Genomic DNA, 115,343 nt, shown 5'->3' on the forward strand with positions numbered 1-115,343 from the left:
AACATGACATGCGCGTCCAACACAGCACCCAGACCGGCCGTCAGCACATCCAGACCCACACCCGCCGGCACACCCACCGACATCCACTGCGCGAACCCCGGACGTACCGCGTCCGCGCCCAGTGCCAGCATGGCCGGAGTCCAGGCCACCTCACCCGTGCCGACATCCTCCGGACCGGACCGCCCGCCCGTCGGTACCGCCACCAACGCGAGGCGTTCCGGTGTCTTCTCCTCGAACACCTGCCGCGGGGTCACCGTCAGACCCGCCCGACGCGCCTTGGACGCCAACTGCATCGACATGATGGAGTCACCACCCAGCTCGAAGAACCCGTCGTCAACCCCCACCACCTCCAGCCCCAACACCTCGGCGAACAAACCGCACAACACCCGCTCCACCTCAGAACGCGGAGCCCGCCCCAACACACGCGAAGCAAAATCCGGCGCCGGCAACGCCGACCGATCCACCTTCCCGTTCGCCGTCAACGGCAGGTCGTCCAGGACGATCACCACGGCCGGGACCATGAACTCCGGCAGCCTGTCCGACAGTCCGGCACGCAGCTCCTCCGGGTCCACGCCACCCACCGACTCCGGAACCACATAGCCGACCAGCCGCTTGTCACCGCCCCCGTCCACCGCCGGCGCCGTGACCACCGCCTGTGCGACACCCTCGTGGCCGGCGAGTGCCGCCTCGACCTCACCCGGCTCCACCCGGAACCCGCGTACCTTCACCTGCGCGTCCATCCGACCCGCGAACAGCAACTCGCCCTCGGTGGACCACCGGGCCAGATCCCCCGTCCGGTACATCCGGCCACCCGCGTCCCACGGGCAGGCCACAAACCGCTCGGCCGTCAGTGCCGCCCGGCCCAGATAGCCGCGTGCCAGGCCGCTGCCGGCCACATACAGCTCGCCCGTCACCCCGGGCGGCACCGGCCGCAGATAGGGGTCCAGCACATACACCCGCCGGTTCCCCAGCGGCCGTCCGATCGGCAGCACCCCGCCGTCCGCCGTATCGGGAGTCAGTACATGCCAAGTCGCGCACAGGGTCACCTCGGTGGGGCCGTACAGGTGCCGCACGACCAGCTCCGGGCATGCCGCACGTACGCGGGACACCGCCCCGGCGGGCACCACATCGCCGCCGGTCAGCACCTCACGCAGGCCCGTGAAGCACTCCGGCGACTCCTCGGCCAGGACACGGAACAGCCCGGCCGTCACATGTACGGCCGTGACACCACCGGTGGCGACCGCCTCGCGGATCCGCGGCGCGTCCACCGCACCGGGCCCGGCCACGACCACCCGTCCACCCGCCACGAGGGGCGCCCACACCTCGTACAGGGAGACGTCGAAGGCGTGAGGGGCATGCATGAGCACCGCGTCGTCCGCGCCCAGCGACCAGCCCGTCTCCCCCGCGAGCCCGGCCACGGCGCCATGCGGTACGGCGACGCCCTTCGGTACGCCCGTCGATCCGGACGTGTACATCACGTAAGCCAAGTCGTCCGCGCCCGGCACAACGGTCGGCGGTGCTGCCGGCTGCGCCGCGAGGGCGGCGGCCACCTCGGGGGCGTCGAGCTCCACCACGCGGGCGGTCCCGCCGGGCACGTGGCGGCGGGTGCGCGCGGTGCACAACACCACGGCGGGGGCGGAGTCCGACAGCAGGAACGCCACCCGCTCCGCCGGATAGTCGGTATCCACGGGCACGTAGGCGGCGCCCGCACGCCAGATGCCCAGCAGCGCGACGAGCAGGTCCGCGGAGCGCTCCATCACCACGGCGACCCGGTCACCCCGCCGCACCCCGGCCGCGGTCAGGTACGCGGCGAGCCGTGCGGAGGTCCGGTCCAACTCGGCGTAGGTGAGGCTGTTCTGGCCGTCCGTCACCGCCACCGCGTCGGGTGAACGCCGTGTCCGACGGGCGAACAGCTCCGGCACCGAGGCGCCCGGCACCGGCACCTCCGTGGTGTTCCACTCGTCCAGTACCAGCGCCCGCTCGGCGCCGTCCAGTACGTCCAGCGCGCCGACCGGCGTCGACGGCTCGGCCACGATCTGCTCCAGCAGCCGTACCAGCCGGTCCCGCACGGCCGCCGCCTGTCCGGCGTCGAAGAGGTCGGGCCGGTAGTCGAGCTTGACCGCCGTACGCGCGCCCTCGGGCGCGACGACGAGGGTGAGCGGGTAGTGGGCGGCCTCGTCGCCGTCGAGGAACCGGACGTCGAACGCGTCGGGGGCGGCCGGCTCCTCGGGCGGGCGGGGGTAGTTCTCGTAGACGACGAGCGTGTCGAAGACCGCCCCGGGCCCGGCGAGCCGCTGGATCTCCGGCAGCCCGAGGTGCTGGTGGGCCATGAGGGCGGACTGCCGCTCCTGGAGGTCGGTGAGGACGTCGGCCACGGTCCGGCCACCGTCCAGGCGTACCCGGACCGGCAGGGTGTTGATGAAGAGCCCGATCATGGACTCCGCGCCGGGCAGGTCCGAGGGGCGGCCCGCGGCGGTGGCGCCGAACACCACGTCCGTACGGCCGGTCAGCCGCGCGAGCAGCATCGCCCACGCGCCCTGCACCAGCGTGTTCACCGTCAGCCCCAGACCGCGGGCCAACCGGGCCATGTCACCGGTGAGTTCAGGGGTGAGGCGGGTGATCAGGCTCTCCGGGGACACCGGCGTGCGGGCCGGGTCGGCCGGGGCGACGAGCGACGGTTCGTCGGCGCCGGCGAGCTCGGACCGCCAGGCGGCACGCGCGGCCTCCTTGTCCTGGCGGCCCAGCCACCCCAGGTACTGCCGGGAGGGGGTGACCGGCGGCAGGGCACCCGTGTCGCCGTACGCTCTGTACACCGCGACGAACTCGTTGAAGAGCACCGCGAGGGACCAGCCGTCCATGACCAGGTGGTGGCTGGTGACAACGAGGCGGTGCCGTTCGTCGGCCAGCCGGACGAGCAACAGCCGCACCAGGGGCGGTACCGCCGGGTCGAACCGCTCCGCCCGCTCCCGGGCGGCCAACCGGTCCAGCTCGCTCAGCGCCGCCCGCTCCGCCAGACCGGCGAGGTCCTCCTCGCGCCACGGCAGCGCCACCTGCCGCGCGACGACCTGCACCGCCTCACCGGACCTGCGCCCCCTGAAGCCGGCGCGCAGCGCGCTGTGCCGGGCCAGCAGCGCCTCCCACGTCCGCCGCAGCCGGGCCGGGTCCAGCGGCCCGACCAGTTCGAGCGTCCGCTGCCCCTGGTAGACGTCCGGACCGCGGTCGTCGAAGGTCGCGTGGAACAGCAGTCCCTCCTGCAACGGCGACAGCGGCAGGACGTCCTCGACGAGGGATCGGGTCATCGTTCAGTCTCCTCACAGCGGGCATGGCAACGACGACGTACGCGTACGGCTGGGTGCGGAGGCGGTGCCGGGGCCGAAGACCCCAAGGGGTGCAGGGGCGGGGCCGTAGGCCCCAGGTGGTGCCGATGCGGGCCCGTCGGTCGGCTAGTTCTGGTCGACGTCGGCGAAGTCGGTCTCGAACTCGTCGACCTCGTCCTGTGCGAGATCCAGCAGGGGGAAGTCGGACGGGGTGTGTCCGCCCGCGTCCGGGGACGTGGTGTGGCCCGCCAGACCGCCCAGCATCGCCAGCCAGGTCTCGCCCAGCAGTTCCGCCTCCGTCTCCGTCAGCAGCCGTTCCGCCCAGGTCAGGACGATGGTCAGGGTGGGTCCCGCCGAGGTGTCCCGGACCACGGCCCCGGCTTCCAGTGCGTGGCGTGCGGCCCGGTCCTCGTCGCCCGCGGCGCCGATCGTGCCCTCCGGCTGCCAGGGACCAACCGTCTCGGCCGGGCTGCCCGCGGGGAACCGGCCCAGGTAGTTGAAACCGATCTGCGGTGCGGGAGCGGCTGCCAGGACCGGCGCGGTCCCGGGGTTGATGTGTCGGAGCAGCTCGTAGCCGAGGCCGTCCCCGGGGACCGCCCTCACCTGCTCCTTGACCGCCTTCACCAAGCTACCCGCGGCGGGCCCGCCCGCCATAGTCTCGTCCAACTGACCAGCGGGGACGTCGAGTCGCACCGGGTGCGAGCTGCTGAACCAGCCCACCGTGCGGGACAGGTCGACCCCTTCGGCCGGCTCCCGCCCGTGCCCCTCCACGTCCACGAGAACGGCGGACACCTCGCCCGAGCCGTCCTGCCGCAGGCGCGCCACGGCACCCGCGAGACCGGCGAGCAACACCTCGTGCACCCCGCAGTGGAACGCCCCCGGCACCCGCTCCACCAGAGCCGCCGCGTGCTGCGCGGGCACCGCCCAGGCGCGGCGCCGCAGGGTGGCGGCGGTGTCCACGGCGGGGTCGAGCGCACGCCGCCCGACGGGCCGCTCCGGCTCGCCCAACAGGGTCGTCCACGCGTCGAGTTCGGCGACCCGCTCGTCGGACACCGCCTGCGCGGCAAGGAGTTGGGACCAGCGACGGAAGGAGGTGGCGACCGGGTCGAGCGCCGGCTCACGTCCGGCGGCCACCGCCTCACACGCAGCCTGCAGGTCCGGCAGCAGCACCCGCCACGACACCCCGTCCACCACCAGGTGATGCGCTACGACGACCAGGCGGCCCACCTCGTTCGGACCCGCGTCCACCCACACCACGCGCACGTTCACACCCGCCACCGGGTCCAGCCCGGCCGCTGCTTCACGGGCCAGCAGGCCCACGTCCGCCGAGCCCGCCTCGACCCGCGAGACCAGCGCGGCCGCGTCCACGGATCCCCGCTCGCCGACCACGAGTGTGTGCTCGCCGGGCAGCGCACGGGCCCGCAGCATGTCGTGACGGTCCAGTACGGCGGCCAGCCCGGCCGTCAGCACGTCCAGTCCGAGCCCGGCCGGCGCGCCCACGATCATCCACTGCGCGAACCCCGGTCGTACGGCCGCCTGCCCCAGCGCCCTCATCGCCGGGGTCCAGGCGATCGCACCGGTTCCGGTGTCCTCCGGCGCGGAGCCGTCCGCCACAGGATCCGTCACGGTCGCGAGCCGTTCCGGTGTCTTGTGCTCGAAGACCTGACGCGGGGTCACCGCCAGTCCGGCCCGGCGCGCCCGGGAGGCCAGCTGCATCGAGCTGATGGAGTCACCGCCCAGCCCGAAGAAACTGTCGTCCACACCCACGCGATCCAGGCCCAGCACCTCGGCGAACAGCTCGCACAGCAGCCGCTCGTTCGCCGTGCGCGGGGCACGGCCGACAGGGCGGTCGGCGAAGTCGGGGGCGGGGAGGGCGGCCCGGTCGACCTTGCCGTTGACCGTCAGGGGCAGGGCGTCGAGTGCGATCAGGGCCGTGGGCACCATGAACTCGGGCAGCCTGCCCGAGAGGTGGGCCCGCGCGGCAGGGATGTCGAGGGTGCCGGCCACCGGCACCACGTAACCGACCAGACGGTCATGACGTACGACCACGGCGGCCTGGGCGACATCCTCGTGCGCGGCGAGGACGGTCTCGATCTCGCCCAGCTCCACGCGGAAGCCACGCACCTTCACCTGTGCGTCGGCCCGCCCGGCGAAGAGCAGGTCGCCGTCCGGTGTCCAGCGGGCCAGGTCTCCGGTCCGGTACATGCGCGCACCGCTGTCCCACGGACAGGCGACGAACCGCTCACCCGTCATCCCGGCCCGCCCCGCATAACCACGGGCCACACCCGGACCGGCCAGGTACAACTCGCCCGTGATCCCGGGCGGAACTGGTTGCAGCAGTTCGTCGAGCACGTAGGTGTGGACGTTGCCCAACGGGCGTCCGATGGTGGGGGGTTGGTCCTGTGGGCCGATACCGGGATTCACCGCACCGGCGGTGGCCATCACGGTCGCCTCGGTCGGGCCGTAGGTGTTGACCAGCCGTACCCGGTCGGCCCAGCGACTCGCCAAGTCCGCCGTCAGCAGTTCGGCACCCAGCACCCAAGTCCGTACGCCCGGGACCGTGTCCGGGTCCAGCACGCTCAGCAGGGACGGCACGACACTCGCCGTCTCGACGCCGGATGAGGCCATCATGCGGGCCAGGGCGCCGACGTCAGCGCGCTCGTCCTTCGTCGCGATCGCGAGCGTGCCGCCCGACGCCAACGTCACCGCCACATCCAGCACCGCCGCGTCGAAACTGAACGACGCGAATTGCAGTACTCCCGTGCCTTCCTGCACACCCATCACCGGGCGCATCGCCTGCACCAGGTTCGCCAAACCGCCGTGCGCGACGGCCACACCCTTCGGCCGACCCGTCGAACCCGACGTATAGATCACATACGCCAGCTGGTCCGGGCTCAGCTCCAGTGCGGGAAGGGGCTTCGATCCGACCTCCGGGGTATCCGGAGACACCCACGGCACATCACCGAACGGCTCCCCCTCCCCCACCACGACCCGCACCCCACAGTCCGCCACCATGAACTCCAACCGCTCCACCGGATACTCCCGATCAAGCGGCACAAAAGCCCCACCCGCCAACCACACCGCCAACTCCGCCACCACCACATCCACCGACCTCGGCAGACACACCCCCACACACACCTCACGCCCCACACCCAACCGGACCAGAGCGCGAGCCAGACGATCCGCCCGCTCCTCCAACTCCCCGTACGACAAGGCAACTTCGCCACACCGGACCGCCACCACATCCGGAGCGACCGACGCCCACCATGCGAACGACTCCGGCACCAACACACCGGGGAGCCCCGTCGTGGTGTCGTTCCATGTGTTGATCACCCGGGACCGCTCGTCGTCGTCCAGGACGTCGATGCGACCAACGAGCGTGTCGGGTTGGGCGACAAGGCGTTCCAGCACTCGTACGAATCGCCGGCCCACCTCGTCCGCCTGCTCCCGGTCGAACACGTCGGGGAGGTAGGAGATGCGGGCCTGGAGGCGGTCGGTCACCAGTACACCGAGGGTGAGCGGATAGTTGGTCGCCTGGCTGCCGGCCGAGACGGAGAAGGCCGGCATGCCGGGGACGGTGGGTTCCCCGTCGGACCTGGGGTAGTTCTCGAACACAACGAGGGTGTCGAAGACCGCACCGGGTCCCGCGGTCCTCTGGATCTCGGCGAGGCCGAGGTGCTGGTGGGCTATGAGTGCCGACTGCCGTTCCTGGAGGCGGGTGAGCATCTCGGCCACGGTCTGCCGGCCGTCCAACGGCACTCGTACGGGCAAGGTGTTGATGAGAAGGCCGACCATCGACTCGACTCCGGGCAGTTCGGCGGGGCGTCCTGCGACGGTGGCGCCGAACACCACGTCCGTACGCCGGGCCAGCCGCGCCAGCACCAGCGCCCACGCGCCCTGCACGACGGTGTTCACGGTCAGACCGTGTGTGCGGGCCCAGTCGGCCAGTGCCCCGGTCGCCTCGGGACGGAGTTCCACATGGCTCTCCGCCGAGAGGAGGGGTTCGCCGTCGCGGTCCGGTGCCGCGACGAGGGTGGGTTCGTCGAGGCCGGCGAGTTCCGTGCGCCAGGCGGCGCGGGCGGCGTCGCCGTCCTGGCGGTTCAGCCAGGCCAGGTACTCCCCGTAGGAGGCGGCGCGGCTCAGGCCCGAGGTGTCGCCGCCCCTCTGGTACACGGCGGAGAGTTCGCCGAGCAGGACCGGCATCGACCAGCCGTCCATGAGGAGGTGGTGGGAGGTGACGATGAGGCGGTGGCGCCGCTCGCCGAGCCGGATCAGGAGGAAGCGGAGCAGGGGCGGTACCGCGAGGTCCATACGTTCCGCGCGTTCCCGTGCGGCCAGTTCCTCGGCCCGCGTCCGAAGTTCGGGCTCCGCGAGGTCCGACAGGTCGGCGTCGCGCCAGGGCAGTGGCACGTTCCTGGTGATGAGCTGTACGGCCTTGCCGTTCTTTCGGCGCTGGAAACTCGCGCGCAGCGCCGCGTGCCGGCGCAGCAGCGCCTGCCAGGAGACGCGCAGCCGTTCGACGTCGAGCGGTCCGTCGATGCCGAGGGCGAACTGCACGGCGTAGACGTCGGGGCCGTCGTCGTCGAATGCGGAGTGGAAAAGCAGCCCCTCCTGGAGGGGCGACAGGGGCCACATCTCGGCGAGTGCGGAGCCCTGTGCAGCGATTGAAGACGTCACCGGGACAGCCCTTCCTCCAGCTTTGCCGCCATCACTTCGAACTGCTCGATCTCGTCCTGGTCGAGGTCCACGAGGCCGAAGTCGGACGGGGTGTGCCCGCCGGCCGTGGGTTCGGTGGTGTGGGCGGCCAGGGCGCCGAGCATGTGCACCCAGGTGTGACCCAGCTGTTCCACGTCGTCCTCGTCCAGGAGTCGGGTCGGCCAGTTGAGCGTGACGGTGAGTTCGGGTCCGGACGGGGTGTCGCGGACCACCGCGAGTCCTTCCAGCGTGTGCATCGCGGGCAGGTCCGGGTCGGTGGAGCCGCCTACGGCTGCTTCGCCTGCCAGTTGCCAGGGGGCGACCGCGGCCACCGGGACCACAGGGGTCACTGGGGTCACTGGGGTCACAGAGGCGGACACGGCCGCCGGTGCGGATGGGGCCGTCGGTGCGGATGCGGCCGTCGGTGCGGATGCGTCGAACCTTCCGAGGTAGTTGAAGCCGATCTGGGGTGCGGGAGCGGCCCGCAGGACCGGTGCCGTGTGGGGGTTGAGGTGGCGCAGCAGGTCGTGACCGAGCCCGTCGCCCGGGACCGCCCGTATCTGCTCCTTGACCGTCTTCACCAGCCGGCCGGCGGCCGGGCCCCCGTCGACGGCGTCCTCGGGTGCGCTGTCCGTGAGGTCGAGCCTGACCGGGCGGGTGCCGGTGAACCAGCCGACCGTGCGGGTCAGGTCGGCTCCGTCGAGCGGCTCACGGCCATGTCCTTCGACGGCCACGAGAAGCGTCTTGGCTGCCGTCCCGCGCCGCCACCGTACGACGGCGGCCGCCAGCCCGGCCAGCAGGATCTCGTGGACACCGCAGTGGAAGGCGGCGGGCATCCGGTCGACGAGGACGGCCGCCTGCTCGGCGGGGACCGTCCACGAGCGGCGTCGCAGGGTGGCGGCGGTGTCCGTGGCGGGGGCGAGGGCGCGTTCACCCAGGAGTGGTTCGGGCTCGCCCAACAGAGTCTGCCAGGCGGGTAGTTCGGCGACACGTTCCTCGGAGACCGCCTGTGCGGCGAGGAGTTGGGACCAGCGGCGGAACGACGTACCCACCGGATCGAGCACCGGCTCACGCCCCTCGGCAACCGCCTCACACGCAGCCTGCAAGTCCGGCAGCAGCACCCGCCAGGACACGCCGTCCACCACCAGGTGATGTGCCACAACCACCAACCGACCCACCACACCCGGGCCCGCGTCCACCCATATCGCGCGGACCATCACACCCGCCGCCGGGTCCAGTCCGTCCGCGGCCCGGCCGGCTGCCCGTCCAGCCACCACGTCCAGCTCCTCCGGCCCCGCGTCCAGTCGCGACACCAGCGGCGCCGCGTCCACCGAGCCGGGCTCGCCCACCACGAGCCGGGCCGCGCCGGGCACGGCCCGCGCGCGCAACATGTCGTGGGTGTCCAGTACGGCGGCCAGAGCGGCCACCAAGGTGCCGAGCCCCAGCCCGGCGGGGGCTCCGACGGTCATCCACTGGGCGAAGAGGGGCTCGGCCGCCCGTGGTCCGAAGGCGTGCATCACGGGTGTCCACGCGACCTCGCCCACGCCTGCGCCGGGCGCGTCGCCGGACCGTTCCTCCGTGTCCGCCACCTCGGCGGCGGCAGCGAGGCGTTCCGGGGTCTTCTCCTCGAACACCTGGCGTGACGTGAGCACAAGACCGGCCCGGCGGGCCCGGGAGACCAGCTGCATGGAGCTGATGGAGTCGCCGCCGAGTTCGAAGAAGCCGTCCTCGACCCCGACCTGTTCCACGCCGAGCATCTCGGCGAACAGGTCGCACAGGAGGCGTTCGCCCTCGGTGCGCGGCTCGCGGCCCGGGGTACGGCCGGCCGCGAAGTCCGGGGCGGGCAGGGCCGTGCGGTCCACCTTGCCGTTCGCGGTGCGCGGCAGTGTGTCGAGGACGACCACGGCGGAGGGCACCATGTAGTCCGGCAGGAGACCGGCCACGGTGTCGCGCACCGCGCCGCCGTCGACGCTCTGCGCGTCGGCGGCGACATAGCCGACCAGTCGGCGGTCCCCGGGACGGTCCTCCCTGATGACCAGTGCGGCCTGGCGGACACCGGGGAATCCCTCAAGGGCCGACTCGATCTCGCCGGGTTCGATGCGGTGACCGCGGATCTTCATCTGGTCGTCGGCACGCCCGACGAAGACCAGCTCACCGTCACCGGTCCACCGCACCACGTCGCCGGTCCGGTACATCCGCTCGCCGTCGGCATACGGGCAGGCCACGAACCGCTCCGCCGACAACCCCGCCCGCCCCGGATACCCGCGCGCGAGCCCCGCACCGGCCACGTACAACTCCCCCGCCACCCCGACCGGCACCGGCAGCAGCGACTCGTCCAGCACGAAGACACGGGTGTTGACCACCGGACGGCCGATCGGCGGTGGACCGTCCTGGTCGCCCATCCGGCCGACGGTGGAGATGACCGTCGCCTCGGTGACGCCGTACTGGTTGTACATCACACGGCCGGCGGACCACTGCCGGCGCAGCTCCGCGGGGAGCGCCTCGCCTCCGGTGATCAGCACACGCAGGTGCGGCAGTGGGTCGTACGGCATCTGGGACATGAAGGTCGGGGGTATCGCCGCGTGGGTGATGTGCCGGGTCCGCACCAGCTCGGTCAGTTCCTCGCCGGACAGTTCCCGCCGCGACGGGGCGAGGACGAGCCGGCCACCGGCACACAGCACGGGCCACATGTCGGCCATGGCGACGTCGAAGCTCGGTGAGACCAGTTGCAGTACGCGGGAGTCCGCGTCCAGGGCGTAGCGGCGTGTGTTCTCGACGACGAGGTTGCGCAGGCCGTGGTGGGGCACGGTGACGCCCTTGGGGCGGCCGGTGGAACCGGAGGTGTGGATGACGTAGGCGGCGTTGTCCGCCCGCAGCGGATACGGCCGCTCCGCGTCGCCGACCGGCCCCCCGGGGTAGCCGGCGAGTCTCGCCGTCTCGGCGGGATCGTCGGTGACGACCACGCTCCCCGCGTATCCCTCGGGCACGGTGTCCCGGGTGCGCGCGGCACACAGCACAACGGCCGGGGCGGAGTCCTGGAGCAGGTACTCCGTACGGTCCGCCGGATAGTCGTGGTCGACGGGTACGTAGACGCCACCCGCCATCCCCACGGCGAGCAGCGCGACGACCATCACCGGCGACCGCTCCACCACGACCGCCACACGGGACTCCGGCCCCACACCTTCGTCGAGCAGCCGGCGTGCGAGCCGTGCGGCCTCCCGCGCCAACTCACCGTAGGTGATGGACCGTTCGGCCGACTCGACGGCGACGGTGTCGGGTGACTGCTGCGCGCGGAGGGCGAAGAGGTCGGGTGCGAGTGCGTCGGGTGCGGGGACCGTGTTGGTGTTCGTGTCTCCGCCAGTGGTCGTGAACCGGGTTCGCTCTTCGTCGGTCAGGACGTCGATCTCGCCGACCCTGAGGCCGGGGTCGGCGGCGACCTGTTCCAGCACCCGGGCCAGCCGCTGTGCGAGGGCCTTGACCGTCTCCTCGTCGAACAGGTCCGTGGCGTAAAGGATGTCGCCGGTGAGGCCGGCCGCGGCACCGTCCGGGTCCCGTCGCTCCGTCAGGGACACCGAGAGGTCGAGCCGGGCCGCTGCCTCGCGCAGGCGGGTGTCGGGGTGTACGCGGACGCCGGGGAGGTGCCACTCAGGCTCGGGCACGTTCTGCAACGCCAGCATCACCTGGAACAACGGATTACGAGACAACGAGCGGACCGGATTGAGCTCCTCCACCAACCGCTCGAACGGCACATCCTGATGCGCATACGCCGCCAGATCAGCAGCCCGCACCCGCTCCACCACCTCCGCGAACGACGGATCCCCCGACACATCAGCCCGCAACACCAACGTGTTCACAAAGAACCCGACCAACTCCTCCAACACCGGCTCCGACCGCCCCGCCACCGGCGTCCCCACCACCACATCCCCACCCGCACCCAACCGCCCCAACAACACACACACCGCCGCATGCACCACCATGAACAACGTCGCCCGACGCTCCCTCGCGATCTCCACGAGGCCCGCATGCACCGAGGCACCCACCTCCACCGGCACCACACGACCCTCGAACGACGGCACCGCCGGACGCACCCGATCCACGGGCAGCACCAGATCACCCGGCATGCCCGCCAACTCCGCGCGCCAGAAATCCAGTTGGCGCTCGATCAGGCCCTCGCCGTCGTCGGAGTCGCTCAGCAGTTCCCGCTGCCACAGCGCGTAGTCCGTGTACCGCACGGGCAGCGCCGGCCAGTCCGGCGACCCGCCTTCGCAACGGGCCGTGTACGCCGTCTCCAGGTCCCGCGCCAGTACGTTCACCGACCAGCCGTCCGCCGCCACATGGTGGACGACAAGCGACAACACGAAGTCAGCCGGGCCCACCGTCACCAGCCACACCCGCCACGGCGCCTCGGTGCGCAGGTCGAAGCCGTGCCGCAGGTGTTCGTCCAGCAGATCCTCGACCCGGTCGTCGCCGCATGCCACGAGGTGGAGCACCGGGCGGGCGTGCTCACCCGTCAGCAGGCGTTGGTGGGGGACGCCGTCGATGTCGGGGAACACGGTCCGCAGACTCTCGTGCCGGTCGGCGACATCACCCAGCGCCGCCTCCAGCGCCACCACGTCCGGGGAACCCGAAAGCCGTAGCACCAACGGCATGTTGTACGCCGTCGCCGCCCCCGGGACCGTCTCCTCCAGCCGGTTGAAGAACCACATGCGCTGCTGCGCGAACGACAACGGCACCACGTCCGGCCGCTCCCGCATCCGCAGAACCGGACCGCTCGTGGCGACGCCCTCGTCCACCGCACGGGCCAGTCCGGCCACGGTCGGCTCCGCGAACAACTCCCCTATTCCCAGCTCCACTTCCAGCTCCGACCGCACCCGGGCCATCAGCCGCATCGCCAGCAGCGAGTCCCCGCCCAGATCGAAGAACGACGCCTCGGCGCCCACCTGTTGCACTCCGAGCACCTCGGCGAACAGGACGCACAACCGGCGCTCGGTCTCCGTCTCCGGTGCACGGCCGGCGGGACGGTCGGCGAAGTCGGGGGCGGGGAGGGCGGCCCGGTCGACCTTGCCGTTCACGGTCAGGGGCAGGGCGTCGAGGCTGATCAGGGCCGTGGGCACCATGAACTCGGGCAGCCTGCCACACAGATACGCCCGCACAGCGGGGATGTCGAAGGCGCCGGGGGCCGGTACGACATAGCCGACGAGCCTGTTCTCGCGCGCGACCACCACGGCCTGGGCGACGGCCGGGTGAGCGGCCAGGGCCGTCTCGATCTCGCCTGGCTCGACCCGGAATCCACGTACCTTCACCTGCGTGTCCGCACGCCCCGCGAACAGCAACTCGTGGCCGGCCGTCCACCGCGCCAGGTCGCCGGTCCGGTACATCCGCGCACCGCGCTCCCACGGACAGGCGACAAACCGCTCACCCGTCTGACCGGGGCGCCCCGCATATCCACGGGCCACCCCAGGACCGGACACATACAACTCACCGGTGACACCGGCGGGAACAGGCCGCAAGTGATCGTCGAGCACGTGGGTACGTACGTTGTCCAACGCCCGCCCGAGGGTCGGCGGCCGGTCCTGCGGAGTGATACCGACGTCAACCGGGCCGGCGGTGGCCATCACGGTCGCCTCCGTCGGGCCGTAGGTGTTCACCAGCCGTACCCGGTCCGCCCAACGACTCGCCAAGTCCGCCGTGAGCAGTTCGGCGCCCAGCACCCAAGTCCGTACGCCCGGGACCGTGTCCGGGTCCAGCACGCTCAGCAGGGACGGCACGACACTCGCCGTCTCGACGCCGGAGGAAGCCATCATGCGGGCCAGGGCACCCACATCCGCGCGCTCGTCCTTCGTCGCGATCGCGAGCGTGCCGCCCGACGCCAACGTCACCGCCACATCCAGCACCGCCGCGTCGAAACTGAACGACGCGAATTGCAGTACTCCCGTGCCTTCCTGCACACCCATCACCGGGCGCATCGCCTGGACCAGGTTGGCCAAACCGCCGTGCGCGACGGCCACACCCTTCGGCCGACCCGTCGAACCCGACGTATAGATCACATACGCCAGCTGGTCCGGCGCCACGGCAAGAGCGGGCAGAGGAGCGGACCCGAAATCCGCGGCATCCGGAGACACCCACGGCACATCACCGAACGGCTCCCCCTCCCCCACCACGACCCGCACCCCACAGTCCGCCACCATGAACTCCAACCGCTCCACCGGATACTCCCGATCAAGCGGCACAAAAGCCCCACCCGCCAACCACACCGCCAACTCCGCCACCACCACATCCACCGACCTCGGCAGACACACCCCCACACACACCTCACGCCCCACACCCAACCGGACCAGAGCGCGAGCCAGACGATCCACCCGCACCCCCAACTCCCCATACGTCAACGCAACTTCGCCACACCGCACCGCCACCACATCCGGAGCCATCAACACCCACCCGGCAAACAACTCCGGCACCAACCCATCCGGCACCGCGACACCGTCGCCGCTCGTGCCGGCAGTCAGCCGCGACCGCTCGTCGTGGGTCAGGACGTCGATGTCTCCGACCCTGAGGCCGGGATCGGCGGCGACCTGTTCCAGCACCCGGGCCAGCCGCTGTGCCAGAGCCTGAACCGTCTCCTCGTCGAACAGGTCCGTGGCAAAGAGGATGTCGCCGGTGAGACCGCCCGGGGCACCCGCGGCGTCGCGCTCTTCGGTGAGCGTGATCGCCAGATCGAATCTGGCGGCCCTGGTGAGCAGGTCGGCGGACTGTACGTGGACGCCGGGGAGGTGCCACTCAGGCTCGGGCACGTTCTGCAACGCCAGCATCACCTGGAACAACGGATTACGAGACAACGAGCGCACCGGATTGAGCTCCTCCACCAACCGCTCGAACGGCACATCCTGATGCGCATACGCCGCCAGATCAGCAGCCCGCACCCGCTCCACCACCTCCGCGAACGACGGATCCCCCGACACATCCGCCCGCAACACCAACGTGTTCACAAAGAACCCGACCAACTCCTCCAACACCGGCTCCGACCGCCCCGCCACCGGCGTCCCCACCACCACATCCCCACCCGCACCCAACCGCCCCAACACCACACACACCGCCGCATGCACCACCATGAACAACGTCGCCCGACGCTCCCTCGCGACGTCGACCAACCCCGCATGCACGAAGGCGTCCACCTCCACCGGCACCACACGACCCTCGAACGACGGCACCGCCGGACGCACCCGGTCCACGGGCAATGTCAATTCACCCGGCATGTCTGCCAACTCACCGCGCCAGAAGTCGAGTTGCCGCTCCAGCACCCCGTCGCCGTCGCCGGGGTCCCCCAGGACCTCGCGCTGCCACAGCGCGTAGTCCGCGTACTGGACCTCCAGCGCGCCCCACTCCGGCACGCCGCCCCCACACCGCGCCCCGTACGCCACTCCCAGGTCGCGCGCCAGCACCCCCATCGACCAGCCGTCCACGGCCACGTGATGTGCCACCACCGACAACACGGACTCACCCGGAGCCGTCACCACCAACCGCACTCGCCACGGCACCTCGGTCCGCAGGTCAAAGCCGTGCCGTGCATGAGCGGACAGCAGTTCCTCGACGTCCTCGCCGTCACGCAACTCGATGACCGTCAGGGGCGGCCCGCCCTGCGCACTGTCGAGGATCCGCTGGTGTGGGACCCCGTCGATGTCGGGGAAGACGGTCCGCAGGCTCTCGTGGCGGCCGGCGACATCACCCAGCGCCGCCTCCAGAGCGGCCAGGTCCAAGGCGCCCGAGAGCCTCAGCACCAGAGGCATGTTGTACGCGGCGGCCGCACCCGGGACCGTCTCCTCCAGCCGGTTCAGGAACCACATGCGCTGCTGCGCGAACGACAACGGCACCACGTCCGGCCGCTCCCACACCCGCAGCTCCACCGCGCCGACTCGACCGGCGCTCCTATCGAGCAGCCGTGCCAGACCGGCCACCGTCGGCTCCGCGAACAGCTCCCCGATCCCCAGCTCCACGTCCAGCACTGCCCGCACCCGGACCATCAACCGCATCGCGCGGAGTGAATCCCCTCCGAGTTCGAAGAACGACGCCTCGGCGCCTACCCGTTCCACCCCCAGCACCTCGGCGAACAGCGCGGACAGCATCTCTTCGAGCGGTGTCGCCGCACCTCGGCCCGCCCCTTGCCCTGTGAGATCGGGCGCGGGCAGGGCGGCCCGGTCGACCTTGCCGTTGACCGTCAGGGGCAGGGCGTCGAGTGCGATCAGGGCCGTGGGCACCATGAACTCGGGCAGCCTGCCACACAGATACTCCCGCACGTCCGCGGTGTCGACGCCGCCGGCCGCCGGAACCACGTAACCGACCAGCCGGTCATCACGGACGACCACGACGGCCTGGGCGACATCCTCGTGCGCGGCGAGGACGGTCTCGACCTCACCCAACTCCACCCGGAAGCCACGCACCTTCACCTGCGCGTCCGCCCGCCCCGCGAACAACAGCCCACCGTCCGGCGCCCACCGGGCCAAATCCCCGGTCCGGTACATCCGCGTGCCGCTGTCCCACGGACAGGCGACGAACCGCTCGCCCGTAAGACCAGGGCGTCCCACATAGCCACGCGCGAGACCGGTCCCCGCCAGGTACAACTCACCAACCAGTCCGGGGGCGAGCGGCTTGAGCCATCCGTCGAGGACATAGGCACGCACACCGTCGAAGGGCCGTCCGATGGAAGGGGGTTGGTCCTGCGGGCCAATTCCGGCATCCACCGCGCCCTCGGTCGCCATCACGGTCGCCTCGGTCGGGCCGTAGGTGTTCACCAGCCGGACCCGGTCGGCCCAGCGACTCGCCAAGTCCGCCGTCAGCAGTTCGGCACCCAGCACCCAAGTCCGTACGCCCGGTACCGCATCCGGATCCAGCACGCTCAACAACGACGGCACCACACTCGCCGCCTCGACACCCGCCGATGCCAGCATCCGGGCCAGAGCGCCGACGTCAGCGCGCTCGTCCTTCGTCGCGATCGCGAGCGTGCCGCCCGACGCCAACGTCACCGCCACATCCAGCACCGCCGCGTCGAAACTGAACGACGCGAATTGCAGTACTCCTGTGCCTTCCTGCACACCCATCACCGGGCGCATCGCCTGGACCAGGTTCGCGAGACCGCCGTGCGCGACGGCCACACCCTTCGGCCGACCCGTCGAACCCGACGTATAGATCACATACGCCAGCTGGTCCGGTACCACGGCAAGAGCGGGCAGAGGAGCGGACCCGATATCCGCGGCATCCGGAGACACCCACGGCACATCACCGAACGGCTCCCCCTCCCCCACCACGACCCGCACCCCACAGTCCGCCACCATGAACTCCAACCGCTCCACCGGATACTCCCGATCAAGCGGCACAAAAGCCCCACCCGCCAACCACACCGCCAACTCCGCCACCACCACGTCCACCGACCTCGGCAGACACACCCCCACACACACCTCACGCCCCACACCCAACCGGACCAGAGCGCGAGCCAGACGAACCGCCCGCACCCCCAACTCCCCATACGTCAAAGCAACTTCGCCACACCGCACCGCCACCACATCCGGAGTCACCGACACCCACCGCCCGAACGACTCCGGCACCAACACACCCGGCGACACCGCCGAGTTCCGGGGCTGGTCCTTCGTGTCGGTCGCGAGTTGTGACATCGGTGCGGAGGGCTGTCGTACGCATCGCTCCAGGAAGGTGAGGAAGGACCGGTGGGCGGCGTGGGTCCACTCGGTGTCGTAGAGCGCGGAGTTGGCTTCGAGGGTGACGCGTATGCCCTCCTCGGCCGTCCAGCCGCTGACCAGTACGCCGAAGTCCTCGGTGCGCCGGCTGGACAGGTCGTGCGCGATGCCGGGATGTGCGCCGAAGTGCAGGGTTTCGCCGGTGGCCGGCATGACGTTCACGTAGGGACCGAAGTGGCGTCGGTCGCCCTGTGGCCAGCCGAGGTCGCGGCGCAGTTGCTCGCCGCGGTAACGCTGGTGGTCGACCAGGGCGCCGATCTCGCGGCCCGCGTCGTGCGCGAGGTCGAGCAGGCTCGCGCCGGCCGCGACGTGCAGGCGGACGGGGAGCATGTTGGCCATCGTGCAGGGGGTGCGGCGGGCGGAGTCGTCGGTGCGGCCGGACACCGGTACGCCCAGGACGGCTTCGTCCGATCCGCTCAGGCGGGCGGTGAAGGCGGCGACGGCGGCGATGACGAGCCGTGGCCAGCTCACGTCGGCGCGGGTCGCGGCCTCCCGCAGGGCGGTCACGGCGGCGGGCGGCAGGTGTCCCGTGGCGCGCAGGACGTGGTGTGCGGTGGGACCGCCGGCCGAGGATCCGGGGGCCGAGGGTCCGTGGCCGGGGACGGTGGGTGTGTCGGGCCGGTCGGCGAAGTGGTCGTACCAGTAGAGCCGGTCCTGGTCGTACTGGTCCGAGGCGCGGTAGGCGGTCTGCTCGTCCAGCAGTTCACGGAGTGGTGTGTGGTCTGCCGGGGCGGGGGTGGTCCCTTGCAGCAGGGCGCTGTAGGTCTCGGCGGTCCTGCGGGCGAGCAGGGTGCAGCCGAAGGCGTCCATGAGGAGGTGGTCGTAACGGTGGAGCCAGATGTGGCGGTCGGGGCTCAGGCGGAAAAGGGTGTGGGTGAAAAGCCTGCCGGTGTCGCCGCCGGTTTCCTGGAGGAGTTCCGCCTGTATGGCTGTTTCGGCGGCCGTGTGTGGAGACGGGTGAGAGGCGAGGTCCACGACCGTGAGAAGTCCGGCGGTATTCCGAGATCCGGAGTCCGGCCGGTCGGGTTCGGTGGGGGGATCGATGAACTGCACGGCCGTATCGCCGTCTTCGACGAATCGGGTGCGGAGTATTTCCGTCTCGGCCACCACATGCCGTAGTGCGCGTTCGAGTGTTTCGGCGTCGATCGGTCCGGCTATTTCGACGTACTGACCGGCGCTGTACGCCTGTCGGGACCCGTCCACCCGTTGCGCCAGCCATATTCCCTCTTGGGAGTCGAACATGGGCAGGGCGTGACCGGTGTTGCGGTTCATCTTTCCCCCTCGTTCCCACTTCGCCGAAACACGGGCGTGTGCACGAGACGTCAGCATCTGCTGTTCTGCCCTTTGGGGACCAGTCATGTCCAACCGGGTACGGCGCACGGTTGGACACAGGCGGCGGCAGAGTGCTTGCGCAGGAGGAATTGCGTGGCGGATTACACGCGGGGAGAAAGGGTTGCCGAGGGGAATCGGGAAGGGGATGTCAGCGCGGGCCCGGGGTGCCGATCGAGGTCGGCAGCGCCGGCTGCTGGGGGTCCTGGCGGGTGCGTGGGGGGAACGACACCTCCACGACGAGCCCGCCCTGTGAGCGGACCCAGGCCCGCAGGGTGCCGCCGTGCGCGGTGGCGATGGACCGGACGATCGACAGGCCCAGGCCGTGGTGTCCGTCGCCGGCGACCCGGTCGAGTCGCTGGAAGGGTTCGAAGAGTCGGCCCACCCGGTCGGCGGGGATCTGGCGGCCGGTGTTGGCCACCCGGACGACACAACGGCCGTTGTGGGCACCGGTGAAGAGCTGGACCCAGCCGTCGGGGACGTTGTAGTCCATGGCGTTGTCGAGCAGGTTGGCCAGCAGCCGTTCCACCAGGGCGCCGTCGCCCCAGATCGGCGCGGGGCCGATGTCGGCCTCCAGGCGCAGCCCGCGTGCCTCGGCGTCCCTGCTGCGGCGTTCGACGACCTGGTCGGCGACCTCGGAGAGGTCCAGGGGTTCGTGGCGGTCGAGGCCGCGTTCGCTGCTGGACAGCGTCAGCAGCGACTCCAGGAGCCGGGCCTGCTGCCGGCTGAGGTCGAGCAGGTGCTGGAAGTTGCTGCGGAACGAGTCGACGGTGGCGTCGCGGTCTATGAGCGACTCCTCCAGGAGCGCGTGTTCCACGGTGAGGGGGGTGCGCAACTCGTGTGCCGCGTTGGCGACGAAGCGTTTGTGGGACTCCAGTGCCGCCTCCAGCCGGCTGAGCAGTCCGTCGACGGTGTCCGCGAGGTCCTTCAGCTCGTCGCCGGGGCCTTCGACGGCCAGCCGCTCGTGCACGTTGCGGGCCGAGATGCGCTGGATGGTGGAGGTCATGGTGCGCAGCGGACCCAGTACGCGGCCGGCGACCAGCCAGCCGAGGCCGATGGCGATCACCGACATGATGGCCAGCGCGATGCCGGACTGCACCAGCAGGTGGTGCATCTCCGCGGCGTGCTGGTCCAGGGCCCGTTGGCGGCGTTCGGTGGCGAGCGGGTCGGCGTCGCACAGGTCGTTGGCGGTGCACAGCCGCAGGCCGTCGGAGACCTCGCCGGGGTCGCCGAGGGAACGCCGGAAGAGGAACATGCCGCCGGGACGGTTGGCCAGCACATAGGTGATGCCGAGCAGTACCGCGCCGGAGACCACGAACATCAGCCCGTACAGCAGGGTGAGCCGCATGCGGACCCGGCGCGGCAGCAGCCGGCGCCCGGCCCGGGCGCGCAGCCCGGTGAGACGGGGGTTGCCGAGCAGGGGCATTGGCCTCACTTCACTTCTTGGATCACAGCGCTTCCCGGATCACTGCTTCCCGGATCACCGTGGTGTTCAGATCCGGTAGCCGCCGCGCGGGACGGTGTCGATCACCGGTGGGGCGCCGAGCTTGGACCGCAGCCGGTTGATCGTCGCCTTGACCGTGGTGGTGAACGGATCGGCGGCCTCGTCCCACACCCGTTCGAGCAGTTCCTCCGCGGAGACCACCCGGCCCTCGGCGGCCATCAGGTACTCCAGGACGGCGAACTCCTTGGGGGTGAGCGCGAGTGGCTCGCCCGCGCGGCCGGCGTGGCGCTGCGCCGGGTCGAGCACCAGGTCGCCGTGGACCAGGACGGGCGGCACGGCGGGTCGGGCGCGCCGGGCCAGCGCCCGTACGCGCGCGACGAGTTCGGCGTAGGCGAACGGTTTGGGGAGGTAGTCGTCGGCGCCGAGGCTCAGGCCCTCCACGCGGTCGGCGATGGTGCCGGACGCGGTGAGCATCAGGACACGGGTGTGGACGGGTGCGGCCACCAGGGCGCCGCACACCTCGTCGCCGTGGACGCCGGGCAGGTCCCGGTCCAGCACAACGACGTCGTAGTCGACGACGGAGGCGCGTTCGAGGGCGCCCTCACCGTCGTAGACGACGTCGACGGCCATGCCCTCGCGGCGCAGCACGCGGGCCACCGAGTCCGCGAGCTGGTTGTGGTCCTCGACCACCAGCACCCTCACCATTGATCCCCCATGGAGCGGTGTGTGGCGGGGCCGGTTGGGTCGGACGAGTGGATCATGGCTGTTCACCATGCCCGACCTGCCGTCACACACGGGTCACAGTCCACCGCGGCCCTTGCCGGGCGCACAGGATTCTCAGAGTAACGGGATGTGGCCGGAGCCGTCGCCGAACGTAGTGGGCGGACCACAGCATGGCCGGTACACGACGGTGCGGTGTCCGCCACGGGGCTCTGCCCGCGTCGGACACCGCACGGTCGCGCCGACCGCCGTGCTGGTCCACGGCCGTGGTGCCGACCATGGAGGTCTACGGCCGTCATGGTCTACGGCCGTGATGGTCTACGGCCGTGTCAGTCGTGCCCCGTTGGTGGTCCCCCGAGCAGTCTCGGGCCGGGGCCGCCCGGGCCGCGGCCGGGGCCGCCCTCGCCGGGCGGCGCGGGGAAGAGGAACAGGCCGGGCCCGCCGGGAGCGCCGCCCGGCATGGGGCCGGGCCCGTCGGTGAGCACGGCGCCGGGCGGTGCCGCGCCGACCTGTGCCGGTTCGGGCATCGGGGCGTTGCCGTTCTGCGCCGGCTGGTGTGCGAACTGGGTGCGGTACAGCTCCGCGTACAGCCCGTCCAGGGCGAGGAGTTCCTCGTGGGTGCCGCGTTCCTGGACCCGGCCCTTGTCGATGACGAGGATCTGGTCGGCGTCGCGGATGGTAGACAGCCGGTGGGCGATGACCAGGGACGTGCGTCCTTTCAGGGCGGTCTTCAGGGCGCGTTGCAGCGCGGCCTCGGACTCGGAGTCGAGGTGTGCGGTGGCCTCGTCGAGGACGACGATGGGCGGCGCCTTCAGCAGCAGCCGGGCCATCGCGACGCGCTGTTTCTCGCCGCCGGAGAGCCGGTAGCCGCGGTCGCCGACGACGGTGTCGAAGCCGTCGGGCAGGGACTCTATGAGGTCCCAGATCTGGGCCGCCCGGCACGCCGCGACCAGCTCGTCCTCGGTGGCGTCGGGCCGCGCGTAGGTGAGGTTGTCGCGGATCGTCGCGTGGAAGAGGTGGGCGTCCTGGGTGACCATGCCGATGGTCTCGTTGAGCGACTTCAGGGTGACGTCGCGCAGGTCGTGGCCGCCGATCCGGATGGTGCCCTCGACGGGGTCGTAGAGGCGTGGCACCAGGTGGGTGATGGTCGTCTTGCCGGCGCCCGACGGACCGACCAGGGCGGTCAGTTTGCCGGCGGGCGCGGTGAAGCTGAGGTCGCTCAGGGTCAGGGCGTTGTCGGTGCGTTCCTGCGTCGGGAAGGCGATCGACTCCAGGGACGCGAGAGAGACGTCGGACGCCCTGGGGTAGCGGAAGGACACTCCGCGGAACTGGATGTCGGGCGCGGTGCCCTCCGTGGTGGAGGCCGGCAGGGGCTTGGCGCCGGGCTTCTCGGAGATCAGCGGCTTGAGGTCGAGGATCTCGAAGAGGCGGTCGAAGCTGACCATCGCGGTGAGCACACTCGTGTGGGCGCCGGAGAGCTGGTTGATCGGGCCCATGAGCCGGGTGAGCAGGGTGGCGAGGGCCACGAGGGTGCCGATCTGGAAGGCGCCCTCGATGACCAGGCGGCCTCCGACGCCGTAGACGAGGGCGGTGGCGACGGCGCCGACCAGTGTCATCGTCAGGAAGAGCATCCTGCCGTAGACGGAGGTCAGGATGCCCAGGTCGCGGCCCTTGCGGGCGAGCCGGGCGAACTGGCCGTTCTCGCTCTCGGGGCGGCCGTAGAGCTTGGCCAGCAGCGCTCCGGTGACGTTGAACCGCTCGTTCATGAACGAGCCGACCTCGGCGTTGACCTGCATGTGTTCGCGCATGATCCGCTGGAGCCGGCTGCCGACGAGCCGGCCCGGCAGGATGAACAGCGGGATCACGATCAGCGAGACGAGGGTGACCACCCAGGACAGCCAGAGCATGGCGATCAGCACCAGCACCAGGGTGAGTCCGGCGGACACCACCGTGGAGAGCAGGGTGGTCACCGCCTGCTGGGCGCCGACCACGTCGGTGTTGAGTCTGCTGACCAGTGCGCCGGTCTGGGCGCGGGTGAAGAACGCCAGCGGCTGCCGCTGCACATGGTCGAAGATCCGGGTGCGCAGGTCGTAGATCAGTCCTTCGCTGATACGGCCGGAGTACCACGCCTCGACGAATCCGAGGCCGGCGCCGAGCAGGGCGAGCCCGGCTATCGCCACGGAGACCCACACGACGAACGAGGTGTCCCCGACGGCGATACCGTCGTCGATGATGTATTTGAACAGGACTGGGGTGGCCACCGCTATTCCGGCATTTAGCGCGGTGACGACCAGGAGAAGGGCGATGTGAGCTCGGTACGGTTTTGTATAGGGGACGATCCTTTTCGCAGTGCCCGGCGTGATGCGCTGCCTGGTCACTGACTCGTCCGGCCCCATCCCCCGTATCACCATCGGCCCCGGGCCGATCATGGCCACGAAAACCTCCCGCTTTCGGTGTTGTGGTCGGGCGGGGTGTCAGCCGGCGGCTTCGGCCTGTTCCAGCCTGTCCATCTCGTCCGCCAGGCTCTTGGGTCGCATGTCCGTCCAGTTCTTCTCGATGTACTCCAGGCAGGCTTTGCGGGTGTCCTCGCCGAACACGGTCCGCCAGCCGGGCGGCACCTCGGCGAAGACGGGCCAGAGCGAGTGCTGGTTCTCGTCGTTGACCAGAACCAGGAATGTGCCGTTGTCGTCGTCGAACGGGTTCGGCATGACCACTCCGATCGCTTTCCCTAGTCGGGTTTGTTCAGCGTTCTTCGGCTTTCTTCGGCTTCACGCTAGACAGGTGCCGTGTTCCTCACAAGGCCGTCCAGACCGGTCATCTGTTTCCTGGAATTCACGCGCTGCCGGCCCTCGTTGAAGAATTCGATGATCGCGGAGTTCACGGCGGCCGGGTTCTCCAGATATCCGTAGTGCCCGCATCCCGGTATCTCCGTGTAGCGGGCGCCGGGGATGGCGGCGGCGACCTCCCGTGACAGGTGCGGGCGGACGACGAGGTCGTCCTGGAACCCGATGACCAGACAGGGGCGGCCGATGTGCCGGTAGGCCGGGCGGCGGTCCGGGATCAGCTGGAGTCCGAGCTGTCCGCGGGCGGCGGACCGGTCGGGTGCCGCCACCTCGAAGACGGCGAGCCAGTCCCGCAGCCGTTCCTCGTCGTTGAGGGTGCGGGGCGAGAGGTTCTGCAACGCCTTCACGTACGCGCCGAAGCGGGGCGGGAGGGCGGTGCCGTCGCCGAGTTCGACGTCGGCCGCCGTCATGGCCTCGGTGAGGGCGTCGGCACGTGCGGCGGTCGCCATCAGGACGGCCTGCCGGACGAGTTCGGGGCGGGTGAGCAGCAGCTCCTGTACCGCGATGGCGCCGAGGGAGTAGCCGACGATCCGGCAGGGGCCCACGTCGAGCCGTTCGACGAGGCGGGCGATGTCGGCGGCCATGGCGTCGAGGGTGAAGCCGTCGGGGCACGGGTCGCTGGGCGGGATGCCGCGGTTGTCGAGGGTGATCACCCGGTGGCCGGCCGCCGTGAGCGCGGGCACCTGGTGGGTGCGCCACATCCGGCCGGGGGCACCGGTGCCGGTGACCATGACGACGGGCTCTCCGGCACCGTACTCGGCGTAGCCGAGGGTGACCCCGTCCGCGCGGACGACCGGCATCGCGTCAACTCCTCTCGCTGTGCGGGGTGTCGGGGGCCGCGGCGGCGAACCGGCCGGCCTTGTCGAGCACGTCCGCGCTGTGCAGCCTGAGCGCCTGTTGCAGGGCGAACTCCGCCATGTAGGCGCGGAAGGCGTCCCGGGGTTCGTCGGCGAGGTTCAGCATCCGCCGGTTGGCGAGGACGGCGTCGTTGGCCAGCCGGGCCACCGCGCGTTCCGCCGCCGCGTCCATCTCCTCCGGCTCGACGACCTCGTCGACGAGCAGCCGGGCGTCGGGTTCGCTCGCCCGGATCCGCCGGCCGCCCAGCACGATCTGCCGGGCCAGCCGCGGGCCGGTGCAGCGCCCGAGCCGGAAGTCGGCGGCGCCGGGGATGATGCCCTCCTTCGCCGCCGGCAGGCTGAAGTAGGCGTCCGACGCGGCGAGTACGTGGTCGAAGACCAGCAGCAGTTGCATACCGCCGCCGATGGCGAAGCCGTCGACCGCGGCCACCCAGGGTTTCTCGATGTGGGGGGTGTGCCAGTCGTCGGGGTGGTCGGTGCGTACGCCGCGCAGGATCTTGTGGATGTAGCCGAGTTCGCGGCGCAGCAGGAACCCGGTGAGGGGGATGCCGCCGGAGCTGAGGCTCTTGAGGTTGATGCCTGCGCTGAACACCCGCCGGCCGCGGTGGCGGGGGTGGCTCATGGGTCCGCCGCGCAGCAGGGCGACCCGGGTGGCGGGGTCGAGCAGGGCGAGGTCGACGGCGGTCTCCATGTCGTCGACCTGGCGGACGTCCTCGGCGTTGAGACAGTCGTCCCGGCACATCGTGAGCCGGGCGACCCCGTCGGCACGGCGTTCCAGGCGTACGGCTTCGAGCTGGACGGTGCCGGTACGGGTGAAGTCGGGCAGCATCCGCAGGGCGCGGTCGGTGGGCCGGAGCATGGTGTCCAGGAGGTGTTCGCCCGCGGTGGGTGAACGCAGCACCGCGCGCAGGAAGATGCCCTGGTCGATCTCGTGGCCCTCCTTGTTGGCCTGGGCGCGTCCGGTCTCGGCGGCGAGCAGGCCGGCGGTCGGGACCAGGCCGGGGAAGGTCTCGGCGGCGGTGTCGAGGAGTGCGTCGAGGCGTGGCCGGAGTGTGCGTCCGATGGTGAGCCGGTCGTACACGGCGTCGGCGTACCGATCGAGGAAGCGGGTGCGCAGGGCGCGTGCCGACGCGTGGGCCGACGCGGCCTCGGCGCGCTGGTGTTCGGTGCGGGCGCCGGGGGCGGGCAGGGTGGCGAGCAGGTGCTCGACGTGGTCGAGTGCGCCGGAGGCGGTGGCGAGTTGCTGCCACGCCTGCCGCACGTCGTGGTGGAGCGGCCGGGCGGTCAGGGCCGTGGTCATGTGGCCTCCGCACCTTGTTCGGCGCCGCGGCGCAGGGTGCGGTCGCAGGCCGCGAGATGGGCGCCGAGGGCGTCCTCGAAGCTGGTCGTGGCCGCGTCGAAGAGCAACTGGCGGCGGATCGCGACCTCCTGGCCCGACAGGCCGCCGATGAGGTCGGCCGCGGTGGCAAGCGCGGCGGCCGGATCGTCGGCGATCTCGTCGACGATGCCCAGCTGCACCGCCCTGTCGGCGGTGATCGGGGTGCCGAACAGCACCGCCCTGCGGGTGTTCGCCGCGCCCGCGAGCTGGACCAGCCTGAAGCCGGCCATGCCGGGCCAGGTGCCGGTGGTGTCGCGGGGCACGAGCAGCCGGGTGCCGGGCAGCGCCACCCGCAGGTCGGCCGCGAGGAACGCGTCGAGGGCGGTGCCGCCGCAGTCGCCCGCGGCCACGGCGGCCGTGACCCTGGGCAGGCGTTCGAACCGGCGCAGGGCCCGCTCCCACTTGGAGACCAGCGAGACGTCGAGTCCCCCGGTCCAGGCGGTGTCCGGGGCTCCGGTGACGTGCACGGTCACCAGGGCGTCGGCGCTGTCCTCGGCCCGGTCGCACAGCTCGGTGAGGGTCTTCACGGTCGCCGCCACGAGCGGTTCGGCGCCGTCCAGTTCGAGCGCGAGCGGAGTCTGTGTCGCCGTACGAGTGGTCACCATCGAACCAACGCCGTTTCGATCGTGGAGCCGGGCCCCATGGTCATGAGCACCCCGTACTCGCCGGGCCGGGTGACGGCCTCGACGTCGAGACGCTCGTAGGAGAAGAGGAAGGAACCGCTGGAGACGTTTCCGTGGTCGCGCAGGACGCCGACGGTGTGCCGGACGTCGTGGCGGGTCAGGCCGAGGTTGACGACGACGGCGTCGATGACCTTCTTGCCGCCCGAGTGCACGAGCCAGTGCCGGATGTCGCTGCGGCGCAGTCCGGTGCCGGCCAGCAGACGGTCCACGACGAGCTCGGCGTGTGCGCCGACGACGTAGGGGATCTGCGGGTCGAGGAAGAAGCTGAACCGCTCCAGGCTGCGGTCCCAGTCGTAGCGCATGGCGTCGACGGCCTCGGGGATGATGCAGCTGGCGAACTTGAGGACGGACGGTCCGCGGGGCGCGTCCGGGCCGCCGAGCACGGGGGCGCGGTCCGCGACGAGCGCGACGGCCGCGGCGCCGTCCCCGAAGAGGCTGTTGACGACCGCCGTACGCATCGTGGAGTCCATCGCGTACGCGGCGGAGCAGGCCTCCGCGCAGAGCACGACGGCGAGTTCGCCGGGGTGGGCGGTGGCCCAGCCGGCCACCACGTTGAGCGCGTTCAGGCCCGCGTTGCAGCCCATGCCGACGATGTCGCTGCGACTGCAATGCCGGTCGATGCCCAGCTCACGGATGAGCAGGGCGCTCAGCCCGGGCGTGAGGAAGCCGGTGGAGGTGACACAGCACAGGTGGCGCAGGTCGGAGAGTTCCCTGCCGGCCCGCTTCAGACAGGCGCGCAGGGCCTCGGCGCCCATCTCCAGGGCGAGGGTCTTGTGCTTGTCGAGCAGGTCGCCCTGCGACTCCGGGGCGCGCAGTCCGTCGGCGTCGGCGGGCGGCAGGGTGAGGTTGCGCCGCTCGATGGCGCTGTTGAGGAAGACCGAGCGCACCTTCGGGTCGCTGATGCCGCACGCGTCGAGGACTTCCCGCTGGGTGTACGAGGTCGGGGTCACCGCGGAGCCCACCCCGACGATCCGGGGGTGCACCGAGGTGCGGCCGTACGCCGTGAGGCGGGTGTTGTGGAGTTCGGCCCCGGGCACCTCGCCGAGGAGCCGCTCGGGCGGAGCGAAGTCGACGGTCATCGGAAGGTCCACCCCCACATACGGGTCTGACTGAGCAGTCGCCTGCCACTGGTGCCGGTCATGTGTCCATGCCTCCTGGCGAGTTGGTCCGGGTGGATGGGGCGGGCGCGCGGCTACGGCCGGCGGGCCGCCGCCGCTGTCACGGCCTCGGCCTCCGCCTCGATGAAGCGGGCCAGCCGTGCCGTGCCCTCGGTGATGCCGGCGGGGGTGAGGTAACTGGTCGACAGCCGGATGCCGTCGTATCCCCCGCCGTCGGGGTAGAAGTACGCCATCGGTGTCCAGATGACACCGAAGTCCTCCGCGGAGCGGGTGAGCGCCGCGTTGTCCGCGCGGAAGGGGACGCGGACGGTCAGGAAGAAGCCGCCCGTCGGTTCGTTCCAGCGGACACCCAGTGCCTCGCGGCGTGCGGCGGGCAGGCGGGCGTCGAGTTCCCGCAGGGTCGCCCGCATGGCGTCGCCGTAGTAGGCGGCAGCCGCCGTGTTGAGTTCGGAGATGCGGCCGTCCGCGGCCAGCAGGGTGCCGGCGACGGCGGCCTGGCTGAGGGACGACGTGTTGACCGTCACCATGCTCTTGATCCGGGCCAGGTCGTCGGCGAGCAGATGGGTGCGGCCGGTGTCGTCCGCCACCAGCTGGTCGGCGACGACGAAGCCGACCCTGGCGCCCGGGAAGACGGTCTTGGAGAACGAACCGAGGTGAACGACCGTACGGTTGCGGTCCATCGACTTCAGTGTCGGCAGCCGCGGTCCCGGGCTGACCATGCGGTACGGGCTGTCCTCCAGTACGAGGACGCCGTGCCGGTGGGCGAGTTCGAGCAGCTCGGCCCGGTGCCGCTCGGGGACGGTGGTGCCGGACGGGTTGGAGTGGTCCGGCACCAGGTACAGGGCGCGGGGGCGTCGGCCGCGGGCCCGTTCGGCGAGGATCGCGGCCTCCACGTCGGCGCAGGCGAGGCCGTCGTCGCGTTCCTCGACGGCGGTCACCGGGATGTCGAGGAGCCGGGCGGCGCCGGTGATGCCCACGTAGCAGGGGCTGGCGACCAGCAGTACGTCCTGTGGTCCGGCGACCAGGGCGCGCAGCACCAGCAGCATGGCTTCCTGGGCGCCGACGGTGACCACCACGGACTCGGCGGGTACGTCGATGCCCTCGTCGGCGCGCAGCGCGTCGGCGACGATCTCGCGGATCTGGCCCGCGGTGGGGCCGTACTGGTACATCGCGGTGCGGATCTGCTGCGGTGAACTGCCCTGCTCCACAAGGTGGTCGAGGTATCCGCGCACCTGGCGGAAGATCTGCTCGGTGTCGAAGAACCCGTCGTAGGGGCGGCCGGGCGCGAAGGAGACGGCGTCCGGGTAGCGCAGGGTGACCTCGTTGAGGAAGTTCATGGTGTCGAGAACGGGGTCGCTGAGACTGGAGTGCAGGTCGGCGCTGCGGAGTACGCCGGGTGGCGGGGCCTGGGTCGGGATCGGGGTCGCGGTCGGGGTCGGGGTCGGCAGGGTGCGGGCCGGCGACGGTGTGCGGGGGCGCGACGGCCTTGCGGCCGGGGCGGGTTGGGCGTGCGCGAGACCGGCGGTCCCGAGATCAGCGGGCCCGTGTCCGGCAGGCGCGTGTCCGGCCGGCGCGTGTCCGGCCGGCCGGGTGCCCGAGTCCGTACGGACGGGTCCCGCGACCCTGATCGCCTCCGGCCCCGCGACCCTGATCGCCTCCGGCCCCGCCAGCCCGATCACCCCCGGCCCGGCGACCCGGATCACCTCCGGCCCGGCGACGCGAATCGCCTCCGGCCCCGCGTCGGCCACCGTGCCCACGCCCGTGAACGTCATCGCCTCGGCCAGCTCCCGCACCAGCGCGCCGAGGGTCTCCGTCACCCCGGCCCGGCCGCCCGCGCGCAGCCCGTCGCGTACCGGCGCGCCGACGACGACCGCGTCCGCTCCGGAGGCGAGGGCGGCCAGGACGTCGGCACCGCGGCGGACGCCGCCGCTCAGCAGTACCGGGCAGCCGGCCGCCGTGGCCGCGCGGACGGCGGGCAGCGCGGTCAGGTCGGTGACGATGATGCCGTCGGCGCCCTCGTCGACCGCGCGCAGCGCGTCGGCGGGGGTGTGCACACCGCACAGCAGCAGGGGCAGTTCGGTCGACGCGCGCAGCCGGGCGAGGGCCGGCCAGTCGCCGCCGGGGTCGAGCAGCCGCCGTACGTCCGCGACGGGCCCGGAGTCGGTGAGGTTGGCGGGGGCGGCGATCGGACCCGGGCGGACGGTGGTGTGGTCGCCGAGCCCGAGGACCACGGCGCCGAAGCCGGCGTCCGCGGCCCGCCGGAGCAGTGCCCGGCCGGTGCCGGGGTCCTTGAAGGAGTAGGTGCGCAGCCAGGGCGGCACCTCGGCGGCCGAGGCCAGTTCGCCGAAGGTCCGCTCGGCGAAGGCGCCGACGACGGCGGGCATTCCCACCGCGCCCGCGGCGCGCACCACGGCGAGTTCGGCGCCGGGCCGGGGCGCGGCGGCCAGCGGTCCGACCAGAAGGGGCGCCGACCAGACGCGTCCCAGAATCTTCACCGCGGTCTCCGGCGGTCCCGGGCTGCGCCGCGCGCCCTGCCGGAGACCGGTGCGTTCGAATACTTCGCGGTTCCCGGTGCCGGCGCACTCCGCGGGCGGAGTGAAATCACCGGACGGCGATTCCGTACCGTCCAATTCCGTGCCCGTAATTCCCGCTCGATGTGTCGCGGAAGATCGGCCGTCGGAACTCACCATGGATTTCCCCCCGGTTGTCTTCGATCCACGAGACGGCGCTTATCCGGCGCTCAGCGTCACACAAATCAACGAGTGCCAACAACACCGTCCAACCGGCCGATTCGTACACTTGGACATGCGGTGCCGGGTCCCGTCGCGGGCCGCTCCCGCGGTGGATCACACCGGCAGGGCGGCGTCCTCGCCGTCGTCCCGCCCGGAGTGCGTCGGCACCGCGTCCTCGCGTACGGCGGCCCAGCCGGCCGCGCGCAGTTCGGCGACCATCCGGTCGGCGAGCGCCGGCGGCACGGTGAACCGTACGACGAGGCCGTCCCCGTCCCCGTCCCCGCCCCCGTCGCCATTCCCGCCCCCGTCGCCGTCCCCGGCCGCGTCGATGTCCGCGTCCTCCGCGATCACGTCGAGCCCGGCGGTGGCCGCCACCAGCCGGGCCAGTTCCCCGGGCCGGCCGGCCACCGGTACCCGCACGCGCGGATCACCCGGCGCCTTCGGTGGCCGGGCGCCGGGGATGACGGCCAGCCCCAGCCTGCCCCTGTCCAGCAGGTCGACCAGTGTGCGCAGGCCGGTGTCCCGGTCCTGGTGGCCGGGCTGGGCGAGCGCGTCGAGGGCCGGCAGCAGCCGGGACAGGTCGGCGTGCAGCTCCCTCAGGACGCCGGTGACGGCGGGGGCGTTGGACCGCAGGATGTCGCCCCACAGCCGGGAGTCGCCGCCCGCGATCCGGGTGACGTCGCGCAGCCCCTGTCCGGCGAGCGCCGAGGTCCCGGCCGGCCGGTCCCGCAGCCGGGCCGCCATCAGGCTGGCCACCAGGTGCGGGACGTGCGAGGTGACGGCGACGGCCGCGTCATGGTCGTGGCTGCGCATCACCACCGGTACCGCCTCGGCCAGTTCGACCAGGCGCAGGGCCCGGTCGAGGGTGTCGGGCGAAGTCACCCGGGAGGGGGTGAGGACCCATTTGCGGCCGCGGAAGAGTTCGGCGCGGGCGGCGAGCGGGCCGGACCACTCCCGGCCGGCCAGCGGATGGCCGCCGACGTAGCGCTCGGGGTCGGGGGCGCCGCTCAGCGCGGCCTGCTCGGGACCGGCCTTCACGCTGGCCACGTCGGTGTAGGCGACCGCGAGCCGGTTCGCCTGGGTCTGCGCGAGCACCGCGGCGACCTGGCTGGGCGGCACGGCGATCACGGCCAGGTCGACCGGTGCCGCGGGAGGTCCGACGTGTCCGGCGCCGAGGGCGGCGGCCGTCCGTGCGGCCACAGGGTCGCGGTCGGACAGGAACACCGTGACGCCCTGCCGGCGTGCGGCGAGTGCGACGGAGGTACCGATGAGGCCGGTGCCGATCACGGCCATGGTGCGCAGCACAAGAAATCACCCGTTCGAAAGGCTGTCGTGCACGGACCGAAAGGCGAGGCAATATTAGGCAAGGCGCCGAACTCCTGTCAGTCGGCGGCACCCCCTCCCCCCCCCCGAATTGCCAGGCCGGTGCGCATTGACATTCATGAGCCCCTGCGCGTGCGGGTCGTCAATCGCCCGGTTTCCGCCCGGAGTTCATCCGCCGTCGGCCGGTCGGTCGGACAGTTCGTTTTCCTCCGGCCGGTCCGTAGAGTTTTGGAAAACCTTGTCTCTCTCCTATTCCGGGGACACACATGCTGGATTCATCGAAGGCAGCAGTTCCGCTGCACGACCTCTCGATCGACCACGTGGGGATGTACGTCACCAACCTGAAGGCGGCCCTGTCCGTCTGGGTCGACGAGTACGCGTTCACCGTGGTCGGGACGAGCGCGTCGTCGTGGCACCGCGGGGTGGCGCTGCGGCAGGGCGACATCACCCTGGCGCTGACCGAGGCGACGTCGGACCAACACCCGGGAGCCGCCTACGTGGCCGCGCACGGGGACGGCGTCGCGGACATCGCGCTGCGCACCGCCGACGTGGAGGGGTCGCTCCGGGCGGCGGTGGAGCGGGGCGCGCGGGCCGTGCGGCGGCCCACCCGGCACGCGGCCGGCGATCCCGTCACCGCGGCGGTGGGCGGCTTCGGGGACGTCGTCCACACCCTCGTGGAGCGCGCCCCGGAGGAGGGGCCCGGGCTGCCGCCCGGCTTCACACCGGTGACCGGGGCGGAGGAACGGGATCCCGGCGAGGTGGGTCTGCTGCAACTGGACCATGTGGCGGTCTGTCTCAACGCCGGTGAACTCCGGCCGACCGTCGACTACTACGTCGACGCCCTCGGTTTCCGCGACGTCTTCCAGGAGCGCATCGTCGTCGGCGCCCAGGCGATGGAGTCGACGGTGGTGCAGAGCCCCTCGCGCACGGTGACACTGACGCTGATCGAGCCGGACGTGAGCGCCGCGCCGGGGCAGATAGACGAGTTCCTCAAGGGGCATCAGGGCTCGGGCGTACAGCACCTGGCGTTCTCCTCGCGCGACGCGGTCACCGCCGTACGCACCCTGACCGCGCGCGGTGTCACCTTCCTGCGCACCCCGGCCTCCTACTACGACCTGCTCGGGCAGCGGATCGCGCTGTCCCCGCAGCGGCTCGCGGACCTGCGGGAGACGAACGTGCTCGCCGACGAGGACCACGACGGCCGCCTGTTCCAGATCTTCACCGCCTCCCGCCACCCCCGGCAGACGATCTTCTACGAGGTCATCGAGCGCCAGGGCGCGGCGACGTTCGGCAGCGCCAACATCAAGGCCCTGTACGAGGCCGTGGAGTTGGAGCGGACGAAGCAGAGTGGCTGACCGGGTTCCCGGTGCGGAGTCCGGCGGCGCCGTGCGGGCGGCGGAGTGGGTGCCCGCGGAGGCGGACTGTCTCGCGGACGTCGAGCGGGCCGCCGCCGCGGTACTCCCCGCCGGAGTACGGGACTTCGTGGCCGGGGGCAGTGGCGACGAGACGACGCTGGACGCCAACCGGGCAGCTTTCGACCGGGTGTTCGTGGAGCCCAGGGTGCTCCGGGACGTGTCGCGGTGCACCACGCGGACGACGCTGCTCGGGGAGCCGGCGCGTCTGCCGGTGGCGGTGGCGCCGGTCGCCTACCAGCGGCTGCTGCATCCCGACGGCGAACTCGCGGGCGCCCGGGCGGCGAAGCGCGCGGACGTGCCGTTCACGGTGGGCACGCTGAGCAGTGTGCCCGTGGAGCGGGTCACCGCGGAGGGCGGCACGGTCTGGTTCCAGCTGTACTGGCCGCGGGAACCGGGCGCGGCGCTGGATCTGGTGCGCCGTGCCGAGGACGCCGGGGCGCGGGCGGTGCTGCTGACGGTCGACGTGCCGTGGATGGGCCGCAGACCGAGGGACGTCCGCAACAGCTTCGCGCTGCCGGACCATGTGCGGGCCGCGCATCTCGACGCGGGGCCGTCCACGGCCCACCGCGGCACGTCCACGGCCCACGGCAGGACGTCCGCCGCGGGCTCCGCGGTGGCCGCGCACACCCGCGAGACGTTCTCGGCGGCGGTGACCTGGTCGTCGGTGGAACGGCTGCGGGAGTGCACCCGGCTGCCACTGGTGCTGAAGGGTGTGCTGGCGCCCGAGGACGCTCGGCGGGCCACGGAGTGCGGGGTGGACGCCGTGGTGGTCTCCAACCACGGCGGGCGCCAGCTGGACGGTGCCGTGCCGAGTGTCGAGGCGCTGCCCGAGGTGGTCGCCGCGGTCGCCGGGCACTGCGAGGTGCTGCTGGACAGCGGGGTGCGCAGCGGTACGGACGTCCTGCGGGCCCTCGCCCTGGGAGCCGGCGGTGTGCTGCTGGGGCGGCCGGTGCTGTGGGGGCTGGCCGCGGGCGGTGAGGCCGGAGTGAGCCGGGTACTGGAGCTGCTGGCCGACGAGGTGCGCGACGCGCTGGGCCTGGCCGGCTGCCCCGACGTGGGCGAGGCACGACGGCTGCGCACGGTCGTACGCGGGGTCGTACGCGGGTGACGCGCGCCGCGTACGGCGTGTGAGAGGTGTACGGCGCGTTCGAGGTGAACGACATGAACGGCGTGACGGCGGACCCGGGTTCGGGTCCGCCGTCACCTGTATGTCTGTCGTCTGTCGTCTGTCTGTCGTCGTCGGTCATGGGCTCCGCCCCGCGGCGGACCCCGCGGTCAGGCGCTCTCGACCGCCTCTCTGCGTTCGAGTCGGGTGGCGACCTCCGCCCACATGACGGCGCACTCGTTGGCCAGACGGGCCACTATGCCCCCGCAGTGCGCCGGGACGTTGTCGATGATGTCCTCCCAGTTCTGCGGGCTGATCGTGTAGACGTTGAGCAGCCGGAGCAGGGCGCGTCCCGTCTCGCTGGAGCGCAGGGACGGGTCGGCCCTGAGGCGTTCGACGACCGCGGCCCGCCGCTGTACCGGCGTGCGCTGGAGCACGTTGCTCACCGCGCCGACGGGGAACTCCTTCCACTTGGTGTTGAGGGCGGCGGGGTTCGCACCCTGCTTGCGGCCGCGCGGCCTGGGCATCGGGTCCTCGCCGCGCAGCATCCGGTTGCGTACGTCCCGCACCGTCTCGGGGGAGATCGCCGCGGCACGGGCGATCTGACGCAGGGACAGCTCGGGGTGCTGGGCGATGAGCTGGCCGGCCAGCCGGCGGCCCTCGGCGATGTTGACGGGGCGGACCCGGCCGTCCTGTCCGATCCGGGCGACGGCGTCGGCGGGCCCGTCCTGCATCTGCCGGCGCACGGCGGCGACGGTGCCGGGCGCCAGGCCCGCGACCGAGGCGATCATGCGGTCGGACCACTCGGGGTGCGAACCGATGATGCGCCGGGCGGCCAGCTTGCGCTCCGCCGTCGTCAGCGGGAGTCCGTGTGTGGTGTTGGACTCCACCGCCAGGACGAAGGCCTCGGCCTCGTCACCGTCGAAGAACACCACACGTATCTGGTCCTCGCCGCGGAGCCGCGCGGCGCTGAGTCGGTGCAGGCCGTCGATGACCCGCATGCTGGATCGCTGGACGATGATCGGAGGCAGCGGCGCCTGCGCCGCGGCCAGTGCTTCCACATGCTCCGGATCGGCTCCGGAGACACGCGGTGAATCCCCTGCCACCAGGGCATCGATGTCAACCGCTACAACCACGTTCTCGTCTAAAGCCCCGTACCCACGCTGCAACTCTGCTTCCCCCTACGTGAACTGACTCGACCAGTGCCCCGGGCGTCAGCTCGAACGCTCCCCCGTCGGTGTCGGATTGGGCGGTGCGCAGCCGCACTTCGGCGTCCGAGATACCCGTCGACGAGGGCGTACGGCCTGGTCGGCCGGCCTGCGGCGGGGGACGAGAGGCTCTCCGGGCACGGGGTCGCCGGGATCACCGACGTGTTCCCGAGTAGCCGGACGACTGCCGTAGCGCCTTCGTCCCGGGCGGCCCGGTCACTGCTTCAGAAGTGGCGTGCCGCCGTTCGGGAGAACCCCGGCCGTGGCCGGCGTCCTTCGTTTCCGCCTGGCTTTCACCGCGCGACCTGCGGTGATGGGCCCTCGACGTGCAGCAACACTAGCAAAGCGGCCCTAACGCCAGAACCCCTATTAAATCGATCTTTAACGGGCAATACCCCTACTCGCCCCTATCTGAGGGCCCCTAGGGGGAGGGGCCGTGGCGCCGGACGGGCGCGGACGGGGCGTCGAGGGGGAGCAACAGCGGGTACGGCAACGGGTCGTGACACCCAGAGTGGCCGGGCACGGGTCACACACTGGTCACCGAGCACACAGGAAACCCCGGCGCCGGGGCGGAGTTGGCGGGCACATCGGCGCCGACCGGGCGCCGGAGAGAGGTGCCGTGCGCCGCGGGACCGAGCCGGTGGCTAGCCGCGCTGGATCGGGTCGTGGGCCTCGTCGTCCAGCCCCGGCCGCTGGACGGGCCGGCCCGCGCCGTTGCGCAGCAGCTCCGCGAGGCCCATCCGGCGTCTTACGTTGAGCTTGCGGTAGACCCGGGTCAGATGCTGTTCGACCGTGCTGACGGTGATGAACAGCTGCTCGGCGATCTGCCGGTTGGTGTGGCCGCGGGCGGCGAGGGTCGCCACGCGCAGTTCCGCGTCGCTGAGTTCGTCCACCGGCCCCATGTGGGTGTCGTCGCCCGACGTCCGGGTGCCGTCGGATGCCGGCCAGGAGCGCTCGTGCGTCGAGGGCTCGTGCGTCGTGGGCTCGTGCGTGGTGGGCTCGTGCGTGGTGGGCTCGGAGCCGCTGTCGGTGTCGGCCCGGTCCGGCGGGTCCTGGGCCGGCTGCTGGACGCCGCACGCCTCCAGCAGCCGTAACGCGGTGCGGGCCAGCGTGCGGGCGCGGCGCGCGTTGCCGAGTTCACTGTACGTACGGGCCAAGTCCTCCGTTGCGCGGGCGAGTTCGTAGCGGTGGCCGCTCTCGCGGAGGATGCTCACCGCCTCCTCCAGGAGGTCCCGCCGCTGCCGTGCGGGCACGGTGGCCGCGAGCACCCGCAGGGTGACACCGCGGTCCCAGCTCCGCCGGCCGGCGGTCCGGGTCAGCTGTTCCTGCGCGAGGGTGCGGGCGCGGCGCGGGTCGCCGAGCGCGAGACAGGCCTGGGCGGCGTCGCTGCGCCAGGGCAGCAGGGCGGGACGGTCGAGGTCCCAGCGGCCGACGAGCCTCCCGCACTCCAGGAAGTCGTCGAGGGCGGCGTCGGGCCGTCCGGCCGCGAGGTGGCAGTGCCCGCGTGCGGAGAGGTAGCGCACGCCGCCCCAGGTGTGGAAGGCCGCGTCCGGCACCCGGTCGCCGAGCCGGGCGGCGGCCTCCTCCAGGCGGCCCATGGCCACCTCGGTGAACAGGGCCACGGAGAGCGGGAGGGCCACCGCCACACCCCAGCCCTCGGCGGGCACCAGGGTGAGCGCGGTCCGGGCGGACTCGTGCGCGCCGGCCAGCCTGCCCATCCTGGTCTCGACGAGGGCCTGTGCGGCGGCGAACAGCGCCTGCCACATCGGCGCACGGCGGGCCTCCGCCTCCTTGGCCAGCAGCCCGCACCAGGAGACGGCCTTGTCCAGCTCGTCCACGACGACGAGTACGGCGAGGGCGACCAGGATCACCGGGAGTGTGTCGCTGTCCAGGCGCCCGGCCCGCAACATCCGCTCGGCACGCGCGGCCACAGCAGCGCGTTGCCCCTCCTCCTCCACGGGCCCGGCCATGACGTCGGCGAGCAGCTGTACCGCCCGTCGTTCCACGTCCCGGGTGTGGGGCAGCAGTCCGCGCAGGGCGCCCACCACACCCGCCGGCGCGGGCTGGAGGAGTCCCGGAAAGCCGAGGGCCATGCCGAGCCGTATGGCATCGAAACGATTCCGCGTGTCGGTCGTGGTCTCGCCCTGCTCGGTGTCCGGCTCGTGGGTGTCGCGGTGTTCGACGGCTTCGAGCACCGCGAACGACTGGTCCAGCTGACCGAACCAGAGCAGATGACCGACGAGGGCGGCGGTGTCGCCGGGACCGAGCCGGCCGGCGAGGGCGGCTGCGGTCAGCTCGGGCAGCTGACCGGAACCCGCGCTGGGTCCGGCCCGCCAACCCGCCCGTAGCAGCAGGGCTTTGATCGCGAGCGCCTGCCGCTCGTCGGGGCACCGGTCACGGGCGGCCCGCAGCAACTCCAGGGCGAACGGGATCCGGTCCTCGGCGAACGCCCGGTCCGCCGCCTCCAGCAGGGTGGGCAACGCCCAAGGTGCGTCGAAGGGTTCGGCCTCGATGAGATGCCGGGACAGCGCGGTCGCGGAGGTGCCGCGGTCGTGCAGCACCTGGGCGGCACGGGCTTCGAGGCGGGCCCGGTACGCCGGGTTCATGCTGCGCAGTACGGCCGGCCGGACCGCGTCGTGGCGCAGCCGTCCGGAGCTGAACAGCCCGGTCTCGTCGAGCGCGTCCACACTGCGCCGGGCCACCTCCGGAGTGATGGACAGGATGTCCGTCGGGGTGACGTCCCAGGCGTCCGGGCCGAGTACCGCGTGCGCCCACGCCGTGCACCGCAGTGTCATGTCCGTGCGGTAGAGGCAGTTGGCGACAGCCTGTTCGAAGGCGGGGCCCAGGACGGGCTCGCCCCGGAGTACGGGGTCACCCCGGAGCACGGGCTCGCCCCGGAGCACGGGCTCGCCCCGGAGCACGGGCTCGCTCCGGAGTACGGGTTCGCCGTCGTCGAGCAGGGCCCGCACCAGCAGTGGGTTCCCACCACTGAGCCGGTACAGCTCGTCCACGAACACCTCGGACCGGCGCACCGCGCCATGGGCCTCGATCATGCGGCCGATGCCCGGGCGGGTGAGCAGCCGGAGTCTGACGTGCCGGCAGCTCGGCAGGCGGAGCAGCTCCGTTCGGAATCGTGGATTCCCCACCGGGAAGCTGCTGCTCTCGCCGAGCACCACCAGAATTCTCGACGCCTCACTTCTGCGCGCCAAATACAACAGGCATTCCAATGAAAATTCGTCTGCATGCTGGACGTCGTCGACGCAGAGCACCAATGGAATCCGTTTGGACTTTTCCAGCAGAATCCCGCAGACGGCCATGATGTGCCCCATGACGACCGCGGGAAGCTCCCCCTCCCCCGGGGCGCCCCGGCCGGCGGCCGCACCCCAGTCGGCGCGGCGCGAGGCGACGTCCGGGCCGGCACCCGGCACATCGGCGGCGACCAGCAGTTGCTCCATCACGCCGAGCGGCACGGAACGCTCCGCGCCCGACGCCGTGGCCTGCAAGAACAGCACTCTCGCGGTCTCGGCGCAGACACCGAGCTCCCTGAGCAGCGCCGTCTTGCCCGTGGCCGCCGCACCGCTCACCAGCAGGACCCCACCCCGGCCGGAAGCACACCCGTCGACCATGTCCCGCACCAGTGATAATTCCGCGGCTCGCTCCACCAGCTCCATGAGTCAGTTCCCCGTATCCTGACACCGAGCGTTCCCCCTGGCAGACCACGCCAGTTGGCCGGAATCGATCGATCAACTCCAACTTGTCCCACCTGGTCCGATTCTGCCACACCGGATTAACGCCCGCCATCAAGTCCTTCGGGCGATTCCGGGGAATTCGACCGGGGGCACAATTTCGCCACCCCGTCGCGCCCGCTCGCTCTCCGGCGCGGAAGTGTGGTCAGGGCGCGGCGAGTTGCAGGGTCAGCCGGACGGCCGTGGTGACGGTGGAGTCGTAGGCGCGGCAGCCGACCACGGCATGGGTGACGCCGGTCGCCGCGTAGAGCACCTCCAGCCGGGCGAGCGACCGTAGTTGAGCCTCCAGCCAGGTGGTGGTGGCGCTGACGTCCGTGGACCGGGTCCGTTCTCCTTCCAGCGGACCACCGGGGTCCCCGCGCAGTGCGGGTACGTCGGTGTCGGACGCGGTGAGTGTGCCGTCGGCGGCGAGGGTCCAGCGGAGCCGGGAGTAGCGGTTCGCGACGTCCTGGGCCTGGGCGGACGTACCGCGCAGGGGGTCGACGGCGAGGACACGCAGGGTACGGAAGGTGCGCGGACCCTCGACGGGTGCCTGCCCCGGCGTGACGCCGAGGGTGGGCAGCCCCTCGGGTCGGGACGGGGGCGCGGGCCGGGACGGGCTGGGGCAGGAGGTCGGGGGGTCGGAGGCGGTCGGGGGGTCGGAGGCTGCGGGGGCGTCGGCAGAGGCGCTGGGACCGTTGGGGGCGGGGGCAGTTGCCCCGGGGACGGTTGTCGCGGGGACGGTTGTCGCGGGGACGGTTGTCGCGGGCGCGATGCCCGCAGGGGTGGGTGCGGCGGCGGGATCGGTCGGCTTTGCGGCCAGGGGCAGCAGGCCGACAATCAGGGCCAGGACGGGGAGTACGGCGGCGACGGCGTACGCGGTCGGCGAGAACATGCCGTTGTCCGCGCCCGCGCCCCGCTCCCCCCACAGCCGTGGCCACCGGCGGGCGAGCAGGGGCCAGAGGGCGATCACGCCCAGCATCGACCACCACACCGGCCCCGACGCGAGCTGCTGGTGGGCGAGCCACCAGGCGCTGCGGGGCCCCTGCTCGGCCCACTCGTCGCCGAGCAGCCGGTGGGCGAGGAGTGCGCCGAGCAGGTCGAGGAGGTTCTCGACGAGCACGGCGAGGGGCCACAGCAGTACCAGCAGGAGCTGGGCGGAGTGCTGGTCGGCGCGGGCGGTGAACCAGCGCCGCAGGCCCAGCGGAGGGTGGTAGAGCCGGCTCAGGCCGCCGTGCCCGTACTCCTTCAGGGAGTCGAGCGCCCGCAGATGCGCGGGTACGCCGGCGAGCCGGGCCGCGTACCGGTCGGCCGTCAGCTCGGCCGCCCACAGCGCACCGACGACGAACAGCAGCGCCGTGGGCATGCTCAGCAGCACCAGCACGATCTCGGCGGACAGCACCGGGGCCGTAGCGTTCCCCATCGCCAGCAGCACGGCCACGGGCGTGAGTCCGAACGCGGTGAAGACGTACGGCCACGCCTTCACCAGAGCGGTCAACGGGCTGCCGAGGCCCACCACATGCTGTTCCCCGTGGCCGAGATGGCCGATCTCGTGCAGCAGGATCGCCTCGGCCGCCGCGCGGTCCCGGGCCCAGAGGTCGAGCAGCGGTGCGGAGACGCCGATCCGGGTGGTGCGTGGGCCACTTGGGTAGATGCGGGCGGGCAGTCCCCGGAGCATGGTGATCCGTAGTTCGGCGCGGGGGGCGTGCTCGGCGAGGAGGCGGCACATGCCCTCGACGACATACCGGAAGTCGTCCGGCATGCCGGTCGAAGGTATGTCGGACGAAGGTATGCCGGACGAAGGTGTGGCCGGCGCGAGGTCGGGATGGTCCGGCGGCAGCAGGCGGTACCGGTTCTCCACCCACCGTGCCCGGCGTCCGGGTGCGGCCAGGGCGCCCACGCCCGCCAGCAGGAAGAGCACCGGGAGCAGCTGGGCGCCGCTCATCACCAGCACCGCCACCATGCCGGGGCGGCCGGGGCCGTCCTGGCCGGCGAGCCACACCACCCAGTCGACGAGCATGGGGAGCTGCGCCACGGACAGGAGGAGCCACAGCCACAGCCAGGGCGGCGGTCCCCACAGACGCAGGGACCGCGCGCCCTGCCGGGCGGGAGCGGGTGTGCTCATGTGCCGGGGGTCCGCCCGTGCGGGCCGGGGTCGGGGTGGCGGCGCAGCAGGCCGGAGACCGTGCCGGCCAGGCGGCGCAGCGCGGTGCCGGGGCTTGCGGGCGGCCGGACGGTTGGTTCGGGCGGTTCCTGCGCGACCAGGGCGTCCAGGAAGGCGGCCACGTCGGCCGGGTCCTCGGCGGCGAGGAGCCGGGCCGTCAGCGGGGCCACGATGTCCTCGGCGGTGGCCCGGTCGACTCCCCGCGCATGTAATCGCTCGCACATCCGAAGCGCGGCAAGCACGGTCTCGGCGACGGGAGCCACGGCCCCGGGTTCGGGCCCACCCACGACCCCCTGCCCGGGCCCGCCAACGACCCCGGGTTCGGGCCGCGGCCCCGGCGTGGGTCCGGCCCCAGGCCCCCGGTCCAGCCCCGACTCAGGTCCGGACCCGGAACCAGATCCCGCCCCCGACTCAGGTCCGGACCCGGGACCAGATACCACCCCCCGCTCCCCCTCCGGCGCCGGACCAGGCATCGACGCGCCCGACCCCGACCCCGGGGTCGGCCCCTGCCCCCGCAGACTCACCAACAACGCCGTCACCGACACCGCGTTGGCGAACTCCTGGCTCGCCAGTGCCGCCTTCACCGCCTCCGCCGAGTACGCCAGTGCGTCCAGCACCTCCGGCAGCACCGTGGCGATCCCGCCGCCGATGCCGCCGGGCGCGAGCCCACCCGCGCGGAACAGCTCCCGGCGTCCGGTGCCGCCCCCGGCGTACGCGCGGGTGATCTGCGCGGCCAGTACCGTCTCGCCGGGCGCCGCCCAGCGGGCGACCTGCACACCCCACCGGTCGAGTCGCTCATCCGCCACGCAACTCACCGCCCCGCCCGCCCGCGGGACCGGCCGTCACTCCGTCGGCGCGGCTCACGAGGTCCCTCCGCTGAAATCGAACCGGAACTCCAACTGCCCGTCCCCTGTGGCACCTTCGGCCGTGAGCGAGGCGCCGTCGGTGTCCAGGTCGCCGCCGAGTGTGGTGCCCTCGCCGAGGGCGTGCGGGTAGCCGCCGGGCAGTTCGCCGAGGTCGTCACGGCACGGGACCAGGGGGCTCGGCCAGTTGAGGAGGTTGAGCGCGACGGCCTCCTCGGTGTGCGGGTCGGTGAGCTGTGCGGTCAGTTCGCCGTCGTCCCACTCCATCTGCCAGTAGGTGAGCAGGAGGTCGGGATCGCGGGGGTTGCCCGCCAGGTCCTGGCTCGACCCGGTGCTGACGGCTGCCGACCAGAACGAGAGAGCGCCGGACTCGGCCGGCTGGCCCACCGCGAGCAGCATCGAGAACGGATTGTCCTCGGTGGCGCCGCCGCCGGAGCGGGGGCTGCTGAGACTCAGCGTGGCGTCCATGGAGTACGTCTCGCTCTCCACGAAGCGCCGCGAGCCGTCGGTGTTGCAGTAGTCGTAGACGTCGACGGTGACCTCCGCCGTGCCGCTGAACTCGCTTCCCCACAGCGCCTCGGCCCCGGCGGGCTCGACCGGTTCGGGATCGTCCTCGGGCGGCGGTGCCGGTGTGTCGTCCACCGTCACCGGTGTGTCGACCGGCGTCGGCTCAGTGGTGACGGGTGTCGGCGAGGGACTGGTTTCCGCCACGAGCGGCGTTGTGGACGACACGGTGGACGTCTCGGCGGAGTCGGTCGAGCCTCCCCCCGAACACCCCGTCAGCAGAACGCAGAGCAGACCTGTACTGACACCAACTCCCCCCAGTGCACGGGCATATCGCGGACCCCCACGGACGATCGACGAGAAACACACCGCTACCCCTCCCCCACCCGGGCACGCGGAGAGATGGCCCGGGACACGGAATGCTACGGTGCGCAATCAGCCAACTACGCATGATCACATCTCTGTTACCGTTCCGTGCTCCGCGCGCGGCGCACCCGGCACTCAGGCCCCGCCGGTGCGCAGCTCCGCGAGGGTGTCCGCGCTGAGTTCGCGGGGCGCGGCGCCGGGGTCGACGAGGACGACCGTGCAGGTCGCGGTGTGGGTGAGCGCGCTGGTGAAGCTGCCGTCGGCGAACTGGGCGAGCGGGCCACGCGGGGAGTTGCCCACGGCGACGACCCGGGCGCCGACGTCCGCGGCGTGCCGGGCGAGGGCGCGTCCCGCGGCGGCGTGGTCGCCGACGCTGGTGAGGAGTTGCCCGGTGGCGGTCAGGCCCTGCGCGGCGAGCCGGTCGAGATGGGCCGTGACGGCCGCGCGGCCGGTCTTCTCGTCCTCGGCGCGCGCGGACTGGCCCTCGACGACGGCGATCTGCTGGACGTGCACGACCTCCAGCGGGCTGCGGGTGTCCTGGGCGATCCGGGCCGCGGCGCCGACTACGGCCGCGGCTCGGTCGTGCGCTCCGACGGCGACGACGACCGGGTGGGCGCCGGCGGGGGTGGGCGTGCCGACCGGGACGAGCGTGGGCGTGCCGACCGGAACGAGCGTGGGCGCGTCGACGGGGACGAGCGTGGGCGTGCCGACCGGGACGAGCGTGGGCGCGTCGACGGGGACGAGCGTGGGCGTCACGGTCTCGCCCTCGCCGCCGCCCTGTTCGGCCTCGCGCAGCAGCCGGTGGCCGCTGGCGAGGACGGGGATGGCGAGGAGGAAGGTGGCGGCGCCGACGTAGAAGGGCACGCTGAGGTCGGTGGCGTCGGCGAGCCTGCCCGCGGCGTACGGGGCGAGGCCGCCGCCGATGAACCGTACGAAGCCGTACGCGGAGGAGGCGACGGGTCGTTCCACCGGGGAGACCAGCATGACGGCCTGGGTGGTGAGAGTGTTGTTGACGCCGATGAAGATGCCGCTGAGGACGACGGAGACGATCACCACGGTGGGGGTGCTGACACCGGCCGCGATGACGGCCATCACGATGCCCAGGCCGACGAGGTTCACGTACAGCACGGGCGCGGTGCCGTAGCGGGCCTGGAGGCGTGGGGCGAAGTAGACGCTGAACAGGGCGACCAGCAGGCCCCATCCGGTGAAGACCAGGCCGAGTTGGTGGGCGTCGAGCTCCATCGGGTAGGGGGCGTAGCCGAGCATGGTGAAGAAGCCCCAGTTGTAGAGCAGCGCGGTGATGCCCATGGTGAGCAGGCCGCGGTGGCGCAGCGCCCTGAGGGGCGCGAGGGGCGAGGTGGGCCGGGCGGGCTTGGGCTGGCTCGGCACGAACAGGGCAGTGGCGACGAGGGCGACGGCCATCAGGACGGCTACGCCGAAGAACGGGCCACGCCAGCTGATACTGCCCAACTCCCCGCCAAGCAGCGGGCCGACGGCGATGCCGAGGCCGAGCGCGGTCTCGTAGAGGATGATCGCGCCGCCGAAGCCGCCGCTGGCCGAGGCGACGATGACGGCCAGCGAGGTGGCGATGAACAGGGCGTTGCCCAGTCCCCAGCCCGCGCGGAAGCCGACGATTCCGTCGATCGAGCCGGAGGTGCCGGCCAGCGCGGAGAAGACGACGATCACCGACAGGCCGATGACGAGGGTGCGCTTGGCGCCGAAGCGGCTGGAGAACCAGCCCACGAACAGCATCGCCACCGCGGTCACGATCAGATAGCTGCTGAAGAGCAGGGACACCTGACTGGGCGTGGCGTGCAGGCTGTCCGCCAGGGCGGGCAGGATCGGGTCGACGAGGCCGATGCCCATGAAGGATATGACGCAGGCGAACGCCACGGCCCAGACGGCCTTGGGCTGCCTGAAGGGGCTGGCCGGCGTGGAGTGGGACGCACTCATATGGCTCTTCTTTCCGCGGTTCCGCGAAGTCGGGGAGAACTGAGCGGGTTTTCGGATGCGGTGTTCAGGCTCGGTGTTCAGATGCGGTGTTCAGGTGTGCGGGCGCCGCGGTCCTGGATGACACGGGCGAGCGCGGGCAGCGCGATACCCACGGCCGCGCGTTCGGCCTCGGTCATCTCGCCGACCAACTCGGCGAGCGCTTCGGCGACTTCGGCGCGGCGCCGCCGGATCACCTCGCGGCCGTGTTCGGTGACCTCGACGAGGACACCGCGGCCGTCGGTGTGGTCGGAGACGCGGCGCAGCAGGCCCGCCCGCTCCATGCGGGTGACGAGTTGTGTCATGTTCGGCTGCGACACCGCTTCGGCGCGGGCCAGGTCGGTGAGCCGGTACGGCCCCTCCCGGCCGACCCGGGACAGCGCGGAGGCGGCGGCCGTACTCAGCTCGCCGGTGTTGGCGCTGCGGCGGACGTACCGCACGAGCTGCTCGACGGCGCCCATGAGCCGCTCCTGCGAGCCGGCACCGCCGAGCCCGTCACCAGGCTCCACAACCCGATTGTCCATAACCCCATTATGCATTTAGATGTACAATGAATCAAGTTGTCGGCACCGCGGCACCCGGGACCCCTCAGCAGCCCCGCAAGGGATTGGGCACCGGCAGATACCGTGCGTCCGCCCCGTCCGCGCCCGTCCAGCGCAGCAGCAGATTGGTCTTGGCCGGCAGGGTCGGCGAGGCGAGCAGCGCGGGGATCTCCGGCAGCGCGTGCCGTTCCAGTTCCCGGCGGACCGCCGGCCACGGGTCGAACCCGGCGTGCCGCTCGGCCAGCGCACCCGCGATCTCCACGAGGTGGTTGACGACCAGGCAGTACACCAGCCGCTCCCAGCCCGCCGCCCGCCCGACCTCCGACACCAGCTTCACGCCCTCCGCGTCCCGGTAGAGCGCCTGCACCGGGGTGCCGTCCGCCGCGCAGGCGACCAGCGTGTTCTGAAGATGGGCCTCCAGTACGACACCGTGGTCGGCGAACGCGGCGAGGGCGGGCGGCACCACCTGGGCCAGATACGCCTCCCACCAGCGCGCCGGATCGGCGGCGCCGTCGAGCGGGCTGCCCGCGAACCCCTCCACGAGCCCGGCGGCGAGGTACGGGGTGGCGCCCGGCAGCAGATGCCCGCGCATCCCGTCCCGGGTCATGACGGCGAGTTCCTCGAAGGCGAAGTCGGCGGTGCGGTAGCCGCGGTCGCTCAGCCAGGCGGCGGGGCCCGCCGTCGCCACGAGGGCCCGGGTGGCGGCCGCGTCGGTGCGGCGCAGCTTCAGCAGGTCATGGCGCCACAGCCGGCGTACGTCGTTCGTGATGCGCACGTCGAGGCTGAACTTGAGGAACAGGTCGGCCTCGGGCGCGTACACCGTACGGATGGCGGCCGTCGGCCGGACGTCGGCGTCCGTGGTGCCGAGGCGGACGAGCCGGCCGTCGGCGAAGGCGCCGGCCAGGCGGTCGCCGACGAGGTCGAGCTGCCAGGGGTGCGCGGGGAGCAGCCGGTAGCCCGGCGGGGCGGTGCCGAGGGAGTCCAGGGCGGTCGTGTCGCCCTCCTCGGCCACCGCGTCCTCGCGCAGCCCGAGCAGGACCAGCGGGAAACGGGCGTACGCCTCGGGCGCGTACGGCAGCCAGCCGGCGGCCGGGCCGCCGCCGCGCGCATTGGGCGCCGGGTGGTGCGAGTGGCCGGTGAGCAGGCACTGTTCGGAGAGCAGGTACAGGTCGGCGGGGGGCGTGGCACGCGCGCGTGCCGTCAGCAGCGCGGCGACGACCTCACGGCTGTCGAGCATCTCGGCGGGCAGCTCGTGGTTGGACAGGCCGGTGTGCCGGGTCAGCTCCTCGGCGACCAGCGTGACCAGTCCGGCGTGGTCGAGCCGCTGCCAGTGCCCGGCCGTGAACACCTCGGGCGCCGCGGGCCGCCGCGTCCCACGCACCCGGAGCAGCCGACCGGTGCCGGGAAGGCGGTGGACGCACTCAGCCACATCCCACGGGCCCGCGACACCACCCGACACGGGTGCGCCCGGCCCGTCCACCGGTTGTGCCAGCTCCCGGAGCAGGCAGTTCAGTAGTGGTGCGGCCGCGTAGGCGTCGGCGGTGGCCGCGATGTCGGCACGGGCGGCGGGGGTGCCGGTGGGTGGGGGGATGACGTCCACGCGTTCCACTCGTTCCCTACGGTTCATTCGGGCGGGGACGATCAGTATCCCTTCTGCCGGGCCTGGCCGTGACCGCCCCGTTCGTACCACTCCTACCGGAGGAGACCACCCGTGTACCCCTCTTCACCAGCCGAAACCGAGGTGGCCGACGAGCTGGCCGCGGTCCGTCCCGACCTCGTGTCCGGGTACGCGGCGGCGCTGCCCGGCGCGCGGGCGGCCGTGCTGACCCGGCTGTGGCGCGCGCTGACGCACGAGCCGCTGCCCTGGGTCGAGCGCCGCGACCGGGACGGCGCGGGCATGACGCTCCGGCTGCGGGACGGACGGCGGCTGCACGGCCCGACCCCCGACCCGTACGCGACCGCCGCCTACGTCACGACCGTCGAGCTCGGCGGGACGGTCCACGACGACCCGGCGCGCCTTCTCACGGACCTCGCCGTACCGCACGGCGGCAGCTTCACGGCCGAAGTCGCGCACAGCTCCGCCTCGTTGGCCCTCTCGCGCGCCGCCCAGGTGCCATGGCCGGACGAGTGGCCGGTGACCGACTGGGAGTGGGAGCAGCGGGTGGTCGACGGGCATCCGTACCACCCCAACTGCCGTGCCCGGCCGGGCTTCTCGGTGGCGGAGCAACTCGGGTACGCGCCCGAGCACCGGCCGGTGGTGCAGCTGGGTCTGGTGCCGGTCCCGGCGGAGGCGGCCCTGGTCGCGGGTGACTGGCCGGACGAACTGCGCGACGGGGCGCGGGTGTTGCTGCCGGTGCATCCGTGGCAGGCGGCCCATGTGCTGAAGCGGCCGTACGGCGGCGATCTGCACGGTTTCGCGGCGCGGCCGCTGATGTCGCTGCGTACACTCGCCCTGCCCGGCGGGCCGCACGTCAAGACCGCGCTCAGCGCCCGGCTGACGTCGTCCGTGCGGGACATCTCGGTGGGGTCGGTGACGTCGTCGGCGGTGCTGTCGGCGTTCGCACAGCGTCTTGCCGAGCGGACGGACGGGCTGCTGCACGTCACGCGCACCCTGGGCGCCGCCACCGACGGCACACCCGAACTGGCCGCCGTGCTGCGGGAGTCGCCGCGGATCCACGCCGGGCCCGGTGAGCAGGTCGTGCCGGTGGCCTCGCTCACCACCACCGGCCTGACCGAATCGGCCTCCTGGCTCGCGGAGTTCGCGCGGCTGACGCTCACGGTCGGGATGCGGCTGCTCGATCTGGGCGTGGCCCTGGAGGCGCACGGCCAGAACCTCCTCGTGGTGCTGGACTCCACGGGCGCCCCGCGGCGGCTGGTCTACCGCGACCTGGCCGACATCCGCGTCAGCCCGGAACGGCTGGCCCGGCACGGCATCGAGATCTCCGCGCTGCCCGAACGGATCCTCACGGACGACGTGACGGCCCTGCGCCGCAAGCTGTTCGGCTCGCTGGTGGCCGGCACCCTCGCCGCGACCGCCGGGTCCGGACCCGCCCTGGGGGCGGCGCTCGACGCCTGTGTACGGGAGCTGCCGCGGACCCCGGACACCGGGGCGCTGCGGGAGACGGCCGTACCGGCGAAGGCGCTGACGCTGATGCGGCTGACGCCGGGGCGGACCGGCGACCAGTGGGCGGAGCTGCCGAACCCGCTTCTTTGACCGGCAGTTGACCTTTCTTGACCTGCGGTTGGGGTTCTTCGACGGGTAGTCGGGGCCGGCGGTCGCCCGTTGTTTTGGAGCGGGACACCCGGGATCAATAGGATCCGCCGATGATCACAAGACAACGGCTGGCGGCGGGCGCGTGTGTCCTGTTCGCCGCGCTGACGACGGGACTCGCCGTCCCGTCCACGGCGCTCGCCGACGAGACCACGGCCGCGGCGCCCAAGGTCAACCTGGTACTGGACGTCAGCGGCTCCATGCGGGCCACGGACATCGACGGAAAGTCCCGGATGGCCGCGGCCAAGCAGGCGTTCAACGAGGTGCTGGACGCCACGCCCGAGGACGTCCGGCTGGGCATCCGCACGCTGGGCGCGAACTACCCCGGCGACGACCAGAAGCGCGGCTGCAAGGACACCGCGCAGCTCTACCCGGTCGGCCCGCTGGACCGCACCGAGGCGAAGACGGCGGTGGCCACCCTGGCGCCGACCGGCTGGACCCCGATCGGCCCCGCGCTGCTGAAGGCCGCCGACGACCTCGACGGCGGCACCGGCTCCAAGCGCATCGTGCTGATCAGCGACGGCGAGGACACCTGCGCCCCGCTCGACCCGTGCGAGGTGGCCCGCGAGATCGCCGCCAAGGGCATCGGCCTGACCATCGACACCCTCGGCCTGGTGCCCAACACCAAGATGCGGCAGCAGCTCAGCTGTATCGCGGAGGCGACCGGCGGCACGTACACCTCGATCGAGCACACCGACGAACTCACCGACCGGGTCAACCAGTTGGTGGACCGCGCGGCCGACCCGGTGGTGACTCCGGTGGCCGTCGAGGGCGCCGAGCGGTGCGCCGCGGCACCCACGCTCAAGTCCGGTCTCTACACGGACCGCGAGGAGTTCGGGCAGCAGCGCTGGTACCGCGTGGACGTCGAGCCCGGCCAGGAGGTGCGCGCCTCGGTGAGTGTGTCGGCCGACCGCGCGGTGAACCCCGCCTACGGTGTGCTGCTGCGGGCCGTGACGGTCCACGGACGCGAGATCGTGCGCGGCGAGGCGGCGGGCAACAACCGTACGGATGTGATCTCCACGGGCCTGCGCTACCCGAAGGCCGAGAGCGACACCGACGAGGAGGTGGTCGCCGAGACGGTCTGTCTCCAGGTCACCCACTCGTTCTCCGCGGCCTCCGGTGTGCAGACCACGCCAGGGCTGCCGCTGGAGCTGACCGTGGACGTGGTGGACGGGCCGTCGCCGGCGGACGACGTGGCCTCGTTCGGTCTCGGGCGCGGCTGGTGGCTGCTCGCCGCGCTGGTGCTGACCGGTTTCGTCGCGGGCCTGCTGTGGGGCTGGGTGTCCCGCTGGCGGGTCGCCGTCTGGAGGACCAACTGATGCGTATCGCACGAGTGTTGAGCGGTGCCGTGCTGGCGCTCGGACTGGCCGCGGGTCCCGCGGCGGCCGACACCACCCCGTCCGCGAACGCGTCGGAGGACACCGGCGCGCCCACCGAGGCGGGCACGTCGTTCCGTACGGCGACCGAGCTCGACCAGGGGCAGACGGGCACCGCGGACGGCTCCGCGGGCGACTACCTGTACTGGTCGTTCCCGGCCGACACGGGCCGGCGCCCGACCGTCACCGCCACGGTGAAGCTGCCCGACTCGCATGCCGCGGAGACCTGGCAGATCGACGTCTACGACGGTCTGCGGCGCCGCCAGGCCTGCCAGTACGGGGCGCAGACCCGGACCGCCGGGCCGGGCGCGGCCTCGGTCGAACTGGCCTGCACCCTGCGGACCGTGCGCGCCTGGTCGGAGCCGTGGGCCAACGACCCGCTGCCGGGCACGTACTACGTCCGGCTCACCGCGACCGGGCTGCCCACGGCGGACCTCGGTCTGCCGGTGAGCGCCGAGGTGCGGGTGGACGCCAAGGACATCGGCGGTTCCGCGGCGGTCGACGGCTCGCTCGCCGAGCCGCTGGTGCCGGGTGTGGCGGTCGCGGCGGACCCGTCCGGGGAGAGCGGGAGCTCCTCCGCGGAGGGCGAGGACTCCTCCGAGGTCACCGTGCTGTCCGGGATCGAGCCGGAGGACGGCTGGGCGTCCGGCTGGTGGTCGGACCGGTGGGTGTGGACCGCGATCGGCGGCGCCCTGGCGGCGCTCGCGGGGGTGGGCGGATACACGTTGACGCGGGGTTCGGGGCGTCCCCCGAGGGTGTGACGTACCGTCGGTCCGCCGGAAGGCCCGCCCCGTGCGGGCCTTCCGTCCGTCTCAACCCTCGCGCAGCGCCTTCGCGAGGGTGCCGTCGCCGGTAACGGTGACCCGGCCCGCCCGCACGGCGCCGGCGACGGTGGTCTCCCCACGCGCGATGGCCGTACAGGTCCCGGTGTCCAGCTCCAGCCGGGCGTCGGGTTCGCCGGGAGCGGGCCCGTCACCGTAGACGGGACCGTCCTGCGCACCCAGCCACAGGTGGAAGTCCCCCTCCTCCAGGCGCACTTCGACCAGGCCCTCGCCCTCCAGGGCCCGGGTCAGCGGCAGGGCGAACCAGTGGGCGCGTACCGCGTCGGTGGGCCGCCGCTCGCCCAGTTCGGCCTGGCCCCACGCCCCCAGCGCCTGGAGCACGGGGAGCAACTCGCGTCCCCGGGCGGTGAGTTCGTAGACATAGGCCGCGCCGGGCGGGGGCAGCCGGCGGCGGGTGCTCAGGCCGTCGCGCTCCATGTCCTTCAGCCGTGAGGCCAGTACGTCCGTGCTCACGCCGGGCAGGTCCGCGTGCAGGTCCGTGTAGCGGCGCGGACCGGCGAGCAGCTCCCGGACGATCAGCAGGGTCCAGCGGTCGCCGACGGCGTCGAGCGCGCGGGCGGCGGAACAGTACTGGTCGTAGCTTCGGCGTGGTGACATGCGGCGCAGTCTAGACAAGTTGTTGGACTTTCCAAGCGGCTACTTGGTAAAACCAAGCAAGCACAGTTACCGGAGGGGAAGCGGCGCATGGAGTTCCGGCAGTCGAGCAAGCTCAGCGAGGTCTGTTACGAGATCCGCGGTCCGGTGATCGAGCACGCCAACGCGCTGGAGGAGGCGGGGCACAGTGTGCTGCGCCTCAACACCGGCAATCCCGCGCTCTTCGGTTTCGAGGCGCCGGAGGAGATCGTCCAGGACATGATCCGGATGCTGCCGCAGGCGCACGGGTACACCGACTCGCGCGGCATCCTCTCCGCCCGCCGCGCGGTCGCCCAGCGCTACCAGACACTGGGCCTGGAGGTCGACGTCGACGACGTGTTCCTCGGCAACGGCGTCTCCGAGCTGGTCTCCATGGCCGTACAGGCACTGCTGGAGGACGGCGACGAGGTACTGATCCCGGCCCCCGACTTCCCCCTGTGGACGGCCGTGACGACCCTCGCCGGCGGCAAGGCGGTGCACTACCTGTGCGACGAGCGGGCCGACTGGTACCCGGACCTGGACGACATGGCCGCGAAGATCACCGACCGCACCAGGGCCGTCGTGATCATCAACCCCAACAACCCGACCGGCGCGGTCTATCCGAAGGAGATCGTCGAGGGCATCCTCGACCTCGCCAGGCGGCACGGCCTGATGGTCCTCGCCGACGAGATCTACGACCAGATCCTGTACGACGACGCCGTGCACCACTCCGCCGCCGCGCTCGCGCCCGACCTGGTCGTGCTGACCTTCTGCGGACTGTCGAAGACGTACCGGGTGGCGGGCTTCCGCTCGGGCTGGCTGGTGGTGACCGGGCCGCGGCAGCACGCGAAGGACTATCTGGAGGGCCTGACCATGCTGGCCTCCATGCGGCTGTGCGCCAACGCGCCCGCCCAGTACGCGATCCAGGCCGCGCTCGGCGGCCGCCAGTCCATCCACGAGCTGACCGCGCCCGGCGGCCGGCTCCACGAACAGCGCAACGTGGCCTGGGAGAAACTCAACGAGATCCCGGGCGTGTCCTGCGTCAGACCCAAGGGCGCGCTGTACGCGTTCCCACGGATCGACCCCAAGGTGCACAAGATCCACGACGACGAGCGGTTCGTCCTGGACCTGCTGCTGCGCGAGAAGATCCAGGTCGTCCAGGGCACCGGCTTCAACTGGCCGGCCCCCGACCACTTCCGCATCCTGACCCTGCCCCACGCGGACGACCTGGAGGCGGCGATCGGCCGGATCGGCCGCTTCCTCGGCGGGTACCGCCAGTGAGGGGCTTCTAGCCTGGGTCCATGGGTGACCTGTTTCTGGTACGGCACGGTGAGACCGCGTGGTCGCGGTCCGGGCGGCACACCGGGCGGACCGACGTACCCCTGACCGAGCGCGGCCGGGACGAGGCACGCGCGGTCGTGCCGCTGATCCGCTCGCACCGGATCGGGGCCGCGTTCGTCAGCCCCCTCCAGCGCGCGCGGGAGACCGCCGAGCTGATCGGACTGCACCACCCGCGCGTCGACGCGGACCTCGTGGAGTGGGACTACGGCGGCTACGAGGGCATCACCACGGTCGACATCCAGCGGGAGCGGCCGGGCTGGTTCCTGTTCTCGGACGGGGTGGCGCCCGGACCGCCGGAGCGCCCCGGGGAGAGCGCGGAGCAGGTGGGCGAGCGCGCCGACCGGATCCTGGCCAAGGTCGACGCGGCGTTCGCGAACACCGAGGGCTGTGTGGTGCTGGTGTCCCACGGGCACTTCCTGCGCGTCCTGACCGCCCGCCGGCTCGGGCTGCCGCCCGCGGACGGGGCGCTGTTCCAGCTGGCCACGGGCGCGGTGTGCCGACTGGGCACCGAGCACGGGCGGCCGGTGATCGCGGGATGGAATGTCAGACCCGGGTCGTAGTCTTCGATCAGGTCGCCGCAGGCCCCGGCAGGGCGCTCGGACACGGCGTCCGGACCGGGGCCCGGGAGGAGCACGTCATGACACGACCGCCCACCGCAGCGCAGCGCCGTGTCATCGACGCCGCCGACCCGGTCACGGGACGCCTGCGGGGTACGGAGAGCCAGCTCGCGGCGCTGGTCAAGCGCGGGCTCGCCTTCCGGCACGCGCGCCCGCCGCACGACCACTTCCTGACCCCGGCCGGGCACCGCGTACGGGAGACGCCCGCGGCCGAACCGGCCGGCCCGGAACCGGCCCAGGTCCCTGCGCCGCGGGTCCCCGCGGCCTCCGCCGACTCCGGGGTCTTCGCCGCGCGGGTGGGCGGCGAGGAGGATGCGCCGGACGCCGGGTCCGCCTCCCGCGGACGCGAGGTGCACAGCGCCTGGCAGGGGCTGCTGGAGCTGCGCCGGATGACCAACACCGACGGCGCGACGGACCGGCCGTGCGGCTGGGAGCGGGCGCATCTGGTACAGGCGGCGGCGCTGGCGCTGGAGGCGGCGGGACACCGGCCGGCCAACGGCCCGGGTGACTCCGGCTACCGGGTGCGGGCCACCCCGCAGCCCGATTCCGTCGCCGTCCACGAGCCGGACCCGCAGGCGCTGCGGGCCTGCGCGGCGACCCTGGAGAAGGCGGGCTGGCAGCCGGGCGAGTACACCGACCCACGGACCAGGGCACGCTACCTGCTGGCCTCTCCGCGCCGGACGTGAGCCGCATGCCAGGATCGCGGAACAGAAGCGTCGACGACGACAAGGGAATGCAGTGAGCGAAGAGTTCTCCGTGCCGGTGACCGTCCGCGGATACGAGACCGATGTGCAGGGCCACCTCAACCAGGCCGTCTATCTCAGCTACGGCGAGCACGCCCGCTGGGAGCTGCTCCAGGCGGCCGGTATCCGGCAGGCCGCCCTGACCGCCGCGGGCCTCGGCCCGGTGGTGCTGGAGACGACGATCCGCTACCGCCGGGAACTTCTCGCGGGCGACGAGGTCGAGGTCACCTGCGCCTTCGACTGGCGGGAGGGCCGGACGTTCGGAGTACGGCAGACGATCCGCAAGGCGGACGGCACCGTGGCCGCCGAGGTGCTGGGGGTGGGCGGGCTGCTCGACCTCAAGGCCCGCAAGCTGGTCGTGAACCCGCAGGACCACTTCAGGCGGCTGGCGACCGAGCCGGGCGTGATGGGCCTGTAGCGACCGCAGGGCCCGGCGCCGGCCCGACTGGCCACCGTCCGGGATCCCGGCGCTCCCCGGGCCGGGGCGTCACGCGTCGACCGGCTCCGGAGCGTGCTGCTCGTCGTACGCCGCGCGGGCCTCGGCGACATACACGCGGTTGCGCTCGGCCCAGTCGGTCAGCCGCTGCAAGGTATCGTGCAACTCCCGGGCGACCGGCGTGAGTTCGTAATCGACGCGCGGCGGCACCGACGGATGGACCGTGCGGACGACCAGGCCGTCGCGCTCCAGATTGCGCAGGGTAAGGGTCAGCATGCGGCGGCTGATGCCCTCGATGCCCCGCTCCAGTTCCGTGAAGCGGATCGGGCCGTGCGCGGCGGCGACCAGGATCTGCACCGCCCATTTCCCGGCGACCCTGTCAAGAACCTCGCGGACCGGGCACGCGTGCGCGTTCACGACCTGCGAGGTAACACCGGTGTTCCTCTGGGACATCGGACTGCCTCCTTACGCCGCCCTCCATGGTCACTCAGCATGTTCCCCGTTACAAGAAGTGCACCTGGGGCACTTTCCGGTCCCGGGTTCCATGGAGATGTCGCGGAGGCCCCCAGTCATGTCGTCCCGGACCGAGTCCCCGGCGAGCGCCCCGGCGCCGTCGGCGCAACGAACGTACTCCCGTTGGGCCGCCCTGGTCGTCCTGTGCGCGGGCACGCTGATGACGATCCTGGACGGCAGCATCGTGACGGTGGCGATGCCCGCCATCCAGAGCGACCTGGGATTCAGCGCCCCGGGGCTCGCCTGGGTCGTCAACGCCTATCTCATCCCCTTCGGCGGGCTGCTGCTGCTCGCCGGGCGGCTCGGCGACCTAGTGGGCCGCAAGCGGATGTTCACCACCGGGCTGGTGGTGTTCACGGTGGCGTCGGTGCTGTGCGGGGTGGCCACGAGCCAGGGCATGCTGATCGCGGCGCGGGCGCTTCAGGGCGTGGGCGGGGCGATGACGGCGGCGGTGGTCCTCGGCATGCTGGTCGCGCTCTTCCCCGAGCCACGTGAACAGGCGCGCGCGATCGCGGTGTTCAGCGCGGTCGGCGCGGCGGGCGGCGCGCTCGGCACCTTCCTCGGCGGGGCGCTGACCGAGGCCCTCGACTGGCACTGGATCTTCCTGATCAACCTGCCGATCGGGGTGGTGGCATGGCTGGCGGCGGCCCGGATCCTGGCCCCCGACCGAGGCGCCGGGCTCGCCGGCGGGGCGGACTATTTGGGCGCGGCACTGATCACCGGCGCGCTGATGCTGACGGTGTACGTGATCATCGACGCGTCCGGCACCGACACCACGGTCACCCTGTCACTGACCCTGCTGGCGCTCGCCCTGTTCACGGCGTTCGCCGTCCGGCAGGCCAGGACCGCGCGCCCGCTGCTGCGGCTGCGGCTCTTCCGGTCCCGGCTGCTGACCGGGGCGAACGCGGTGCAGATCCTGATGATCGCGACAATGTACGGCTTCCAGTTCATCGGCGCGCTCTACCTCCAACGCGTCCTCGGCTACGGCGAGTTGCTTACCGGCACGGCGTTCCTGCCGGCGCCGATCGCGATCGGTGTGCTGATGCTGGGTCTGTCGGCCCGGACGGTCGGCAGGTTCGGGGCGTACCGGGTGCTGCCGGCCGGCCTGGCGCTGATCGTGGCGGGGATGGCCCTGCTGAGCCGGGCGCCGGTGGACGGCTCGTACGTCACCGACGTACTGCCGCCGCTGCTGCTGCTCGCCGCCGGGTTCGCCGCGGCAATGCCGGCGCTGACCGGGCTGGCGATGTCCGGGGCACGCGCGGAGGACGCCGGGCTCGCCTCGGGGGTGTTCAACACCACGCAGGTGGTGGGCGGTTCACTGGGCCTGGCCGTGCTGTCGACGCTGGCGGCGAGCCGTACGGACGGACTGCTCGCCGGGGGCACCGAGGTGGTGGCCGCCACCGCGGAGGGATACCAACTGGCGTTCCGGACCGGGGCGTTGCTCGCGGCGGCGGCGCTGGTGCTCGCGGCGGCGATTCTGCGGAAGCCACAGAACTGAGTGCGGAAGCCACAGAACTGAGTACAACCATTCGCGCACCCCGCGGGTCACACCACTCAGGAGCAACTACCCGCAATGTGCACCAGGGGGAAATATGCGATATGTACGTTCCGTGCTGTCCGCTGCCGCGTTGGCGGCCCTGACCGTGGGGACGACGGCGGCCCTGACCGCGCCTGCCTCGGCCGCACCCAACACCACCCCGCAGAAGGTCTGCGGCAGCAGCTACAAGACCGTCAACTCGGCGGCCGTCGGCTCGCTCGGCACCGTCTATCTGACGTACAACGCGTCCAACGGCAAGAACTGTGTGGCGACGATCCGCAACACCCCGGGCGCCGTCCAGGAGATGTCCGCGTGGGTCGGCGTGCCGGACACCGGTGAGTACGACGAGGACTACGGCAACTACACGTCGTACGCCGGACCGACCTACGTCTACGGCAAGGGCCACTGCGTGGACTGGGGCGGCCACATCAAGAACGTGCACGTACAGGTGACGGGCACCAACTGCGGCGCCCTGAAGGAGAACCGGGTCACGTTCGTCCGCTGACCCGGCACGGCACCACGGCCACAACCGGCCCCGGCAGGGCTCCTCCTGGGAGTGCTGCGGGGGCCGGTGCCGTGGTGGCACGGCTCAGGACGGGGCCGGGGTCCGGTTCGGTGGGCCGGTGAGTTCCTCGCCCGCCTCCATGGGGTGGGTGACGTCGTGGGCGTCGTTGTCCTTGCCGAGGTGGTTGAAGACGAAGTTGAGCAGGACCGCGGCCACGCAGCCGGTGGAGATGCCCGAGTCCAGGACGATCTTCGCGGTCTCGGGGAAGGCGTGGTAGAACTCCGGCGCGGTGATCGGGATGATGCCGACGGCCAGTGAGACGGCGACGATCAGTACGTTGTTGTCCTTGTCCAGGCCGGCCCTGACCAGGGTCTGGATACCGCTCGCGGCGACCGAGCCGAAGAGGACGACGCCCGCGCCGCCGAGCACCGGGCGCGGGACGACGGCGATGAGTGAGGCGGCCATCGGGCACAGGCCCATCAGGACCAGGAATCCGCCGCCGGTGGCGACGACGTACCGGCTGCGGATCTTCGTCATCGCGACGAGGCCGATGTTCTGGGCGAAGGCGCTGCACATGAAGCCGTTGAAGAGCGGGCTGATCGCGGAGCCCAGGGTGTCCGCGCGCAGACCGGCCGCGATGGTCTTCTCGTCCGCGGGGCGGTCCACGATCTCGCCGAGGGCCAGCATGTCGGCGGTGGACTCGGTCATCGAGACGACCATCACCACACACAGCGAGACGATCGCGGCGATCTGGAACTGCGGTGCCCCGAAGTGGAACGGAGTGGGGAAGCCGATCACGTCCGCGTCGGCGACCGGCCCGAAGTCCGTGACGCCGAACGGGATCGCGACGAGGGTGCCCGCGACCAGGCCGAGCAGGACGGCGATCTGTTTGACGAAGCCGCGGGTGAAGCGGCGCAGGACCAGCACGATGACGAGGGTGGCGCCGGCGAGTCCGAGGTTGGTGGTCGAGCCGAAGTCGTCGGCCGCCGGGTCGGGGCCCTGGGCCCAGCCGAAGGCGACCGGCAGCAGGGATATGCCGATCAGGGTGATGACCGTACCCGTGACCACGGGTGGGAAGAACCGGACCATCCTGCTGAAGAAGGGTGCCGCGAGGAAGCCGAGGAGTCCGGCCACGATGACCGCGCCGAAGATGATCGGCAGCGCGTCCGACTTGTCGTCCGTGGACGCGACGACGGCCGTCATCGGGGCGACTCCGGCGAAGGTGACGCCGTTGACGAAGGGCAGCCGGGCGCCGATCTTCCAGATGCCGATGGTCTGGAGGAAGGTGGCGAGACCGGCGGTGAACAGACAGGCGCCGGTGAGGAAGGTGAGTTCGGTGGCGGACAGGCCGATGGCCGCGCCGACGATCAGGGGCGGTGCGACGACGCCCGCGTACATGGCGGCCACGTGCTGGAGACCGCTCGTCGCCATCTTCAGCGCGGGGAGCTTCTCGTCGACGGGGTGGACGGACGGGGTGGGGCGGGGGGACTGAGCGGGCTGCGCGGGTTGGGCGGACACTGCGGGCTCCTCCGGTCGGTTACGCGGCACTGTTGCCGCGGGTGTCAGGGAGGTGGATCGATGCTGGTCGTGCGGGACCGGGGACGGAGCGGGGGTGACCGGTCCGGGGCGTGCTGCATCCAGCACGCCCCGGATACGGCCGCCGTGGAACCCGTCTCCGGGTCCGCGGCTGCCGGCCGGGAGCCGTCCCTCCCGGCCGGAGTCCTCAACTGCTCAGCCCTGCGCGGTGATCCGCGCGAGCCGCTGTGCCTCGGCCCGTGTGGAGCGGGCGACTGCGTCCTCGTCGACGGTGAGCAGCCGGCCGTCCTCGACGATCTGCCGGCCGTTCACGAAGGAGGCGGTGACCGGGGCGGCGGCGCCGAAGACCAGTGCGGTCACCGGGTCGGCGATCGAGGCGTGGGCGAGTGTGTCGAGCTTCCACAGCACCAGGTCGGCGAGCTTGCCCGGTTCCAGGGAGCCGGTCTCGGCGCCGCGGCCGAGGACCTCGGCGCCACCGTGGGTGCCGAGCCGCAGGGCCTGGCGGGCGTTGAGGGCGGCCTCGCGGTGGGCGCCGAGACGGTTGATGAGGAGGGCGTTGCGCAGCTCGGTGTGGAGTTCGCCGGACTCGTTGGAGGCGGTGCCGTCGACGCCGAGGCCGACCGGGACGCCGGCGGCGAGCATGTCGGGGACGCGGGCGATACCGGCGGCGAGGCGGGCGTTGGAGGACGGACAGTGGGCGACGCCGGTCCTCGTGCGGGCGAAGGCGGCGATGTCGGAGTCGTTCATGTGGACGCAGTGCGCCATCCACACGTCCTCGCCGAGCCAGCCGGTGGACTCGAAGTAGTCGGTCGGGCCCATGCCGAACAGTTCCTTGCAGAACTGCTCCTCCTCGACGGTCTCCGAACCGTGGGTATGCAGCCGTACGCCGAGGCGGCGGGCCAACTGGGCACCCTCACGCAGGAGTTCGGTGGAGACGGAGAACGGGGAGCAGGGCGCGACGGCGACCTGGGTCATGGCGTCGAAGGAGGCGTCGTGGTGCTCCCCGACGGTCTCCTCGGTGGCGGCGAGCGCGCCGTCGAGGGTCTCGACCGCGAAGTCCGGGGGCAGTCCGCCGTCCTTCTCGCTGCGGTCCATGGAGCCGCGGGCGAGGGTGAAGCGGACGCCGGTCTCGCGGGCGGCGCGGATGATCGCGCCGGAGAGGTCGCCCGAGCCCCGCGGGTAGACGTAGTGGTGGTCCATGGCGGTGGTGACTCCGCCGCGGGCCATCATCGCGAGCGAGCCCTGGGCCGCCGCGTAGACCATCGGCTCGTCGATCCGGGCCCAGGTCGGGTAGAGCGCCACCAGCCAGTCGAACAGGTTGTGGTCGGTGGCCAGGCCGCGGGTGATCCACTGGTAGTAGTGGTGGTGGGTGTTGACCAGGCCCGGGGTGACGAGGTGTCCGGAGGCGTCGATACGGCGTACGACGTTCTCCAGGTCAGCGGGGGCCCTGCCCGCGCCGAGCGCTTCGATGCGATGGCCGGCGATGACGACGTGCCCGGAGGCGTACTCGGTGTCCCGGGCGTCGACGGTGGCGATCGCGCAGTTCTCGATGACGATGCGCTGGGCTGCTGCCATGGTTCGGTCCTTTTCGCTCAGTGGACTGAGATGTGAGGGCACGGCAGGACCCTAGGAGTTTTGAGTGCCGCGGCCGGGCAGGCGGACGCGGGTGCCGAGAGGGTCGGGTGCCCCCGGCGCACGGGGGCACCCCGACGGATCAGAGGTTGGTGAGGTCGACCGGGATCTGCGGCTCGCAGCCGTCCCGCAGGACGGTCGCCTCGATCAGGCCGTAGGGCCGGTCGGCGGCGAAGTACACCTCGTTGTCGTTCTTGAGGCCGAAGGGCTCCAGGTCGACGAGGAAGTGGTGCTTGTTCGGCAGCGAGAAGCGGACCTCGTCGATCTCACCGCGGTGGTTGATGATGCGCGCGCCCATCTGGTACAGCGTCTGCTGGAGCGACAGCGAGTAGGTCTCGGCGAAGGCCTGGAGCATGTGCTTCTTCGTCTGCTCGTAGGACTTCTCCCAGTTCGGCATCTTCTGCTCGTCGTCGGTCCAGTTGAAGCGCCAGCGACCGGAGACCTGGGTGGCCAGGATGCGGTCGTAGGCCTCCTTGAGGGTTGTGTACTTGTCCTTGACGTAGCCCCAGAACTCGGAGTTGGTCGAGTTCATCACGACCAGGTCCTTCAGTCCTGAGATCACCTCCCACCGGGAGCCGTCGTAGGTGATCTGGGTGACCCGGGTCTCCTGGCCCTTGCGGACGAAGGAGTGGTTGACCTCGTCCGCGCCGATGAACCGCGAGTTGGCGTCGGAGCTCGCGATCCGCTCCCAGGAGTACTCCTCGATCCGGATCCGGGCCGTCCTGATCGGCTCCTGCGAGGTCACGAAGTGGCGCGCGAGATGGATGCCGAACTGCTCGGCCGACTCGATGCCGTGCTCCTTGGCGAACGCGTACACCGTGTTCTTGGTGGTGTCGGTCGGCAGGACGTTGGCGTTGGAGCCGGAGTAGTGGACGTCCTCCATGTCGCCGCTCAGCGCCACGGACACGTTGAGGTCCTTGATGTGATGGGTGGCGCCGTCCCGCGTGATCTTCACGACTCGGTTCTCGGCCTTGCCGTACTGGTTCTGTCCAAGGATCACCGGGCGGCCGGGGCGGGAATTGACGGTCATCTAGCTAGCTCCCTCGGTAAACGGAGTAGCCGAACGGGTTGAGCAGCAGCGGTACGTGGTAGTGCTCGCCGGGTTCGACGGCGAAGGTGATCGCCACCTCCGGGAAGAACGCACCGCTGTCCCGACTCGCGGGGGCGTCCTGCTGCGCATCGGCTTGCTTCTTCTCGAAGTACGGCTCCACCGCGAAGTCGAGCCGTACGTGTGTGGTGCCCTCCGGCAGTGCCGGCAGGTCCTTGCACCGGCCGTCCGCGTCGGTCGCGGACCCGCCGAGCGGCTGCCAGTCCCCTCCCTGCCCGTAGTGGGCGGACCGGCCGGCCCGGGCCGCGAGCCGGACGGCGACACCGGCGGCGGGGCGGCCGGCGCTGGTGTCCAGGATGTGCGTGGACACGGAGGCGGTGGTGCTCGTGCTCATGCTGGTCAGTCCTCTTCAAGGAGTCGGGCGAGGCGGATGCGGTTGATCAGGCCCAGCTCGGCGCGGACGATCTCCCGCTCCTGCTCGGGCGAGTGGCCGATCCGCTCCTTGACCGCGTCGCGCATCTGCTCGCCGGTGCGGCCGGTGGCGCAGATCAGGAAGACGTGGCCGAACCTCTCCTGGTACGCGAGGTTCAGTTCGAGCATCTCCGCCCGTAGCCCGTCGGAGGCGCCGGACATGCCGGACTGCTCGCGCGCCGAGGTCGGGTCGCCCGGCTTGGGCCGGCCGATCGGCGGGTGCCCGGCCATCGCCTCGCCGAGGTCGTCGGCGCCCAGCCCGGCCGTGGCCGCGTCGCTCTCGGCGTACAGCCGCTCCGGCTCCGCGTAGGGGCGCGCCGCGAGCAGCCGCTTCGTCCACACCGTGGAGGCGCACACCTCGTGCAGCGCCGTGAAGGCCGCGTGCTCCTCCAGGGCGTTGAAGCGGGCCAGGCCCGGTGGCGTGGAAGTGGATGTCACGGGAGCCTCCGTTGGCCGGAAACGGCCTGTGTGCTGAACGGGCTGCGGACAGCTAACGCCCTCCGAAACACCGCGTCAACAGTTTGTTGAAAATTCGGGGTAACAAAAACCGCCGTCCCGTCGAGTGCGGAACGGCGGCGGACGGCGGGGCGAACCCGCAGGTCAGGGCGGTGACGATCGACCCCGGCGAGGGCGGTCTCAGCCCTCGCGCTCACGGTTGAGGTAGTTGTAGACGGTGAACCGGCTGACGCCGAGGGCACCCGCGACGGTCTCCACACCATGGCGTACGGCGAAGGCGCCCCGTGCCTCCAGTATCCGGACGAGCTCCTGCTTGGCCTTGCGGTCGAGGTCCGCCAGCGGCCTGCCCTGCTTGCGCTCCATCGCGGCCAGGATGTGATCGAGGGAGTCGGCGAGCTGCGGCAGCCGTACGGCGACGGCCTCGGCGCCCTCCCAGGCCAGCACCACGTCGTCGACACCGGCCTCGTCGGGCGGCAGCAGCACCCCGCCCATCGCGTCGACCAGCGGCTTCACGGCGGCGATGAAGGCCTCGTTCCCGCTCACCGATCACCCTCCGCGACCACGTTGACCTGGAGCGAGACCCGGGTGGCGCCGGCTTCCAGGGTGCGGCGCAGCAGCGCGTCCACGGCGGTCAGTACGGCGTCCGCACGCCCCTCCGCCGTGTTGCCGAAGGGCCCGACGTCCACCGCGTCCAGTGCGGCCGACTCGATGACCTCCCGGGCCACCAGCGCATGGGCGGGCGCCTCGTCGAGGTCGAACGGCTCGGTCGTGAACTCCACCCGCAATCGCACTGTGCTCCCCGGTACTGGTCACCACGGCACTGCTCGAACCCACGCGACTTTATCCCGGCACCGCCGGGCCGCCCGCCCCCTCTTGACAACCTCCTCCCCCCGGCGGCAATCTTCCATTAAGCAGAATTGAACTTCCGCAATACGGAAACAAAGACGAAGGCAGTACGCGGAAGCAACACACGGAAACTCGACACGGAAGGAGCGCGGCCCCGATGCCAGGATTCGACTCCAGCACTGCCGCAGACCAGCGCTTCAACGTCAACCTGTCGATCCTCTTCACGGAACTCCCGCTCCTGGAGCGCCCCGCGGCCGCCGCCGCGGCCGGCTTCACCGCGGTCGAGCTGTGGTGGCCCTGGATCGACTCGCCCACCCCCGAGCAGTCCCAACTCGACGCCCTGAAGCGGGCCGTCGAGGACGCGGGTGTCCAGCTCACCGGCCTGAACTTCTACGCCGGACAGCTGCCGGGCCCGGACCGCGGCGCACTGTCGGTCCCCGGCGAGGAGTCGGAGCGGTTCCGCGCCAACGTCGACGTGGCCGCGGAGTTCGCGGCCTCCCTGGGCTGCGGGGCGCTCAACGCCCTCTACGGCAACCGCGTGGACGGCGTCGACCCGGCCGAGCAGGACGCGCTGGCGCTGGAGAACCTCGTCCTCGCCGCCCGCGCCGCCGACCGGATCGGCGCGATCCTGCTGATCGAGGCGCTCAACAAGCCCGAGTCACCGCGGTACCCGCTGGTGTCGGCGCCGGCCGCCGTCGGAATCGTCGACAAGGTCAACGAGGCCACGGGGCTGGACAACACCCGCTTCCTCATGGACCTGTACCACCTGTCCATGAACGGCGAGGACCTGCCCGCGGTGATCGAGGAGTTCACGGCGAAGACCGGGCACGTCCAGATCGCCGACAACCCCGGGCGCGGCGCGCCGGGCACCGGCTCCCTCCCGCTGGCGGACCTCCTCGGCCGGCTGCGGAAGGGGGGCTACGACGGCTGGGTCGGCCTGGAGTACAAGCCGGGCGACCGGCCGAGCGCCGAGGCCTTCGACTGGCTGCCCCGCTGACCCCTCCCCCCGAAAGGCACCCCGAATCATGAGCAACACTCTCGCGGCCTCTTCCCGCCCGACCCGCCCGGCGGTCGCCTGGATCGGCCTGGGCATCATGGGCTCCCCGATGTCCGAGAACCTGATCAAGGCGGGCTACGACGTCACCGGGTTCACCCTGGAGCAGGAGAAGCTGGACCGGCTGGCCGCGGCCGGCGGTTCCGTCGCCGCCTCCATCGCCGAAGCGGTCCGTGACGCCGACGTGATCATCACAATGGTCCCCGCGTCCCCGCAGGTCGAGGCCATCGCCTACGGCCCCGCCGGCATCCTGGAGAACGCGCGGTCCGGCGCCCTGCTGATCGACATGTCCTCGATCACCCCGCAGACCTCGGTCGATCTGGCCGCCGCCGCGAAGGACAAGGGCATCCGCGTCCTCGACGCGCCCGTCTCCGGCGGCGAGGCCGGTGCCATCGAGGCCGTGCTGTCCATCATGGTCGGCGGTGAGCCGGCCGACTTCGAGACGGCGAAGCCGCTCTTCGACGCGCTGGGCCGGACCATCGTGCTGTGCGGTCCGCACGGCTCGGGCCAGACGGTGAAGGCCGCCAACCAGCTGATCGTCGCCGTGAACATCCAGGCGTGCGCCGAGGCCGTGGTCTTCCTGGAGAAGTCCGGCGTGGACCTCGCGGCGGCACTGGACGTGCTCAACGGCGGCCTGGCCGGCTCGACCGTGCTGACCCGCAAGAAGGACAACTTCCTGAACCGGGACTTCAAGCCGGGCTTCCGTATCGATCTGCACCACAAGGACATGGGCATCGTCACCGACGCCGCCCGCAACGTCGGCGCGGCCCTGCCGGTCGGCGCCGTGGTCGCCCAGCTGGTCGCCTCGCTGCGTGCCCAGGGCGACGGCGGCCTGGACCACTCGGCCCTGCTGCGCGCCGTGGAGCGCCTGTCGGGCGCCCGGGTCTGAGCCCCACCCCATGACTTCCGGGTGGCGCCGTCGCTGACAACTGTCCTGTCGCGCCCAGGCGGTGGCGCCACCCGGAGACCATTTCAACAAACTGTTGACGTCCCAGCCGACCCGATCCTAGGCTCCACAAAGCGGAAATGAACTTCCGCTGACACACGCACGGAAGGTCCACGATGTCGAAGCGCGTACTCACCACCGAGTCCGGCGCCCCGGTCGCCGACAACCAGAACTCCGCCTCCGCCGGTGCCGGCGGCCCGCTGCTGATCCAGGACCAGCACCTGCTGGAGAAGCTGGCGCGCTTCAACCGTGAGCGCATCCCGGAGCGGGTGGTGCACGCCCGCGGCTCGGGCGCGTACGGCTACTTCGAAGTGACCGACGACGTCACGGAGTTCACGTACGCCGACTTCCTGAGCACGGTCGGGCGGCGGACCGAGACGTTTGTGCGCTTCTCGACGGTGGCGGACTCGCTGGGCGGGGCGGACGCGGTCCGCGACCCGCGCGGTTTCGCCGTCAAGTTCTATACCGAGGAGGGCAACTACGACCTCGTCGGCAACAACACCCCGGTGTTCTTCGTCAAGGACCCCGTCAAGTTCCCCGACTTCATCCACTCGCAGAAGCGCGACCCGTTCACGGGCCGTCAGGAGCCGGACAACGTCTGGGACTTCTGGGCGCACGCCCCCGAGGCCACCCACCAGGTGACCTGGCTGATGGGCGACCGCGGCATCCCGGCGTCGTACCGCCACATGAACGGGTACGGCTCGCACACCTACCAGTGGACGAACGCCGACGGCGAGGCCTTCTTCGTCAAGTACCACTTCAAGACCAACCAGGGTGTGCGCTCGCTGAGCGCCGAGCAGGCCGCCGAGACCGTGGGCAGTGACCCCGACTCGCACCAGACGGACCTGCTCCAGGCCATCGAGCGCGGTGTCCACCCGTCCTGGACGCTGTACGTCCAGGTCATGCCGGCGGCCGAGGCGGCCGGCTACCGCTTCAACCCGTTCGACCTGACGAAGGTCTGGCCGCACCAGGACCACCCGCTGCGCCGCGTGGGCCGTCTGGTCCTCGACCGCAACCCGGACAACGTCTTCGCCGAGGTCGAGCAGGCCGCGTTCTCCCCGAACAACTTCGTGCCCGGCATCGGCGCCTCCCCGGACAAGATGCTCCAGGGCCGGCTGTTCGCCTACGCCGACGCGCACCGCTACCGCCTGGGTGTCAACCACACCCTGCTCGCGGTCAACGCGCCGAAGGCGACGACCGCCCAGAACTACGGCCGTGACGGTCTGATGGCGGCCAACTCCCAGGGCCGGTACGCGAAGAACTACGAGCCGAACTCCTACGACGGCCCGGCCGAGTCGGGCCGCCCGCTGTCGGCGCCGTTCGCGGTGGCCGGTCACACCGGCACCCACGAGGCCCCGGCCCACACCAAGGACGACGACTTCTTCCAGGCGGGCGAGCTGTACCGGCTGATGTCCGCGGAGGAGAGGTCGCGGCTGGTCGCCAACATCGCCGGCGGCCTGTCCCAGGTCTCCCGCGACGACGTGATCGAGAAGAACCTGGCCCACTTCCACGCCGCCGACCCCGAGTACGGCCGGCGCGTGGCGGAGGCGGTCCGCGCCCTGCGCGAGGACTGAGCCTCCACAGACGGCGTCCGGAGCCCGGCGGGAGGTTGGGCACCCCGGACGCACGCCCGCCGTACACCGGTCACCCGGATGAGGGGTGCTCGACCGGCACGGCGGGCCCGGCAAGGACCGCGGCGGCGTGCGAGCCAGTGCGGTGGTGAAGGCACCGGACGCCCTTCTCGACCAGAGGGAAGGCCTCCGGCGCCGTCGCAGCCGCCGCGGTCCCAGCCACACCCGCATCACCAGATGCACCTGCTTCACCAGCTTCACCGGAGCCGCCGGCTTGACCGGCAGCACCCGCAGACTCCGTCCGGCGGCGCGAATGTCCTGTCGCGCCCAGCCTCGCGCCGTCGGACGGTCCAGCACCTCACCTCACGGGGGGTGCGGAACGGCCGCGCACGCAGCACCCTTGAGACATGGCACATCCACCGGAGCATCCGCGTGTTGTGGTGCATCCGCCGGCCCTGGACGGCTCGCGGCGGGTCACCGAGGGCGACGAGACACTCGGCGTAGCGACCCATCTGGACGACGTCGGCGAGATCCTCAGGCTCGCCGACCTGTATGTGACCGACGTCGAGGACACCGACTTCGTCGAGTGGCAGGGCGGCGGTCCGGAGGACTGGCCGGGCCTCTCGGAACCCCACGAGCACTAGGGCGTGTTTCCCACCCGCGCGGCGACGCCCGCCGTGAAGACGTCCACGGCGAACGCGAACCGCGTGTCGGCGCTGTCCGGCACCAGCCCGGCCACCGCCACCAGGTGCGGCAGCCCGCCCCCCTCGTCCCCCGTGCGCAGCCACGGCGGCGGGTGCGCCTCCAGGTCCGCCGGATCCAGATGGGCCGGGGTACGGTCGCGCAGCGCGTCCTCGAACTCCACGAACCCGACGACCAGCCGGATGGTCTCCATACAGGCCCGATAGGCGTCCGCGAGGGTCAGTCCGACCCCGGCGTAGAAGCCGATCAGCGCGTCCATGTTTCTCGCCGCGGCCCCTGCCGGTGGCGGCCTCCGCCGCGGGCCGGGGCGTACGGCGGGCCTTCGGCTCGCTCGCCTACGGACTGCGGTTCGTGCGGGGCACCGCGTGGTGCTCGGGCTGCTCCTCATCGACGCGGCGGCGATGGTCTTCACGATGCCGCAGGCCCTCTACCCCGCCCTCGCCGACGAGCGGTTCGGCGGCGGCGCCACGGTGGTCGGACTGCTCTACGCCGCACCGGCGTTCGGCGCGCTCGTCGGCGCGGCGACCAGCGGCTGGACGGCCCGCGCCGGCGGACACGCGCTGGTCGGCGCCGTTCTCCTGTGGGGTGTGGCCCTGACCGGAGTCGGCCTGAGTTCCTGGCTGCCGCTCGCGCCGGCGCTGCTGGCACTCGCCGGTCTCGGCGACCTGATCTCCGAGAGCCTGCGCTCGGCCCTCCTCCGGCACGGCACACCCGACGCCCTGCGCGGCCGGGTCAGCAGCCTGTGGATGGCCCAGGCCACGGTCTCCCCGGCCCTCGGCAACGCAGCCGTCGGCCTCCTCGCCGAACTGACCGCCCCGTCAACGGCGGTGACGATCGGCGGCCTGGTCTGCGTGGCCGCGACCCTCACGGTGGCGGCGGCGTTCCCCTCACTGCGCTCGGCCCGACTCGGCACCCCGGCGGCGGCCGCCGAACCGGAGTCGGCCCCCGACCCGGAGCCGGATGGCTCGGAGGCGGGGGCCGACGCGGATCCCGGTGGAACCGTCAGACCTTCAGCGTCCTGATCGATGTCGGGGCGTGGCCGGGCTCGGTGGCGATCTCCTCGAACTCCACGACGTTGCTGATGTCGTTGGTGGTCGACATGGAGATGTTGGTGACGCGCTCCAGGATGGCCTCGACGACGACCGGGACCCGGTGCTCGACGGCGAGCTTCTTGGCCTGCTCCAGGGCGGCGCCCAGCTCGCTCGGGTCGGTCACCCGGATCGCCTTGCAGCCAAGGCCCTCGGCGACCTTCACATGGTCGACGCCGTAGATGCCGATCTCGGGCGAGTTGATGTTCTCGAACTCCAGGTTGACCTGGAAGTCGATCTCGAACGCCCGCTGCGCCTGGCGGATCAGGCCCAGGTAGGAGTTGTTCACCAGGACGTGGACGTACGGGATCCGGTGCTGGGCGCCGACGGCCAGTTCCTCGATCAGGAACTGGAAGTCGTAGTCGCCGGAGAGGGCGACGACCAGGGTGTCCGGGTCGGCCTTGGCGACACCGAGCGCGGCCGGGATGGTCCAGCCGAGGGGCCCCGCCTGACCGCAGTTGATCCAGTGCCGCGGCTTGAACACGTGCAGCATCTGCGCGCCGGCGATCTGCGAGAGGCCGATCGTGGAGACGTACCGGGTGTCCGGGCCGAAGGCCTTGTTCATCTCCTCGTACACCCGCTGCGGCTTGATCGGGATGTCGTCGAAGTGTGTCCGGCGCTGGAGGGTGGCCCGCTTCTCCTGCGCCGACGCGGCCCACGCGGAGCGGTCGGGCAGCTTCCCTGCGGCCTTCAGCTCGCGGGCGACCTCGACGAACAGCGTCAACGCGGCCTTGGCGTCGGACGCGATGCCGTAGTCCGGGGCGAAGATCTTGCCGATCTGGGTCGGTTCGACGTCGACGTGCACGAACTTCCGCCCGGCGGTGTAGACGTCCAGCTTGCCGGTGTGGCGGTTGGCCCAGCGGTTGCCGATGCCGAGGACGAAGTCGGACTCCAGGAAGGTCGCGTTGCCGTAGCGGTGCGAGGTCTGCAAGCCGACCATGCCGGCGTTCAGGTCGTGGTCGTCGGGCAGCACACCCCAGCCCATCAGCGTCGGCACGACCGGGGTACCGGTCAACTCGGCGAACTCGACGAGGAGTTCGGCCGCGTCGGCGTTGATGACACCACCGCCGGCCACGATCAGCGGACGCTCGGACGCGTTCAGCATCCCGATCGCCTTCTCGATCTGGGCGCGGCTGGCGACCGGCTTGTAGACCGGGAGCGGCTCGTACGTCTCCGGGTCGAACTCGATCTCGGTGAGCTGGACGTCGATCGGCAGGTCGATCAGGACGGGCCCGGGACGCCCGGACCGCATCAGATGGAACGCCTGCTGGAAGACGCCGGGCACCTGCGCGGCCTCCAGGACGGTGACGGCCATCTTGGTCACCGGCTTGGCGATCGACGCGATGTCGACGGCCTGGAAGTCCTCCTTGTGGATCACCGCGGTCGGGGCCTGGCCGGTGATGCAGAGGATCGGGATGGAGTCGCCGATCGCCGAGTACAGCCCGGTGATCATGTCGGTGCCGGCCGGCCCGGAGGTGCCGATGCACACACCGATGTTGCCGGGCCGGGTGCGGGTGTACCCCTCGGCCATGTGCGAGGCGCCCTCGACATGCCGGGCGAGGGTGTGCTGGACGCCGCCGGAGGCCTTGAGGGCCGCGTAGAAGGGGTTGATGGCCGCGCCCGGCACACCGAACGCGTTGGTGACGCCCTCGCGCTTGAGAATCTCGACTGCCGCGCGGGCAGCGGTCATACGAGCCATTGAGTACTCCTGCTTCGGCTGTCGGATTCGCACTCCCGTCGCGCCCCGCGGTGAGTACTACCCCTGGATTCCGTATTGCGGAAAACAATTTCTACGATCTGGAAGTAATGTAGGTCTGCGGGCCAAGGCAGTCAAGAGACGGACAGCGGGGGCCTTCCTGGAGGACCATGGGGTCGCCGTCCCGACATGACGTCGTCCTGGAGCGGGCCCATGTCCGAGAGCATCCCGGTGCGCTGTCCGGCCTGCGGCCGCGCGCACCGCTACACGTCACCGCCGTATCCCTGCGTGTGCGGCACGAGCGTCGCGGCGCCGCTGGATCCGCAGGGCACCGCCCGCGCGGTGACGCACCGCGCCTGGGACGAGGAGTGGGTGACCGTGCGCTGCGGCACCTGCGGGCGCACCGGCGAGTGGCCGCGCCCGGAGCTGGGCTGTCCGTGCGGCACCACGCTCTGCCCGCCGCTCGCCGAGGAGGAGACGGACCGGCCCCGCCGTTCGTTCCGGCCGGTCACGATCCGCACGGCCCGCGACGCCGTCACGACGGCGGCCCTCTATCTCGACTGGCTCGGCTACAAGGGCATCCGCCGCGCCGACCAACGCCCCCCGTCCGGCATCGGCCTGGCGGCGAGGGGAGTCCTGGCCCAGGTCGACCCCACGGTCCGCCCGGCTTCCCCGCGAGACGTGGAATGCCTCTGGCTCACCGCCATGACGGAATCAGCGACCTGCGTCTACTTCTCCCTGGCCGGCTTCACGGAGGGGGCAAGGGACACGGCGGACACCCTGGGGGTCCCCTTGTTCACCCTGGACCTGACAGGAACCCCGCAGCCCGTCAACGCGCCGGCGGAGGACCTGAGCAAAGCGGGCGCGGCCTAGCGACGCCGGGGACAACATCGCCGCTCAGGGGCGCGGGGCTGCGTCTGATATGCGGCTCCGCCGCGCGGGCGCGACCAGCCCCCCACAACTCGCACCCGGCAGCAAAGAGTCACCCCCCAAACCTCTCCCGCAACTCGACCTTCCGCACCTTCCCGGACACGGTCATCGGAAAGGCGTCCACCACCTCCACCCGAGTCGGCACCTTGAAGTGCGCCAACCGCCCTTCGCAGAAGCCCCGCACGTCCTCCAGCGTCAGCGGATCCCCCGCGTCCCGCGGAATCACACAGGCCAGCACCTCCTCCCCGTACCGCTCACTGCGCACCCCCACCACCTGCACGTCCGCCACCTTCGGATGCCCGTACAGGAACTCCTCGATCTCGCGGGGATAGATGTTCTCCCCACCCCGGATGATCATGTCCTTGATCCGCCCGACGATCTCCACATACCCGTCGTCCCGCATGACCGCGAGGTCCCCGGTGTGCATCCACCGCCCGGAGTCCACGGACCGCGCGGTCTGCTCGGGTTCGTTCCAGTAGCCGAGCATCACGCTGTACCCGCGGGTGCACAGCTCCCCGGCGCTCCCCCGCGGCAGCGTGACCCCCGAGACCGGCTCGACGATCTTCACCTCGATGTGCGGCAGGACCCGCCCCACCGTGCCGGTGCGGTGTTCCAGGTCGTCGTCCATCCGCGTCTGGAGGGAGACCGGCGAGGTCTCGGTCATGCCGTAGCAGATGGAGACCTCGCGCATGTGCATCTCGGCGACGACCCGTTTCATGACCTCGACCGGACAGGGCGAGCCCGCCATGATGCCGGTGCGCAGCGACGACAGGTCGTAGGAGGCGAAGCCGGGGAGGTTCAGCTCGGCGATGAACATGGTCGGGACGCCGTACAGCGACGTACACCGCTCCGCCTGCACGGCCTCCAGCGTGGCCTTCGGCTCGAAGGACGGCGCCGGGATCACGATGCAGGCGCCGTGGGAGGTGGCGCCCAGGTTGCCCATCACCATGCCGAAGCAGTGGTAGAAGGGCACCGGCAGACAGACCCGGTCCTGTTCCGTGTAGCCGACGGTACGGCCCACCCAGTAGCCGTTGTTGAGGATGTTGTGGTGGGAGAGCGTGGCGCCCTTGGGGAAGCCGGTGGTGCCCGAGGTGTACTGGATGTTGACCGGGTCGTCGCAGCTCAACTCGGCCGCGGCGGAGGCCAGTCGCTCGACCGGGACGGACCGCGCACCCGCGACGAGCGCGTCCCAGGACGGGTCGCCGATGTAGACGGTGTCCCGCAACTCCGGGCAGGCGGGACGCACTTGGTCCACCAGTGCGCGGTAGTCGCTGCTCTTGTGGGCGAGCGAGGCGATCAGCACCGAGATGCCGGCCTGCTTGAGCACGTACTCCAACTCGTGCGAGCGGTAAGCGGGGTTGATGTTCACCATGACCGCGCCGATCCGGGCGGTGGCGTACTGCACCAGCACCCATTCCGGGCAGTTGACCGCCCAGATCCCGACCCGGTCGCCCTTCACCACACCCTTGGCGAGCAGTCCGCGCGCCACCTCGTCGACGGCGGCGCCGAACTCGCCGTAGGTCCAGCGGCGTCCGCTCGGTACGTCGACGAGCGCCTCGCGGTCGCCGTGGGCGGCGACGGCCCGGTCCAGGTTGGCGCCGATGGTGTCGCCGAGCAGTGGTGTGGTGCTCGTTCCGTGGGTGTACGACGGCTCGCTCACCGGAAGTCCTCCTCGCGGTACTCGGCGTCCGAACCGGCCGCCGTGGCCTCGCGCAGCTCGACCCGGCGGATCTTGCCGGACACGGTCTTGGGCAGGGCCCCGAACTCCAGCCTGCGGACCCGCTTGTACGGGGCCAGCACCTCGCGCGCGTGCTCGAACAGCACCTTGGCGGTGTCGGGCCCCGGTTCCCAGCCCTCGGCGAGCACCACGTACGCCTTGGGCACCGCCAGGCGCAGTTCGTCCGGCGCGGGCACCACCGCGGCCTCCGCCACGGCCGGGTGCTCCAGGAGGGCGCTCTCCAGCTCGAACGGGGAGATCTTGTAGTCGGACGACTTGAACACGTCGTCACTGCGCCCGATGTACGTCAGATAGCCGTCCTCGTCCCGCGAGGCGACATCGCCGGTCCGGTAGTAGCCGCCGGCCATCGCCTCGGCCGTACGCTCCTCGTCGCCGTGGTAGCCGGTCATCAGGCCGACGGGGCGGGCGGACAGGTCGAGCGCGATCTCGCCCTCGTCGGCGGGGGTGCCGGTGGCGGGGTCGAGGAGGACGACGCGGTAGCCGGGGCTGGGACGGCCCATGGAGCCCGTCTTCAGCGGCTGACCGGGGCTGTTGGCGACCTGGACGGCGGTCTCGGTCTGGCCGAAGCCGTCCCGGATCGTGACGCCCCAGGCGCGGCGGACCTGCTCGATCACCTCGGGGTTGAGCGGCTCGCCGGCGGCCACGATCTCGCGCGGCGGGGTGCGCAGCAGACCCAGGTCGGCCTGGATGAGCATCCGCCACACGGTCGGCGGCGCGCAGAAGGTGGTGACTCGGGCGCGGTCCATCTCCGCCATCAGACGGGCCGCGTCGAAGCGTGTGTAGTTGTAGAGGAAGACGGTCGCCTCCGCGTTCCAGGGCGCGAAGAGGTTCGACCAGGCGTGCTTGGCCCAGCCCGGCGAAGAGATGTTGAGGTGCACGTCGCCGGGCCGGAGTCCGGCCCAGTACATGGTCGGCAGATGGCCGATGGGGTACGAGGCGTGGGTGTGCTCGACCAGTTTGGGACGGGCGGTGGTGCCGGAGGTGAAGTAGAGCAGCAGCGGCTCGTCGGCGCGGGTGGGGCCGTCGGGGGTGAAGTCGGCGGGGGCCCGGTGGGCGTCGTCGTACGGCAGCCAGCCGGCGGGGGCCCCGCCGGCCGCGATCCGGGTGTAGCCGCCGGGCACGTCGTCGAACTTGTGGGTGTCCTCGGCCCGCACGATCACATGGCCGACCCGGCCCCGCCCGACGCGGTCGCGCAGGTCTGCGGGGCCGAGCAGCGGGGTGGCGGGGATGACGACGGCCCGCAGTTTCATCGCGGCCAGCGCGGTCAGCCACAGCTCGGCCTGGTTGCCGAGCATCACGAGGATCCGGTCCCCGGCGCGCACACCCTGCGCGCGCAGCCAGTGGGCGAACCGGTCGGACCGTACGGACATCTCGGCGAAGGACAGCCTGGTCTCGCGGCCGTCCTCCTCGACGATGTGCAGCGCGGTACGGGCGTTGCCGTCGGCGATCGCGTCGAACCAGTCGTGGGCCCAGTTGAAGTACTCGGGCCGGGGCCAGCGGAAGCCCTCGTAGGCCGCCGTGTAGTCCTCGCGGTGCGCCAGCAGGAAGTCCCGCGCCCTGCGGAAGTCGTCCGTCGCCGTTGCCATCCGTCCTCCTTCGTTCCCGCGCCCCCGGCTCCGGTGCGCCCCGCGGCTCGCTCGCGCGCTCGGTGCCGGACCATTGCCGGGCGCCTCCCGGACATCGTGTAATCCGTGATGCAGGTCTCACTACCCCTGAACGGGGGTGGGCTCCACGGCGAAGGGGCAAACAGTGGCGGTGGACGGTGGTGCGGTGGAGATTCACGGTGCGCTGCTTCGGCTGCGCCGCACGACGGGGCTGCCGGTCGCCTTCGGCGGGCTGGTCGAGCCGGGGCGGCGGCTGGTGCGGATCAGCGAGCTGAGCGGCACGGCGACCGCGGCGCTGAGCGCGCTCGCGGTGACCGCGGGCAACGGGCTCGGCGGCCGGGCCGTCGCCCACGCCCGTCCGTGCGCGGTCGCCGACTACTCCGTCTCGCGCCGGATCAGCCACGAGTACGACGTCCCGGTCGCCGCCGAGGGGCTGCGCGCGGTCCTCGCGGTCCCCGTCGTCGTACGACGTCAGGTGCGCGGTGTGCTCTACGGCGCCCTGCGGAGCGTGCAGCCGCTCGGGGACCGGATGCTGAGCGCCGCGGTGGAGGTGGCGCGGGACGTGGAGCAGTCGCTGCTCCTCGCCGACGAGGCCCGCACGCTGCTGGCGGCGGCGCTGCCGGACCCGGACGCCGGTTCCCGTACCGAACGGGACGCGCGGGCGCTGCGGGTGCGGATGCGGGAGGCGCGGGCGGCGCTGCGGACGCTGGCCCCGCGGATCGCCGACGCGGGGCTGCGGGCGGATCTGCTCGACGCGTGCGCGCTGCTGGCGGAGGGCCCGGCGTCGCCGGACACGGGTCTGTCGCCCCGGGAGGTGGACGTGCTGACCTGCGTGGCGTCGGGTGCGACGAACGCGGTCACGGCGGAGCGGCTGGGCATCGGCCCGGAGACGGTGAAGAGCTATCTGCGCTCGGCGATGCGCAAGCTGGGCGCGCGGACCCGCGGGGAGGCGGTCGCGGCGGCGCGCCGGGCGGGGGTACTGCCGTGAGGAGGGTCGCTTGAGTCCTTCGCGTGACTGGCTGCATCAGGTCTTGCGCCCGCCCGTCCCCTGGGAGACGGTTCCGCAAGGCCCGGTGTCCCGAATTCGCCCGCAATCCGCGCTGTAATCTCCCTCACCAAGCCACACCTCCGGATTTCAACGGCACGTTGCCTAGAATTTGGCCGACCACGACACGCGGAGGGAGCGGTGACCGTGCGACGGGACTTCAAGGAGCCTGCCAGATGCCGCCCCGACCTGGTCATCGGCAGGGAGGAGCTGTTCGCGGCGGCGCGTGAGCAGCTGGGCCGCGGTGGCAGTGTGCTGCTCCACGGACCCGCCGGAATCGGAAAGTCGACGGTGCTGCGGGCCCTGGCGGCGGAATATGCCGAAGGCGCGCGTACGGTACTGCGCTGCTCGGCGACCGAGTCGGAATCCCATCTGCCGTTCCTCGCGCTGGCCGATCTGCTCGGTCTGGTGCTGCCCGAGGTGTCCGGGAAGATGCCGGAGGCCCAGCGCACCGCCCTGGAGTCGGCGCTCACCGGCCGCGGCGAGTCCACCCTCCAGCGCGACGGCCTCGCCCTGCGCCTGGCCGTGCTGTCCGCGCTGCGGGCCCTGGCCGCCGAGGGTCCCGTCCTCGTGGTCGCCGACGACCTCCAGTGGCTGGACCCGGCCAGCGCCGAGCTGCTCGGCTTCGCCGCCCGCCGCCTCGGCGACTTCCCCGTGCAGCTGCTGTGCGCGGCGCGTACCGAGGGACAGGAACACAACGACCATCTACGCGCGTCCCCGCCCGACACCCAGGCCCTGCGCCTCGGTCCGCTGACCCGCGGCCAGGTGTCCGCGCTGCTCGACCAGCGCGGCTATCCGCGGCTGCCCCGCTCCACCGTCCGGGACATCCACCGCACCAGCGGCGGCAATCCGCTGTTCGCGCTGGAGTTGGGCCGCGCCCTCGCGGAGAGCGCGACGCCACCGCGGCCGGGCGAGCCGCTGCCCGTGCCGACCTCACTGCGGGCGCTGGTCCTCAGCCGTCTGGAGATGCTGTCGGACGAGGCCCGGCACACCCTCCTGGTGGCCAGCGCGGGCGCCCGGCCCACCCCGGCCCTGCTGCACGCGGCGGGCCGGGTCAACGCCGAGGCGGAGACCGCGCAGGCGGCGGCGCTCGGGCTGCTGGCGACCGAGCCGGAGGGGCCGGCCGTACGGTTCGCGCATCCGCTGATCTCGGCCGCGCTGTACGCGGAGGCGTCCGCGCAGGAGCGGCGCTCCGCGCACGCGGCGCTGTCCACGGCCGCCTCCGACCCGATAGAACGCGCCCGGCATCTGGCCCTCGCGACCACCGGCACCGACCCGGAGGCGGCCGCCCGGCTCGCGGAGGCCGCCGCGCTGGCCCGGGACCGGGGCGCGCCCTCGGTCGCCGCCTCACTCGGGCTGCTCGCGGCCCGGCACACCCCGGCCGACGGCGAGCCGGGTCCGGAGGAGCACCGGCTCCAGGCGGCGGACGACGCGCTGACGGCCGGGGAGACGGATCTCGCCCGGGACATCGCGCGGGACGTGCTGACCCGGGCCACCGAGCCCGCGCACCGGGTGCGGGCCTGGATCGTGGTGATCAACGCGGCCGGGCAGGCGATGGGCAAGGTGGACTCGGTGTTCCCGCAGGCGCTCGCGGACGCCGGCGACGATCCGCGGCTGCTCGCGCTGGTCCGCTACCAGCTGGCGTGGCGGGCGCTGCTCGTCGAGGGCGAGATGGACAAGGGCCGCGAGGAGGCGGCGCACGCGGCCCGGCTCGCGGAGCGCGGCCAGGACCGCCGTACGGAACTGCTCGCACTCGCGTTCCAGGCGCAGATGGAGACCCTGATGGGCCATCCGGACGCCCCGGCCACCATCAAGCGCGCCCTGCGCGAACCCCAGGACCCGAAGGTGGCGGTCGACCACAACGGCGTGGGCGCGGTCCGCTTCCGCTGGCTGCTGATGAGCGATCAGCTCGCGGAGGCCCGTACGACGATCTCGGCGCTGCTGCGCGAGGTGCGGCGGCGCGGCATGGCCGAGAGCGAGGTGCACTATCTGCGCTTCCTCGCGGAGACCGAACTGCGGTCCGGGCACTGCGGCCGGGCGCTCGACCTGGCGCGCGAGAGCCTGCGGCTGGCGCGGGACGCCGGGATCGGCGAGGGCGCGAGCGCGATGCTCACCTCGCTCGCCGAGGCGGCGGGCGGGGACGTGGGCCGGGCCCTGTCGCTGGCCCGGGAGGCGGCGGACCGGGCCGAGGAGGACGGCGACGTCATCTATCTGTCGCGCGCGCTCGGTGCCCTGGGGCACGCGCAGTTGGTGGCCGGGGACGCGCGGGCGGCGGTCGGCTCGCTGCGGCGGGTGCGGGAACTGGAGGCCGGGATCGGCATCACCGACCCGGCACGCGGGCGCTGGCACGGCGATCTCGCCGAGGCCCTGGTCCGCATCGGTGAGCTGGCCGAGGCGCGGGACGTCATCGTCGTCACTCGCGTACAGGCGCTGCGGCTGGGCCGGGAGAGCGTGCTCGCCGTACTGGACCGCGCGGACGCGCTCGTCCGGGCGGCGCGGGGTGAACGGGACGCGGCGGTCGCGCAGTTGACGTCCGTCCAGGACCGGCTCGCCAAGCTGGGGTACGGCCTGGAGGAGGCGCGGGCGGCGTTCGCGCTGGCCCGGCTGCGGTCGGGGACGCCGGGGCCGGCGTCGTACGACGAGGCGGCCCGGCTGTTCCGGCGCTGCCGTGCGCTGCCGTGGCTGCGGCAGGTGGAGGAGGCCGCGGCGGTGAGTACGCCGGAGCCGCCCGCGGCGCCGGCCGCGCTCGACGCGCTGGAGGGGCTCGCCGCGATGGAGCGTCAGGTCGCCGCGCTGGTCATGGAGGGCGCGACCAACCGGGAGATAGCCGCCCGGCTGTTCATCAGCGTCAAGACCGTCGAGGCCACACTCACCCGGGTCTACCGCAAACTGGGGATCCGCTCGCGGGTGGACATCGTCAGACTGGCGGCGGGGCGTCACGCGCGATGAGTTCGGCACAGGTTTACTGAGCGGGCAGATTTACCGAGCGGCAGATGTGCCGAGGGGCAGTTCTACCGGCGGGCAGTTTTACCGAGAGTCAGGTTTCGCACGCGTGACCGAGGGTTTTCCCTGCCCAACTCCCTTAGGGGGTTCCCTCATTGGGGCACCCCCGGCCTGGCCCTAGCGTAAGGGCGTGCCGCTCGCCGGGCACACGAGGGTCGGTCCGAGGCCCTCGTGCACCACCCCCCACACCCGCGCGACCCCCCACCGGCAACCTTGAGGAGACTCATGTTCGGGCTCACCCGCGCCAGAAAGACCGCCGTCGCCCTCGCCGCCACCGCTGCCGCCGCCGCGACCGCACTCGCCGGCGCCCCCGCCGCCACGGCCGCCCCCTCCCCCATCGTGGGCGGCTCGACGACGACCACCACGGCGTACCCGTTCGTCATGCAGATCACGGACGCCTCGCAGAACCAGTTCTGCGGCGGCACCCTCGTCACACCCACCAAGGTGATCACCGCCGCCCACTGTATGGTCGGCGAGACCACCAGCAGTGTCCGCGTGGTCGGTGGCCGCACCTACCTCAACGGTACGAACGGCACGGTCGCCCGGGTCAGCAGGATCTGGATCAACCCGGACTACCAGACCGTGACGCGCGGCGACGACGTCGCCGTACTGACGCTGTCGACGGCGATGCCGTACACCACGGCCCGGTACGTCTCCGCCTCGGACACCGGTGTGTACGCGACCGGCGCCACCGCCCGGGTCCTCGGCTGGGGCACCACCTCCGAGAACGGCAGCTCCTCCAACCAGCTGCGCACGGCGACCGTCCCGACGGTCTCCGACTCCAGCTGCCGCACCTCCTACGGCACCCGCTTCGTCGCCAGTGACATGGTGTGCGCCGGCTACACGCAGGGCGGCGTCGACACCTGCCAGGGCGACAGCGGCGGCCCGTTCCTCATCGGCGGCGTCCTCGCGGGCGTCACATCGTGGGGCGACGGCTGCGCGCGGGCCGGGCTGCCCGGGGTGTACACCCGGCTGACGACGTTCTCGAACCTGGTGACGGCGCAGGTCAACTCGTAGCCGACGGGCTTCTGCCCCAGGACTCCTGAGTATCCCTCAGGTGCAAGACCGGGGGGCGTTGCGGGCCTCCACGAGCGGCCCGCAGCGCCCCCTTTCCATGTGCCGGGTCAGGAGATGACAGTCCCGAAGCGGACGTCGTACGACGTGCCGGGATGCACGATCCGCAGGGTCCGCTCCCCCTCCTCCAGCACCTGGGCGCGCTGCGCCTTGGTGAGCTTCTCGAACGGTTCGACGACCAGGGCCTCGTCGGTGAGTCCCCACACCCCGGCGAGGAACCCGTCGACGAGGAGCGGGCGGTAGGCGGTGTTCACCCGCCAGGTACGGCCGTGGTGCACGACCGGGATGATGCGGGTGCGGTCGGCGTGCGAGAGCAGCGCGTTGTCGAGTTCGGGCAGGAACCGCGGCGGCGCGGGCGTCTCCGGGTCGGGGCGCGGCGCGTCGGGCAGGTCGAACAGTTCGACGCCGTGCTGGTCGCGGAAGGTGACGAGCCGGGGCCGCAGCCCCTCGAACGCGTCCCGCATCCTGGTCAGGCTGCACCAGGCCTGCATGTCCTTGACGGAGGCCGGTCCGAAGGCGGCGAGGTAGCGCAGGACGACGTCCTGCCGGGCGGCGGCGGGTTCGGCGGGCCGGCCCAGCCAGTGTTCGACGGTGGTGACGGCGACCTGGCCGCTACGGCCCCACAGTCCGCGCGGGGTGACCTGGACGAGCGGCAGCAGACAGCGGGCGGCGACGGCGAGGGCCCGCGGGTCGGCGTCGGGCCACTGCGGGCCGAGTTCCTCGCGCAGCCGGCGCATGGTGCGGGGCTCCTCCTCGACCAGCTCCCGCGCGCGTAGGGCGAGGCGGTCCAGGTCGACGCCGGCCAGCCCCTTGTGGAAGATCTTCAGCTCGCGGTCGGCGGCGGCCTGCGCGAAGGGCCGCAGGGCGAGGCCGTCGTCCGCGGTGTGCAGATGGATGGTGGACCGCAGGGTGACCATCCGGACGACCTCACGGTCGGCGAGCAGCGTGGACAGCTGCTCGGGCGCGAACCCGTCGAGCCGGGCGGCGAGCGCGTAGTACGGCGGCTTCACCTCCTGGGCCTGGAGTCCCACCAGATGCTCGACGGCCGCCTTCGGGGACATCGCGGTGCGCCGGAGGAGCAGCTGACGGGCGAGGGTGGCGCGGTTGAGGGCGCGGGGGGAGAGGACCGGGGTGGGTCCCTTGGCCCGCCGGCCCGGAGCCTGCTCCCCCGCCGCGGGGACCCGTCCGGCACCCGGGGTGGCCGCCGTCGTCCCGGGCGCCCGCCCCGCCGCAGCGCTGTCGTTCGTCATCCCCGCAGCCTCCGCCATCCCGGCCCCGTACGCCATACCGGCCACCTCCGCCGCCCCGGTCGTGTTCGCCGTGCCGGCCACCTCCGCCGCCCCGGTCGTGTTCGCCGTGCCGGCCACCTCCGCCAACCCGGTCGCGCTCGCCATCCCTGCCACCTCCGCCAACCCGGTCGCGCTCGCCATCCCTGCCACCTCCGCCACCCCAGCCCCGTTCACCATCCCGGCCACCTCCGCCGTCGCCGCCCTTGTGGACATGCTCCGCACGCTATCCACCCTTGCGGACAGATCCGGTCCGCAACTCTCACCGAATCCCGTCCACGGCCGGAACGCCGCCGCCCTGTACCCCGTATATCCTGCTCGGTGATCACGTGGCCGCAGGCCAAGTCCGGGAGGAGCCGCGATGCCCGACCGACGCGCCCGGCCCGGCGCCGGGAGCCCCAAGAAGTCCGTGTGGCGGCGGGCGCTCCCGCAGTCGCAGGCCCAGGACCGGGAACCACCCGTACCGCCCCCGCCGGAGCCCGCGCCGGACCCGGCGGAGACGGTGAGTGTGGTGCAGGCGGCGCTGTACATGGACGGCGTCCGGGTCTCCACACCCGCCACGCTCGCCGACACCTTCCGCGAACTCCGGGAGCAGCCCACGAGCATGGCCTGGATCGGCCTGGCCCGCCCCACGGAGAGCGAACTCCTGTCTCTGGCGGCGGAGTTCGACCTGCATCCGCTGGCGGTCGAGGACGCGATGGAGGCACATCAGCGCCCGAAGCTGGAGCGGTACGGGGAGACGCTGTTCGTGGTGCTGCGGGCGGCGCGCTACATCGACGCCTCGGAAGAGGTCGACTTCGGCGAGCTGCACGTGTTCGTCGGCCCGGACTTCGTGATCACGGTCCGGCACGGCGCGGCCCCCGACCTGTCGGCGGTGCGCTCCCGAATGGAGTCGACGCCGGACCTGCTGAAGCTGGGCCCGGAGGCGGTGCTCTACGCGATACTCGACGCGGTGGTGGACGGGTACCTCCCGGTCGTGGCCGGTGTGCAGAACGACATGGACGAGATCGAGACCGAGGTCTTCCGCGGCGACCCCGAGGTCTCCCGCCGTATCTACGAACTCTCCCGCGAGGTCGTCGAGTTCCAGCGCGCCACCCGCCCCCTGGTCGGCATGCTGCACAGCCTGATGGCGGGCTTCGCGAAGTACGGCACCGACGAGGAACTCCAGCGCTATCTGCGCGACGTCGCCGACCATGTCACGCACACCAGCGAACGCGTCGACGGTTTCCGCCAGGCCCTCACCGACATCCTGACGGTGAACGCGACCCTGGTCGGCCAGCAACAGAACGCCGAGATGCGCGCGTTGGCGGAGGCCGGCTTCGAACAGAACGAGGAGATCAAGAAAATCTCCTCCTGGGCGGCCATCCTCTTCGCCCCCACCCTCGTCGGCACGATCTACGGCATGAACTTCGACCACATGCCGGAGTTGCACTGGCTCCTGGGCTACCCCTTCGCAATCGTCCTGATGGCCGTCGTCTGCACCAGCCTGTACTTCATCTTCAAACGACGCGACTGGCTCTGAGCGGGCGCGGTTTTCTGTTCACGGTGACCGACCCCGACCGACGGCAGATGGGTTTCGGGTAAGCGGAGTTGCGGCTCTCACTTGCGTACCTCCCCTGGAGCTTTGAGCGTGTGGGCGGCTCATTCGTTCAAGAGGCGAACGCGGGGGCGTGGGAGAAACGCATAACGCCAGTAATTTGAGGCGAAGATCTGGTGTAGCTGCATTGAACTGAAATGCCGGAGTCTGCGTCCGTACGATCTGGGTCGATTTCCGTTCTTGCGCAACTCGATGGCCGTGCGCTCTACTTGGCCTGCCCACGCCCAGTGTGCACTGCACCGATATCGGGCCAGGCGTTCACCGTTGTGCTGTTCCATCCAGCCCAAAGAACGTGCCCTTTTGGGAGTAAGAATGCGGACTGCTGTACAAAACAAACGACGTTGGCGACTGAGCGTGATTCTCGGTGCCGCTTTCCTGACCGCGGTGATTCCCGCATCAGTGGCGTATGCCGACAATCTGCCGAACCTGCCGCAAAACGCCGGCGGATATGAGGCGTCGTTCTCACCGGCCTTCGACTATGACGGTGACGGCTGCTACGCGGTCGCCGCCATATCTCCCGACGGGACGCTCAACCCCGGCCTGAACACTTCCGGCGCGGTGAACGGCAGCTGCCGTGACCAGTCCGACCTCGACCGCACCCAGACCTACGCCCGGTCCAAGTGCAACAACGGCTGGTGCGCGGTCGTCTACGCGAGCTACTTCGAGAAGGACCAGGCCGTGGCGGGCAGTGGCCTCGGCGGGCACCGTCACGACTTCGAGCACGTCATCTCGTGGGTGAACCAGCAGTCCAACCAGGTCGAGTACGTCACGACCACGCAGCACAGCAGCCAGGTGACCTACGCCCGGTCCCAGGTCCGGTTCGACGGGTCGCACCCCAAGGTCGTGTACCACAAGGACGGAGTCGGCACGCACTTCTTCCGGCTCGCCAACGGCAACGACGAGCCGCCGGAGAACCACTACCACAACTGGCGCCAGCCTCCCATCGTGGACTGGAACGGCTGGCCCAGCACCTCCCTCAGGGACCGGCTGATGAACGCGGACTTCGGCTCCGCGACCATCAAGATCACCGACAAGGACAACCGCTTCAACAACCTGCTCAACGCCTCCAGGCCCTCGGGTATCTCCTTCGACCCCTGGGCCTGATCAGGGCAGCGTTCTGACGGAGGCCACAGCCGACACGGCGTACCGTGACCCGTGTGAATCGTGGGCCGGCGAGCAACCCGTTCCTCCTCGACGGGTTGCTCGCCGCTGCCTGTGCGGCCGTTGTGCTCCCCGGCTTCCTCGGCGACGGCACCCCGGTGTGGCTCGCGGCCCTGCTCGCCCTGTGTTCGGCGGTGCCGCTCACCGTGCGCCGACGGATGCCGCTGGCGGCGCTCGCGGCGACGACCACCGTCTTCCTGGTGGCACTGCTGTGGAGGGGCGAGCCGGGCCCGGGGATCGTGTGTCTTCTGGTCGCCCTGTACTCCGCCGCCGTCGCCGCCCCGCGCAGCCGTGCGCTGGTCACCGGCACGGTCACCGCGATCGTCGTCCCGGTCTTCGCGCTTGTGGTGACGGGACGGCACTTCCTCGACACCGGCAACCTCGGACTGATCGCGGTGCTCGGCGCGGTCACCGCCGTGGGTGACGCCACCCGGAACCGCCGCGCCTACGTCCGGGCCATCCAGGACCGCGCCCTGCGCGCCGAGCAGACGCGCGAGGTGGAGGCGCGCCGGCGGGTGGCCGAGGAGCGGCTGCGTCTCGCGCGCGATCTGCACGACATCGTGGCCCACAGCATCACGGTGATCAACTTCCAGGCCGGTGCGGCCGTCCATCTGCTGCGCCGGCAGCCCGACGCGGCCGAGGCGGCCATCGAGCACGTCATCACGGCGAGCCGCAGCACGCTCGCCGAACTCGGCACCATGCTGACCGTCCTGCGCCAGCCCGGCGGTGAGCCGCTCCCGCTGGAGCCGATGCCCGTCCTCGACCGCCTCGACGACCTCCTCGACGGCTTCCGGGCCGCCGGGCTGGTGATCGACATGGAGCGCGACGGGGAGGTCTCCGCACTGGGTCCCGCCGTCAGCATGGCCGGCTACCGGATCGTCCAGGAGTCGCTGACGAACGCGCTCAAGTACGCCTCGCCCCGGACCGCGAGGGTCCGGCTGTCCTGCTCCGGGGACCGGCTGCGGATCACGGTGGTCAACCCGGTGGCCGGCGGCCGGGCCCCGCGCGGCTCGTCCGCCCCGGCCGCCGCGCCTTCCCCGGCGAGCTGGGGCACCGGTCGTGGCCTGCTCGGCCTGCGCGAGCGGGCCGCCTCCGTCGGGGGGAGCCTCGAAGTCGAGGAGGGCACCGAGGAGTTCAGCGTGGACGCGTTCCTTCCCACACTCCGAACGGAGCCCTGAACCCCGTACTCCCCGTACTCCCCGGCCACCGGTCGGCGCTCGCGCCGTCGGTCTCCGTCGCGGCCGTGGGGCGGACGAGCCCCGCCTGGTACGCCATCACCACAAGCTGTGCCCGGTCGCGGGCCCGGAGTTTGGCCATGGCGCGGTGCACATGGGTGCGTACGGTCTGGCGGGAGATGACCAGGTGCCCGGCGATCACGTCGTTGGAGAGTCCTACGGCCACCAGCGCCACGATCTCCCGCTCCCGGTCGGTGAGTTCGGCCAGCCCCCCGGACACGAAGGGCGGCGGCCGGTCGGGGAGCGCGAGGTATCTGGTGATCAGCGTCCGGGTGGCCCTCGGCGACAGCAGCGCCTCGCCGCGCGCCGCTACCCGGACGGCCTCCGGCAGTTCCGCGGGCCGCATCCCCTTGCCCAGGAAGCCGCACGCCCCGGCCCGCAGGGCCTGGAGGACGTACTCGTCCACCTCGTAGGTCGTGAGGATCACGATGCGGACGCCGTCCAGGTCCGGGTCCGAGGCGATCTCGCGCGTGGCGGCCAGACCGTCGAGTTCGGGCATACGGATATCCATCAGCACCACGTCGGGCCGGGTGTGGCGGACAACCTCGACGGCCTCGCGGCCGGTCTCGGCCTCGCCCACCACCTCCAGGTCGTCGGCCGAGTCGATCAGGATGCGGAATCCGCCCCGCAGCAGAGCTTGGTCGTCGGCGATGACCACCCGGATCGAGGCGTCGTTCATGCCGTCACCCTACGGCAAAGCGGAGATCCAGTCTCCGTCTAAGGCGACGGCCACGGCCACAGCGATGGCGATGACGATGGCGATGACGATGGCGCCGGCACCGGGTCCGACACCGGCACCGACACCCCCACCCGGCTCAGCCCGCCTGCGGCTCCCCCACCGGCGACGCGGCCCGCCCCTTCGACGGCTCCGGCGCGGCCGCCCGCTTGGCCGCCTGGATCTGCTCGTAGACATGGGTGCGCAGTTCGGTGAAGCGCGGGGCCGCCCGGGTGTGCAGCTGGTCCCGTTCGGTGGGCAGGTCGATGTGGAGTTCCTCCTGTACGACGGTCGGCGAGGCGGAGAGGACCAGTACCCGCTCGCCGAGGTAGACGGCCTCGTCGATGTCGTGCGTGACGAACAGGACGGTGATCCCGCGCTCCCGCCACAGGGCCCGTACCAGGTCCTCCAGATCGGCCCGGGTCTGCGCGTCGACCGCCGCGAACGGCTCGTCCATCAGCAGGACCTGGGGCTCGTAGGCCAGCGCGCGGGCGATCGCGACCCGCTGCTGCATCCCCCCGGACAGCTGCCAGGGATAGGCGCCGGCGGCGTCCGGGAGCCCCACCGACCGCAGTGCGTCGGCGACCAGCTCCCGGCGTTTCGCCTTGGGTGTCCCCTTCTGCTTCAGGGGCAGTTCCACGTTGTCGCCGACCTTCATCCACGGGAAGAGGCTGCGCCCGTACTCCTGGAAGACGATCGCCATTCCGGGCGGCGGCCCGGTCACCTGTGCGCCGTCGAGCAGCACCTGTCCCGCGGTCGGGGTGAGGAGTCCGCCCATGCACTTGAGCAGGGTGGTCTTGCCGCAGCCCGACGGGCCCACCAGGCAGACGAGTTCACCGGCGCGCACCGTGAAGGTGAGGTCGCGGACCGCCTCCACCTGCCGGCCGGACCCCTCGTAGGTCTTCCTCAGGCCGCGTACGTCGAGCATCGGTCGCCCTTTCATCATGTTCACTCACGACCGCCGGGTGGACGCGCGCAGGCCGTGGTACCAGCCGAGCACCCGGCGCTCGGCGAACTGGAAGGCGAGGGAGAGCAGAAAGCCCAGCAGGCCGAGGAGCAGGATCCCGGTCCACATGTCGGGGATGGCGAAGCTGCGCTGGAACTGCACGACGGTGAAGCCGATGCCGTTGTCCGCCGCGAACATCTCGCTGATGACCATGAGGATGATGGCGACGGAGAGGGCCTGGCGCAGACCGGCGACGATCTGCGGGCTCGCCGAGCGCAGCACCACGTGGCACAGCCGTCCGGCACCGCGGACGTGGTACGAACGCGCGGTCTCCAGCATGACCGAGTCGACCGCGCGCACCCCCTCCACCGTGTTGAGCAGGACGGGCCAGACACAGCCGCTCGCGATGACCAGGATCTTCATGCTGTCGCCGATGCCGGCGAACAGGGTGATCACCGGCACAAGGACCGGGGGCGGGACGGCCCGCAGGAACTCCAGTACGGGCTCGCAGAAGGCCCGCACGCCGCGGTGGGACCCGATGAGCAGGCCCAGGCCGATGCCGGCGACGCCCGCGAGTGTGTAGCCGGCGGCCAGGCGCAGCAGGCTGGGCAGCAGGTCGGCGCGCAGCCGTTCGCCGGTCCACACCGAGGGGAAGGTCTCCAGGATCGTGCGCAGCGGTGGCCAGAAGGGGTCGGTGCTGCCGTCCGACGCGATCCACCACACCGCGAGGAGCAGCGCGGGCAGGCCGATCACGAACAGCGTCTGCCGTACGAGTGCCTTCACAGGACGGCCTCCCCGCGTACGGACTGGTGCCAGGCCAGCGCCCGCCGCTCCACCGCTCGGGCGCCGAGGTTGATCAGAAGCCCCAGGACTCCGGTCACGGTGATCAGCGCGTACATGTCGGGTACGGCCTGTGACGCCTGGGCGACCGCGATCAGTGAGCCGAGTCCCGGTGCTCCGACGACCAGTTCGGCCGTGATGGCGAGGACCAGGGCGACGGCGGCGGCGAGCCGGACGCCGGTCATGACGTAGGGCAGGGCGGTCGGCCAGGTGACGTGCCGGACGCGTGCCCAGGTTCCGAGCCCGTACGAGCGGGCCGTCTCGTCGGCGACGGGGTCGACGTCCTGGACGCCGTACAGCACCTGGATGAGTACCTGCCAGAACGACGCGTAGACCACCAGCACCAGTACGGAGCGGAGTTCGGTGCCGTAGAGGAGTACGGCGAGCGGGATCAGGGCGACGGACGGGATGGGGCGCAGGAACTCGATGGTCGAGGCCGTCACCTGGCGCAGGAACGGCACCACGGTGATGAGCAGCCCGCAGAGCACGGCGGCGCCCGACGCGATCCCCAGGCCGAGCACCCAGCCCGTCAGGGTGTCGCCGAGGGCCGACCAGAAGGCGGCGTCGCCGAGTTCGTCGCCTAGCGCGCCGGCGATCCTGCTCGGCGGTGAGAGGTAGTCGGCGTCGACCAGGCCGAGCCGCGGCAGGGCCTCGACGACGGCGAGGAAGGTCAGGAGCCCCGCCGCGCCGAGCACGGTGTTCCGGTTGTTCACGGCAGCAGCTCGTCCAGGTCCGGGGCGGTCTTGAACAGACCGTCCTGCTCCCCGAGTTCGCGCAGCGTCTCCACCGACGTCCGGCTGATGTCCGCCGGCCACTTCGGCAGGGTGATCTCCGAGAGGACGGCGGAGGGGATCTCCGTGTACGTGGAGACGGCCTCGCGGACCTCCTCCGGGTGCTCGTTGGCGTAGGTCAGCGCCTCGGCGGTGGCCTTCTGGAAGTCGGCCACCACGTCCGGGTTCTGCTGTGCGTAGTTCTGCGAGGTGAAGTACATGGCGACGGTGAGGTCCTTCGCCACGTCCACGTAGGGGGACGCGATCTGCACACCGCCCTCGTTCAGGATGCCGGTCAGGGCGGGTTCGACCGCCATCGCCGCGTCGACCTGTCCCTTCTCGACCGCGGCGGGCATCTGGTCGAAGGCCAGTTCCACGAACTTCACCTTCGACGGGTCGGCCCCGGCCTTGCGCACGGACTCGCGGACCGAGGTGTCGAGGATGTTCTTGAGGGTGTTGACGGCGACCGTCCTGCCCTCCAGGTCCTTCGCGGACTTGAGCGTGCTGCCCTTCCTGACGACGAGCGCGCCGTAGTCGGCGCCGTCGGCGCCGGTGGTCGCCACCCCGTTGGCGACCGCCTTCACCTGAACGCCGTTGCTCTGCGCGACCATCAGCGACGTCGTGTTGCTGAAGCCGAACTGGAACTGGCCGCTGACCACACCCGGCACGATGGCGGAGCCGCCCTGCGCGGTGGTCATCGAGAGGTCGAGACCGTACTTCTCGTAGATCCCCTTCTGCTGTCCGAGATAGAGGGGGGCCACGTCGACGATCGGGATGACTCCGACCTTGACGCTGGTGAGGCCGTCGCTGTCCGACGCGGAACCGCCGGACGAACCACAGGCCGTGGCGCCGACCAGAAGCAGGGCGGCGGCGAGGCCGACGAATAGGCGCTGCATTTTCTGTCCTCCCGCGGGCCGCATCCGAACCCGGCCGGGCCGCGCGCACTGGGGTAGCGAGAAAGCGAAGGGGCAAACGAAGGGGCAGGCGAAGGGAAGTGACGGGGAAGCGAAGGGGCAGGATCTGGCGTCGGGTTCGACATGCCAAAGGTGTCGTCCGCGGCCCGCCCGCACATCCGCCGGTCACCGTCACTGGCCGTACGGTGTCTGCCGTACGGCAGGTGAGGCGTACGGCCGCGGTGGTACGGGACCGGCACCGACACCGGCTCCCTCGTGGGCTCCCTCACCCGGCTCCTCGCCGGTTCGGCGGGGTCTGCGCGGGCGGCGCCCGCAACGGCGTCCGCGCGTCGGCGGGAACAGGAAAGGGCAAGAAGCTCCGGCTCCTTGCCCTTCTCAACGTATAGCGCACCGGGGGGCTTGCGGCAAGGCCCGGGGGATGCCGCAGAATCGGCGGTCGAACGCCCTGACCTGCTGAAACGGGAGCTGCGAAGTGCGAGTGCTGTTGACGACCGTGGGATCGCGCGGGGATGTGGAACCGCTGGCCGGACTGGCCGCGGGGCTGCGGGAACTGGGCGCCGAGGTACGGGTGTGCGCGCCGCCCGACGAGGAGTTCGCGGCGCTGATGGCGCGGGCCGGTGTGCCGCTGGTGCCGTTCGGCCCGCATGTGCGCGCGCTGCTCACCGGCACCCCGCCGACGCCGGAGGACGGGCTGCGGCTCGCCGCGGAACTGGTCGACGCCCGGTTCGAGGCGCTGGGCGCGGCGGCCGAGGGATGTGACGTGCTGCTGGCGGGCGGTCTGATGCCGGTCGGCGCGCGGGAGATCGCCGAACTGCTGGGCATTCCCTATGTGTTCGCGTGCTTCGACGTCTTCGGGCTGCCGTCCCGGCGCTTCCCGCCGGGGGTGCGGACGGACGCCGGGGGCCCGCAGAGCGAGGACGCCGTCCGGGAGTTGTGGGAGCAGGACGCGCTGCGCGTGAACACGCTGTACCGCGAGGCGCTCAACCGCCGCCGGGCGTCGCTCGGGCTGCCGCCGGTGGACAACGTCCGCGACCATGTCTTCACCGGCCAGCCGTGGCTGGCCGCCGACGCGACCCTGTGTCCGGCACGGGGCATGACGGACCTCGACGTGGTGCAGACGGGCGCGTGGATCCTGCCCGACGACCGTCCGCTGCCCGCCGGGCTGGAGGCGTTCCTGAACGCGGGCGAGCCGCCGGTGTACGTGGGGCTCGGCAGCATGGCCGCGTACGCGCCGAAGGACATCGCCCGGGTGGCCGTCGAGGCGATCCGGGCACACGGCAGGCGGGTGCTGCTCGGCCGCGGCTGGGCGGGCCTGGCCCCGATCGACGACGCCGACGACTGCTTTGTGGTGGGTGAGGTCAACCAGCAGGCGCTGTTCCGGCGGGTGGCGGCCGTGGTGCACCACGGCGGGGCGGGCACCACCACGACGGCCACCGGCGCCGGCGCCCCCCAGGTGGTGATCCCCCTGGCCGCCGACCAGCCGCTCTGGGCGGCGCGGGTGGCCGGCCTGGGCAGCGGTGTGGCGCACGACGGCCCGACGCCGACCGTCGACTCCCTGCACGCGGCGCTCGGTTCGGTACTGACACCGGCGACCCGGGCCCGGGCGCGGAAGGTGGCCGGCACGATCCGGACCGACGGGCGCACGGTCGCCGCGAAGCTGCTCCTGGAGACGGCCGCGGGTGCCCGTCGGGGGCCGCGCTCCGGCTGACCGGCGGGCGCCGAAAGCCACCGGCTCACCTCACCCCGCGCTCCTCCAGGACCGATCGCAGGCTGCGTAAGGCGTAGTACACACGTGACTTCACGGTGCCCTGCGGCACCCCCAGTGTCTCGGCGGCCTGCTGGGTGGTGCGGTCCGCGAGGAAGGTCGCCATGAGCGCGTCGCGGTGCGCGGGGGTCAGCGCCTGCAACGCGTCCTGCATCACCACGGACGACAGCAGCCGTTCGATGTCGTCGGCCTCGGCGCGCGACTCGGTCAGCCAGGTGTCGCCGCCGACCTCCAACGGCCGTGCCATGCGCGTCCGGTGGGTGTCTATGACGAGGTTGCGGGCGACCCGGAACATCCACGGGCGTACGGCCATCCCCTCGTCGTCGGCCAGGTTCCGGGTGTTCCAGCAGCGCAGCAGGGTCTCCTGGACGACGTCCTCGGCCCGGTACGTGTCGCCGCCCAGCATGCGCAGCACGTAGGTGTAGAGCGCCGGGCCGTGTTCCAGGTAGAGGTCACGCAGCGCGCGCTCCTCGGGGGTGGCCGCGCTCGCCGAGCCGATGACCGTCACGTTCATGGTGTGTGCTCCTGCTCCTCACAAGGGCCGGCCCCGGTCCGACGGACCGGAACGGGGCCTCCTGGTTCACGGAGTTTCGCGACGGGCGGTCCATGAGCGATTGACATCGGTTGTACGTGAGTGGCTCGGGCGTACATGAGTCGTCGGGGCGGCGGAAGTGACTCATGGGTACGGGGTCGGCTCGGGTGTGCCCGGGTGACTCAGGCGTAGGCCTCCAGCGACTCCACGTGCCTGCGGACCCGTTCGGCGACGGCACGGTGGCCGGGAGTGAGCAGACCGCGGCGGTTCAACACGTCCCACACGTGCAGCAGTTCGCGTCCGTGGACGACGGCGGCCCGGTCGTCGTCGAGTCGCTGCCAGGAGGAGGCGGCGCGTGCCACGTCGACCGGCGCCCGCGGGTCGCCGGCCGCGCACCGGATCCGGGCCACGCCCAGGGCCAGCACCACGGCTTCGCGGTGCTCGCCGCACAGATGGGCGACGTACGCCTCCAGGGACCGCGCCTCCAGCGCGTGCGGATCCTCCGCGCCCGCGGTGCGCGTCAGGTTCTCCCGCAGCTCGGTCGCGTCGGCCAGCGCCTCGGCCGGGCGGCCGGCGGCCACCAGCGCGTTGACGGCGGCGATGCGTTCGGCGAACGCGACCGGGACCTCGACGGTCGCGGGCGCGCCGGGGGACGTGGCCCGCGCGGTGGCCATGGCACGGGCGACCGCCTCCGCGAGCACCCAGGCGTCGGGGGCGGGGCCGGCGGACCGGGTGTCTTCGTCGTCGGGGGCGGGGCCGGCGGACGGGGCGTCTTCATCGTCGAGGGCGGGGTGGCCGGACGGGGTGTCCTCGTCGTCAGAGACGAGGAGCCGGCTGGAACCGTCAGGGGCCACACGCAGGGCGAACCGGTCGGGTCCCGAGCCCTGGTTCACCGTCGCCTCCACGGAGGCGGCCCGCTCCTGGGCGTACCACTGCAACCGGTCGAGCACAGCGTCGTGCACGGACTGGTCGGGGGCGGGGACGAGGGGTTCCCCGTCGATCTCGGCGAGGCCCTCGTCGGAGATGTACACCTCGATGCGGTCCATGGCGCTCCTCCTCATGCGGTGGGTGACGAACTGGCGGACGGTACGGGGGAGTCGGGCGGGGCTCCGGCGGCCCGGTCGGCCGGGGCCGAGGGGGTGCCGGAGGCGGGGGTGACGCCGGGGGTGGCGCCGGAGGGCGGGGCGGCGAGGCCGCTGTACTTGGCGAACTGGGCGCGGACGGAGGCGACGTACCCCTGTGCCTCGTTGGTGCTGGGAACGCCCTTCGCCGCGCGGACCGCGTCCATGCCGACCCGGTAGGCGGCCAGGGTGAGGTCCAGGACGCTGTCGTCGGTCTCCTTGGCATTGACCATCTGCTGGGCCTGGCCGGCGAGATCGCACATGTGGCGGCCCTGCGCCAGGATCGAGTCCGCGGCGTCGAAGGCCGAGGTCTTGTCGTTGTCGTCCTCGTCCTTGCCGTACTTCTTGAAGATGTCGGGCGGCAGCTGTGAGATGCCCTCCTTGCCGTCCGGGCCGACCATCGAGGTGTTGAAGCCGGACTCGCGCTCGATCTGGGCGGCGATGACAATCGGGCCGACGGCGTCGCACAGCGCGCCGGCCTCCTCGATCGGATCCACCAGGTCCGCGGAGACCGTCGACTCCGCCAACGCGCCCTTGCCGTCGCCCTCGAAGACGGCGATCACCTCGTCCGCGTCGCCCTGGTCGGCCGTACCGCCACCGCCGCCGAAGAACAGGATCAGCGCGATGAGCGGGGCCAGCAGGACACCCAGCCCGCCGAAGACGATCACCACGACGACCCCGCCGAGCAGGACGAACGGCAGCATCAGGCAGCCGCAGGTCCCAGCGGCGGCAATGCCGTTGCGGACGGCGTTCGAGGCACCGCCCTCTTCGCTCTCCGCCATCCGCGCGCGCCTTCTTCCCCTCGGCTTGAACCGTCTTGGCCGGACCACCCGTTGTGCTGTCCGCCGGGCCCGACAGATCCCAACGGGCGCCGAGGGCGAATAAGTTCAAAGCGGCGGAAAACAGATGATCCAGAGTGACGGAAGCACAGGCGACGAGGGGGGCGGGAAGCGGATGGGCACTCGTACGACGAGGACTCCGGGCCCGCCGGTGTGGGAACGGGGGCCGAGCTCCCCTCCCCCGGCCTCCACGGCCCCATCGACACGCGCCGAGGGCGGAGGGCGTACGGCGGCCCAGGCGGCGCCCGCGCCCACACCCGCGCCAGCACAGGCACAGGCACCGGCACCGGCACAGGCACAGGTGCGTCGCACCTCACCGAACCCGAAGCAGGCCCAGGCACCAGCCCCGGCCCGCCGTACCGCACCAACCCCCGCGCCAACCCGCCGTACCGCCCCGAAGTCCGCCCCCGCACGCCGCGCCTCCCCGGCACCCGCCCCGAAACCCGCCCCGGTGAACCGGCTCTCCGCCGCTCCTGCGGCTCCCGCCGCCTCCGCCTCCGCCGTCCCCGAGGGCACATGGGGTCACGAGCCCCGGCGTCCCCGGGTGGCGCGGGGCGCGTCCCGCGACGACGTGGGGTGGGTCAAGGCGCACGGCGGGGCGGGAGTGACCTCGCTGGTGGAGGTGCTCGGCGGGGTGGACGTGGGCGCCCGGTGGCCGGACCCCCGGCGCGGTGAGCCGCGGCGGGTGGTGCTCGTCGGGCGGACCAGCGCGCACGGGCTGCGGGCCGTGTCCCACGCGCTGAAGGCGCTGGACGAGGGGCACGCCCCGCCGGGGCTGGACCTGCTGTGTGTCGCGCTCGTCGCCGACGCCCCGGGCCTGCTCCCGCTCAGCCTGCTGCGCCGGGTCCGGGTCATCCGGTCCATCGCCCGGGTGCGGCGGGTGCCGTGGATCGCCGAGTGGCGGGTGGACGGCCGGCTGCGGCGCGTACCCCCGCAACTCGCGCGGCTCGGTGACCTGGTGGGCGCCGGGACCGGTCGCGAGGGAGGTGCCCGGTGACGGCACGGTTCCTCTCCGGCGATGTCGTCCTGGCCGCGGAGAACTTCAATCCGGCGTCGGCCCAGCCGATCATCAACCTGCTCGCCTGGTGCGCGTCCGCGGCCGGGGTCTTCGGACTGCTGGTCGTCGGGATCAACATGTCCCTCCAGCTCCGGCGCGGCGACCCGGGCGAGGGCGGCGAGCACTTCCGCGGCATCTTCTTCGTCGCCCTCGCGTCCCTGGTCGCCACGACGGCGGGGCCCCTCGTCACGTTCCTGGGCGACCTGTCACTCCTTGGCGGCCAATAGCAGCTCGTCCGCGACCCGCGCCGCCTCTTGTGTGCGCCCTTTCCGTGCCGCCCTCCGTCCCGATCCCGTTCCGACTCCTACCGGAGATCCTCATGTCCCCACTGCTCGCCATATCCTCCAGCCTGCTCTCCTTCCGGGCCGACGTGCCCGCCCCGGAGAGCGACGCTCCCCCGGAGCTGACCGAGAAGGTCGACACGGTCCTCGGCCTGGTCGCCTGGGCCGGCACCGCCGCCGGTGTCGCCGGGGTGCTGGTCACCGGCGCGATGATGGCCATCTCGGTCAAGCGGGGCGAGAGCTCCGAGCACATGAGCCGCCTCGGCATGGTGCTCGGCGGCTGCATCCTCGTGGCCACCGCCGGCCCGCTGGTCTCCTTCGTCTTCGACTGAGCCGGGGAGACGGGCACTCAGGATGTTGCTACGCAGACAGCCTCGGGCCGAGGAGTCCGGGCCGTACTGGACACAGCGCGGCTGGCAGTGGTCGGCCGGGTTCCTCGCCGTGGCGGTGGTCATGGGCGGGCTCCTCGCGCTGACCTCGTCCGGTTCGGACGCCGCCGGACAGGCCGAGGCCAAGGCCCCGGCCGGCGGCGGGCCGCTGACCGGCGAGGCCGGGCCCGGGGGCCGTCCCGAGGGCTGCGCGACCGACGACAGCGCCGGTGACGGACGGCCCAAGGCCGCACCCGAGGACGTCGGCTGGCGCTCCCTCGGTGTCGGACGGGTGCCCGTCTCGCCCTCGGCGGGGCCCACCCGCATCCAGGGGTCCCTGTGGTGGTGCTTCGCGCACACGCCGACGGGCGCCGCCCTGGCGGCCACCGTGATCCCCAGTCAGATGAGCGAGCCCGGCTGGCGGACCGTCGTCGACCAGCAGCTGGTCGCCGGAACCGGGCGGGACATGTTCGAGTTCCTGCGCGCCCTGGTCGCCGACACGGCCCGCCCCGAGGGCGGCAAGAGCGTGGCCACGTACACCGGCTTCTCCGTGCTCTCGTACACCCGCGAGGCGGCGACGGTGTCGCTGCTCATCAGGGGGAGCCAGGGCTTCACCGCGACCTCGATCGAGGTGCGCTGGAGCGACGGCGACTGGAAGGTGCTGCCGAGCGCCGACGGCTCGCTGTACTCGCAGGTGACGACCGTCGAGAACACCAACGACTATGTGCTGTGGGGAGGCTGACACATGGGCTGCAACAAGTCCGGCAACCCGATCATCGACGCCTTCCTCGGCTTCTTCGAGTTCCTGGGCGACCCCATCGGCACGATCGTCGGGACGATCGCGGACTTCATCCTCTACGCGGCGTTCCAGGTGTTCGGGGCGATCATCACCGGCATCCCGACGCTGGAGTCGACGGCGACGTCGAAGGACATCAGCGGTCAGACGCGCTGGATCGTGGTCTACCTGGCCGTCGGTTCGCTGCTCTTCGCCGCCGCGCGTATGGCCATCGAGCGCAAGGGCACCGCGGGCATCACCGCGCTGAAGGGCATCCTCCGGGTCGTCCTCGTCTCGGGCGCGGCCACCCTGGTCGTGGGTGCCGCCGTCGCCGTCTCGGACGAGTACGCCACCCATCTGTTCAACGCGGGTGCGACGGCACAGCTCAAGCAGATCGGCGGCTGCTCGGACATCGGTGGTGTCGGGTCCTTCGTCAAGCTGATCCTGGCCTTCCTGCTGCTGATCGCCGGGATCCTCCAGACGATCCTGCTGTACGTCCGGATGGGCGTCATGATCGTGCTCCTCGGCACGCTCCCGGTGGCCGCCGCCGCGTCCATGACGGACTGGGGCAGCGGCTGGTGGCGCAAGCACCTGGGCTGGATGATCGCCTGGCTGCTGTACAAACCCGCGGCCGGGCTCGTCCTCTACGCGGGTTCGGTGATGACCGGCGCAGGCAAGACGGCCGCGCCGGGTGAAGCCAACATCACCATCCACACCCGTATCGCCGGTATCGCCGTGATGCTGTTGTCCGCGGTGGCCCTGCCGGCGCTGCTGAAGCTCATCGTGCCCGCCACCGCGGCGCTCGGCACGGGCAACCCCGCGGGGCAGGCGGTGGGCGTCGCGGGCGGTGTGGCCTCCGGCGCGATCCAGCTCGCCGGCGGCGGTTCCGGCGGCGGTGGCGAGCAGTCGGGCCGGCGCGGACCGTCGGGGGCGTCCGGGGCGGGCGGGGGTACCGGTTCATCCGGTTCGTCCGGGTCACGCGGTTCGTCCGCAGGCGGCGGGTCCTCGGGGAGCAGTGGTTCCCAGGGGCCGGGCGGAGCCCTCAAACCGACCGGGGGCGGCGGCGGTGGCTCCGCCGGAGGTGCCGGCGCGGGAGGTGGTGGCGCGGGTACCGCCGCCGCGGCCCGTGGCGTGGCGGGCGGTGCGGCCGCGGCCGCGGGTCCGGCCGCCGCGGCGGTCACCCTGGTGACGGCCACGACCCAGGCCGTCGCCCAGGGGGCCGCCGGTGCCGTCGAGGGTGCCGACGGCAGGCAGGGGCACAACGAGTGAGCCCCGGGGCGACACCGGAGGGACCCGGCCCGGCCCGTGCCCGGCCCGCGCCGGTCCGCGCGCCGGCGGCCCTCCCCTGAACGGCCGCCGGGCTCCATCCCCCTGGAGCCCGGCGGTCACCTTTCCTCCCCCCGACCCCAACGTCCGCCCCCAACCCCACCCCCTCAGAAGGGAATCCGGAGTCTCATGTCCACGGAAGCCGCCACCCGTCCGACCTACGGAAACTGGCGCAGGCCACGGCGGGCGGGGCTCGGGCCGCTCGGACTCGTCGGCACCTTCGGGGTGTTCGGCGGGCTCGTCATCACCCTGCTGGCGTCGCTGATCTCGCTCGGCGCGGCGCTGACCGTGTCCGTTCCGACGGCCCTGCTGCTCGCCCCGCTCGCCGTCCGCACCCAGGACGGCCGCAACGTCTACCAGCTGATCACCCTGCGCGTCGGCTGGTCGCGCCGGAAGGCGAAGGGCGCGCATCTGTATGTGTCGGGGCCGATGTCCGCGCGGCCCGGCGGGCGGTTCCGGCCGCCCGGCCTGCTGAACAAGGTGACCGCGACGGAGGGACGTGACGCCTACGACCGCCCCTTCGGCGTGCTGCACCACCCGGCCCGCAACCTGTACACGATCGTCCTGGGCTGTGAGCCCGACGGCGGTTCCCTGATCGACCCGGACCAGGTGGACGTATGGGTGGCGCTGTGGGGCGAGTGGCTCGCGCGGCTCGCGCACGAACCCGGCCTGCGGGGTGCCTCGGTGATCGTGGAGACCGCCCCCGACCCGGGGACCCGGCTCGCCCACGAGGTGCTGCCCCGTATCCACCCGGACGCGCCGCCCGCCGCCCGCGCGGTGATGGAGGAGGTCGTCGAGCGCTACCCGACCGCCTCCTCCGAGATGCACACCTACGTCACCCTCACCTACGGCGTCCCCGGCGGCAGGCGGGTGCGCGAGGAGGTGATCGCCGACCTCGCCATCCGTATCCCGGGTCTGCTCAGCGGGCTGATCGCGGCCGGCGGCGGCGCCGCGTACCCGCTGTCGGCCGAGCGGATCGCCGAGGTGGTCCGGGTCGCCTACGACCCGGCCGTCGCCGCCGACGTCCTCACCGCCCGGGCCCAGCACGGCGGGACCGGTCTGGAGTGGGAGGACGCGGGGCCGGCCGCCGCCGTCGAGACGGTCAACGCGTACCAGCACGACTCGGGGGTGTCGCGGACCTGGCTGATGACGCTGGCGCCGCGCGGCACGGTCCGCTCCTCGGTGCTGCGGGGCATGCTGGAGGCCACCCCCGCCACCCGCCGCAAGCGGGTCGCGCTGGTCTACCGGCCGATCGACCCGGCGACGTCGGCGCGGATCGTCGAGGCGGACCGGCGCAGCGCCCAGTTCATGGCGACGTCCGGCAAGGGCATGGTGCAGGCCCGTGCGGCCACCGAGGTGCGGGCGGCGGAACAGACCGCGGCGGAGGAGGCGTCGGGCGCGGGGCTCGTGGAGTTCTCGCTGATGATGACGGTCACCGTGGACACGATGGCCGAGCTGGCCGACGCGAGTGTCGCGGTGCGCAATCTGACGGCGGCGGCGCGTGTGCTGATGCGGCCGGCCGACCGGATGCAGGCCGCCGCGTTCAGCTGCACCCTGCCCGCCGGCATCCTCCCGTGGGAACAGACCCTCGTACCGCACGAGTTGCAGGAGGCGCTGTGAGCCGGCGTGAACAACGGCGGGCCGAACTGGCCGACCGGACGGCCGAGGAGCAGGACGCGGGCCGGGTGTCCGAGCGCCCCGGGCCCCGCAGGGCGAAGCCCGCGCCGCGGCCCCGGCCGCTGTACGTCCCGCCGCGCGGCTGGCTGGGCGCGGGCGGCGGCCGGGTCGGCTACCTGGATCCGCCGACCATGTGGCGGGCCACCACCGTGCAGGCCTGCGGTATGTGGCCGTTCGCGGCGGGTTCCGGGTCGCCGATGACCGGAGTGCCCCTGGGGCAACATCTGTTCACCGGGGCGACGGTCTGCGGCGATCCGCTGAACTGGTTCACCCGCGCCCGCTACATCTCCAACCCCTCCCTGTTCATGCTGGGCATGCCGGGTCTCGGCAAGTCGACGCTCGTGAACCGGATGCTGATCGGGCTGGCCGCGACCGGTGTGGTCCCGCTGGTCCTCGGTGACCTGAAGCCGGACTACGCGGACACCGTGCGGGCGCTCGGCGGCCAGGTGATCTCGATCGGCCGCGGCCGGGGCGGCATCAACGTCCTGGACCCGGGCGCGATGGGGGCCGCCGCCGCGAAGATCGGCGGCAAGGCGGGCGAGGTGCTGAACGCCGAGGCGCACGGCCGGGTCCTCAACATGGTCGCCGCGCTCATCACCATCGTGCGCGGGCGGTCCATGGACGACCACGAACAGTCCGTGCTCTCCGCCGTACTGCACCATCTGCGGGAGCGACCGCCGGCCGGCCGGGCCGTGCTGCTGCCCGACGTGCTGCGGGTGCTCACCGACGGCCCCGACCGGGTGCGCGCGGTCACCCTCGACCGGGGCGACGTCACCCGCTACCGGGACGCCGTCGACCCGCTGCACCGCTCCCTGCTGGGCATTCTCGACGGTCCGCTCGGCGACACCTTCGCCTCCGAGACGTCCACGCACATCGACCCCGACGCGCCCGCCGTGTGCATCGACATCTCCGGGATCGGCGAGGCGGACACCCAGCTGACCGCCGCGGCGATGCTCGCCGCCTGGTCCGACGGGCTCGGCACGGTGGCCGCCTCGCACGCCCTCGCGGACGCCGGACTCGCCCCCCGGCGCTGGTTCTTCACGGTCCTCGACGAGCTGTGGCGTCCGCTGAGGGCCGCCTCCGGCATCGTCGACCGCATCGACGCGCTCACCCGCCTCAACCGTTCCCTCGGGCTCGGCGACGCCAAGATCACCCACACCCTCAAGGACGCGGAGGCCCTCGGCACCGACGCCGACCGGGCTAAGGCCCGCGGGTTCGTCGAGCGGGCCGGGATGGTGGTGTGCGCGGGGCTGCCGAAGGCGGAGATGGAGGACCTCGGCAAGGTGGTGGGGCTGTCCCGGCGCGAGATCGACCTCGTGTCGTCCTGGTCGTCGCCGCCCGGCTGGGGCACGTCCGGCGAGAACGAGGAGCCGCCGGGACGGGGCCGCTTCCTCATCAAGGTCGGCGGCCGGCCCGGCATCCCCATCAAGGTCGCCATCACGGACGCGGAGCGCCGGCTGCACAACACCAACACCCGCTGGACACCGAACGAGGAGCCGACGGCGTGAGCGGGCGGCCGGGCGGCGGTCCGCTCAACGACCAGGTGCAGTGGGCCGTGGCGGCGATCGTCGGCACGGTCCTGGCGGTGTTCGCCCTCGCCTGGGCGGGCGGGACGCTCGGCGCGGGGCTCACCGGTCATGGCTGGGACGCCCCGCCCTTCACCCTGTCCACGGCGGGCCGGCTGGCCTCCGACGGCACGGGGGCGCTGTGGCCGGGGACACCGCCCGCCGCCGTGTACGCGGGCATGTTCGCGCTGCTGGTGCTGCTCGCGGTGCCCGTGGCCTTCGCCGCCCGGTTCCTGACGGGCCGCCGCTCGCGCCAGGGCGGTCTCGCCGGTGCCCGGGAGCTCGCCGCCATGTGCCCCAAGGGCATCGAGGCCCGCGCCCGCGAACTGCGCCCCTCCCTCCAGGGCCGCGGGGAGCTGCACCCGGACGAGACCGGCAACCTCCTCGGCGACCTGTCCCCCAGGGGGCCCGAGCTGCGCAGCAGTTACGAGGACGTGGAGCTGGACCTGATGGCTCCGCGGGCCGGGAAGTCCACCGGCATCGCGGTGCCCCGGGTGCTGCGCGCCCAGGGTGCGGTGCTGCTCACGTCCAACAAGTCCGACGTGTACGCCGTCACCCGTGCCGAGCGGGAGAAGGCGGGCGCGGTGTGGACGTTCGATCCGCAGGGCATCGCGCACGCGCCGCGTGCCATGTGGTGGGACATGCTCGCCGAGTGCCACACCATCGAGGGCGCGCGCCGGCTGGCCGGCCACTTCGTGGCCTCCGTCAACGACGACACCGCGAAGAAGGACTTCTGGATCGCGGCCGCCCAGAACACCCTCACCGCCCTGTTCCTGGCGGCCGCCCGTGGCCGGGCCCCCGTCCGGGAACTGCTCGGCTGGCTCGCCGATCCCGCCGACCGCACCCCGGTCGACCTGCTGCGCGACGTGCGGCTCACCGCGATGGCGGAGCAGCTCCAGGGCACGGTACGGGGTGCGGTGGAGACCCGGGACGGCATCTACGAGACGGCCCGCCAGACCGTGTCCTGTCTGCTGGATCCGGAGATCCTCGCCTGGGTCACCCCTGATCCCGGGCTGCCCGAGTTCCGCCCGGACCGGCATGTGCTCGGCACCGACACGCTCTATCTGCTCTCCAAGGACGGCGGTGGTTCGGCGGCCGGTGTCATCGCGGGTATCGCCGACGCGACGATGCGGGCGGGCGTGGTCGCGGCCGAACGGATGGGCGGGCGGCTCGACCCGCCGCTGACCGCGGTCCTCGACGAGGCGGCCAACGTGTGCCGCATCTCCGATCTGCCCGACCTCTACTCGCACCTCGGCTCGCGTGGCATCAACGTCGTGACGCTGCTCCAGAGTTACCGGCAGGGTGCGCGGGTGTGGGGCGAGATGGGGATGGACGCGATGTGGAGCGCGGCGACGGTCAAGCTGCTCGGCGCGGGCCTGGACGACGCCGACTTCGTGCAGAAGATCTCCACCCTGGTCGGCCAGCACGACGTGCGGACCCCGAGCGTCTCGCACAGCAAGGAGGGCACGTCGCGGTCGTACTCCTACCGTCAGGAGGCCGTGCTGCCGCCCGACCGGATCCGGGCGCTGCCCAAGGGCACGGCCCTGCTTCTCGCCACCGGTGTCCGGCCCGCCCTGATCAGGCTGCGGCCCTGGTACAAGGAGCCCGGTGCCGCGGCGGTCGCGGCCGCGGCGAAGGCGGAGACGGCGGCCATCACGGAGCGGGCCGCCCGGCGGGCGGTGCGGGGAGTTCCCCTCGCGAAGGGTCCGGCGGACGGTCACCGGGACGCCGCCCGAGCGTGACCCGGCGCAGCAGCAGCTCGACCGGCCCGTACCGGAACCGGGCCGTCAGCCTTACGCCGAGGGCGAGTTGAGCGGCGTAGAGCAGGACGCAGCCGAGCACGACGAGGGCGGCGCCGACCCGGTCGTAGAGTCCGAGGCCGTATCCGGTGAAGACCAGGGCGAGGACGAGTGACTGGGTGAGGTATTGGGTGAGGGCGAGGCGTCCGGAGGCGGCGAGCACGGCGGCCGGACCGCGGGCCCGGTCGAGCAGCAGGAGCAGGCCGCAGGCGTACGACGCCGTCAGCGCGGGTCCGGTCAGGACGGTCACCGCGTGTCCGACGGCGGACCAGCGGCTGTCCAGGGGCCAGTTCGCGCAGCCGGCCGCGATCAGGGCGCCCAGCAGGCCGACCGGCAGCCACCGCAGGGCCGTGCGCCGCAGCCATGCCCTGTCCCGGCCGCGCCGCTCCAGGAGCCCCGACTTCGCGGCGGCCAGCCCGGCGAGGAAGGCGGCGAACAGGTCGGGGGCGTACAGCACATGCGCGGCGATCGCCGACGGGAGCTCGCTCAGGTTGGCGCCGAGGACGGTGAGGGCGTCGCCGCGGTGGGCGGTGACGGTGTCGGCGGCCCGCGGGGCGTGCTCGGCGGCGGTGACCGGTTCGGTGACGGCGACGCTGAGCACACCTTCGAGGAGCAGCAGGGTGAACAGGACGGCGACGAGTACGGCCGCGGTCCGCAGGGCGGTACGGGGAGCGAGGCCCCGCAGTGCGTACAGGGGCAGCGCGAGGGCGGCGTACGCCATGAGGATGTCGCCGGGGTAGAGCAGCACCGCGTGGGCGAGGCCGAGGACGAACAGGCCCAGTACGCGGCGCAGATGGCGGGGCGCGAAGGGGGCGCCGGCGGCCGCCGCGGAGCGCTCCTGGAGCACGAAGCTGTAGCCGAAGAGGAAGGAGAAGAGCAGATAGAACTTGCCGGAGACCAGCGCGGTGACGAGCCAGGCGGCCACCCGGTCGACGGCCGGGGCGTCGGGACCGCCGCCGAAGCCGTAGTAGGGACCGGCCGCCATCAGGGCGTTGACGAGCAGGATGCCGAAGAGCGCGAAGCCGCGCAGGACGTCGAGTTCGACGACGCGGGGTCCGCCCCGGCTCACGGGGACACCACCACGCCGGTGCCGAACGCGGCCGTCGCCGCCAGGAACCATCCGAACGACGGTGCCAGCAGATGGCACACGGTCTCCAGCCGGGCGGTCTCGGGACGCTCGCGCAGATAGACCACGGACACGCTCGCGCCGGGCCGCGGCAGCCCGCACAGCGGCGCGTAGGCCCCGGGGTCGAAGGTCAGTACGCGCCCCTGGTGGTCCGGGAACACCACGAGCCCGGCGTCCCCGCGGCCGGCCGCCGCCCGCGCGGTCACGGACCCCGTGGCCCGCAGTCCCCGCAGCCGCAGCCGCCGTGCCGTCAGGGCGCACCGCAGAGCGAGCAGCACAAACGCGAGTCCGGACACCGTGCACAGCGCCCGCAGCAGCAACGCGGCATCCATACGGCCCCCTTTCGCCGGCGCGGCCCCGTCCCGCACCCACAACGGGCCGCGCGCTCCGGTCGGTTCCCGCGTCCTTGAACCGCTGTACGGCGGCGGCCCGTTGTGTGGGCGAACCACGACCACGAAGGGAGCGTAGGCCCCGATGAGACCGACTGGGCGGGGACGGCACCTGCGGGTGGCGGCGGTCGCGGCACTGGCCCTCGCCCTCACGGCGACGCCCGGACAGCCTGCCCACGCGGAGCCCACCACACTCGCGGAGGTGCGGGCCGAACTCCAGCGCCTGTACCACGACGCGGCGGTCGCCACGGACAAGTTCAACGCGGCCGACGAGAAGGTGACCGCGCAGGAGAAACGGGTGCGCACGCTGCGGGACCAGGTCCGGGCGGCCGAGCGGAAGCTGGACCGGCTGACCGCGTCGGCCGGGGCGGCGGCCCGCGCCCAGTACCGGTCGGGCACCGGCGCGTCCCTGCCCGCCGAGTTGCAGTTCGTCTTCGCCGACGACCCCGAACACGCCCTGGACGGCGCCTCGCTGGCCCGCCGGGCCCAGCAGAGCGCGGCGGACGTCGTCACGGCCCTCACGGCGACCGGCGAGGAGCTGCGCACCCGCACGGACGAGGCGACGGGCATCCTGGAGCGGCTGAAGCGGGACCGGCGGGCCAGGGACGGCGAGCGTACGACGATCGAGCGGCGGATCGCCGAGGCGCGGGAGGTGGAGTCGCGGCTGTCGGGCCCGCAGTTGCGGGCGCTGGACGCGCTGGACGCGCAGGCCGCGAAGGACGCCCAGGAGCGGTGGGTGGGGACCGGTGTCCTGGAGAGCGCCGGCACCACCACGACCGCCGCGGGCAAGAGGGCCGTCGAGTACGCGGCCCGGCAGCTCGGCAAGCCCTATGTGTGGGGTGCGGAGGGGCCGGCCTCCTTCGACTGCTCCGGCCTTACCTCCCAGGCCTGGCTGGCCGCGGGCATCACCATCCCGCGCACGTCGGAGGCCCAGTGGCAGGGGCTGCCCCGGGTCCCGGTCGGCTCGATGCGACCGGGGGACCTGATCATCTACTACGCCGACGCCAGCCATGTCGCGATCTACGTCGGCAACGGCGAGATCATCGCGGCCCCCCGCCCCGGCCGCTCGGTGTCCGTCGCCCCGGCGGGGTCGATGCAGATCCTCGGGGTGGTGCGGCCGGATGCCTGAGGCGGTCGCGGGCCCATGGCTCGGCGCCCAGCGCGCAGTTGACGCAGTTGAGAGGAAGACCCTTTATGCAGTCTCCGTCCCGCGGGCCGGCCGGCGCATCGGACACGATCGCGCCGGGCGGCACCGAGCCCGGCACGGCAACGCCCGCGCCGAGGTTCATCCTGTACAAGGAGGGCGCCGAATACATCGCGGAGCTGGGGCAGTTGACGCTCTGGGTCCAGTACGTGCTGCTTCCGGTCTACGGACGGGAGGTGAGCTCCACGGCCCCCTGGTGTTCCCGGTGGTGGGAGCACCGGGAAGCGATAGCGCAGTTGCACGGACTGTGGCTGGCCTGGGGCGAACTGACCGGCCCGCACGCCGCGATGAGCGGGCCCGCCACCTGGCACCGGGACTTCCTGCTTCCCGTGATGAGCAGCCTGCGCGACCCGATGGGCCCCTTCGCGGGCTGCAAACCCGGCAGGCACCGCGCCACGGAGACGCCGCCGGTCGATTCACCCGCGCTGAACCCCCCGTGAGTCCCTCCGCGTTATGTCCTGCGGAATCACAACACGCAGAAATGGGATGGCAATGGACACACTCAAGAAGATCCTGGCCCTGAATGCGGATCCCGCACCGCAGACGAACAACCCCCGCCAGGAATCCATGTCCCACATCCACGGAGTCCTGAACCAGCGGGGAGTGCAGGAGCTGACCGTCGGCCACGCCGTCGCGGCCGCGATCGAGGGGATCCGCTACGGGGCGGGGGAACGCGGCGCGCGCGACGTGCACACGGTGTTCACGAACCCGGAGCTGACCAACGCCTACCTCACCCCGCTCAACTCCCCGCACGCCGAAGCGGCGCACCGGCAGATCGCGCACGCAGAGTTCACCTACTGGCAGCAGCAACACGCCCGGCAGCCCAGCGAGGCGACGAGGGCGGCCGTCTCGTTCGACGTCGAGAACCGGGTCGCGTTGCAGTCCCAGATCGGCTCACTCGTACAGACGGGGCGGAGCTTCACCGAATATCTCTCACGCGAGGAGAACTTCACCAGCGGCACCGGGAACCCTGTCGCGCAGTACGCGAACAGGCACCTGCCGACCGGGTCCGCACAGTCTCCGGCGAACCAGGGGGCTGCCGGCCCCGCGGCGCACGCGCCCTCCCCGGCTCCCACACCCAAGGGGCCCCGCCGTTAGGTGCTGTCGCTGTTGGCCTCGTGCACGGCCGGTCGTGCACGAGGCCGTTCGAGAGCGTCAGTGCTTGCGCTTGCTGCGCTGACTCGTGGTCTGCGCCGAGGAACGGTCCTGCTCGCTCCTCCGCCGCGGGGGCTGCTGCGACCGCGGGGACTGTGCGGGCTGCGCGGTCGTGGGACCCGTACCCGCGTAACGGGCGATAAGCGCCTGGGTCTCAGGATTGGTCGCCCATGCCGAGTAGGTCACGTTCCCGGTCCGACCGGCGTCTATTTCGTCCTGCCGCCTTCTTGAGTCCGGATCGAGAAAGGCAAGCGGGTTCGGCGCGCCCTGGTAGGCCGGCGGCGGTGAGATCAGGCCTCGCTCGATTTCGGCCTGCCGCGCCCGTGAATCCGGATCGAGAAAGGCCATGGGGTTCGGCGCGCCCTCGTAGGCGGGCGGCTGTGGATTGTTTCTGCGCTCTACGGCCTCCTGCAAACCCCGGGAATCCGGGTCGAGGAAAGCGAACGGATTCGGGGCGTGGTCGTCGTAGGCCGGCAGCTGCTCGTTTCCGGACGAGTTCTGCTGTGACATCTCGGATACCTCCGTGCGTGCCCTGTCCCAGGAGCCGGACGAGAACTCCCGCTTGCCACTGGTAACGGGCCGAGGGCCGGGAGGGGTTCAAGCTTTCACGCACTCCGGAAGTCCCGGGCGTTGAACCGTTCGGCCGGACGCAGCCGTTGTCGCTCGCGTCGGGACCTGCGACTGGAGAGGGGACACCGTGGCGGACGACGGCAACGACATCGACCACCGGCCGCCGGCCGCTCGGCCCGGCGGCACCGAGGGTGGCTGGGTGCAGGTGGTGAACCTGCTCGTCCAGCTCCTCACCGCCCTCCTCGACCGGGTCAGAAGGCGGGAGACGGCCGCCGCCGACGCGGAACAGGTCCGGACGACCCGGGAACGGTGGGAGCGGCCGGCACAGCAGCCGCCGCGCGAGCCGCGTGGTTCGCGCGGGCCGCTTGAGTCGCGGAGACCGCTTGAGTCGCGGGGACCGCTTGAGTCGCGGGGACCGCTTGAGTCGCGCGGGCTGTCGGGGTCTCAGGACCAGGCGCGATCCGACGCACGTCCCGCCGCGGTGACGCCTCCCGGCAGCCGGGCCCGGACCGCCGACGCCACGTTCGCGCCGTCCGGCGCGGCTCCGGACGTGGACGGGCTCGCCTTCACGGCGGCGGAGCGGGCGCAGCGTGAGCGCCGGGAGGTGGGGCCTCCGGTGCCGGCGAAACTCCCCCTGCCCGCGGCACCTGCTTCGCCGCTCGCCGACACCCCCGCGTCACCCGTCTCCTCCGACGCTGCCGTCTCACCCGACGCTGCCGCCTCACCCGCCGCCCTCGTGTCTCCCGTATCCCCGGAGACACCCGTCTTCCCCGAGACACATGTCTCCCCCGACGCGCCCGCCTCCCCCGAGACACCCGTCTCCCCGGTGTCGCCCGTGTCCGCGAACCCCCCTCGCCTGGAGGTTCCCCCGTCCAGTGCCTCGGACTTCGGGGCCGAAGTGGCGTCCGCGTTGTCGCCGGAGGGGCGGGCGTTTCTCAGAGGGGCGTCGCTCGGCTCGCCGGGTGGTGACTCCTCGGCCGCATCCCGGTCACGCGCCGCGTCTCCGGCCCCGGCCACCGCGCGGACGCCCCGGCGGGGCTGACCCAGACCATCACGACGTACGGAAAGGCACGCTCGATGCGCCGACTGCGCAGACGCACCCAGTTACTGCTCGCTCTGCTGCTGGTGGTCGTCGGTGTGACAGGGACCGCCGTGGCGGTCCAGTGGCACCAGAACGGCAGCAAGACCATCAACAGCCAGAACGCCGCCGACGTGGGCGGCGCCGACCACACCGTGACCTTCCAGAACCGTACGGCCGAACCGCTGTGGGTCGGCAGCACGGTCAACGCCGACGGATCCGCCGCGCTGACCGGGCTGCCGAAGATCGACCCCGGGCAGTCGGCGACCATCACGGTCCCCGAGCACGCGGGGGCCGGGCACTGGCGTGGCAAGTTCTTCGCGCGCCAGGGGTGCGCCGGGGAGGACGGCTCCACGTTCCACTGCGCGGTCGGGGACTGCGGGCCGTACGCGGACCGCTGCTCCACGGGTGAACAGCCCACCAGCCTCGCCGAGTTCAACTTCGACCCCAAGGACGCGCTGGCGCCCTGGTACAACGTCAGTTACGTCAACGCCGTGTCCGTGCCGGTCACCATCACCCCCGACGGCGTACAGGTGCCCGACTCGGGCGCGTGCTCGGTGATGGGCTGTGCGGTGGACCTGCTCTCCGGCTGCCCCGCCGACAACCTCGTCAAGGACCCCGGCAGCGGGAAGGCGCTGGTCTGCGTCAACCCGAACCGGGACGCCAAGACCCCGTACAGCGACGCCGTCAACCGGACGTGCCCGACGGCGTACGCCTGGTCGAAGCAGGACGCCGAGCCCGGCAACGAGGTCGTCCGCCAGTGCACCGAGTGCACCGGCATGACCGTGGCCTTCGGCACCGGCTCCGAGCCGGCGTCCCAGCCGTCCGGGGCCGTGGTGACCGAGCCGCGCGACGCACCGCCGGCCCCCGAGCAGCGAAGCGGCCCCACGGCCAAGGGGGTCAGTCTCAACCCCGTCGACGGTGCCGGCCCGGCACTGGTCGACTCCGGAGCCTCCTGGTACTACAACTGGGCCTCCAGCACGGGTTCGCTCGCCAGGCCGGAGGGCGTCGAGTACGTACCGATGATCTGGGGGGCCGGCTCGGTCACCGACGTCGAACTGGGCGCGGCCGCCCGCGAGGGCACCGCCCTGCTCGGGTTCAACGAACCCGACATGACCACCCAGGCGAACCTGGCCCCGGAGCAGGCCCTGGACCTGTGGCCCCGGCTCCAGGCGACCGGGCTGCGCATGGGCGCCCCGGCCGTCGCCGCCAACGCCGACCTCGAGGGCGGCTGGCTGGACCGGTTCATGCGCGGGGCCGAACAGCGGGGCCTGCGCGTCGACTTCATCCCCGTCCACTGGTACGGCTCCGACTTCGGGCCGAACGCCACCCAGCATCTGCGCGACTATCTGCAACGGATCCACGACCGCTACCAGAAGCCGATCTGGCTGACCGAGTACGGACTCATCGACTGGTCCTCCGGCGCCGCCCGCTACCCGGGCGAGCAGGAGCAGACGGCTTTCATCATGTCGTCCACGCAGATGCTCGACGGCCTGGACTTCGTGGAGCGCTACGCGTGGTTCACGTTGTCCACGCAGACCAGTCCGACCGGCCTCTACGACGGCTCGACCGCGAACGCCTCCGGCCGTGCCTACCGCGAGGCGGGCTGACCACTGACCCGCCACCGCCACCATCACCGCCCCAGCCCCCGCCGGCAGCCGGCTCGCACTCCCCTCGGGCCGCTCATGTCACAGCCGTTTGAGCCGCTCGCGGATCCGTTCCGCGTCCGGATGGTCGAACTCCTCGAAGATGTCCAGTGCCTGTTCCCAGCTGACCCGAGCCGCCGACGGATCGCCGGCGGCCAGTTGTACGTCGCCGAGGTTGCCCAGTGTGTTGCCCTCGCCCCACCGGTTGCCGACGTCACGGTGGGTCCGCAGGGCCTGCTCGAAGTAGGTGATGGCGACGGTGTGGTGGCCGAGCCGGCCGTGCGCGGTGCCGAGGATGTCGAGGGTGACGCCCTCGACCCAGCGGATGCCGTTGGCGCGCAGGATGGTGAGCCCCCGCTCCAGACAGCCGATGGCCTCCTCGAAGCGGCCCAGTCGCTGATAGGTGTCGCCCAGGTTGGCCAGGGCGATGCCCTCCCCCCACGGGCGGCCCAGGCGGCGGTTGAGGACCAGTGCCCTGCGGTGGTACTCCACCGCCTTGCCGAGTTGCCCGGTGTGCAGGTAGACGTCGCCCAGGTTGGCCACGGCCGCGGTCCTGCCCTCCCGGTCGCCCAGTTCCCGGAAGGCGGCCATCGCCCTGCGCAGATGGTCGATGGCCTCCTCGTACAGACCGCAGTGGCGCATCGCGGCGGCGGTGTCGGCGAGACCGCGGGCCTCGCCCCTGCGGTCGTGGTCGGCGCGGGCGGCCTCCAGGCCCGTCCGCGCGGTGTCGAGCCAGTCGTGGTTGTGGCTGCGGAGGTAGAAGAACCCCCACAGCACGGCGGCCAGCCGCCACGCGATACCGCCCTTCCCGGCCGCCGCCGCCTGGTGCACCGCGGCGACCAGATGGGCCCGCTCCGCCTCGCACCAGCGCAGCGCCTCCTCGTGGGTGGCGAACTCCAGGGGCCGGCAGTCGTCGGGCACCGGTGGCAGGGGGATGCGGTTGCGCAACGGCGTGAAGTGCGGGTACGCGGCGTCGGCGGTGTGCAGATACCAGGCGAGAAGCCGTTCTACGGCCGTGTCGCGCTCCGTCCGTGTGGTGTCGGCCTCCACGCGTTCGACGGCGTAGACCCGGAGCAGGTCGTGCAGGGTGTAGCGGCCGGGGAAGTGCTCGGTGAGCAGATGGGCGCGGGTCAGTTCGCCGAGCAGACGGCGGGTCTCGCGCACGGTGAGGCCGGCGAGCGCGGCCACCGCGGGCGCGGACAGATCGGGCCCCGACGGCAGGCCCAGCAGCCGGAACAGACGTGCGGCCGGGTCGGACAGCGCCTGGTACGACCAGGAGAACACGGCCCGGATGTCGGAGGTCATGTCCTCGTCGGCGGCGAAGGCGTCGAGGCTGCCGTGGCTGCCGCGCAGTTCCCCGGCCACCGCGCTGAGCGGGAACCCCGGGTGCGTGGCGGCGTGCGCGGCGACGATCGCGAGCGCCAGCGGCAGCCGGGCGCACCGCGTGATGATCTCGTCCGCGGCCTCCGGTTCGGCGGCCAGCCGTGCCGCCCCGAGCCGGCGGGCCAGCAGGTCGTGCGCCTCCTCGCCCGTCAGTTGGTCCAGGGTGAGCGGATGCGCCCCGTCGAGGGCGACCAGGCCGGTGAGCTGGTTGCGGCTGGTCACGATGACCAGACAGCCGGGGGCGCCGGGCAGCAGCGGGCGGACCTGCTCGGCGTCACGGGCGTTGTCGAGCAGGACCAGCATCCGCCGCCGGTTCAGCATGCTGCGGTAGAGCGCGGCCTGGGCGTCGAGTCCGGCCGGGATCTGTGTCGGCGGGACACCGAGCGCGTCGAGGAAGAGACGGACGGCCTCGCTCGGCGCCGCGACCGAGCCCGTGGGGTCGAAGCCCCGCAGGTTGATGTAGAGCTGTCCGTCGGGGAAGCGGTCGGCGACCTCGTGGGCCCAGTGCACGGCCAGGGCGGTCTTGCCTATGCCGGCCATACCGCCGAGCGCGCTGATCACCACCGTGGCCGGAGGGCTCGCGTCCTTCGGCAACAGGGCCCGCACCAGGTTCAGTTCGGTCCGCCGACCGACGAAGGTGGCGAGATCGGCGGGGAGTTGGGCGGGGCGGGCCGCGCGGGGGGCGGCGGGGGGACGCGGTTCGGCCGGGTCGCCGGGCGTGGGCTCCGGTTGCGGTTCTGGTTCCGGTTCCGGAGATCGCGATGGGGCGTGGCCGACGGTGGGCTTGTCGCCGGCTGCGGGCTTGTCGTACGCCGTGGGCTGGTTGTCGGCCGTGGACGCGGCGTCGGCCACCGGCCGGCCGTTGGCCGTGGTCGGGCGGTCACCCAGCAGCGACTCGTCCGCCGCCAGGATCCGGTCGTGCAGGTACCGCAGGTCCGCCCCGGGTTCGATGCCCAGCTCGGTCATCAGGGTGTGCCGTGTGCCGCGGTAGACGGCGAGCGCCTCGGCCTGCCGCCCGGACCGGTACAGCGCGAGCATGAGCTGCCGGCTCAGCGCCTCCCGCAGGGGGTGCGCGCCGGTGAGTGAGATCAGTTCGGGGATCACCTCGGCGTGCCGGCCCAGTCCGACCTCGATGTCGATCCGGGTCTCCAGCGTGGCCAGCCGCACCTCGTTCAGCTGTGAGCGCTCCGACTCGGCCAACGGTCCCGACAGACCGGCGAGCGCCGCGCCCTGCCACGCGTCGAGCGCGGTGCGCAGCAGCTCCGCGGCGGTGGCGGGCTCGCCCGCGGCCCTCAACCTCCTTGCCTGTGCGACCCGTTGCTCGAACACGGTCAGGTCCAGCGCGTCGTCGCGCACCCGGGCGAGATATCCGTTGCCCACCGAGACGATCACCGGTGCGGACCCGGCGGCGGCGCGCCCCGGTTCGAGCACCTTGCGGAGCCGTGACACATAGGTCCGCAGCACGGACACGGCGGCTGTCGGCGGTTTCTCTCCCCAGACGGCATCCAGGAGTTCGTGCAGCGTGACGGGGCGCCCCCGCCGTAACAGAAGGGCCGCCAGCACGATGCGCTGCTGGGGCGAACCGAGGTCCAGTTCCCGTCCGCCGCGCCAGGCCTTGACCGGACCCAGCAGGGCGAAACTCACCAACTCTTCGGGAGCGTTCACCCGGTGGACTCTATCGAGATCCGAACACATCAGCGGAGGGGTACCACCGTGGTCGGCGTGGCTCCGCCGGTACTTCCTGTCGTACGCGTTGAACCGTTCGGTGTGCGCGGGCCGTTGCGGTAGCGCGGAGGACGTCGGAGATCTCCGCGGCATCGGAAGGGAATGCGCATGGGCCGGGGTGAAGAGAGCGACGAGCCGATCACGGCGGACGACCACTTCGCGGTGGTCGTCTCCGGCGACGGCACGGCCGCCATCGACGGTGTGCCGGTACGGGTGCCGGAGGGGGAGACGGGCGACGCCGCGATCCTGGACGCGTTGCAGGCGCGCGCACGTGCGCTGGACACCCCGGTGACCGCGACCGTCTCGGACCCCGCGGCCGGATACGTGGCCCATGTCGAGGTCGCTCCCGACGGCTCCAGCAGGCTGCTGGAGCAACGGGACACGGACGAGGCGGACTTCGACGCCGTCGAGGTGGCCGAGGCGGACGGCGAGGACGAGGGCGAGGGCAAGGACGCGCCTGATCCCGACGACGCCGACACGGGCCCCGAAGCCGACCCCCTTGTCCTCGAAGAGTGGGACGAGGACGACGAACTCCCCGCCGCCAAACCCCTTCCGGCCGACGACGCCCTCGACACAGTCGACACCTTCGACACCTTCGACACCTTCGACGAGGAGTCGTACACACTTCCCGAGCCCCCGCCCCCGCCCCCGCCCGCCTCCGACCTCGCACCGGACCCGGACCCGGACCCGGACCACGAGCCGGAACACGACGACCACGACGCCGACGACGCCTACGAACCGGCCCTGTCACCACCCCCCACCCCCACCCGCACCGCCTTCCCCCCGCTGGTCAGACGGCTCGACCGTGGGAACGGCGGCCGGCAGTCGGACGACGAGTACACCCCGTCGGGGCTGCTCCAGCGCCCGCTGATCGTCGCGCCGGCCGCACTCGCCGTCGCGGGCATCGTCATCGTGTCTCTGGTGGTCCTCGGCAGCGGCGGATCGGGCGACGACACCCAGCAGCAGTCGGCCCGGGCCGGCGCCCCGACGAGCGGCAGCCCCTCGCCGGAGGCCACGCCGACGTACTCGGTGTCGGTCAGCGCGCCGTCGTCGCCGAGCGCGTCGCCCTCGCCGTCGAAGAGCCCGAAGCCGAAGAAGACCGCCGGGAGTTCCGAGCCCGCGCTGCCCGCGGCCGGCGGGCCCACGGTCACCGAGACGGCTCCGCGCAGCACCACCACGGTGACCGCGGACCCCGCGGTCGACACCGCCGCCACCGCCGTCCGGCGGCTCGCGCGGCAGGACCCCGCCGGGCGGCACATCTGCTACCGGGCGTACGTGTCCGGGACGGGCTGGCAGAAGCCCGTGTGCGACGGCACGCTGGCCGGTACGACGGGCCAGAACAAGCCGATCAAGGCCCTCAACATCGCGGTGCACGGCGTCAACGGCTCCGCCGCCAACGCCGTCCTGTACAACTCCGGTTCGACCAACGGCGAGGGCAGGTGGCAGCCGAGCTGGAGCGCGATCACGGGCGACGGCAAGAACATCTACATCGGCAAGACGTCCGCCAAGTACATGACGGGCTTCGCCATCAACGTCGGAAGCGGCCGGGTCTGCCCCAGCGCCAAGGTCAGCGGCTTCGACTGGGGCAGCCAGGGCTGCGCCGACCCGCGACCGAACTTCGTCTTCGGCGGCGCCATGGAGAACGAACGCCGGCTCGAAGCCGTCAAGATCACCGTGTGACCCGCCCGCACCCACCCGGCCCCGTGCCCACCCGGCCCCGCGCTCAGCCCCGGCCCGCCGCCAACCCGTCGTCCTCGTCGTCACCGTACTCGTCGACGAACCGGTTCGCGTCCGGCGGTTCCGGGCTGAACCAGGCCCGGGACGACCTGGGCGCCGTGAGCAGAAGAACCATCACGAGGGGGCCCGCGATGGTCCGGCCCTCGGTGGTGAGCAACGGTCCGAACGAGCACAGGATCGCCATGATCCGGGCGCCGCGGTCGCCCCGCCACAGCCCGTGGGCCACCGCTCCCGGCAGCCGGGAAGGGGACCGGTACCACGCCTGGTGGCCCAGCTCACCATCCGGATGCCGGACATCGCGCTTGCCTGTGCGACGTCAGCCCGTAGGCTGGCCGACGCAGCTGGTTCGCCCCGTCCGCCAGACGGGATGCGTCGCAAGAGGGAACCCGGTGGGAATCCGGGACTGCCCCGCAGCGGTGAGCGGGAACGACCGCCGTCATACGCACTGGGCTCCACACAGGGGCC

The 115,343-nt window shown here is 72.1% G+C and carries 86 protein-coding genes, 1 pseudogene and 1 riboswitch (1 of these 88 running past the window's edge); of the genes and pseudogenes, 38 read left to right on the top strand and 49 right to left on the bottom strand.

The window, feature by feature from the left end:
- The 14 genes and pseudogenes from ACIQAC_RS14855 to ACIQAC_RS14920 form a co-directional block, all read right to left on the bottom strand.
- Positions 1 to 3,299 (bottom strand): amino acid adenylation domain-containing protein (locus ACIQAC_RS14855; RefSeq protein WP_402190769.1); only part of this gene is annotated, 3,299 nt, incomplete at its 3' end.
- Between the two features lie 144 nt (positions 3,300 to 3,443).
- On the bottom strand, positions 3,444 to 7,994 hold the full coding sequence (locus ACIQAC_RS14860) for an amino acid adenylation domain-containing protein (RefSeq protein WP_402190772.1): 4,551 nt from the start codon (positions 7,992 to 7,994) through the stop codon (positions 3,444 to 3,446).
- Positions 7,991 to 19,027 carry an amino acid adenylation domain-containing protein gene (locus ACIQAC_RS14865; protein ID WP_402190775.1) on the bottom strand — a complete coding sequence of 3,679 codons (11,037 nt, stop codon included), beginning with the start codon at positions 19,025 to 19,027 and terminating at the stop codon, positions 7,991 to 7,993. Before ACIQAC_RS14865 ends, ACIQAC_RS14860 begins: the two co-directional genes overlap by 4 nt.
- Before the next feature lie 208 nt (positions 19,028 to 19,235).
- Positions 19,236 to 20,510 carry a sensor histidine kinase gene (locus tag ACIQAC_RS14870; RefSeq protein WP_402191737.1) on the bottom strand — a complete coding sequence of 425 codons (1,275 nt, stop codon included), beginning with the start codon at positions 20,508 to 20,510 and terminating at the stop codon, positions 19,236 to 19,238.
- A gap of 66 nt (positions 20,511 to 20,576) precedes the next feature.
- Positions 20,577 to 21,230 carry a response regulator transcription factor gene (locus ACIQAC_RS14875; RefSeq protein WP_402191738.1) on the bottom strand — a complete coding sequence of 218 codons (654 nt, stop codon included), beginning with the start codon at positions 21,228 to 21,230 and terminating at the stop codon, positions 20,577 to 20,579.
- 347 nt (positions 21,231 to 21,577) lie between these two features.
- Positions 21,578 to 23,677 carry an ABC transporter ATP-binding protein gene (locus tag ACIQAC_RS14880; RefSeq protein ID WP_402191740.1) on the bottom strand — a complete coding sequence of 700 codons (2,100 nt, stop codon included), beginning with the start codon at positions 23,675 to 23,677 and terminating at the stop codon, positions 21,578 to 21,580.
- 45 nt (positions 23,678 to 23,722) lie between these two features.
- Entirely contained in the window at positions 23,723 to 23,956 is a 234-nt protein-coding gene (locus ACIQAC_RS14885) for an MbtH family protein (protein ID WP_402190777.1), read from the bottom strand.
- A gap of 65 nt (positions 23,957 to 24,021) precedes the next feature.
- Complete coding sequence (locus ACIQAC_RS14890) at positions 24,022 to 24,891, bottom strand: alpha/beta fold hydrolase (RefSeq protein WP_402190779.1); 870 nt, start codon at positions 24,889 to 24,891, stop codon at positions 24,022 to 24,024.
- A 4-nt stretch (positions 24,892 to 24,895) separates the two neighbouring features.
- On the bottom strand, positions 24,896 to 26,248 hold the full coding sequence (gene dpgC / locus ACIQAC_RS14895; protein WP_402190781.1) for a (3,5-dihydroxyphenyl)acetyl-CoA 1,2-dioxygenase DpgC: 1,353 nt from the start codon (positions 26,246 to 26,248) through the stop codon (positions 24,896 to 24,898).
- Entirely contained in the window at positions 26,245 to 26,931 is a 687-nt protein-coding gene (gene dpgB, locus ACIQAC_RS14900; RefSeq protein ID WP_402190784.1) for an enoyl-CoA-hydratase DpgB, read from the bottom strand. Before dpgB ends, dpgC begins: the two co-directional genes overlap by 4 nt.
- Entirely contained in the window at positions 26,925 to 28,088 is a 1,164-nt protein-coding gene (gene dpgA, locus ACIQAC_RS14905) for a 3,5-dihydroxyphenylacetyl-CoA synthase DpgA (RefSeq protein WP_402190786.1), read from the bottom strand. The genes dpgB and dpgA overlap by 7 nt, the downstream gene beginning before the upstream one ends.
- A 113-nt stretch (positions 28,089 to 28,201) precedes the next feature.
- Entirely contained in the window at positions 28,202 to 29,464 is a 1,263-nt protein-coding gene (locus tag ACIQAC_RS14910; RefSeq protein WP_402191742.1) for a PLP-dependent aminotransferase family protein, read from the bottom strand.
- A gap of 393 nt (positions 29,465 to 29,857) precedes the next feature.
- A pseudogene (locus ACIQAC_RS14915) lies at positions 29,858 to 30,817 on the bottom strand (alpha-hydroxy-acid oxidizing protein); the annotation flags it as partial.
- Between the two features lie 156 nt (positions 30,818 to 30,973).
- Positions 30,974 to 32,152, bottom strand: coding sequence for a prephenate dehydrogenase (locus ACIQAC_RS14920; RefSeq protein WP_402190789.1), 1,179 nt, complete (start codon positions 32,150 to 32,152; stop codon positions 30,974 to 30,976).
- A gap of 296 nt (positions 32,153 to 32,448) precedes the next feature.
- Here ACIQAC_RS14920 and hppD point away from each other — a divergent pair, with 296 nt between their 5' ends.
- The gene (gene hppD / locus ACIQAC_RS14925) at positions 32,449 to 33,537 is read left to right on the top strand and encodes a 4-hydroxyphenylpyruvate dioxygenase (RefSeq protein WP_402190791.1); all 1,089 of its coding nucleotides are present in this window, start codon (positions 32,449 to 32,451) and stop codon (positions 33,535 to 33,537) included.
- Positions 33,530 to 34,705: an alpha-hydroxy acid oxidase gene (locus tag ACIQAC_RS14930; RefSeq protein WP_402190794.1), complete on the top strand. Its 1,176-nt coding sequence runs from the start codon at positions 33,530 to 33,532 to the stop codon at positions 34,703 to 34,705. The genes hppD and ACIQAC_RS14930 overlap by 8 nt, the downstream gene beginning before the upstream one ends.
- A 167-nt stretch (positions 34,706 to 34,872) precedes the next feature.
- Here the strand turns inward: ACIQAC_RS14930 and ACIQAC_RS14935 are convergent, their stop codons facing one another.
- From ACIQAC_RS14935 to ACIQAC_RS14970, 8 genes are all read right to left on the bottom strand, one after another.
- Positions 34,873 to 35,808, bottom strand: a complete 936-nt coding sequence (locus tag ACIQAC_RS14935; protein ID WP_402190795.1) for a ParB N-terminal domain-containing protein — start codon at positions 35,806 to 35,808, stop codon at positions 34,873 to 34,875.
- Between the two features lie 746 nt (positions 35,809 to 36,554).
- Positions 36,555 to 39,581: an AAA family ATPase gene (locus tag ACIQAC_RS14940; RefSeq protein WP_402190798.1), complete on the bottom strand. Its 3,027-nt coding sequence runs from the start codon at positions 39,579 to 39,581 to the stop codon at positions 36,555 to 36,557.
- A 220-nt stretch (positions 39,582 to 39,801) separates the two neighbouring features.
- Entirely contained in the window at positions 39,802 to 41,760 is a 1,959-nt protein-coding gene (locus ACIQAC_RS14945) for a hypothetical protein (RefSeq protein WP_402190800.1), read from the bottom strand.
- Positions 41,757 to 42,605: a hypothetical protein gene (locus ACIQAC_RS14950; RefSeq protein ID WP_402190802.1), complete on the bottom strand. Its 849-nt coding sequence runs from the start codon at positions 42,603 to 42,605 to the stop codon at positions 41,757 to 41,759. The genes ACIQAC_RS14945 and ACIQAC_RS14950 overlap by 4 nt, the downstream gene beginning before the upstream one ends.
- A gap of 54 nt (positions 42,606 to 42,659) precedes the next feature.
- Entirely contained in the window at positions 42,660 to 43,373 is a 714-nt protein-coding gene (locus ACIQAC_RS14955; protein ID WP_402190805.1) for a hypothetical protein, read from the bottom strand.
- Between the two features lie 294 nt (positions 43,374 to 43,667).
- Positions 43,668 to 45,485 carry an MFS transporter gene (locus tag ACIQAC_RS14960; RefSeq protein ID WP_402190808.1) on the bottom strand — a complete coding sequence of 606 codons (1,818 nt, stop codon included), beginning with the start codon at positions 45,483 to 45,485 and terminating at the stop codon, positions 43,668 to 43,670.
- 77 nt (positions 45,486 to 45,562) lie between these two features.
- Entirely contained in the window at positions 45,563 to 46,045 is a 483-nt protein-coding gene (locus ACIQAC_RS14965; protein ID WP_402190810.1) for a MarR family winged helix-turn-helix transcriptional regulator, read from the bottom strand.
- 64 nt (positions 46,046 to 46,109) lie between these two features.
- Positions 46,110 to 47,672, bottom strand: a complete 1,563-nt coding sequence (locus ACIQAC_RS14970) for an IucA/IucC family protein (protein WP_402190813.1) — start codon at positions 47,670 to 47,672, stop codon at positions 46,110 to 46,112.
- 102 nt (positions 47,673 to 47,774) lie between these two features.
- On the opposite strand from ACIQAC_RS14970, the gene ACIQAC_RS14975 reads away from it, so the two are divergent.
- From ACIQAC_RS14975 to ACIQAC_RS14985, 3 genes are all read left to right on the top strand, one after another.
- Positions 47,775 to 49,277: an IucA/IucC family protein gene (locus ACIQAC_RS14975; RefSeq protein ID WP_402190815.1), complete on the top strand. Its 1,503-nt coding sequence runs from the start codon at positions 47,775 to 47,777 to the stop codon at positions 49,275 to 49,277.
- A 110-nt stretch (positions 49,278 to 49,387) separates the two neighbouring features.
- Positions 49,388 to 50,653 carry a VWA domain-containing protein gene (locus tag ACIQAC_RS14980; protein WP_402190817.1) on the top strand — a complete coding sequence of 422 codons (1,266 nt, stop codon included), beginning with the start codon at positions 49,388 to 49,390 and terminating at the stop codon, positions 50,651 to 50,653.
- Positions 50,653 to 51,471, top strand: a complete 819-nt coding sequence (locus ACIQAC_RS14985) for a hypothetical protein (RefSeq protein WP_402190820.1) — start codon at positions 50,653 to 50,655, stop codon at positions 51,469 to 51,471. The genes ACIQAC_RS14980 and ACIQAC_RS14985 overlap by 1 nt, the downstream gene beginning before the upstream one ends.
- Positions 51,472 to 51,522: 51 nt before the next feature.
- On the opposite strand, the gene ACIQAC_RS14990 is transcribed toward ACIQAC_RS14985, so the two are convergent.
- Positions 51,523 to 52,149, bottom strand: coding sequence for a winged helix-turn-helix transcriptional regulator (locus tag ACIQAC_RS14990; protein ID WP_402190823.1), 627 nt, complete (start codon positions 52,147 to 52,149; stop codon positions 51,523 to 51,525).
- Between the two features lie 87 nt (positions 52,150 to 52,236).
- Here ACIQAC_RS14990 and ACIQAC_RS14995 point away from each other — a divergent pair, with 87 nt between their 5' ends.
- From ACIQAC_RS14995 to ACIQAC_RS15010, 4 genes are all read left to right on the top strand, one after another.
- Positions 52,237 to 53,445 (top strand): pyridoxal phosphate-dependent aminotransferase, encoded by a 1,209-nt coding sequence (locus tag ACIQAC_RS14995; RefSeq protein ID WP_402190826.1) that lies wholly within the window; start codon positions 52,237 to 52,239, stop codon positions 53,443 to 53,445.
- A 20-nt stretch (positions 53,446 to 53,465) separates the two neighbouring features.
- Positions 53,466 to 54,065 (top strand): histidine phosphatase family protein, encoded by a 600-nt coding sequence (locus tag ACIQAC_RS15000; protein WP_402190828.1) that lies wholly within the window; start codon positions 53,466 to 53,468, stop codon positions 54,063 to 54,065.
- Between the two features lie 77 nt (positions 54,066 to 54,142).
- The gene (locus ACIQAC_RS15005) at positions 54,143 to 54,808 is read left to right on the top strand and encodes a hypothetical protein (RefSeq protein WP_402190831.1); all 666 of its coding nucleotides are present in this window, start codon (positions 54,143 to 54,145) and stop codon (positions 54,806 to 54,808) included.
- 52 nt (positions 54,809 to 54,860) lie between these two features.
- Positions 54,861 to 55,283, top strand: a complete 423-nt coding sequence (locus tag ACIQAC_RS15010) for an acyl-CoA thioesterase (RefSeq protein WP_402190834.1) — start codon at positions 54,861 to 54,863, stop codon at positions 55,281 to 55,283.
- A gap of 69 nt (positions 55,284 to 55,352) precedes the next feature.
- Here ACIQAC_RS15010 and ACIQAC_RS15015 read toward each other — a convergent pair whose 3' ends face one another.
- Positions 55,353 to 55,754, bottom strand: coding sequence for a winged helix-turn-helix transcriptional regulator (locus ACIQAC_RS15015; protein WP_402190836.1), 402 nt, complete (start codon positions 55,752 to 55,754; stop codon positions 55,353 to 55,355).
- Between the two features lie 118 nt (positions 55,755 to 55,872).
- Here ACIQAC_RS15015 and ACIQAC_RS15020 point away from each other — a divergent pair, with 118 nt between their 5' ends.
- Both ACIQAC_RS15020 and ACIQAC_RS15025 read left to right on the top strand, forming a co-directional pair.
- On the top strand, positions 55,873 to 57,312 hold the full coding sequence (locus tag ACIQAC_RS15020) for an MFS transporter (protein ID WP_402190839.1): 1,440 nt from the start codon (positions 55,873 to 55,875) through the stop codon (positions 57,310 to 57,312).
- Between the two features lie 94 nt (positions 57,313 to 57,406).
- The gene (locus tag ACIQAC_RS15025) at positions 57,407 to 57,856 is read left to right on the top strand and encodes a spore-associated protein (RefSeq protein WP_402190841.1); all 450 of its coding nucleotides are present in this window, start codon (positions 57,407 to 57,409) and stop codon (positions 57,854 to 57,856) included.
- A gap of 84 nt (positions 57,857 to 57,940) precedes the next feature.
- Here ACIQAC_RS15025 and ACIQAC_RS15030 read toward each other — a convergent pair whose 3' ends face one another.
- From ACIQAC_RS15030 to ACIQAC_RS15060, 7 genes are all read right to left on the bottom strand, one after another.
- Positions 57,941 to 59,287, bottom strand: coding sequence for a nucleobase:cation symporter-2 family protein (locus ACIQAC_RS15030; protein WP_402191744.1), 1,347 nt, complete (start codon positions 59,285 to 59,287; stop codon positions 57,941 to 57,943).
- Between the two features lie 300 nt (positions 59,288 to 59,587).
- The gene (locus ACIQAC_RS15035; protein ID WP_402190843.1) at positions 59,588 to 60,967 is read right to left on the bottom strand and encodes an 8-oxoguanine deaminase; all 1,380 of its coding nucleotides are present in this window, start codon (positions 60,965 to 60,967) and stop codon (positions 59,588 to 59,590) included.
- 139 nt (positions 60,968 to 61,106) lie between these two features.
- Complete coding sequence (gene pucL / locus ACIQAC_RS15040) at positions 61,107 to 62,054, bottom strand: factor-independent urate hydroxylase (protein ID WP_402190846.1); 948 nt, start codon at positions 62,052 to 62,054, stop codon at positions 61,107 to 61,109.
- A gap of 4 nt (positions 62,055 to 62,058) precedes the next feature.
- Positions 62,059 to 62,466 (bottom strand): hydroxyisourate hydrolase, encoded by a 408-nt coding sequence (uraH, locus tag ACIQAC_RS15045; protein WP_402190848.1) that lies wholly within the window; start codon positions 62,464 to 62,466, stop codon positions 62,059 to 62,061.
- 5 nt (positions 62,467 to 62,471) lie between these two features.
- Positions 62,472 to 62,981, bottom strand: a complete 510-nt coding sequence (gene uraD, locus ACIQAC_RS15050; RefSeq protein WP_402190851.1) for a 2-oxo-4-hydroxy-4-carboxy-5-ureidoimidazoline decarboxylase — start codon at positions 62,979 to 62,981, stop codon at positions 62,472 to 62,474.
- Positions 62,982 to 63,179: 198 nt separating this feature from the next.
- Positions 63,180 to 63,491 carry a helix-turn-helix domain-containing protein gene (locus ACIQAC_RS15055; RefSeq protein WP_402191746.1) on the bottom strand — a complete coding sequence of 104 codons (312 nt, stop codon included), beginning with the start codon at positions 63,489 to 63,491 and terminating at the stop codon, positions 63,180 to 63,182.
- A 47-nt stretch (positions 63,492 to 63,538) separates the two neighbouring features.
- On the bottom strand, positions 63,539 to 63,790 hold the full coding sequence (locus ACIQAC_RS15060; protein WP_402190853.1) for a hypothetical protein: 252 nt from the start codon (positions 63,788 to 63,790) through the stop codon (positions 63,539 to 63,541).
- Positions 63,791 to 64,002: 212 nt separating this feature from the next.
- On the opposite strand from ACIQAC_RS15060, the gene ACIQAC_RS15065 reads away from it, so the two are divergent.
- The 4 genes from ACIQAC_RS15065 (at position 64,003) to ACIQAC_RS15080 (ending at position 68,060) form a co-directional block, all read left to right on the top strand.
- Entirely contained in the window at positions 64,003 to 64,842 is an 840-nt protein-coding gene (locus tag ACIQAC_RS15065; RefSeq protein ID WP_402190855.1) for a TIM barrel protein, read from the top strand.
- A gap of 28 nt (positions 64,843 to 64,870) precedes the next feature.
- Positions 64,871 to 65,788: a 2-hydroxy-3-oxopropionate reductase gene (locus ACIQAC_RS15070; protein WP_402190857.1), complete on the top strand. Its 918-nt coding sequence runs from the start codon at positions 64,871 to 64,873 to the stop codon at positions 65,786 to 65,788.
- A gap of 173 nt (positions 65,789 to 65,961) precedes the next feature.
- Positions 65,962 to 67,419 carry a catalase gene (locus ACIQAC_RS15075; protein ID WP_402190860.1) on the top strand — a complete coding sequence of 486 codons (1,458 nt, stop codon included), beginning with the start codon at positions 65,962 to 65,964 and terminating at the stop codon, positions 67,417 to 67,419.
- 404 nt (positions 67,420 to 67,823) lie between these two features.
- On the top strand, positions 67,824 to 68,060 hold the full coding sequence (locus tag ACIQAC_RS15080; RefSeq protein WP_402190863.1) for a hypothetical protein: 237 nt from the start codon (positions 67,824 to 67,826) through the stop codon (positions 68,058 to 68,060).
- Here the strand turns inward: ACIQAC_RS15080 and ACIQAC_RS15085 are convergent.
- Entirely contained in the window at positions 68,057 to 68,506 is a 450-nt protein-coding gene (locus tag ACIQAC_RS15085; protein ID WP_402190865.1) for a TetR/AcrR family transcriptional regulator C-terminal domain-containing protein, read from the bottom strand. The two genes, ACIQAC_RS15080 and ACIQAC_RS15085, sit on opposite strands and share 4 nt — an antisense overlap.
- On the opposite strand from ACIQAC_RS15085, the gene ACIQAC_RS15090 reads away from it, so the two are divergent.
- Positions 68,484 to 69,140 carry an MFS transporter gene (locus ACIQAC_RS15090; RefSeq protein WP_402190868.1) on the top strand — a complete coding sequence of 219 codons (657 nt, stop codon included), beginning with the start codon at positions 68,484 to 68,486 and terminating at the stop codon, positions 69,138 to 69,140. The two genes, ACIQAC_RS15085 and ACIQAC_RS15090, sit on opposite strands and share 23 nt — an antisense overlap.
- On the opposite strand, the gene gcl is transcribed toward ACIQAC_RS15090, so the two are convergent.
- Positions 69,121 to 70,905, bottom strand: a complete 1,785-nt coding sequence (gene gcl / locus ACIQAC_RS15095; protein WP_402190870.1) for a glyoxylate carboligase — start codon at positions 70,903 to 70,905, stop codon at positions 69,121 to 69,123. The genes ACIQAC_RS15090 and gcl overlap by 20 nt on opposite strands.
- 210 nt (positions 70,906 to 71,115) lie before the next feature.
- Between gcl and ACIQAC_RS15100 the strand changes: the two genes are divergently transcribed.
- Positions 71,116 to 71,775: a hypothetical protein gene (locus ACIQAC_RS15100; protein ID WP_402190872.1), complete on the top strand. Its 660-nt coding sequence runs from the start codon at positions 71,116 to 71,118 to the stop codon at positions 71,773 to 71,775.
- 109 nt (positions 71,776 to 71,884) lie between these two features.
- On the opposite strand, the gene ACIQAC_RS15105 is transcribed toward ACIQAC_RS15100, so the two are convergent.
- Together ACIQAC_RS15105 and ACIQAC_RS15110 are read right to left on the bottom strand one after the other, a co-directional pair.
- The gene (locus ACIQAC_RS15105) at positions 71,885 to 73,492 is read right to left on the bottom strand and encodes an AMP-binding protein (RefSeq protein ID WP_402190875.1); all 1,608 of its coding nucleotides are present in this window, start codon (positions 73,490 to 73,492) and stop codon (positions 71,885 to 71,887) included.
- Entirely contained in the window at positions 73,489 to 75,156 is a 1,668-nt protein-coding gene (locus ACIQAC_RS15110; protein ID WP_402190877.1) for an AMP-binding protein, read from the bottom strand. The genes ACIQAC_RS15105 and ACIQAC_RS15110 overlap by 4 nt, the downstream gene beginning before the upstream one ends.
- A 184-nt stretch (positions 75,157 to 75,340) precedes the next feature.
- Here ACIQAC_RS15110 and ACIQAC_RS15115 point away from each other — a divergent pair, with 184 nt between their 5' ends.
- The 3 genes from ACIQAC_RS15115 (at position 75,341) to ACIQAC_RS15125 (ending at position 80,239) form a co-directional block, all read left to right on the top strand.
- The gene (locus tag ACIQAC_RS15115) at positions 75,341 to 76,162 is read left to right on the top strand and encodes a LuxR C-terminal-related transcriptional regulator (protein WP_402190880.1); all 822 of its coding nucleotides are present in this window, start codon (positions 75,341 to 75,343) and stop codon (positions 76,160 to 76,162) included.
- A 198-nt stretch (positions 76,163 to 76,360) separates the two neighbouring features.
- Entirely contained in the window at positions 76,361 to 79,168 is a 2,808-nt protein-coding gene (locus ACIQAC_RS15120) for an AAA family ATPase (protein ID WP_402190882.1), read from the top strand.
- Between the two features lie 279 nt (positions 79,169 to 79,447).
- Positions 79,448 to 80,239, top strand: a complete 792-nt coding sequence (locus tag ACIQAC_RS15125) for a S1 family peptidase (protein ID WP_402190885.1) — start codon at positions 79,448 to 79,450, stop codon at positions 80,237 to 80,239.
- 107 nt (positions 80,240 to 80,346) lie between these two features.
- Here ACIQAC_RS15125 and ACIQAC_RS15130 read toward each other — a convergent pair whose 3' ends face one another.
- Complete coding sequence (locus ACIQAC_RS15130) at positions 80,347 to 81,546, bottom strand: winged helix DNA-binding domain-containing protein (RefSeq protein ID WP_402191748.1); 1,200 nt, start codon at positions 81,544 to 81,546, stop codon at positions 80,347 to 80,349.
- A 397-nt stretch (positions 81,547 to 81,943) separates the two neighbouring features.
- Between ACIQAC_RS15130 and ACIQAC_RS15135 the strand changes: the two genes are divergently transcribed.
- The 3 genes from ACIQAC_RS15135 to ACIQAC_RS15145 all read left to right on the top strand — a co-directional run bounded on the left by ACIQAC_RS15135 (position 81,944) and on the right by ACIQAC_RS15145 (position 85,518).
- On the top strand, positions 81,944 to 83,104 hold the full coding sequence (locus tag ACIQAC_RS15135; protein ID WP_402190887.1) for a magnesium and cobalt transport protein CorA: 1,161 nt from the start codon (positions 81,944 to 81,946) through the stop codon (positions 83,102 to 83,104).
- A 387-nt stretch (positions 83,105 to 83,491) separates the two neighbouring features.
- On the top strand, positions 83,492 to 84,283 hold the full coding sequence (locus tag ACIQAC_RS15140; RefSeq protein ID WP_402190889.1) for an NPP1 family protein: 792 nt from the start codon (positions 83,492 to 83,494) through the stop codon (positions 84,281 to 84,283).
- 53 nt (positions 84,284 to 84,336) lie between these two features.
- A complete protein-coding gene (locus tag ACIQAC_RS15145) occupies positions 84,337 to 85,518 on the top strand; it encodes a sensor histidine kinase (protein WP_402190891.1) in 1,182 nt (393 codons plus the stop codon).
- On the opposite strand, the gene ACIQAC_RS15150 is transcribed toward ACIQAC_RS15145, so the two are convergent.
- The 5 genes from ACIQAC_RS15150 to ACIQAC_RS15170 all read right to left on the bottom strand — a co-directional run bounded on the left by ACIQAC_RS15150 (position 85,475) and on the right by ACIQAC_RS15170 (position 89,742).
- Positions 85,475 to 86,254 carry a response regulator gene (locus tag ACIQAC_RS15150; RefSeq protein ID WP_402190893.1) on the bottom strand — a complete coding sequence of 260 codons (780 nt, stop codon included), beginning with the start codon at positions 86,252 to 86,254 and terminating at the stop codon, positions 85,475 to 85,477. The two genes, ACIQAC_RS15145 and ACIQAC_RS15150, sit on opposite strands and share 44 nt — an antisense overlap.
- 136 nt (positions 86,255 to 86,390) lie before the next feature.
- Positions 86,391 to 87,218, bottom strand: a complete 828-nt coding sequence (locus tag ACIQAC_RS15155) for an ABC transporter ATP-binding protein (protein ID WP_402190894.1) — start codon at positions 87,216 to 87,218, stop codon at positions 86,391 to 86,393.
- A gap of 24 nt (positions 87,219 to 87,242) precedes the next feature.
- Positions 87,243 to 88,019 carry an ABC transporter permease gene (locus ACIQAC_RS15160; RefSeq protein ID WP_402190897.1) on the bottom strand — a complete coding sequence of 259 codons (777 nt, stop codon included), beginning with the start codon at positions 88,017 to 88,019 and terminating at the stop codon, positions 87,243 to 87,245.
- Positions 88,016 to 88,789: an ABC transporter permease gene (locus tag ACIQAC_RS15165; protein WP_402190899.1), complete on the bottom strand. Its 774-nt coding sequence runs from the start codon at positions 88,787 to 88,789 to the stop codon at positions 88,016 to 88,018. The genes ACIQAC_RS15160 and ACIQAC_RS15165 overlap by 4 nt, the downstream gene beginning before the upstream one ends.
- Positions 88,786 to 89,742, bottom strand: a complete 957-nt coding sequence (locus ACIQAC_RS15170; RefSeq protein WP_402190901.1) for an ABC transporter substrate-binding protein — start codon at positions 89,740 to 89,742, stop codon at positions 88,786 to 88,788. Before ACIQAC_RS15170 ends, ACIQAC_RS15165 begins: the two co-directional genes overlap by 4 nt.
- Before the next feature lie 490 nt (positions 89,743 to 90,232).
- On the opposite strand from ACIQAC_RS15170, the gene ACIQAC_RS15175 reads away from it, so the two are divergent.
- A complete protein-coding gene (locus ACIQAC_RS15175) occupies positions 90,233 to 91,468 on the top strand; it encodes a glycosyltransferase (protein WP_402190904.1) in 1,236 nt (411 codons plus the stop codon).
- A gap of 25 nt (positions 91,469 to 91,493) precedes the next feature.
- On the opposite strand, the gene ACIQAC_RS15180 is transcribed toward ACIQAC_RS15175, so the two are convergent.
- From ACIQAC_RS15180 to ACIQAC_RS15190, 3 genes are all read right to left on the bottom strand, one after another.
- Positions 91,494 to 92,039: a sigma-70 family RNA polymerase sigma factor gene (locus ACIQAC_RS15180; protein ID WP_402190906.1), complete on the bottom strand. Its 546-nt coding sequence runs from the start codon at positions 92,037 to 92,039 to the stop codon at positions 91,494 to 91,496.
- A gap of 200 nt (positions 92,040 to 92,239) precedes the next feature.
- Positions 92,240 to 93,103, bottom strand: coding sequence for a hypothetical protein (locus ACIQAC_RS15185; RefSeq protein WP_402190908.1), 864 nt, complete (start codon positions 93,101 to 93,103; stop codon positions 92,240 to 92,242).
- Between the two features lie 11 nt (positions 93,104 to 93,114).
- A complete protein-coding gene (locus ACIQAC_RS15190) occupies positions 93,115 to 93,960 on the bottom strand; it encodes a transglycosylase SLT domain-containing protein (RefSeq protein WP_402190911.1) in 846 nt (281 codons plus the stop codon).
- Between the two features lie 508 nt (positions 93,961 to 94,468).
- Here ACIQAC_RS15190 and ACIQAC_RS15195 point away from each other — a divergent pair.
- From ACIQAC_RS15195 to ACIQAC_RS15230, 8 genes are all read left to right on the top strand, one after another.
- Complete coding sequence (locus ACIQAC_RS15195; RefSeq protein ID WP_402190914.1) at positions 94,469 to 95,014, top strand: hypothetical protein; 546 nt, start codon at positions 94,469 to 94,471, stop codon at positions 95,012 to 95,014.
- On the top strand, positions 95,011 to 95,301 hold the full coding sequence (locus tag ACIQAC_RS15200; RefSeq protein ID WP_402190917.1) for a hypothetical protein: 291 nt from the start codon (positions 95,011 to 95,013) through the stop codon (positions 95,299 to 95,301). The genes ACIQAC_RS15195 and ACIQAC_RS15200 overlap by 4 nt, the downstream gene beginning before the upstream one ends.
- A gap of 92 nt (positions 95,302 to 95,393) precedes the next feature.
- Entirely contained in the window at positions 95,394 to 95,687 is a 294-nt protein-coding gene (locus ACIQAC_RS15205; protein WP_402190920.1) for a hypothetical protein, read from the top strand.
- Between the two features lie 22 nt (positions 95,688 to 95,709).
- Positions 95,710 to 96,465, top strand: coding sequence for a hypothetical protein (locus tag ACIQAC_RS15210; protein WP_402190922.1), 756 nt, complete (start codon positions 95,710 to 95,712; stop codon positions 96,463 to 96,465).
- Between the two features lie 3 nt (positions 96,466 to 96,468).
- Positions 96,469 to 97,767, top strand: coding sequence for a hypothetical protein (locus tag ACIQAC_RS15215; RefSeq protein WP_402190925.1), 1,299 nt, complete (start codon positions 96,469 to 96,471; stop codon positions 97,765 to 97,767).
- Between the two features lie 186 nt (positions 97,768 to 97,953).
- The gene (locus ACIQAC_RS15220; protein ID WP_402190927.1) at positions 97,954 to 99,444 is read left to right on the top strand and encodes an SCO6880 family protein; all 1,491 of its coding nucleotides are present in this window, start codon (positions 97,954 to 97,956) and stop codon (positions 99,442 to 99,444) included.
- Positions 99,445 to 99,509: 65 nt separating this feature from the next.
- Positions 99,510 to 101,009 carry an ATP/GTP-binding protein gene (locus ACIQAC_RS15225; protein WP_402191749.1) on the top strand — a complete coding sequence of 500 codons (1,500 nt, stop codon included), beginning with the start codon at positions 99,510 to 99,512 and terminating at the stop codon, positions 101,007 to 101,009.
- On the top strand, positions 101,006 to 102,808 hold the full coding sequence (locus ACIQAC_RS15230) for a type IV secretory system conjugative DNA transfer family protein (protein WP_402190929.1): 1,803 nt from the start codon (positions 101,006 to 101,008) through the stop codon (positions 102,806 to 102,808). The genes ACIQAC_RS15225 and ACIQAC_RS15230 overlap by 4 nt, the downstream gene beginning before the upstream one ends.
- Here the strand turns inward: ACIQAC_RS15230 and ACIQAC_RS15235 are convergent.
- Both ACIQAC_RS15235 and ACIQAC_RS15240 read right to left on the bottom strand, forming a co-directional pair.
- Complete coding sequence (locus ACIQAC_RS15235) at positions 102,720 to 103,934, bottom strand: DUF418 domain-containing protein (protein ID WP_402190932.1); 1,215 nt, start codon at positions 103,932 to 103,934, stop codon at positions 102,720 to 102,722. The genes ACIQAC_RS15230 and ACIQAC_RS15235 overlap by 89 nt on opposite strands.
- A complete protein-coding gene (locus ACIQAC_RS15240; protein WP_402190934.1) occupies positions 103,931 to 104,323 on the bottom strand; it encodes a DUF3592 domain-containing protein in 393 nt (130 codons plus the stop codon). Before ACIQAC_RS15240 ends, ACIQAC_RS15235 begins: the two co-directional genes overlap by 4 nt.
- Before the next feature lie 142 nt (positions 104,324 to 104,465).
- Between ACIQAC_RS15240 and ACIQAC_RS15245 the strand changes: the two genes are divergently transcribed.
- The 3 genes from ACIQAC_RS15245 to ACIQAC_RS15255 all read left to right on the top strand — a co-directional run bounded on the left by ACIQAC_RS15245 (position 104,466) and on the right by ACIQAC_RS15255 (position 106,682).
- Entirely contained in the window at positions 104,466 to 105,509 is a 1,044-nt protein-coding gene (locus ACIQAC_RS15245) for an NlpC/P60 family protein (protein ID WP_402190937.1), read from the top strand.
- A gap of 65 nt (positions 105,510 to 105,574) precedes the next feature.
- On the top strand, positions 105,575 to 106,024 hold the full coding sequence (locus ACIQAC_RS15250; protein WP_402190940.1) for a DUF4913 domain-containing protein: 450 nt from the start codon (positions 105,575 to 105,577) through the stop codon (positions 106,022 to 106,024).
- 52 nt (positions 106,025 to 106,076) lie between these two features.
- Positions 106,077 to 106,682, top strand: coding sequence for a hypothetical protein (locus ACIQAC_RS15255; RefSeq protein ID WP_402190942.1), 606 nt, complete (start codon positions 106,077 to 106,079; stop codon positions 106,680 to 106,682).
- Between the two features lie 57 nt (positions 106,683 to 106,739).
- On the opposite strand, the gene ACIQAC_RS15260 is transcribed toward ACIQAC_RS15255, so the two are convergent.
- Positions 106,740 to 107,249, bottom strand: a complete 510-nt coding sequence (locus ACIQAC_RS15260) for a hypothetical protein (protein WP_402190945.1) — start codon at positions 107,247 to 107,249, stop codon at positions 106,740 to 106,742.
- A 187-nt stretch (positions 107,250 to 107,436) separates the two neighbouring features.
- On the opposite strand from ACIQAC_RS15260, the gene ACIQAC_RS15265 reads away from it, so the two are divergent.
- Both ACIQAC_RS15265 and ACIQAC_RS15270 read left to right on the top strand, forming a co-directional pair.
- Positions 107,437 to 108,351 carry a hypothetical protein gene (locus ACIQAC_RS15265; RefSeq protein ID WP_402190947.1) on the top strand — a complete coding sequence of 305 codons (915 nt, stop codon included), beginning with the start codon at positions 107,437 to 107,439 and terminating at the stop codon, positions 108,349 to 108,351.
- A gap of 35 nt (positions 108,352 to 108,386) precedes the next feature.
- Entirely contained in the window at positions 108,387 to 109,997 is a 1,611-nt protein-coding gene (locus ACIQAC_RS15270) for a glycosyl hydrolase (protein WP_402190950.1), read from the top strand.
- Positions 109,998 to 110,075: 78 nt separating this feature from the next.
- Here ACIQAC_RS15270 and ACIQAC_RS15275 read toward each other — a convergent pair whose 3' ends face one another.
- Positions 110,076 to 113,081 carry an AfsR/SARP family transcriptional regulator gene (locus ACIQAC_RS15275; RefSeq protein ID WP_402190953.1) on the bottom strand — a complete coding sequence of 1,002 codons (3,006 nt, stop codon included), beginning with the start codon at positions 113,079 to 113,081 and terminating at the stop codon, positions 110,076 to 110,078.
- A gap of 168 nt (positions 113,082 to 113,249) precedes the next feature.
- Here ACIQAC_RS15275 and ACIQAC_RS15280 point away from each other — a divergent pair, with 168 nt between their 5' ends.
- A complete protein-coding gene (locus ACIQAC_RS15280) occupies positions 113,250 to 114,821 on the top strand; it encodes a hypothetical protein (RefSeq protein WP_402190955.1) in 1,572 nt (523 codons plus the stop codon).
- 43 nt (positions 114,822 to 114,864) lie between these two features.
- Here ACIQAC_RS15280 and ACIQAC_RS15285 read toward each other — a convergent pair whose 3' ends face one another.
- Entirely contained in the window at positions 114,865 to 115,104 is a 240-nt protein-coding gene (locus tag ACIQAC_RS15285; protein ID WP_402190957.1) for a hypothetical protein, read from the bottom strand.
- Positions 115,105 to 115,203: 99 nt separating this feature from the next.
- Positions 115,204 to 115,343, top strand: a riboswitch (cobalamin riboswitch); it runs 87 nt beyond the window's last position.

Source organism: Streptomyces sp. NPDC088387 (assembly GCF_044753385.1).
GTDB lineage: Bacteria > Actinomycetota > Actinomycetes > Streptomycetales > Streptomycetaceae > Streptomyces.

What these genes read in the sequence shown, in the direction of transcription:
- ACIQAC_RS15140 (WP_402190889.1), top strand. Translation starts at nt 83,492, where the DNA reads ATGCGGACTGCTGTACAAAACAAACGACGTTGGCGACTGAGCGTGATT.
- ACIQAC_RS15000 (WP_402190828.1), top strand. Translation starts at nt 53,466, where the DNA reads ATGGGTGACCTGTTTCTGGTACGGCACGGTGAGACCGCGTGGTCGCGG.
- ACIQAC_RS14940 (WP_402190798.1), bottom strand. Translation starts at nt 39,581, where the DNA reads ATGGAGCTGGTGGAGCGAGCCGCGGAATTATCACTGGTGCGGGACATG.
- ACIQAC_RS15255 (WP_402190942.1), top strand. Translation starts at nt 106,077, where the DNA reads ATGGACACACTCAAGAAGATCCTGGCCCTGAATGCGGATCCCGCACCG.
- ACIQAC_RS15215 (WP_402190925.1), top strand. Translation starts at nt 96,469, where the DNA reads ATGGGCTGCAACAAGTCCGGCAACCCGATCATCGACGCCTTCCTCGGC.
- hppD (WP_402190791.1), top strand. Translation starts at nt 32,449, where the DNA reads ATGCTGGATTCATCGAAGGCAGCAGTTCCGCTGCACGACCTCTCGATC.
- ACIQAC_RS14965 (WP_402190810.1), bottom strand. Translation starts at nt 46,045, where the DNA reads ATGGACAATCGGGTTGTGGAGCCTGGTGACGGGCTCGGCGGTGCCGGC.
- ACIQAC_RS14885 (WP_402190777.1), bottom strand. Translation starts at nt 23,956, where the DNA reads ATGCCGAACCCGTTCGACGACGACAACGGCACATTCCTGGTTCTGGTC.
- ACIQAC_RS14880 (WP_402191740.1), bottom strand. Translation starts at nt 23,677, where the DNA reads ATGATCGGCCCGGGGCCGATGGTGATACGGGGGATGGGGCCGGACGAG.
- ACIQAC_RS15205 (WP_402190920.1), top strand. Translation starts at nt 95,394, where the DNA reads ATGTCCCCACTGCTCGCCATATCCTCCAGCCTGCTCTCCTTCCGGGCC.
- ACIQAC_RS14910 (WP_402191742.1), bottom strand. Translation starts at nt 29,464, where the DNA reads ATGAACTTCCTCAACGAGGTCACCCTGCGCTACCCGGACGCCGTCTCC.
- ACIQAC_RS15245 (WP_402190937.1), top strand. Translation starts at nt 104,466, where the DNA reads ATGAGACCGACTGGGCGGGGACGGCACCTGCGGGTGGCGGCGGTCGCG.
- pucL (WP_402190846.1), bottom strand. Translation starts at nt 62,054, where the DNA reads ATGACCGTCAATTCCCGCCCCGGCCGCCCGGTGATCCTTGGACAGAAC.
- ACIQAC_RS14865 (WP_402190775.1), bottom strand. Translation starts at nt 19,027, where the DNA reads ATGAACCGCAACACCGGTCACGCCCTGCCCATGTTCGACTCCCAAGAG.
- ACIQAC_RS15080 (WP_402190863.1), top strand. Translation starts at nt 67,824, where the DNA reads ATGGCACATCCACCGGAGCATCCGCGTGTTGTGGTGCATCCGCCGGCC.
- ACIQAC_RS14870 (WP_402191737.1), bottom strand. Translation starts at nt 20,510, where the DNA reads ATGCCCCTGCTCGGCAACCCCCGTCTCACCGGGCTGCGCGCCCGGGCC.
- ACIQAC_RS15025 (WP_402190841.1), top strand. Translation starts at nt 57,407, where the DNA reads ATGCGATATGTACGTTCCGTGCTGTCCGCTGCCGCGTTGGCGGCCCTG.
- dpgC (WP_402190781.1), bottom strand. Translation starts at nt 26,248, where the DNA reads ATGACCACGGCCCTGACCGCCCGGCCGCTCCACCACGACGTGCGGCAG.
- ACIQAC_RS15035 (WP_402190843.1), bottom strand. Translation starts at nt 60,967, where the DNA reads ATGGCAGCAGCCCAGCGCATCGTCATCGAGAACTGCGCGATCGCCACC.
- ACIQAC_RS15130 (WP_402191748.1), bottom strand. Translation starts at nt 81,546, where the DNA reads ATGACGAACGACAGCGCTGCGGCGGGGCGGGCGCCCGGGACGACGGCG.
- ACIQAC_RS15150 (WP_402190893.1), bottom strand. Translation starts at nt 86,254, where the DNA reads ATGAACGACGCCTCGATCCGGGTGGTCATCGCCGACGACCAAGCTCTG.
- ACIQAC_RS15075 (WP_402190860.1), top strand. Translation starts at nt 65,962, where the DNA reads ATGTCGAAGCGCGTACTCACCACCGAGTCCGGCGCCCCGGTCGCCGAC.
- ACIQAC_RS15065 (WP_402190855.1), top strand. Translation starts at nt 64,003, where the DNA reads ATGCCAGGATTCGACTCCAGCACTGCCGCAGACCAGCGCTTCAACGTC.
- ACIQAC_RS15180 (WP_402190906.1), bottom strand. Translation starts at nt 92,039, where the DNA reads ATGAACGTGACGGTCATCGGCTCGGCGAGCGCGGCCACCCCCGAGGAG.
- ACIQAC_RS14960 (WP_402190808.1), bottom strand. Translation starts at nt 45,485, where the DNA reads ATGAGTGCGTCCCACTCCACGCCGGCCAGCCCCTTCAGGCAGCCCAAG.
- ACIQAC_RS15155 (WP_402190894.1), bottom strand. Translation starts at nt 87,218, where the DNA reads ATGCTCGACGTACGCGGCCTGAGGAAGACCTACGAGGGGTCCGGCCGG.
- ACIQAC_RS15185 (WP_402190908.1), bottom strand. Translation starts at nt 93,103, where the DNA reads ATGGACCGCATCGAGGTGTACATCTCCGACGAGGGCCTCGCCGAGATC.
- ACIQAC_RS15220 (WP_402190927.1), top strand. Translation starts at nt 97,954, where the DNA reads ATGTCCACGGAAGCCGCCACCCGTCCGACCTACGGAAACTGGCGCAGG.
- ACIQAC_RS15110 (WP_402190877.1), bottom strand. Translation starts at nt 75,156, where the DNA reads ATGGCAACGGCGACGGACGACTTCCGCAGGGCGCGGGACTTCCTGCTG.
- ACIQAC_RS15170 (WP_402190901.1), bottom strand. Translation starts at nt 89,742, where the DNA reads ATGCAGCGCCTATTCGTCGGCCTCGCCGCCGCCCTGCTTCTGGTCGGC.
- uraH (WP_402190848.1), bottom strand. Translation starts at nt 62,466, where the DNA reads ATGAGCACGAGCACCACCGCCTCCGTGTCCACGCACATCCTGGACACC.
- ACIQAC_RS15055 (WP_402191746.1), bottom strand. Translation starts at nt 63,491, where the DNA reads ATGGGCGGGGTGCTGCTGCCGCCCGACGAGGCCGGTGTCGACGACGTG.
- ACIQAC_RS14990 (WP_402190823.1), bottom strand. Translation starts at nt 52,149, where the DNA reads ATGTCACCACGCCGAAGCTACGACCAGTACTGTTCCGCCGCCCGCGCG.
- ACIQAC_RS15270 (WP_402190950.1), top strand. Translation starts at nt 108,387, where the DNA reads ATGCGCCGACTGCGCAGACGCACCCAGTTACTGCTCGCTCTGCTGCTG.
- ACIQAC_RS15030 (WP_402191744.1), bottom strand. Translation starts at nt 59,287, where the DNA reads ATGGCGACGAGCGGTCTCCAGCACGTGGCCGCCATGTACGCGGGCGTC.
- ACIQAC_RS15020 (WP_402190839.1), top strand. Translation starts at nt 55,873, where the DNA reads ATGTCGTCCCGGACCGAGTCCCCGGCGAGCGCCCCGGCGCCGTCGGCG.
- ACIQAC_RS15100 (WP_402190872.1), top strand. Translation starts at nt 71,116, where the DNA reads ATGTCCGAGAGCATCCCGGTGCGCTGTCCGGCCTGCGGCCGCGCGCAC.
- dpgA (WP_402190786.1), bottom strand. Translation starts at nt 28,088, where the DNA reads ATGACCGTCGACTTCGCTCCGCCCGAGCGGCTCCTCGGCGAGGTGCCC.
- ACIQAC_RS15005 (WP_402190831.1), top strand. Translation starts at nt 54,143, where the DNA reads ATGACACGACCGCCCACCGCAGCGCAGCGCCGTGTCATCGACGCCGCC.
- gcl (WP_402190870.1), bottom strand. Translation starts at nt 70,905, where the DNA reads ATGGCTCGTATGACCGCTGCCCGCGCGGCAGTCGAGATTCTCAAGCGC.
- dpgB (WP_402190784.1), bottom strand. Translation starts at nt 26,931, where the DNA reads ATGGTGACCACTCGTACGGCGACACAGACTCCGCTCGCGCTCGAACTG.
- ACIQAC_RS14995 (WP_402190826.1), top strand. Translation starts at nt 52,237, where the DNA reads ATGGAGTTCCGGCAGTCGAGCAAGCTCAGCGAGGTCTGTTACGAGATC.
- ACIQAC_RS15070 (WP_402190857.1), top strand. Translation starts at nt 64,871, where the DNA reads ATGAGCAACACTCTCGCGGCCTCTTCCCGCCCGACCCGCCCGGCGGTC.
- ACIQAC_RS15015 (WP_402190836.1), bottom strand. Translation starts at nt 55,754, where the DNA reads ATGTCCCAGAGGAACACCGGTGTTACCTCGCAGGTCGTGAACGCGCAC.
- ACIQAC_RS15260 (WP_402190945.1), bottom strand. Translation starts at nt 107,249, where the DNA reads ATGTCACAGCAGAACTCGTCCGGAAACGAGCAGCTGCCGGCCTACGAC.
- ACIQAC_RS15135 (WP_402190887.1), top strand. Translation starts at nt 81,944, where the DNA reads ATGCCCGACCGACGCGCCCGGCCCGGCGCCGGGAGCCCCAAGAAGTCC.
- ACIQAC_RS14985 (WP_402190820.1), top strand. Translation starts at nt 50,653, where the DNA reads ATGCGTATCGCACGAGTGTTGAGCGGTGCCGTGCTGGCGCTCGGACTG.
- ACIQAC_RS15280 (WP_402190955.1), top strand. Translation starts at nt 113,250, where the DNA reads ATGGGCCGGGGTGAAGAGAGCGACGAGCCGATCACGGCGGACGACCAC.
- ACIQAC_RS15125 (WP_402190885.1), top strand. Translation starts at nt 79,448, where the DNA reads ATGTTCGGGCTCACCCGCGCCAGAAAGACCGCCGTCGCCCTCGCCGCC.
- ACIQAC_RS14980 (WP_402190817.1), top strand. Translation starts at nt 49,388, where the DNA reads ATGATCACAAGACAACGGCTGGCGGCGGGCGCGTGTGTCCTGTTCGCC.
- ACIQAC_RS15250 (WP_402190940.1), top strand. Translation starts at nt 105,575, where the DNA reads ATGCAGTCTCCGTCCCGCGGGCCGGCCGGCGCATCGGACACGATCGCG.
- ACIQAC_RS14920 (WP_402190789.1), bottom strand. Translation starts at nt 32,152, where the DNA reads ATGGCCGTGATCGGCACCGGCCTCATCGGTACCTCCGTCGCACTCGCC.
- ACIQAC_RS15190 (WP_402190911.1), bottom strand. Translation starts at nt 93,960, where the DNA reads ATGGCGGAGAGCGAAGAGGGCGGTGCCTCGAACGCCGTCCGCAACGGC.
- ACIQAC_RS14890 (WP_402190779.1), bottom strand. Translation starts at nt 24,891, where the DNA reads ATGCCGGTCGTCCGCGCGGACGGGGTCACCCTCGGCTACGCCGAGTAC.
- ACIQAC_RS15210 (WP_402190922.1), top strand. Translation starts at nt 95,710, where the DNA reads ATGTTGCTACGCAGACAGCCTCGGGCCGAGGAGTCCGGGCCGTACTGG.
- ACIQAC_RS15085 (WP_402190865.1), bottom strand. Translation starts at nt 68,506, where the DNA reads ATGAGGAGCAGCCCGAGCACCACGCGGTGCCCCGCACGAACCGCAGTC.
- ACIQAC_RS15240 (WP_402190934.1), bottom strand. Translation starts at nt 104,323, where the DNA reads ATGGATGCCGCGTTGCTGCTGCGGGCGCTGTGCACGGTGTCCGGACTC.
- ACIQAC_RS14945 (WP_402190800.1), bottom strand. Translation starts at nt 41,760, where the DNA reads ATGAGCACACCCGCTCCCGCCCGGCAGGGCGCGCGGTCCCTGCGTCTG.